The 115,343-nt window shown below is 67.7% G+C and carries 96 protein-coding genes and 1 pseudogene (2 of these 97 running past the window's edge); 18 read left to right on the top strand and 79 right to left on the bottom strand.

Annotated elements, in window-relative coordinates:
• The 28 genes from ftsA to CCO03_RS17660 form a co-directional block, all read right to left on the bottom strand.
• Positions 1 to 509 carry the beginning of a cell division protein FtsA gene (ftsA, locus tag CCO03_RS17525; RefSeq protein ID WP_087283182.1) on the bottom strand. Its footprint begins 721 nt before the window's first position, so the window shows 509 of its 1,230 coding nt (coding positions 1–509); it begins with the start codon at positions 507 to 509; its stop codon lies beyond the left edge, outside the window.
• Between the two features lie 8 nt (positions 510 to 517).
• Entirely contained in the window at positions 518 to 1,366 is an 849-nt protein-coding gene (locus CCO03_RS17530) for a cell division protein FtsQ/DivIB (RefSeq protein WP_087283184.1), read from the bottom strand.
• Positions 1,363 to 2,370: a D-alanine--D-alanine ligase gene (locus CCO03_RS17535; RefSeq protein WP_087283186.1), complete on the bottom strand. Its 1,008-nt coding sequence runs from the start codon at positions 2,368 to 2,370 to the stop codon at positions 1,363 to 1,365. The genes CCO03_RS17530 and CCO03_RS17535 overlap by 4 nt, the downstream gene beginning before the upstream one ends.
• Positions 2,367 to 3,767, bottom strand: coding sequence for a UDP-N-acetylmuramate--L-alanine ligase (murC, locus tag CCO03_RS17540; protein WP_087283188.1), 1,401 nt, complete (start codon positions 3,765 to 3,767; stop codon positions 2,367 to 2,369). The genes CCO03_RS17535 and murC overlap by 4 nt, the downstream gene beginning before the upstream one ends.
• Complete coding sequence (murG, locus tag CCO03_RS17545) at positions 3,764 to 4,855, bottom strand: undecaprenyldiphospho-muramoylpentapeptide beta-N-acetylglucosaminyltransferase (protein ID WP_087283190.1); 1,092 nt, start codon at positions 4,853 to 4,855, stop codon at positions 3,764 to 3,766. Before murG ends, murC begins: the two co-directional genes overlap by 4 nt.
• Positions 4,852 to 6,165, bottom strand: coding sequence for a putative lipid II flippase FtsW (gene ftsW, locus CCO03_RS17550; protein ID WP_087283192.1), 1,314 nt, complete (start codon positions 6,163 to 6,165; stop codon positions 4,852 to 4,854). Before ftsW ends, murG begins: the two co-directional genes overlap by 4 nt.
• A complete protein-coding gene (gene murD, locus CCO03_RS17555) occupies positions 6,162 to 7,709 on the bottom strand; it encodes a UDP-N-acetylmuramoyl-L-alanine--D-glutamate ligase (protein ID WP_087283194.1) in 1,548 nt (515 codons plus the stop codon). Before murD ends, ftsW begins: the two co-directional genes overlap by 4 nt.
• 11 nt (positions 7,710 to 7,720) lie before the next feature.
• Complete coding sequence (gene mraY, locus CCO03_RS17560) at positions 7,721 to 8,899, bottom strand: phospho-N-acetylmuramoyl-pentapeptide-transferase (RefSeq protein ID WP_087283196.1); 1,179 nt, start codon at positions 8,897 to 8,899, stop codon at positions 7,721 to 7,723.
• Positions 8,893 to 10,302, bottom strand: coding sequence for a UDP-N-acetylmuramoyl-tripeptide--D-alanyl-D-alanine ligase (locus tag CCO03_RS17565; protein ID WP_236903921.1), 1,410 nt, complete (start codon positions 10,300 to 10,302; stop codon positions 8,893 to 8,895). Before CCO03_RS17565 ends, mraY begins: the two co-directional genes overlap by 7 nt.
• Positions 10,299 to 11,828, bottom strand: coding sequence for a UDP-N-acetylmuramoyl-L-alanyl-D-glutamate--2,6-diaminopimelate ligase (locus CCO03_RS17570; RefSeq protein ID WP_087284875.1), 1,530 nt, complete (start codon positions 11,826 to 11,828; stop codon positions 10,299 to 10,301). Before CCO03_RS17570 ends, CCO03_RS17565 begins: the two co-directional genes overlap by 4 nt.
• Positions 11,828 to 13,558 carry a peptidoglycan D,D-transpeptidase FtsI family protein gene (locus tag CCO03_RS17575; RefSeq protein WP_087283200.1) on the bottom strand — a complete coding sequence of 577 codons (1,731 nt, stop codon included), beginning with the start codon at positions 13,556 to 13,558 and terminating at the stop codon, positions 11,828 to 11,830. The genes CCO03_RS17570 and CCO03_RS17575 overlap by 1 nt, the downstream gene beginning before the upstream one ends.
• Positions 13,555 to 13,902 carry a cell division protein FtsL gene (gene ftsL / locus CCO03_RS17580; RefSeq protein ID WP_087283202.1) on the bottom strand — a complete coding sequence of 116 codons (348 nt, stop codon included), beginning with the start codon at positions 13,900 to 13,902 and terminating at the stop codon, positions 13,555 to 13,557. The genes CCO03_RS17575 and ftsL overlap by 4 nt, the downstream gene beginning before the upstream one ends.
• The gene (gene rsmH / locus CCO03_RS17585) at positions 13,902 to 14,816 is read right to left on the bottom strand and encodes a 16S rRNA (cytosine(1402)-N(4))-methyltransferase RsmH (RefSeq protein ID WP_087284877.1); all 915 of its coding nucleotides are present in this window, start codon (positions 14,814 to 14,816) and stop codon (positions 13,902 to 13,904) included. The genes ftsL and rsmH overlap by 1 nt, the downstream gene beginning before the upstream one ends.
• 5 nt (positions 14,817 to 14,821) lie before the next feature.
• Complete coding sequence (gene mraZ / locus CCO03_RS17590; RefSeq protein WP_087283204.1) at positions 14,822 to 15,250, bottom strand: division/cell wall cluster transcriptional repressor MraZ; 429 nt, start codon at positions 15,248 to 15,250, stop codon at positions 14,822 to 14,824.
• 253 nt (positions 15,251 to 15,503) lie between these two features.
• Positions 15,504 to 16,829, bottom strand: a complete 1,326-nt coding sequence (gene hslU, locus CCO03_RS17595; RefSeq protein WP_087284879.1) for an ATP-dependent protease ATPase subunit HslU — start codon at positions 16,827 to 16,829, stop codon at positions 15,504 to 15,506.
• Positions 16,830 to 16,925: 96 nt separating this feature from the next.
• The gene (gene hslV, locus CCO03_RS17600) at positions 16,926 to 17,471 is read right to left on the bottom strand and encodes an ATP-dependent protease subunit HslV (protein ID WP_087283206.1); all 546 of its coding nucleotides are present in this window, start codon (positions 17,469 to 17,471) and stop codon (positions 16,926 to 16,928) included.
• 104 nt (positions 17,472 to 17,575) lie between these two features.
• A complete protein-coding gene (locus tag CCO03_RS17605) occupies positions 17,576 to 19,345 on the bottom strand; it encodes an STAS domain-containing protein (protein ID WP_157667779.1) in 1,770 nt (589 codons plus the stop codon).
• Positions 19,346 to 19,460: 115 nt separating this feature from the next.
• Positions 19,461 to 19,946 (bottom strand): RNA polymerase-binding protein DksA, encoded by a 486-nt coding sequence (dksA, locus tag CCO03_RS17610; RefSeq protein WP_087283210.1) that lies wholly within the window; start codon positions 19,944 to 19,946, stop codon positions 19,461 to 19,463.
• A 316-nt stretch (positions 19,947 to 20,262) separates the two neighbouring features.
• Positions 20,263 to 21,348, bottom strand: a complete 1,086-nt coding sequence (locus CCO03_RS17615) for a CobW family GTP-binding protein (protein ID WP_087283212.1) — start codon at positions 21,346 to 21,348, stop codon at positions 20,263 to 20,265.
• A 402-nt stretch (positions 21,349 to 21,750) separates the two neighbouring features.
• Positions 21,751 to 22,899, bottom strand: coding sequence for a tyrosine recombinase XerC (locus CCO03_RS17620; protein ID WP_087283214.1), 1,149 nt, complete (start codon positions 22,897 to 22,899; stop codon positions 21,751 to 21,753).
• A gap of 15 nt (positions 22,900 to 22,914) precedes the next feature.
• Positions 22,915 to 23,592, bottom strand: a complete 678-nt coding sequence (locus CCO03_RS17625) for a DUF484 family protein (protein WP_087284881.1) — start codon at positions 23,590 to 23,592, stop codon at positions 22,915 to 22,917.
• Between the two features lie 306 nt (positions 23,593 to 23,898).
• A complete protein-coding gene (dapF, locus tag CCO03_RS17630; protein WP_087283216.1) occupies positions 23,899 to 24,846 on the bottom strand; it encodes a diaminopimelate epimerase in 948 nt (315 codons plus the stop codon).
• Positions 24,847 to 24,853: 7 nt separating this feature from the next.
• Positions 24,854 to 26,071, bottom strand: coding sequence for an NAD(P)/FAD-dependent oxidoreductase (locus tag CCO03_RS17635; RefSeq protein ID WP_087284882.1), 1,218 nt, complete (start codon positions 26,069 to 26,071; stop codon positions 24,854 to 24,856).
• A gap of 182 nt (positions 26,072 to 26,253) precedes the next feature.
• Positions 26,254 to 26,949, bottom strand: a complete 696-nt coding sequence (locus CCO03_RS17640; RefSeq protein WP_087283218.1) for an ABC transporter ATP-binding protein — start codon at positions 26,947 to 26,949, stop codon at positions 26,254 to 26,256.
• A 4-nt stretch (positions 26,950 to 26,953) separates the two neighbouring features.
• Positions 26,954 to 27,742 (bottom strand): ABC transporter ATP-binding protein, encoded by a 789-nt coding sequence (locus tag CCO03_RS17645; RefSeq protein WP_087283220.1) that lies wholly within the window; start codon positions 27,740 to 27,742, stop codon positions 26,954 to 26,956.
• A gap of 48 nt (positions 27,743 to 27,790) precedes the next feature.
• A complete protein-coding gene (locus tag CCO03_RS17650; protein WP_087283222.1) occupies positions 27,791 to 29,080 on the bottom strand; it encodes a branched-chain amino acid ABC transporter permease in 1,290 nt (429 codons plus the stop codon).
• Between the two features lie 4 nt (positions 29,081 to 29,084).
• Complete coding sequence (locus tag CCO03_RS17655; protein ID WP_087284884.1) at positions 29,085 to 30,038, bottom strand: branched-chain amino acid ABC transporter permease; 954 nt, start codon at positions 30,036 to 30,038, stop codon at positions 29,085 to 29,087.
• A gap of 186 nt (positions 30,039 to 30,224) precedes the next feature.
• Positions 30,225 to 31,454, bottom strand: coding sequence for a branched-chain amino acid ABC transporter substrate-binding protein (locus CCO03_RS17660; RefSeq protein WP_087283224.1), 1,230 nt, complete (start codon positions 31,452 to 31,454; stop codon positions 30,225 to 30,227).
• A 201-nt stretch (positions 31,455 to 31,655) separates the two neighbouring features.
• Between CCO03_RS17660 and CCO03_RS17665 the strand changes: the two genes are divergently transcribed.
• From CCO03_RS17665 to CCO03_RS17680, 4 genes are all read left to right on the top strand, one after another.
• Positions 31,656 to 33,308: an MBL fold metallo-hydrolase gene (locus CCO03_RS17665; protein WP_087283226.1), complete on the top strand. Its 1,653-nt coding sequence runs from the start codon at positions 31,656 to 31,658 to the stop codon at positions 33,306 to 33,308.
• A gap of 261 nt (positions 33,309 to 33,569) precedes the next feature.
• On the top strand, positions 33,570 to 34,091 hold the full coding sequence (locus CCO03_RS17670) for an Rrf2 family transcriptional regulator (RefSeq protein WP_087283230.1): 522 nt from the start codon (positions 33,570 to 33,572) through the stop codon (positions 34,089 to 34,091).
• A gap of 158 nt (positions 34,092 to 34,249) precedes the next feature.
• Positions 34,250 to 35,683: a DUF898 family protein gene (locus CCO03_RS17675; protein ID WP_157667780.1), complete on the top strand. Its 1,434-nt coding sequence runs from the start codon at positions 34,250 to 34,252 to the stop codon at positions 35,681 to 35,683.
• Positions 35,684 to 35,690: 7 nt separating this feature from the next.
• Positions 35,691 to 36,995 carry a M48 family metallopeptidase gene (locus CCO03_RS17680; RefSeq protein ID WP_087283234.1) on the top strand — a complete coding sequence of 435 codons (1,305 nt, stop codon included), beginning with the start codon at positions 35,691 to 35,693 and terminating at the stop codon, positions 36,993 to 36,995.
• Between the two features lie 545 nt (positions 36,996 to 37,540).
• On the opposite strand, the gene cyaY is transcribed toward CCO03_RS17680, so the two are convergent.
• Entirely contained in the window at positions 37,541 to 37,864 is a 324-nt protein-coding gene (gene cyaY / locus CCO03_RS17685; protein WP_087283236.1) for an iron donor protein CyaY, read from the bottom strand.
• A gap of 13 nt (positions 37,865 to 37,877) precedes the next feature.
• On the opposite strand from cyaY, the gene lptM reads away from it, so the two are divergent.
• Positions 37,878 to 38,177 (top strand): LPS translocon maturation chaperone LptM, encoded by a 300-nt coding sequence (gene lptM, locus CCO03_RS17690; RefSeq protein ID WP_087283238.1) that lies wholly within the window; start codon positions 37,878 to 37,880, stop codon positions 38,175 to 38,177.
• Positions 38,178 to 38,619: 442 nt separating this feature from the next.
• Here the strand turns inward: lptM and CCO03_RS17695 are convergent, their stop codons facing one another.
• From CCO03_RS17695 to CCO03_RS17715, 5 genes are all read right to left on the bottom strand, one after another.
• Entirely contained in the window at positions 38,620 to 39,276 is a 657-nt protein-coding gene (locus CCO03_RS17695) for a protein-methionine-sulfoxide reductase heme-binding subunit MsrQ (RefSeq protein WP_087283240.1), read from the bottom strand.
• Positions 39,277 to 39,464: 188 nt separating this feature from the next.
• Positions 39,465 to 40,457, bottom strand: coding sequence for a protein-methionine-sulfoxide reductase catalytic subunit MsrP (msrP, locus tag CCO03_RS17700; RefSeq protein WP_087283242.1), 993 nt, complete (start codon positions 40,455 to 40,457; stop codon positions 39,465 to 39,467).
• 404 nt (positions 40,458 to 40,861) lie between these two features.
• Positions 40,862 to 42,214, bottom strand: coding sequence for a c-type cytochrome biogenesis protein CcsB (ccsB, locus tag CCO03_RS17705; protein WP_087283244.1), 1,353 nt, complete (start codon positions 42,212 to 42,214; stop codon positions 40,862 to 40,864).
• Positions 42,211 to 44,355: a cytochrome c biogenesis protein ResB gene (locus CCO03_RS17710; RefSeq protein WP_087283246.1), complete on the bottom strand. Its 2,145-nt coding sequence runs from the start codon at positions 44,353 to 44,355 to the stop codon at positions 42,211 to 42,213. The genes ccsB and CCO03_RS17710 overlap by 4 nt, the downstream gene beginning before the upstream one ends.
• Positions 44,356 to 44,475: 120 nt before the next feature.
• Complete coding sequence (locus CCO03_RS17715; RefSeq protein WP_087283248.1) at positions 44,476 to 45,093, bottom strand: c-type cytochrome; 618 nt, start codon at positions 45,091 to 45,093, stop codon at positions 44,476 to 44,478.
• A 248-nt stretch (positions 45,094 to 45,341) separates the two neighbouring features.
• On the opposite strand from CCO03_RS17715, the gene yihA reads away from it, so the two are divergent.
• Positions 45,342 to 46,118 carry a ribosome biogenesis GTP-binding protein YihA/YsxC gene (gene yihA / locus CCO03_RS17720; RefSeq protein WP_087283251.1) on the top strand — a complete coding sequence of 259 codons (777 nt, stop codon included), beginning with the start codon at positions 45,342 to 45,344 and terminating at the stop codon, positions 46,116 to 46,118.
• A gap of 262 nt (positions 46,119 to 46,380) precedes the next feature.
• On the opposite strand, the pseudogene CCO03_RS17725 reads toward yihA, so the two are convergent.
• Positions 46,381 to 46,641: pseudogene (locus tag CCO03_RS17725) on the bottom strand (ABC transporter substrate-binding protein); the annotation flags it as partial.
• A gap of 167 nt (positions 46,642 to 46,808) precedes the next feature.
• On the opposite strand from CCO03_RS17725, the gene CCO03_RS17730 reads away from it, so the two are divergent.
• Complete coding sequence (locus tag CCO03_RS17730; protein WP_087283254.1) at positions 46,809 to 47,729, top strand: alpha/beta fold hydrolase; 921 nt, start codon at positions 46,809 to 46,811, stop codon at positions 47,727 to 47,729.
• A gap of 636 nt (positions 47,730 to 48,365) precedes the next feature.
• Here the strand turns inward: CCO03_RS17730 and CCO03_RS17735 are convergent.
• Both CCO03_RS17735 and CCO03_RS17740 read right to left on the bottom strand, forming a co-directional pair.
• Entirely contained in the window at positions 48,366 to 49,235 is an 870-nt protein-coding gene (locus tag CCO03_RS17735) for a lysophospholipid acyltransferase family protein (RefSeq protein ID WP_087283256.1), read from the bottom strand.
• A 175-nt stretch (positions 49,236 to 49,410) separates the two neighbouring features.
• Positions 49,411 to 50,244, bottom strand: a complete 834-nt coding sequence (locus CCO03_RS17740) for a lysophospholipid acyltransferase family protein (RefSeq protein WP_087284886.1) — start codon at positions 50,242 to 50,244, stop codon at positions 49,411 to 49,413.
• 197 nt (positions 50,245 to 50,441) lie between these two features.
• Between CCO03_RS17740 and metK the strand changes: the two genes are divergently transcribed.
• Entirely contained in the window at positions 50,442 to 51,626 is a 1,185-nt protein-coding gene (gene metK / locus CCO03_RS17745; protein ID WP_087283258.1) for a methionine adenosyltransferase, read from the top strand.
• 649 nt (positions 51,627 to 52,275) lie between these two features.
• On the opposite strand, the gene CCO03_RS17750 is transcribed toward metK, so the two are convergent.
• Complete coding sequence (locus CCO03_RS17750) at positions 52,276 to 53,244, bottom strand: porin (RefSeq protein ID WP_087283260.1); 969 nt, start codon at positions 53,242 to 53,244, stop codon at positions 52,276 to 52,278.
• Positions 53,245 to 53,523: 279 nt separating this feature from the next.
• On the opposite strand from CCO03_RS17750, the gene coq7 reads away from it, so the two are divergent.
• Positions 53,524 to 54,162: a 2-polyprenyl-3-methyl-6-methoxy-1,4-benzoquinone monooxygenase gene (gene coq7, locus CCO03_RS17755; RefSeq protein ID WP_087283262.1), complete on the top strand. Its 639-nt coding sequence runs from the start codon at positions 53,524 to 53,526 to the stop codon at positions 54,160 to 54,162.
• A 34-nt stretch (positions 54,163 to 54,196) separates the two neighbouring features.
• Here the strand turns inward: coq7 and ilvA are convergent, their stop codons facing one another.
• Positions 54,197 to 55,852 (bottom strand): threonine ammonia-lyase, biosynthetic, encoded by a 1,656-nt coding sequence (ilvA, locus tag CCO03_RS17760; protein WP_087283264.1) that lies wholly within the window; start codon positions 55,850 to 55,852, stop codon positions 54,197 to 54,199.
• 119 nt (positions 55,853 to 55,971) lie between these two features.
• Complete coding sequence (locus CCO03_RS17765; protein WP_087275916.1) at positions 55,972 to 56,784, bottom strand: IS5 family transposase; 813 nt, start codon at positions 56,782 to 56,784, stop codon at positions 55,972 to 55,974.
• Positions 56,785 to 57,183: 399 nt separating this feature from the next.
• On the opposite strand from CCO03_RS17765, the gene CCO03_RS17770 reads away from it, so the two are divergent.
• Positions 57,184 to 57,633 (top strand): OsmC family protein, encoded by a 450-nt coding sequence (locus tag CCO03_RS17770; protein WP_087284889.1) that lies wholly within the window; start codon positions 57,184 to 57,186, stop codon positions 57,631 to 57,633.
• A 500-nt stretch (positions 57,634 to 58,133) separates the two neighbouring features.
• Here the strand turns inward: CCO03_RS17770 and CCO03_RS17775 are convergent, their stop codons facing one another.
• Together CCO03_RS17775 and CCO03_RS17780 are read right to left on the bottom strand one after the other, a co-directional pair.
• Positions 58,134 to 59,126, bottom strand: a complete 993-nt coding sequence (locus tag CCO03_RS17775; protein WP_087283266.1) for an NAD(P)H-dependent flavin oxidoreductase — start codon at positions 59,124 to 59,126, stop codon at positions 58,134 to 58,136.
• Positions 59,127 to 59,760: 634 nt separating this feature from the next.
• Positions 59,761 to 60,303 (bottom strand): hypothetical protein, encoded by a 543-nt coding sequence (locus CCO03_RS17780; protein WP_087283268.1) that lies wholly within the window; start codon positions 60,301 to 60,303, stop codon positions 59,761 to 59,763.
• Between the two features lie 313 nt (positions 60,304 to 60,616).
• Between CCO03_RS17780 and CCO03_RS17785 the strand changes: the two genes are divergently transcribed.
• A complete protein-coding gene (locus tag CCO03_RS17785; protein ID WP_157667781.1) occupies positions 60,617 to 61,330 on the top strand; it encodes a hypothetical protein in 714 nt (237 codons plus the stop codon).
• A 163-nt stretch (positions 61,331 to 61,493) separates the two neighbouring features.
• Positions 61,494 to 61,661, top strand: a complete 168-nt coding sequence (locus CCO03_RS19975; RefSeq protein WP_157667782.1) for a hypothetical protein — start codon at positions 61,494 to 61,496, stop codon at positions 61,659 to 61,661.
• 253 nt (positions 61,662 to 61,914) lie between these two features.
• Here the strand turns inward: CCO03_RS19975 and CCO03_RS17790 are convergent, their stop codons facing one another.
• The 5 genes from CCO03_RS17790 to CCO03_RS17815 form a co-directional block, all read right to left on the bottom strand.
• On the bottom strand, positions 61,915 to 62,373 hold the full coding sequence (locus tag CCO03_RS17790; protein WP_087283272.1) for a universal stress protein: 459 nt from the start codon (positions 62,371 to 62,373) through the stop codon (positions 61,915 to 61,917).
• A 132-nt stretch (positions 62,374 to 62,505) separates the two neighbouring features.
• Positions 62,506 to 63,279 carry a 2OG-Fe dioxygenase family protein gene (locus tag CCO03_RS17795; protein WP_087283274.1) on the bottom strand — a complete coding sequence of 258 codons (774 nt, stop codon included), beginning with the start codon at positions 63,277 to 63,279 and terminating at the stop codon, positions 62,506 to 62,508.
• Positions 63,280 to 63,915: 636 nt separating this feature from the next.
• Positions 63,916 to 64,779 carry a fumarylacetoacetate hydrolase family protein gene (locus tag CCO03_RS17805; RefSeq protein WP_087283278.1) on the bottom strand — a complete coding sequence of 288 codons (864 nt, stop codon included), beginning with the start codon at positions 64,777 to 64,779 and terminating at the stop codon, positions 63,916 to 63,918.
• Positions 64,780 to 64,916: 137 nt separating this feature from the next.
• Positions 64,917 to 65,822, bottom strand: coding sequence for an acetylglutamate kinase (argB, locus tag CCO03_RS17810; RefSeq protein ID WP_087283281.1), 906 nt, complete (start codon positions 65,820 to 65,822; stop codon positions 64,917 to 64,919).
• Positions 65,823 to 65,903: 81 nt separating this feature from the next.
• Positions 65,904 to 67,037 (bottom strand): MraY family glycosyltransferase, encoded by a 1,134-nt coding sequence (locus CCO03_RS17815; RefSeq protein WP_087283283.1) that lies wholly within the window; start codon positions 67,035 to 67,037, stop codon positions 65,904 to 65,906.
• Between the two features lie 325 nt (positions 67,038 to 67,362).
• Between CCO03_RS17815 and CCO03_RS17820 the strand changes: the two genes are divergently transcribed.
• On the top strand, positions 67,363 to 71,181 hold the full coding sequence (locus CCO03_RS17820; RefSeq protein ID WP_087283285.1) for a methyltransferase domain-containing protein: 3,819 nt from the start codon (positions 67,363 to 67,365) through the stop codon (positions 71,179 to 71,181).
• Positions 71,182 to 71,654: 473 nt separating this feature from the next.
• Here CCO03_RS17820 and CCO03_RS17825 read toward each other — a convergent pair whose 3' ends face one another.
• Positions 71,655 to 75,611: a DUF11 domain-containing protein gene (locus tag CCO03_RS17825; RefSeq protein ID WP_169717491.1), complete on the bottom strand. Its 3,957-nt coding sequence runs from the start codon at positions 75,609 to 75,611 to the stop codon at positions 71,655 to 71,657.
• A 43-nt stretch (positions 75,612 to 75,654) separates the two neighbouring features.
• Between CCO03_RS17825 and CCO03_RS20120 the strand changes: the two genes are divergently transcribed.
• Entirely contained in the window at positions 75,655 to 75,792 is a 138-nt protein-coding gene (locus CCO03_RS20120; protein ID WP_169717492.1) for a hypothetical protein, read from the top strand.
• Positions 75,793 to 76,419: 627 nt separating this feature from the next.
• Here the strand turns inward: CCO03_RS20120 and CCO03_RS17830 are convergent.
• From CCO03_RS17830 to rfbB, 30 genes are all read right to left on the bottom strand, one after another.
• Positions 76,420 to 77,319 carry a class I SAM-dependent methyltransferase gene (locus tag CCO03_RS17830; protein WP_087283289.1) on the bottom strand — a complete coding sequence of 300 codons (900 nt, stop codon included), beginning with the start codon at positions 77,317 to 77,319 and terminating at the stop codon, positions 76,420 to 76,422.
• Between the two features lie 161 nt (positions 77,320 to 77,480).
• Complete coding sequence (locus tag CCO03_RS17835) at positions 77,481 to 78,398, bottom strand: class I SAM-dependent methyltransferase (RefSeq protein ID WP_236903925.1); 918 nt, start codon at positions 78,396 to 78,398, stop codon at positions 77,481 to 77,483.
• A 2-nt stretch (positions 78,399 to 78,400) separates the two neighbouring features.
• Entirely contained in the window at positions 78,401 to 79,681 is a 1,281-nt protein-coding gene (locus CCO03_RS17840) for an ABC transporter ATP-binding protein (protein WP_087283291.1), read from the bottom strand.
• Positions 79,678 to 80,481 carry an ABC transporter permease gene (locus tag CCO03_RS17845; RefSeq protein ID WP_087283293.1) on the bottom strand — a complete coding sequence of 268 codons (804 nt, stop codon included), beginning with the start codon at positions 80,479 to 80,481 and terminating at the stop codon, positions 79,678 to 79,680. The genes CCO03_RS17840 and CCO03_RS17845 overlap by 4 nt, the downstream gene beginning before the upstream one ends.
• Positions 80,482 to 80,567: 86 nt before the next feature.
• Positions 80,568 to 81,380: a peptidylprolyl isomerase gene (locus CCO03_RS17850; protein WP_169717493.1), complete on the bottom strand. Its 813-nt coding sequence runs from the start codon at positions 81,378 to 81,380 to the stop codon at positions 80,568 to 80,570.
• Positions 81,381 to 81,704: 324 nt separating this feature from the next.
• A complete protein-coding gene (locus CCO03_RS17855) occupies positions 81,705 to 83,231 on the bottom strand; it encodes a hypothetical protein (RefSeq protein WP_087283297.1) in 1,527 nt (508 codons plus the stop codon).
• Between the two features lie 287 nt (positions 83,232 to 83,518).
• Positions 83,519 to 83,962, bottom strand: a complete 444-nt coding sequence (locus CCO03_RS17860; RefSeq protein WP_157667784.1) for a hypothetical protein — start codon at positions 83,960 to 83,962, stop codon at positions 83,519 to 83,521.
• The gene (locus CCO03_RS17865) at positions 83,959 to 85,248 is read right to left on the bottom strand and encodes a type II secretion system protein GspD (RefSeq protein ID WP_236904162.1); all 1,290 of its coding nucleotides are present in this window, start codon (positions 85,246 to 85,248) and stop codon (positions 83,959 to 83,961) included. Before CCO03_RS17865 ends, CCO03_RS17860 begins: the two co-directional genes overlap by 4 nt.
• Entirely contained in the window at positions 85,131 to 86,459 is a 1,329-nt protein-coding gene (locus tag CCO03_RS20540; RefSeq protein WP_236903926.1) for a hypothetical protein, read from the bottom strand. The genes CCO03_RS17865 and CCO03_RS20540 overlap by 118 nt, the downstream gene beginning before the upstream one ends.
• A 26-nt stretch (positions 86,460 to 86,485) precedes the next feature.
• Positions 86,486 to 87,211 (bottom strand): hypothetical protein, encoded by a 726-nt coding sequence (locus CCO03_RS17875; protein ID WP_087283305.1) that lies wholly within the window; start codon positions 87,209 to 87,211, stop codon positions 86,486 to 86,488.
• Positions 87,212 to 87,219: 8 nt separating this feature from the next.
• Positions 87,220 to 87,816, bottom strand: coding sequence for a type II secretion system protein GspM (gene gspM, locus CCO03_RS17880; RefSeq protein WP_157667785.1), 597 nt, complete (start codon positions 87,814 to 87,816; stop codon positions 87,220 to 87,222).
• Between the two features lie 61 nt (positions 87,817 to 87,877).
• The gene (locus tag CCO03_RS17885) at positions 87,878 to 89,041 is read right to left on the bottom strand and encodes a PilN domain-containing protein (protein WP_157667786.1); all 1,164 of its coding nucleotides are present in this window, start codon (positions 89,039 to 89,041) and stop codon (positions 87,878 to 87,880) included.
• A gap of 24 nt (positions 89,042 to 89,065) precedes the next feature.
• Entirely contained in the window at positions 89,066 to 89,944 is an 879-nt protein-coding gene (locus CCO03_RS17890; RefSeq protein WP_087283312.1) for a type II secretion system minor pseudopilin, read from the bottom strand.
• On the bottom strand, positions 89,941 to 90,645 hold the full coding sequence (locus tag CCO03_RS17895) for a prepilin-type N-terminal cleavage/methylation domain-containing protein (protein ID WP_087283314.1): 705 nt from the start codon (positions 90,643 to 90,645) through the stop codon (positions 89,941 to 89,943). The genes CCO03_RS17890 and CCO03_RS17895 overlap by 4 nt, the downstream gene beginning before the upstream one ends.
• On the bottom strand, positions 90,642 to 91,169 hold the full coding sequence (locus CCO03_RS17900) for a type IV pilus modification PilV family protein (RefSeq protein ID WP_087283316.1): 528 nt from the start codon (positions 91,167 to 91,169) through the stop codon (positions 90,642 to 90,644). The genes CCO03_RS17895 and CCO03_RS17900 overlap by 4 nt, the downstream gene beginning before the upstream one ends.
• A gap of 122 nt (positions 91,170 to 91,291) precedes the next feature.
• A complete protein-coding gene (locus tag CCO03_RS17905) occupies positions 91,292 to 91,765 on the bottom strand; it encodes a GspH/FimT family pseudopilin (RefSeq protein ID WP_236903928.1) in 474 nt (157 codons plus the stop codon).
• 101 nt (positions 91,766 to 91,866) lie between these two features.
• Entirely contained in the window at positions 91,867 to 92,328 is a 462-nt protein-coding gene (gene gspG, locus CCO03_RS17910) for a type II secretion system major pseudopilin GspG (protein WP_087283318.1), read from the bottom strand.
• Between the two features lie 53 nt (positions 92,329 to 92,381).
• Positions 92,382 to 93,611: a type II secretion system F family protein gene (locus CCO03_RS17915; RefSeq protein ID WP_087283320.1), complete on the bottom strand. Its 1,230-nt coding sequence runs from the start codon at positions 93,609 to 93,611 to the stop codon at positions 92,382 to 92,384.
• The gene (gene gspE / locus CCO03_RS17920) at positions 93,604 to 95,385 is read right to left on the bottom strand and encodes a type II secretion system ATPase GspE (protein WP_087283322.1); all 1,782 of its coding nucleotides are present in this window, start codon (positions 95,383 to 95,385) and stop codon (positions 93,604 to 93,606) included. The genes CCO03_RS17915 and gspE overlap by 8 nt, the downstream gene beginning before the upstream one ends.
• Positions 95,386 to 95,744: 359 nt before the next feature.
• Complete coding sequence (locus CCO03_RS17925) at positions 95,745 to 96,593, bottom strand: glycosyltransferase (protein ID WP_087283323.1); 849 nt, start codon at positions 96,591 to 96,593, stop codon at positions 95,745 to 95,747.
• On the bottom strand, positions 96,583 to 99,540 hold the full coding sequence (locus tag CCO03_RS20210; protein ID WP_205690332.1) for a class I SAM-dependent methyltransferase: 2,958 nt from the start codon (positions 99,538 to 99,540) through the stop codon (positions 96,583 to 96,585). The genes CCO03_RS17925 and CCO03_RS20210 overlap by 11 nt, the downstream gene beginning before the upstream one ends.
• Complete coding sequence (locus CCO03_RS17935) at positions 99,537 to 100,940, bottom strand: ABC transporter ATP-binding protein (RefSeq protein WP_087284895.1); 1,404 nt, start codon at positions 100,938 to 100,940, stop codon at positions 99,537 to 99,539. The genes CCO03_RS20210 and CCO03_RS17935 overlap by 4 nt, the downstream gene beginning before the upstream one ends.
• Positions 100,941 to 100,962: 22 nt before the next feature.
• Positions 100,963 to 101,793, bottom strand: coding sequence for an ABC transporter permease (locus CCO03_RS17940; RefSeq protein ID WP_335583023.1), 831 nt, complete (start codon positions 101,791 to 101,793; stop codon positions 100,963 to 100,965).
• Positions 101,790 to 102,347, bottom strand: coding sequence for a dTDP-4-dehydrorhamnose 3,5-epimerase (gene rfbC / locus CCO03_RS17945; protein WP_087284897.1), 558 nt, complete (start codon positions 102,345 to 102,347; stop codon positions 101,790 to 101,792). Before rfbC ends, CCO03_RS17940 begins: the two co-directional genes overlap by 4 nt.
• Before the next feature lie 78 nt (positions 102,348 to 102,425).
• Entirely contained in the window at positions 102,426 to 103,043 is a 618-nt protein-coding gene (locus CCO03_RS17950) for a GNAT family N-acetyltransferase (RefSeq protein ID WP_157667787.1), read from the bottom strand.
• Positions 103,044 to 103,303: 260 nt separating this feature from the next.
• On the bottom strand, positions 103,304 to 105,418 hold the full coding sequence (locus tag CCO03_RS17955) for a hypothetical protein (RefSeq protein WP_087283328.1): 2,115 nt from the start codon (positions 105,416 to 105,418) through the stop codon (positions 103,304 to 103,306).
• A gap of 130 nt (positions 105,419 to 105,548) precedes the next feature.
• Positions 105,549 to 106,019, bottom strand: a complete 471-nt coding sequence (locus CCO03_RS17960; RefSeq protein WP_087283330.1) for a GtrA family protein — start codon at positions 106,017 to 106,019, stop codon at positions 105,549 to 105,551.
• A 51-nt stretch (positions 106,020 to 106,070) separates the two neighbouring features.
• Complete coding sequence (gene rfbA / locus CCO03_RS17965) at positions 106,071 to 106,976, bottom strand: glucose-1-phosphate thymidylyltransferase RfbA (protein ID WP_087283332.1); 906 nt, start codon at positions 106,974 to 106,976, stop codon at positions 106,071 to 106,073.
• 87 nt (positions 106,977 to 107,063) lie between these two features.
• Positions 107,064 to 107,981, bottom strand: a complete 918-nt coding sequence (gene rfbD, locus CCO03_RS17970) for a dTDP-4-dehydrorhamnose reductase (protein WP_087283334.1) — start codon at positions 107,979 to 107,981, stop codon at positions 107,064 to 107,066.
• A gap of 207 nt (positions 107,982 to 108,188) precedes the next feature.
• Positions 108,189 to 109,247, bottom strand: a complete 1,059-nt coding sequence (gene rfbB, locus CCO03_RS17975; RefSeq protein ID WP_087283336.1) for a dTDP-glucose 4,6-dehydratase — start codon at positions 109,245 to 109,247, stop codon at positions 108,189 to 108,191.
• 204 nt (positions 109,248 to 109,451) lie between these two features.
• Between rfbB and CCO03_RS17980 the strand changes: the two genes are divergently transcribed.
• The 4 genes from CCO03_RS17980 (at position 109,452) to CCO03_RS17995 (ending at position 113,739) form a co-directional block, all read left to right on the top strand.
• Positions 109,452 to 109,946: a phasin family protein gene (locus CCO03_RS17980; protein ID WP_157667788.1), complete on the top strand. Its 495-nt coding sequence runs from the start codon at positions 109,452 to 109,454 to the stop codon at positions 109,944 to 109,946.
• Positions 109,947 to 110,145: 199 nt separating this feature from the next.
• On the top strand, positions 110,146 to 111,612 hold the full coding sequence (locus CCO03_RS17985; RefSeq protein WP_087283340.1) for a DUF3108 domain-containing protein: 1,467 nt from the start codon (positions 110,146 to 110,148) through the stop codon (positions 111,610 to 111,612).
• Positions 111,613 to 111,720: 108 nt separating this feature from the next.
• Positions 111,721 to 112,404, top strand: coding sequence for a TetR/AcrR family transcriptional regulator (locus CCO03_RS17990; RefSeq protein ID WP_087283342.1), 684 nt, complete (start codon positions 111,721 to 111,723; stop codon positions 112,402 to 112,404).
• Between the two features lie 438 nt (positions 112,405 to 112,842).
• Positions 112,843 to 113,739 (top strand): 23S rRNA (adenine(2030)-N(6))-methyltransferase RlmJ, encoded by an 897-nt coding sequence (locus CCO03_RS17995; protein WP_087283344.1) that lies wholly within the window; start codon positions 112,843 to 112,845, stop codon positions 113,737 to 113,739.
• Positions 113,740 to 114,527: 788 nt separating this feature from the next.
• On the opposite strand, the gene CCO03_RS20785 is transcribed toward CCO03_RS17995, so the two are convergent.
• Positions 114,528 to 115,343, bottom strand: partial view of a septal ring lytic transglycosylase RlpA family protein gene (locus tag CCO03_RS20785; protein ID WP_418236030.1) — the 3' portion only. 177 nt of this gene lie beyond the right edge of the window; 816 of the gene's 993 nt are visible here — the last part of the coding sequence; its start codon lies off the right edge, out of view; the stop codon is at positions 114,528 to 114,530.

The following is a 115,343-nucleotide window of genomic DNA, read 5'->3' on the forward strand; positions in this document are numbered from 1 at the left end:
ATGATGTTCTCGGCCGCGCTCTGCGCGCCCGTCACGATGTGGACCTTGGCCTCCAGGCGCACGCCGCTCATGCCGATCGGCTCTTTCACGTCCTGGCCATCGATGACGAACTCCTGCGGCTGCACCAGCAACAGGCGCTGATCGGTCGAGATGTTGATGGCCTTGGCCGTCTCCACCACACGGGCCACGTCGGCGGCCGACACTTCCTTGTCCTTGATCGCCACCATGCCGCTGGAGTTCAGGCCACGGATGTGGTTGCCCGTGATGCCGGTGAACACGCTGGTGATCTTGCAGTCGGCCATCAGCTCGGCTTCCTTGAGCGCTTGCTGGATGCTCTGCACGGTGGCGTCGATGTTCACCACCACACCACGCCGCAAGCCGTTGCTGGGTGCAACGCCCAGGCCTGCCAGCTTGAGCTCGCCGCCAGGCATGACTTCGCCCACCACCACCATGACTTTGGCGGTGCCGATGTCCAACCCAACGATGAGGTCCTTGTACTCTCTGCCCATGGTCTTGATCAGTTCCTGCGGTTGCTGGCCGGCGCAGAGCGTGTCGCCGGTCTGGGTGCGGCTCGTGCCGCAGGCTTGGGCGCCAGCTTGACGTCGTCACCCACCGTGGTCACCCCGCGCAGCTTGAGCGCATAGGCACCGGGGTAACGCATGTCCGCCAGCACGATGTCCTTGGCCGCACGTTGGTGGCGTGCGGCGATCTGAGGCGCGGTCTTGCTCAACAGATCCAGCCGCGCTTCGAGTTCCTCTTCGGTGCCGCGGCCCAGCGCAATTTCGGCGCCATTGTTGAGCTCGGCCCGCCAACTGCCCCGCGGCAGCAACTCCAGCTCCTTGAGCTGCAGCTGCATGGGCGCCACATGCGGCGCCAGGCGCCCATACGTCGCCAGCAGGGTCGACGCCTGGCCTTCGGGCCCGATCAGCACGGGCAGGGCGTCGTACTCAGCCCCCTCGCCCGAGGCTTCGAACACCTCACCCTGCTTGTTCACCATCTGCGTGAGTTGCCCGCCCCAATGGGCGACAGGCTCATGCTCCTGCAACGTCACTTTCAGCCGATTGGGAAACTCGCGCTGCACCACGGCTCGGCGAACCCATGGAGCCGTTTCAAAGGCGCGCTTGGCCGCGTCCAGATCGAGCGTGAAGAAATTGCCTTTGAGCTGAGGCACCACCACGTTGCGCAAACTCACGGCGCTGTTGTGCGCCACATCGCCCAAGACCGTCACACCCCGGATCGAAAACGCGGGGTTGTGAATCGCCCACCAGAGCATCGCAGCGATGCCCACGAGCACGGCCACCGACACCAGCACCGAGGTGGTGAGGTTCAGCAGTCGCACATCGATGGGCACGGTCGCTTCGCTCATGCTGGCGCCACCTCCCCGGGAACCTTGGGCGTCATGCCCGACAGATCAATCGCGTTGTCCAGGGCGGTCGCTTGCAGCAGTTGCACGCACAGCGCCTCATAGCTCAAGCCATGCACGCGTGCCGACATGGGCACCAGCGAATGGCTGGTCATGCCGGGCGAGGTGTTGATCTCGAGCAATTGCGGCGCGCCGTCGCGCGCGCGCAGCAACACATCGACGCGGGCCCAGCCACGGCAGCCCAGCGACTGGAACGCCGCCACACACAAGGCCTGTATGTGCCGCTCCACGTCCGTCGACAAACCGCTGGGGCAGTGATACTGGGTGTCGTTGGTGAAATACTTGTTGTTGTAATCGTAATTGCCTTGCGGTGCCTCGATGCGGATCACCGGCAAGGCATGGGCCGTCGCACCCTCACCCAGCACCGGGCAGGTCAACTCCACGCCCTGGATGAAGGTTTCGCACAGCACTTCCGGGTCGTAGGTGGCCGCCAGGGCATAGGCCTGGGCCACCTGATCGGCGCGCTCGACCTTGGTCAAGCCGATGGTGGACCCCTCGCGCGCGGGCTTGACGATCATGGGTGCGCCCAGGGCGGCAAAGGCCGCGGCTGCTTCCTGCGCCGAGGCCACCAGGCGCCAATCCGGCGTGGGCAGGCCATCGGCACGCCACAAGCGCTTGGTCATGACCTTGTCCATGCAGATGGCCGAGGCCATGACACCCGAGCCCGTGTAAGGAATGCCCATGAGTTCGAGCGCGCCCTGCACCGCGCCGTCCTCGCCATAGCGACCGTGCAGCGCGATGAAACACCGCGCAAAGCCCTCGCCCCGAAGCGCCGACATCGGCCGCTGGGCGGGATCAAAGGCATAGGCGTCCACCCCTTGACGCAGCAGGGCATCCAGCACCCCCTGGCCCGACATCAGCGACACCTCGCGCTCGGCCGACAGCCCCCCCATGAGAACGGCCACCTTGCCCAGCGATGCCACATCGGTTCCTGTCACGCCCGTCATGTCAGCTGCTCCACAGACGACTCCAACAACTTGCCGGGGACGGCACCGATCGAGCCCGCCCCCATGCACAAAACCACATCCCCGTCGCGCGCCAGCTGCTGGATCTGCGCGGGCATCTCAGCGATGTCGGTCACGAACGCCAGGTGATCCTGACCCGCCAACCGCACGGCCCGCGCCAGGCTGCGCCCATCGGCCATGGCGATTGGCGTTTCGCCCGCCGCATACACCTCGGACAACACCACCTGATCGGCGCGTGTCAGGACCTTGATGAAGTCCTCGAAGCAATCGCGCGTGCGCGTGTAGCGGTGCGGCTGGAACGCCAGCACCAGCCGGCGCCCCGGATACGCACCACGGGCGGCCGCCAGCGTGGCGGCCATTTCGACCGGGTGATGGCCATAGTCGTCAATGAGCGTGAAGCGCCCGCCATCGGTCGTGGGCAGCTCGCCGCACAGCTGAAAGCGTCGGCCCACGCCCTTGAACTCCTGCAGCGCGCGCAGGCTGTCGGCATCGGCAATGCCCAGCTCACGGCCCACGATGAGCGCAGCCAGGGCATTGAGCACGTTGTGCTCGCCCGCCAGGTTCAGGCGGACCGACACGGTCTCGTGCTCGGCCTGCACCACCTCGAAGCACATGCAGCCGTGATCGGCGCGCACGTTCACGGCGCGGACCTGGGCATCCTCGGCGAACCCATAGGTGATGACGGGACGCTGCACGTCCGCCAGCACGTCGCGCACACCAGCGCTGTCCAGGCACATGATGGCCGCGCCGTAGAACGGCATGCGGTGCAGGAACTCGACGAAAGCGGCCTTGAGGCGCCCGAAATCATGGCCATAGGTATCCATGTGGTCGGCATCGATGTTGGTCACCACCGCCATCACGGGCAGCAGGTTCAGGAACGAGGCATCAGACTCGTCAGCCTCTACCACGATGTACTCCCCGGTACCCAGCCGGGCGTTCGCCCCGGCACTGGTGAGCTTGCCACCGATCACGAAGGTCGGATCCAGCCCCGCCTCGGCCAACACGCTGGCGACCAGGCTGGTGGTGGTGGTCTTGCCATGCGCACCCGCGATCGCCACACCCTTGCGCAGGCGCATCAGCTCGGCCAGCATCAGGGCGCGCGGCACAACCGGAATGCGCGCCTCCTTGGCCCCCAGCACCTCGGGGTTGTCGCTCTGTACGGCTGTGGACGTGACCACCACATTGGCACCCGCCACATGGCTGGCGTCGTGCCCCACGTGGGTGCGGATGCCCAGCTTGTTCAGGCGCTCCAACGTCGCGCTGCTGCTCATGTCCGAACCGGACACGACATACCCCAGGTTGTGCAGCACCTCGGCAATGCCGCTCATGCCCGCACCGCCGATGCCCACAAAATGGACGTGCTTGATGGCGTGCCTCATGCGCTCAACTCCTCACAGGCCCGCACCACCTCGTCGGTGGCCGTGATCTTTTGCATGCTCTTTGCTGCATCTGCTTTCTGCACAATGTCTTGGCGCTCCATATTCAGGAGCAATTTTGCCAGAACATCGGGCTTCATCTGCGACTGCGGCAACAACCACCCTCCGCCTGCCTGCACCAGAAATTCCGCATTCCGGGTCTGGTGGTCATCGACCGCTGCCGGAAAGGGCACATAGATGGCAGCAGCCCCCACGGCAGCGATCTCGGTGACGGTGCTGGCCCCCGACCGGCACAGGATCAGGTCGGCATCGGCCAGGGCCTGCGCCATGTTGTCGATGAACGGCACCAGCGTGGCCTCGACGCCGGCCTCGGCGTAATTGCGCTCCAACCCATCCAGGTTCTTGGCGCCGCTCTGGTGGGTCACCACGGGCCGCTGCGCCTCGGGCATCAAGGCCAGCGCCTTGGGCACCGTGTCATTCAAGGCCTTTGCCCCCAGGCTGCCCCCCACCACCAGCAGGCGCAACGGCCCCGTACGGTTGGCCAGGCGGGCCGACGGCGTGGCCTGCCGCAGGAAATCGGCCCGCAGCGGGTTGCCCACCCATTGCGCCCGTTTGTGACCGGCAAACGCACTGGGAAAGGCCGTGAAGATGCGGTCGGCAATGGGCGCCAGCCAGCGGTTGGCCATGCCGGCCACCGCGTTCTGCTCATGCAGCACCAGGGGTTTGCCACGCAGCACAGCCATCATGGCACCGGGAAACGTCACGTAGCCGCCAAAACCCAGCACCACATCGGGCTGCACGCGCCCGACGATCGACCAGCTTTGCGCAAAGGCCTTGAGCAGGCGCAACGGCAACAGCAACAAGGTCTTCAGGCCTTTGCCCCGCACACCTGAGAAATCAATGGCTTGCACCGCAATGCCATGGCGCGGCACGATCTGCGACTCCATGCTGCCCGGAGTGCCAAGCCAGCTCACGTCCCAGCCCTGCGCCTGCAGCTGCTGGGCCACCGCCAGCGCCGGAAAAATGTGCCCGCCCGTACCCCCGGCCATGACCAGGGCGCGCTTGCTGCGTGTGGAAGGCTGCGTCGTCATGGCCGCCCTCCTCGCATCAGCACGCGGTTTTCGGCATCGATGCGCAGCACCACCGCCATGGCCACGATGTTCATCATGATGGCCGAGCCGCCATAACTCATGAACGGCAGGGTCAGGCCCTTGGTCGGCAGGGCCCCGAGGTTCACGCCGATGTTGATGAAGGCCTGAAAGCCCAGCCACAGGCCAATGCCTTGTGCGACCAAGCCGGAGAACACGCGATCGAGCGCCACCGATTGGCGACCGATGTACATGATGCGGCGCGTGAGCCAGAAAAAGGTCAGCACCAGCAACACCACGCCCACAAACCCCAGCTCCTCGCCGATCACGGCCAGCAGGAAGTCGGTGTGCGCTTCGGGCAGCCAATGCAGCTTCTCGATGCTGCCACCCAGGCCCACGCCAAACACTTCGCCCCGGCCGATGGCGATCAGGGAGTGCGACAGCTGGTAGCCCTTGCCCAGCGCATGCTCGGCACTCCAGGGGTCGAGGTAGGCAAAGATGCGTTCGCGCCGCCAGGGCGACAGGGCGATGATGAGCGCGAACAGCGACACCAGCAGCGTGCCGATGATGATGAACATGCGCACGTTCACGCCACCCAGGAACAGGATGCCCATGGCGATGACGGCGATCACCAGGAACGCCCCCATGTCGGGCTGGGCCAGCAGCAGCCCGCCCACCACGCCGGTGGCCACCACCATGGGTACCACCGCGCGCCAGAAGTCCTCCTTCACGGCCATGCGCCGCACCATGTAGTCGGCGGCATACATGAGCATCGCGAGCTTGGCCACTTCGGACGGCTGGAAGCTGATCGGCCCCAGCGAGATCCAACGCCGCGCGCCATTGACCACCGTGCCCAGACCGGGAATCAGCACCACGATGAGCATGCCGAGTGTGCCCACGAACAACCAGGGCGCCATGCGCTCCCACAGGCTCATGGGGATTTGAAAGGTGACCAAGCCGCCGATGAAGGCCAGGACCAGCCACATCAGGTGACGGTTGAGGAAATAGGTGGCCGAGTAATGCCCGCCGAAGCGCGGGTTGTCCTGCATCGCGATCGAGGCCGAGAACACCATCACCAGCCCCCAGGCCAGCACGCCCACCACGGCCCAGATCAGCGCCTGATCCACGCTGGTCATGCGCGTGGGCTTGGCCGAAGTCTGCGCAAAGTCCATGCCCCCCACGCGCACCGGCAGCGAGCCCGCCCCGGCCGCCGAGCCCGGCTCACCGAAAAAACTCGACGCGCGGTGCAGCCACAGGCCCAGGCCCGTTTGTTCTGCCGCCTGGCGCGCCTTGCCGGAGGTGCGTCGGTTCATGGCACCTCCTCGTCCAAGGCGCCTTCGGCCAGCGCCTGCACGGCATCGCAAAACACCTGCGCGCGGTGGGCATAGCCGTCAAACATGTCCCAGCTGGCGCAGGCCGGCGACAGCAGCACGGCGTCGCCCACCTTGGCCAGCCGTGCCGCGCGCTGCACGGCATCGGGCAAATCGCGGGCGTGAATCAGCGGCACCTGGGCCGGCTGCAGCGCCGCCTCGATCACAGGCGCATCGCGGCCGATCAGCAGCACGGCCTTGGCGTACTGGGCCACGGGCGACACCAGGGGCGCAAAATCCTGGCCCTTGCCGTCTCCGCCCAGGATGACCACGATGCCGCGGTCCACGCCCAGGCCATTCAGAGCCGCCACCGTGGCGCCCACGTTCGTGCCCTTGCTGTCGTCGAAGTACTCCACGTCGTTCACGATGGCGACGGACTCGACACGATGCGGCTCGCCACGGTACTCGCGCAAGGCATACAACATGGGGGCGATCGGCACACCCGCCGCATGCGCCAGCGCCAGGGCCGCCAGTGCGTTCACGGCGTTGTGGCGGCCGCGGATGCGCAGGGCATCGGCCGGCATCAGGCGCTGGATGTGCAACTCCTCGTCATCGCCCTTGCGGCGACGCTGCGTTTCGTCAGCCTCCTGGGCGCGCACCAGCCAGGTCATGCCGGCCGTGCTCTCCAGGCCGTAATCCCCGGGCCGCTGCGGTGCGCCTGCACCGAACGACACCCTGGCGCGCTCAGGCGCCTCTTTGGTCGCCTTCTTTTTGCCGGAGTATGCATCAGCTGCCGTTTGCAAGTTGCTATTTGCAGCCACATACATCTGCATGACTTCGTCGTCATCGCGATTCAGCACCATCAGCCCCTGCTGACCGAAGATGTGCGACTTGGCCTGGGCATACGCCGCCATGCTGCCGTGCCAATCGAGGTGATCCTGCGTCACGTTGAGGACGGTGGCGGCTGTGGGCTCGAACCCCGACGCCAGCTCCAGCTGAAAGCTCGACAGCTCCAGCACCCAGACCTCGGGCAGGGAGCCGGCATCCAGGCTCGCCTGCAAAGTGTCCATCAGCGTCGGGCCGATGTTGCCGGCGGCCACCACCGAGGTGCCGTGGCTGGCCACCAGCTGTGCCGTCAACGAGGTCACCGTGGTCTTGCCGTTGGTCCCCGTCACGCCCAGCACGCGCGGCGCATAGGCCTGGCTGCGTTGCAAATCGGCCAGTGCGGCGGCAAACAGCCCCAGCTCGCCGGTCACCCACAGCCCGATGGCGCGTGCGGCATCGAGCACGGCCTGGGTCTGCGCCGGCGCCAGGCCCGGGCTGACGAACACGGCACGATGGGCCTGCCCGTCCACCAGGCTGGCGCCCAGCTCGCCGGCCACAAACCGCGCATCGGGCCACTCGCGTTGCAGCTCGGCCAATTGCGGCGGCGCCTCGCGCGTGTCGGCCACCGTGACCCGGGCGCCATGACGCGCGCACCAGCGCGCCATGGCCAGACCCGACTGGCCCAAGCCCAGGATGAGAACCGAGGTGTCTTGAAGTTGCATCGTGTTCGACCTCAACGCAACTTCAGGGTGGACAAGCCGATGAGGCACAGCAGCATGGTGATGATCCAGAAGCGGATCACGACCTGCGTTTCGGCCCAGCCGCTCTTTTCAAAGTGGTGGTGCAACGGCGCCATCTTCAGCAGGCGCCGGCCCTCGCCATAGCGGCGCTTGGTGTACTTGAAATACGTGACCTGGGCCATGACCGACAGGGCCTCGACCACGAAAATGCCGCCCATCACGGCCAGCACGATTTCCTGCCGCACGATGATGGCGATGGTGCCCAGCGCAGCGCCGAGGGCCAGCGCCCCCACATCACCCATGAAGACCTGGGCCGGGTGCGCGTTGAACCACAGGAAGGCCAGACCGGCGCCGGCCATGGCCGCGCAGAAAATCATCAACTCGCTGGCGCCCGGGATGTAGGGGAACAGCAGGTAGTGCGAAAAGCTGAAGCTGCCCGTGATGTAGGCGAACACGCCCAGCGCCGAACCCACCATCACCACCGGCATGGTGGCCAGGCCATCGAGGCCGTCGGTCAGGTTCACGGCGTTGCTCGACCCCACGATGACCAGGTAACTGAGGATGATGAAGCCCCACACGCCCAAGGGGTAGCTGACCTCTTTGAAGAAGGGCACGAACAGGCCCGCAGCCGGGGGCAGGTCCACGGTGAAGCCAGAGCTGACCCAGTCCACGAACAGGCGCCAGGCCGCGGCATTGGAGTTCTCGGACACCGCGAACGTCAGCATGATGGCCGCCAGCACGCCGATGATGGACTGCCACATGTACTTCTCGCGCGAGCGCATGCCCTCGGGGTCTTTGTGCACCACCTTGCGCCAGTCGTCCACCCACCCGATGGCCCCGAAACCGGTGGTGACGAACAGCACGATCCAGACGAAGCGGTTGCTCAGGTCAAACCACAGCAGGGTCGAGATGGCGATCGCCACCAACATGAGCACGCCGCCCATGGTGGGCGTGCCGCTCTTGACCAGGTGGGTCTCCATGGCGTAGCCCCGCACGGGCTGGCCGATCTTCAGCGCGCGCAGGCGCCGGATCACCATGGGCCCCAGGAACAAGCCAATCAGCAGGGCCGTGAGGGCCGCCATCACGGCGCGAAACGTCAGGTACTGCACCACCCGCAGGTAGCCGAACTCGGGTGACAGACCGTGCAGGTACTGGGCCAACAAAACTAACACGCGACACCTCCTTGCGGCTGGTTCGCGTTCTGCAGGGCTTGCACCACCCGCTCCATGCGCATGAATCTCGAGCCTTTGACGGCAATGGTTGAATACGTTGTGACGCTGGGCAGCACCTGCTGCAGCAGCGCGTCCAGGTCGGCGGCATGCGCCTGGCTGTCGCCAAAGCCAGTGGCGGCATGGCGGGCCAGCTCGCCCAGGGTGAGCAGCCTGTCCACGCCGCGCCGGGCCGCATAGGTCCCCACGTCGGTGTGGTACTGCGGCCCCTGATCGCCCACCTCGCCCATGTCACCCAGCACCAGCAGGCGCGGGCCTGGCAGTTCGGCCAGCACGTCGATCAGGGCCTCGACCGAATCGGGGTTGGCGTTGTAGGTGTCGTCGATCAAGGTGACGGTGCTGTCCGCCCGCTCGAGCAGCACCACGCGCGAACGGCCGCCCACGGCGCGGAAGGCCGACAGGCCGGCTGCGATGTCGGCCACGGGCACGCCCGCGGCCAGGGCACAGGCGGTGGCCGCCAGCGCATTGCGCACGTTGTGGCGGCCCACCACATGCAGCTCGACGCCCAGCTCTCCAGCCGGTGTGCCGGCCGTCACGCGCCAGGCGTCGCGCTGCCAGGTGCAATGCCGCAGGTGCACATCGGCAGCCGCAGCGTCGCCAAAGGTCATGAGGCGGTGCGAGCCTGCCATCTCGCGCCAGATCGGCACGTGGACGTCGCCATGCGGCACCACGCCCACCCCGCCCGGCTGCAGCGCACGCAGCACCTCGCCGTTTTCACGCGCCACGGCCTCGACCGACTGCATGAACTCTTGGTGCTCGCGCTGGGCGTTGTTGACCAACGCCACCGTTGGGGCCGCCATGGGCGACAGGTAGGCCATCTCGCCCACGTGGTTCATGCCCAGTTCGACCACTGCGGCGCGCATGTCCGGCCGCCAGCGCAACAGGGTCAAGGGCAAGCCGATGTCGTTGTTGAAATTGCCTTGGGTGGCCAGGCGGTGGCCACCGGTCCAGGCCGACAGGATGGCCGCGAGCATCTGCGTCACCGTGGTCTTGCCATTGCTGCCCGCCACGGCGATCAGCGGCCCGATGATGCGCTGGCGCCAGGCCAAGGCCAATTGACCCAGGGCCAGCTTGGCATCGGGCACCCGCAAGCCGCTGGCCCCCACGGGCGCCGCACGGTCCTCAACCATCACATAGGCCACGGCACCGGCCTGCAGCGCCTGCGGCACAAAGGCCGCGGCATCGAACCGTTCGCCCTGCAGCGCGATGAACACATCGCCGGGCTGCACGTCCCGGCTGTCGGTGCACACGCGGGCAATGCGCACCTGCCCATCACCTTGCAGCTGCGCACCCGGGACGGCCCGCGCCATCTCGGCCAGGGTCCAGTTCATGGGCTCACCGCTCATGGCGCCCCTCCGCTGGAACGGCGCTGCAGCGCCAGGCGTGCCACGTCAAGGTCTGAAAAAGGGTGACGCTCGCCCACAACTTCTTGGTAATCCTCATGTCCCTTACCGGCCAACACCACGACGTCCCGCGGGGACGCCTGCGTGATGGCCATCTGAATGGCGCCCCCCCGGTCGACCTCGGTCAGGTGGGGCCGTGTCATGCCGGCCTGGATGGCTTCGATGATGGCCATCGGCGCTTCGTGACGGGGGTTGTCGCTGGTCACCACCACGCGATCGGCGCCCTGCTCCGCCACGCGGCCCATGAGCGGCCGTTTGGCTGCATCGCGGTTGCCACCACAGCCAAAGACGCACCACAGGCGGCCGCCACGCTGGTCGGCCAGGGGGCGCACGGCCTGCAGCGCCTTGTCCAGCGCATCGGGTGTGTGCGCGTAGTCGACCAGCACCAGCGGGCCGCTGCGGCCGGCGGCCGCCACCCGCTGCAACCGACCGGGCACGGCCGGCAGGCGCGCCACGCCCTGTGCAACCGCCGCCAGTGGCACGCCCCAGGCGCGCATGCAGGCGATCACGCCCAGCAGGTTGTTCACGTTGAAGTCACCAAACTGGGTGGTATGCACCACCACCCGTTCATCATCTGGATCACTCAGCTCGATACCCATGCCTTCATCGGCATGGTGAACCGCCACCGCCCGCAACCGGGCCGCCGGATGACGCCCCACGGTCCACAGGTCCAGCTCGCCCGCCTGCGCGCTCGTCTTCAAGTCTTCCGCCAGCCTCGCACCCTGGTCGTCGTCGATGTTGACCACCGCATGCCGCAGACCCGGCCAGTCGAACAGCCGGCGCTTGGCCTGCCAGTAGTCGGCCATGTCGGCGTGGTAGTCCAGGTGGTCCTGCGTGAAATTCGTGAACACCGCCGTGTCGATGCGCACGCCATCCAGGCGATGCTCGGCCAGGCCGATCGACGAGGCCTCCATCACACAGGCGGTGACACCGTCCTGCACAGCATCGCGAAATGCCTGGTGCAGACGCACCGGATCCGGCGTGGTCAGGCCGGTGCTGTGCACCGCGGGGGGCTCACCCACCCCCAGCGTGCCCACCATGAGGCAACGCTGCGCGTGCGGCGCCGGCAGGTGCGGCAGCAAGCTGGCCAGCCACCAGGCGGTGGAGGTCTTGCCATTGGTGCCCGTGACGGCCACGGTCGCCAGTTGCCGGGTCGGCTCGCCATAGAACAGGCTGGCGATGGGGCCGGTGTCGGCTTTGAGGTGGTCGTAGCTGGCGATGCGTTCGGCCTGCGTGCCATGCCGCAAGGCGTCGGGCAAGGCGTGCTCCACACCCTGCGCCTCGACCAGGCAGGCCGCAGCACCCTGAGCCAGCGCATCACCCACGAACTGGCGCCCATCGACCGCGGCGCCGGGCCAGGCCACAAAGCCGTCGTGCGCGCCCACGCGGCGGCTGTCCACCGTCAGCTGGCCCTGCACGCGGGCACGCAGCCAGTCATTGGCTGCCTGTGGATCGGCCAGGCGCTGGATCAAAACGACTCCTCGACCGCCTGCGCCACGATGCGGGGCTGCACCGCCATGTCGGGCTGCACGCCCATGATGCGCAAGGCCTGCTGCACCACCTCGCTGAACACGGGCGCCGCCACGGCGCCGCCGAAGTAGGAGCCGGCCGTGGGCTCATCGATCATCACGGCCACGATGACACGCGGCTTGTCGATGGGCGCCATGCCCGTGAACCAGGCGCGGTACTTGTCGGCGGCATATCCCTTGCCGACCTGCTTGTGCGCCGTGCCGGACTTGCCGCCGACCGAGTACCCCACCGTCTGAGCGCGCTGCCCGGTGCCGCCCGGCCCCGCTGCCATCTGCAGCATCTTGCGGATTTCGGCCGCCGTCTTGGCCGAGAAAATCTGCTGACCCTGGCCCGGCTCATCGGTCTTGAGCAAGGTGGCCGGCAACACCTTGCCATCCGAGGCAAAGGCAGTATACGAATGCGCCATTTGGAACAGAGACGCCGACAAGCCATACCCGTAAGACATGGTGGCCTGCTCCACAGGTCGCCACGACTTCCAGGGCCGCAAGCGGCCGATGGCCGCCCCCGGGAAGGGCACCTGGGGCCGCTGGCCATAGCCCAGCGCCGTGAAGGTGTCCCACATCTCCTGGGCCGACAGCTTCTGCGCGATCTTGAGCGCGCCGACGTTGCTGGACTTCTGAATCACCCCCTCCACGCTCAACGCGCCGTAGTTGTGCGTGTCGCGAATCGTGAAGCGATCGAGCTGGTAGCGCCCCGGCGCCGTGTTGATGATGGTGCTGGGGGTGACGCGCCCGGCCTGGAGCGCGATGGCCACCGTGACGGGCTTCATGGTCGAGCCCGGCTCGAAGGTGTCGGTCAGGGCGATGTTGCGCAACTGCGAGCCCGTCAGCTTGGCGCGATTGTCCGGCTGGTAGCTCGGGTAGTTGGCCAGGGCCAGCACCTCGCCCGTGACGGCATCGAGCACCACCACCGAGCCCGCCTTGGCTTTGTGCGCCACCACGGCATCGCGCAGCTTCTGGTAGGCGAAGAACTGCACCTTGGAGTCGATGGACAGCTGCACGTCCTTGCCGTCCACCGGCGGCACCTCGTCACCCACGGCCTCGACCGCGCGCCCCAGGCGGTCCTTGTACACGCGGCGCGAGCCCGGATGGCCAGAGAGCTCTTTCTCAAAGGCCAGCTCCACGCCTTCCTGGCCTTTGTTCTCGACGTTGGTGAAGCCCACCACATGGGCGGCGGCTTCGCCTTCGGGGTATTTGCGCTTGTATTCCTTGGTGCGGTAGAAGCCGGCCACCTTCAAGTCGGCCACCGCCTTGGCCACCGGCTCGTCCACCTGGCGCTTGATCCAGACAAAGGTGCGCGATTTGTCGGCCACCTTGCGCGCCAGCTCATCGGGCCCCATGCCCAGCACCTTGGCCAGGTCACGCAGCTGCTCCGGCTTGGCGTCCACGTCCTGCGGAATCGCCCAGATGCTCTGCGCCACCACGCTGGACGCGAGGATCAGGCCATTGCGGTCCAGCACGTTGCCGCGGTTGGCGGGCAACTCCAGCGTGCGCGCAAAGCGCACCTCGCCCTGGCGCTGGAAGAAGTCGTTGCCGATCACCTGCACGTAGGCCGCTCGCCCCACCAGGCCCAGAAACGCCAGGGCCAGCCCGCCCACGATGAGCTTGCTGCGCCACACCGGCGTCTTGGACGCCAGCAGGGGGCTGTCGCTGTACTGGATGCTTTTCATGGCTCACCCTCCGCCTGGCTGTCACTGGCTTGCGAGGCGCCAGCCAGTTGCGCCGCCTCCGTGGTCTTGGGGGCCGGCAGCATGGCGCCGCTGATGTATTCGGTCGTGGCCGGCGTGGCCACGCGCATGCTCAACTTGGTGGTGGCCAGGCTCTCCACCCGCAGCGAAGTGGCCTCGGCGCGCTTGTCCACCGTGAGGCGGGCGTTCTCGGTTTCCAGCCGGTGCTGCTCAGCCACCGCGCGATCCAACGCGGTGAAGAGGCGACGCGACTCGTACTGCACCTGCACCGTGTACAGCCCCGTCAGCACCACCACCACCAGCAGCACGATGTTGAACTTGCCCATCAGCCCTGCTCCGTGCGTTGGGCCACGCGCATGACGGCACTGCGGGCACGCGGGTTGGCGGACACTTCCGCCTCGGAGGGCTTGACGCGGCCCAGGTCCTTCAACGGCAAGGCTTTGGCCGGTGCAAAGGGCACGCGGCGGTCATACACCTCTGTGGACTGGGCGCGGATGAACTGCTTGACGATGCGGTCCTCGAGCGAGTGAAAGCTGATGACCACCAGCTTGCCACCCGGCTTGAGGATGCGCAGGCTGGCCGTTAACGCTTGCTCGAGCTCTTCAAGCTCGGCGTTGATGAAAATCCGAAAAGCCTGAAATGTGCGCGTTGCAGGGTCCTTGCCCGGCTCGCGGGTTTTGACCGCACCAGCCACGAGCTCGGCCAGCTCGGCGGTGGATGAAATTGGCCCCCGTGCTTGTCGGCGAGCTGCAATCGCCTTTGCAATCTGAACAGCAAACCGTTCTTCGCCGTAGTCACGAATCACCTCCGCGATGTCATCGATGCCGGCCGTCTCCAGCCATTGCGCCACGGTCTGGCCACGCGTGGTGTCCATGCGCATGTCCAGTGGGCCGTCGAACCGAAATGAGAACCCCCGCTCGGGGTCGTCGATCTGGGGCGAGCTCACCCCCAGATCCATGAGCAGGCCATCCACACTGGCGGGCGGCAGCTCGGCCATGTGGGCAAAGGACTCGTGGCGCAGGCTCAGTCGCGCATCGCCCAACCCCTGGGCGACCTGAATGGCCTGCGGATCCCGGTCGAACGCGATCACCTGGGCCTCGGGCCCCAGGCGATTCAGCAGCTCGCGCGTGTGACCGCCGCGGCCAAACGTGGCATCGACATAGCAGCCCGCCAAAGGGCCCATCAGGTGATCGACCGCCGGCTGCAGCAGCACCGTGGTGTGGGTGAACGTCTGGTCCATGGCGCTCACAACGACAGGGTGTTCAGGAAATCGGAGGGCACTGCCTGCATGGCTTCAGCCTCCTTGGCCTCGTAGCGTTCCTTGTCCCAGAGCTCGAAGGAGTTGCCCAACCCCATCAGGATGACCTCCTTGTTCAACCCGCCTGCTGCACGCAGTTCGGGCGAAATGAGCACGCGACCTGTGCCGTCCATCTCCACGTCCATGGCATTGCCGAGGTAAATGCGCTTGAGCCACTGCCCCGCAGCCGGCAGACGCGCCAGCTCGCCACGCACCCGATCCCATTCCGGGCGCGGGTAGAGGATCAAGCACCCATCGGGGTGCTTGGTGATGGTCAACTGGCCGGCCGAGGTCGCCATCAGGACGTCACGATGCCGGGTCGGCACAGACAGCCGCCCCTTCGCATCGAGACTGAGTGATGACGCACCTTGGAACACGCCGGGATTCCCTGAAATGACAGCGAATTGGGCCGGGATGGCACAAAACACCACTAAATTGCACTTTTTTGCACTGTAGCAGGAATCGAGGGGACGGCGGCCGAATTGCAACAACTGATTGCAATGAAATCAAGCACTTATCAATGGACGGATAACCAGTACGAAAAACAAAAAACCCTTCAGATTTAGCAACTTGCGGCCACGACCGGAAGTCAAATCTAAACCTGAAGGGCGCTGCCTCAGCGCGGGCAGATTACAAGATGAATCGTGATAAATCCTCATCCTGGCTGAGGGCCCCGAGGTGGGCCTGCACGTAGGCCGCATCCACGGTCAGCGACTTGTCGGGGCGGTTGGCCGCCGCAAAGCTCACCTCTTCCAGCAAGCGCTCGAGGATGGTTGCCAGGCGCCGTGCCCCGATGTTCTCGGTGCGCTCGTTCACATCGTGCGCGATCTGCGCCATGCGCTCGATGCCCTCCTCGGTGAACTCGAGCGTGATGCCTTCGGTTGCCAACAGGGCCTGGTACTGGCGCACCAGCGAGGCGTCGGTCTGGGTCAGGATGGCCACGAAGTCCTGCACCGAGAGCGACTCCAGCTCCACCCGGATCGGGAAGCGCCCCTGCAGCTCGGGGATCAGGTCGCTGGGCTTGGCGAGGTGGAACGCGCCAGACGCTACGAACAGGATGTGGTCGGTGTGCACCACACCGTACTTGGTCGACACCGCACACCCCTCGACCAGGGGCAGCAGGTCACGCTGCACACCCTGGCGCGACACCTCGGCCTGGTTGCCGCCGCGCGAAGCCACCTTGTCGATCTCGTCGATGAACACGATGCCGTTCTGCTCGGCATTGAGGATGGCGGCTGCGCGCACCTCGTCCTCGTTCACCAGCTTGGCCGCCTCCTCGTCGGTCAGCAGCCTGAGGGCTTCGCCAATGCGCAGCTTGCGCACGCGGCGCTTGCTCGCCCCCATCTGGCTGAACAGGCCTTTGAGCTGCTCGGTCATCTCCTCCATGCCGGGCGGGCTCATGATTTCGACCGCGGCAGGCGCATCGGCGAGCTCGAGCTCAATCTCCTTGTCGTCGAGCTCGCCCTGGCGCAGGCGTTTGCGGAACACCTGGCGCGCCGCCCCGTCGGTCGCTGGCAGGTTCTGGCCGTCGATGCCGCGCGCGGGTGGAATCAGCACATCCAGGATGCGGTCCTCGGCGGCATCTTCGGCGCGCATGCGGTTCTTGCGCTTGGCCTCGTCACGCGCCTGCTTGACGGCGACTTCGGCCAGGTCGCGGATGATGGTGTCCACATCGCGCCCGACATAGCCCACCTCGGTGAACTTGGTCGCCTCGACCTTCACGAACGGCGCCTGGGCCAACTTGGCCAGCCGGCGCGCGATCTCGGTCTTGCCCACCCCGGTGGGGCCAATCATGAGGATGTTCTTGGGCGTGATCTCGGCCCGCAGCTTGGGCTCGACCTGCTGGCGGCGCCAGCGGTTGCGCATGGCGATGGCCACGGCACGCTTGGCCTGCTGCTGGCCCACGATGTGGCGATCCAGCTCGGAGACGATCTCCTGAGGCGTCATGGAAGACATGAAATCCAATCAAATGAAAGGAGTATGCTGGCTTACCCGTTTTTTGATCAACGGGAGCCGAGGCATACTCTTAATGAATCCACTCAACCACACCGATCACAGCGTTTCGATGGTGTGGTTCATGTTGGTGTAAATGCAGATTTCGCCGGCGATTTCAAGCGAGCGCTTCACCACCTCGACGGCGGGCAGCTCGGTCGCCTTGACCAGCGCCACCGCCGCCGCCTGGGCGTAGGGGCCGCCGGAGCCGATCGCCACCACGCCATGCTCGGGCTCCAGCACATCGCCGTTGCCGGTGATGATGAGCGCGGCATCGCGGTTGGCCACGGCCAGCATGGCCTCGAGCTTGCGCAGCACGCGGTCCGTGCGCCATTCCTTGGTCAGCTCGATGGCCGCACGCACGAGCTGCCCCTGGTGCTTGTCGAGCTTGGCCTCGAAACGCTCGAACAGCGTGAAGGCATCGGCCGTGGCGCCGGCAAAGCCCGCCAGCACCTGGTTGTTGTGGAGTTTGCGCACCTTGCGGGCCGAGCCCTTGACCACGGTGTTGCCCAAGGTCACCTGGCCATCGCCACCGATGGCCACCTGAATGCCTTGAGGGGTTTCGCGTCGCACGCACACGATCGTGGTGCCATGAAAGGATTCCATGCCAGTCTTCACCTGAAAATGAGCAGCATATGGGGAAAGGCACCCCGTTTTTCAACGGTGCGCCACACGGCTGCATGCGCTGGCGGGGCCGAGCCCGGCAGGCGTCACTCCTGACGCACGTTGACCCGCGCCAACTCGCGAATGCCGATGATGCGGAAGAAGATGGCCACCAGGCGGTTCACGTTGTTGAACGCAATGGCCTGGCCCTTGGCCTGGTGATCGGCCACCCAGTTGAGCAAGGTGCCGGCGGCCACGAAGTCCACCCGCTGCACGTGCCGGCAGTCCACCTCGATGGTTTCGGCCACCCCGTCGACGGCCGCCAGGCCGGCAAACTGGCTGGAGGCATCGCCCAGCACCTGGCCGGCCAGGCTGGCCCGCGCCACGGTGACGTCGAGGTAAGAATCCCGGACCGCCGACTCGGTGTACCCCGGCAAAGTGGTCAGCGCGGGGGCAGGCACAGGGGCGCTCGCCGCCATGGCGACTTCGTCGACCGCGCCATCGGGTTGAATCTGCAGGCATTCGCAGCGCGGCGGCGACCAGGCGGGCGGTGACACCTCGAACGTGACGCAAAAGTTCAGCGCGTTGAGCTCGAAGTCGTCCATCAAGCCCAGGATGCGCATCATCGCCAGCCGCAGGGCCCACAGGTCCTGTGGCACCGAGGCGTCGGCCACCGGGGTCAGCTCGGTCAGCAGGCGCAGGGCGTTGTCGGCCCCCACAAAGCGCAGCTTGACCTGACGGTCATCGGCCCAGGCGTTGAGCTTGTGGGCCAGGGCCTGGGCACAGCCCGGATCGATGCGCTTGACGTAGCGCCAATCCAGCCGCCACGGCGGCTCCACGCGCTGCGGCAGCGTGTCCAGCAGCGCCAGGTTCTGCATCGACAGCGAGGAGTTCGCTGTCCAGTGCGAGGTGTTGCTGCCCGCAGGCGCGGGCTCGTCGTCCACCTGCGCACCGCGCGCCGCCAGCTGGTCGGGCACGGAATACCACACCGGGGCCGAGCGACCGAACACGGCCGCGAACTCGATGCCGACATCGTCGAAGCGCAGGTGCTGGCCCGTCGCCCGGTACAGGTCGAACAGGGTCATCCAGCTCTCGGCGCTCTCGCGCCGCCCGCCCGTGGGGCTGATCATGCGCAGCAGGGCCTCTTCGGCGGCCGTGGTTTCCCCGTTCGCATACAGGATGGCGATTTCTTCGACTTCGGGGTGGTTGACCAGCTCCGCCACCTCGAACTGCGACGACTCATAGGCGGCCGACATGCCCAGCGGCAGCAGCCCGTCGCCAAGCATGGGCTGATCCAGCGACCTGACCGCAGGGGTTGGGACTGGCGCCGGCATGGGCGGTACCGGCCGCTGGATGGCCGAGGGCGGCACCTCCAGCGTCTGCGTGGGGGCAAACGCGGCCGGGTCCACGCCCTCGTCCGCACGCGCAACCACTTCGGGCTGCTGCACCGAGTCGCGCGCCGACTCCAGCGTGCCTTGCCGCGTCTGCAGGGCCCGGGCCTTCAGGGCCGCACCCTGGCTCTTGAACCACTGGCTGGCCATCTGGGCCTCGATGACGGCGATTTTCTCGAGCGTGTTCTGCTTGTCGCCGTCCGACTCGGCCGGCTCGCTGCTGGGGAAGAACGAGGGGCTGAGCATGGCCTGCGGCGGATCGATTTCCTTGTTGCGCAGCTTGCGCAAGGTGTCGAACTCGCGTTTGCGCACGAAGTCGTTCTGGCGCTTGCGCTCCAGCATCTCGCGCAGCTGCTGCTTGGAGGCCTCTTCCTCGAGGTCGGAACGCGCGGCATCTGCCGTTTCCAGATCGGCCCAGTCGGTGCGCGGGTTGCGCACGAACTTCACCATCTTGGACAACAACCCACTGCTGCTTTCTTTGCTCATGAAACACCCTCGCACGCCGGCATTCGCAAACACGACCCCACAGGCCCTGATCGGCAAGGTCCGTGGCCCTCCAGGGGGCAGCCCGCGCGTCTGGGGCGAGCCGCCCCGTGTCCCATCAGTCTCCGAACATCTTCTGCTTGAGTTCCCGGCGCTGTTGCGCCTCGAGCGACAAGGTGGCCGTCGGGCGGGCCAGCAGGCGGCCCACACCGATGGGTTCACCGGTCTCATCGCAATAGCCGTATTCACCGGCGTCGATGAGGGCGATGGACTGCTCGATCTTCTTGAGCAGCTTGCGCTCGCGGTCGCGCGTGCGCAGCTCCAGCGCATGCTCTTCCTCGATGGTGGCACGATCGGCCGGATCGGGCACCACCACCGTTTCCTCGCGCAGGTTCTCGGTGGTCTGGCCCGCGTTGGCCAGGATGCCGTCCTTGAGCTCGATGAGCTTGCGCCGGAAGAACGCCAACTGCTTGTCGTTCATGTACTCATCGTCGGGCATGGCCAAGACCTCGGCGTCGGTCAACTCGTCGGCCGATTTGGTCTTCCAGTTGTTGGCCAACTTGGGGTCTTTTTTGACGGGAGCGTGGATTGCGTTCACGGGCATGGCTGGTTGGGTTGACGGAAAGATCGCCGGGCCCGTTGGGGGGCTGGTTGGCGTCTTGCTGGATTCACGCTCAATCACGACCGCGCTCGGCGTGGATTGCTCGGACACAGACCAGGCGGCCTGCTGTTCTCAACGATCCGGTGCCCGGGGACCCTCTGCATGCAACAGCGGTGTTCGCAGGAACCGGACCTGACGGGCGGGCCATTGTAGGTCTTTGCCTGTCCTTTTCAAGCCAGGCGCCGACACCCCGGCCGGGCCGGGGTCAAATGGCGTGCGCTTGGGCACAAACCCCGGGCGAATCAGGGCCTCAGTCAGCTCACACCAGGCACTGTTCGAGGCCTTTGCGCAGGATGTCCTGCGGCAGGTCGATGCCGATGAACACCATCTTGCTTTCCCGCTTTTCATCGGCCTTCCACTCCGGCCCCAGGTCGCTGCCCATCAGCTGGTGCACGCCCTGGAACACCACCTTGCGTTCGGTGCCCTGCATGGCCAGCACGCCTTTGTAGCGCAGCATCTTGGGCCCGAAGACGTTGACCACGCCGCCCAGGAAGTCCTCCAGCCGCGCGGCATCGAAGGGCCGGTCGGAGCGGAACACGAAGCTCTTCACGTCGTCGTCGTAGCGGTGGTGGTGCGCGTGATCGTGGCCGTGCGCATGGCCATGGTCGTGCGACGGATCGGTGCAGTGCGCGCCGTGGCCGCAATCCTCGCCATGCACGTGGTCGTGATCGTGGTGGGCGTGCTCGTCCTCCTTGAGGAAGTCCGGGTCGATGTCGAGCTTGGCGTTGAGGTTGAAGCCCCGCAGGTCGAACACCTCGTTCAGGTTCACCTGGCCGAAATGCACCACCTTCTGCGGCGCACGCGGGTTCATGTGCTTGAGGCGGTGCTGCAGCTCGTGCACCTCGGGCTCGCTGACCAGGTCGGCCTTGCTGATGAAGATCTGGTCGGCGAAGCCGATCTGCTGGCGCACCTCCTGGCGGTCGTTCAGCTGCTGCGTGGCGTGCTTGGCATCGACCACGGTGATGATGGAGTCGAGCAGGTAGTTTTCCGCCACCTCGTCGTCCATGAAAAAGGTCTGGGCCACCGGACCGGGGTCGGCCAGGCCCGTGGTTTCGATCACCACGCGGTCGAAGTCCAGCAGGCCCTGGCGCTTCTTGGCCGCCAGCAGCTGCAGCGCCTGGCGCAGGTCTTCCCGGATGGTGCAGCACACGCAGCCGTTGCTCATCTGGTAGATCTGCTCTTCGCTTTGCGTGACCAGCAGGTCCTTGTCGATGTTCTCTTCGCCGAACTCGTTTTCGATCACGGCGATCTTCTGGCCGTGCGATTCTTCCAGCAGCCGCTTGAGCAAGGTGGTCTTGCCCGCGCCCAGAAAGCCCGTGAGGATGGTGGCAGGGATGAGTGCCATGAACGATGCGCCTTTTGGTTGTCGCGGCGCCCCAACGGGCGCCGATGCGAAAGCGGCAGTGTAGTCACAGCGGGCGACCGCCCGGGTCGCCCGCGCCGGTGGCCATGCCGCCGTCGATGAAAGCGCCCACATGGGGGCACCTGGCCCGTCATCAAGTCCCGTGTCCGGCCACGGCGCCAACGCACGCCACGCGGCGAACGGTGCACCGGGCCACGCCCGCCTGTGCTGAAACGGGCCTGGCGCGTGCGCTCGTTGGGCAGCCCACATCACTTGACACAGTATCACCTCATTGCCGTTCAATCAAAAACGGCAACAACCTCATACTGCCAAGTCTTCAAGACCCACACCTCGCCTGGAGCGCACGCCAACCACGGCGCACGGCCAGCGCCCGGGCGGCCCACGTCACGGCTTTTTCCGGCGCGCGCGCGGGTGCGCGGCGTCGTAGGTCTGGGCCAGGTGTTGAAAATCCAGCCGGGTGTAGACCTGGGTGGTCGTGATCTGGGCATGGCCCAGCAGCTCCTGCACGGCGCGCAGGTCCTGGCTGGACTGCAGCACGTGGCTGGCGAACGAATGCCGCAGCATGTGCGGGTGCACCGGCGTGGCCAAGCCCGCCAGCAACGAACGCCGTTTGAGCCGCTGCCAGATGGCCTGCGCGGTGAGCCGCGTGCCGCGCCGCCCCAGGAACAGCGCGAGGTGGTCGCTGGCCCGGTCGTGCGTCCTGCTGCTGACGGCCGCGCGGTCAGTTGAACCGTCAGTCGGACCGTTGGCCATGGGGTCGGCCACGTTGTCGCCAGCCGGCGCCAGGCTGGTCTTGCCTGACTCCGACCCCGGTTCCGGCACGGGCACCGGCGCAGCCCCGCCCGCGGCCGCATGGCTTGCACGCAGGTCCAGCCAGCGCCGCACCGCCTCGTCCGCCAGGCGCCCCAGCGGCACGCTGCGGCGCTTGCCGCCTTTGCCCTGCACCTGCACCTCGCCCGCCTGCAGGTCGACCCAGCCGCGCCCGGCGCGCGCGGCGGCGTCGCTGGCGGCCACATCCAGGCCCACCAGCTCGCCCACGCGCAGCCCGCAGCCGTAGAGCAGCTCCACCATGGCGGCGTCGCGCGCCTCCAGCCACGGGTCGTCGGTGTCCAGGGTGTGATCGGCCAGCTGCATGGCCTCGTCCACGGCGATGGCCTTGGGCAGGGGTTTGGCCTGTCGCGGTGCGCGCACGTCCTGCACGGGGTTGGCCGCCACGCGCCCCTCGTGCCCCAGCCAGGTGTAAAAGCCGCGCCAGCCCGACAGGATGAGCGCAATGCCACGCCCGCTGCGGCCGCTGCCGTGCATCTGCGCGGCCCAGCGCCGCACGTGGTGGACCTGCACCGCCAGCAGGCCGATGCCAGCCCCCTGGGCCAGCGCCTGCAGCTTGCCCAGATCCAGGGCGTACAGGCTCAGTGTGCGGGCTGCCAGGCGCTTTTGCACCCGGCAATGCGCCAGGTATGCAGCCACCAGCGATTCATTGTCGACAGCAGTGGATGCATACCCCAACGAGAGAGCAGGTGACGCATCGGCCATGCGTGTGCCCCGCGCTCAGTCCTGCAGGCGCGAGATCGCGGCGCTGCCCAGCTCGGCCAGGCGCTCCAGGAAGTCGGTCGCCATGCCGGCTTCGTAGCGCTGCGCGTCGGGCGAGGCCAGCACCAGCAGCCCGCTAGCCTGAGCCGCCTTGGGCCGGCGCAGGGCGACCAGCGCAATCGAGGCCGCCTGGTCCGGGTGCTCCAGCCAGCTCACGGCGTCGAAGCCGGCATTGAGGCCGCAGTACGGCGAGGTCAGCGAATTGGCCAGGCTTTTCACGTCGTTGCCCACGCCTTGCGCAAACGGCTCGCCGGCGAACGGCGCGGCCACGTCCCAGACCTTGAGCGCCACCTGCGGCACACCGAAGGCGTCCTGCACGCCATGCGCCATCACCTGGGGCAGGTCTGCGGGCCGACCGACCTGGAACATCTGCCGCGCCCAGCGCAGCAGCTTGTCGCCGATCAGCATGTTCTCGTTGCCATGGCGCACCATGTCCATGATGCGGTGCTCCAGCACCTTGATCTTCTCGCGCAGCATCTCGGCCTGACGCTCTTGCAGGCTGACGGCACGTCCCCCGTGGGGGCTGGAGAGCTGGACGCTGGCCAGCAGCACGGCGTGGCGTTCGAAAAAATCGGGCGTGTTGACCAGGAACTCGGCGATGTCTTCTTCGGTGATGGGTTGAATGCTGGTGGACATGCTCATGCCGACCTTTTCTCCTGCTTGTCTTGCGTGAATCCGGGTGCCGCACCCCGCAACCCGACGTTGGCGGAGTATCCATCAATGGCCGTTTCAAATTCAACGGCAGGCACTGCATACTGCCCGATGATAGCCGCAGAAGCCGGCCACAGCCGTCGCCATCACGGCCTGCAGCCCCGCCGCCAGCGCCCCATCATGCCGCAGGACGCGTCGCGGGCATCGCGGCGCTGTCCATCAGCGCGACGTCAGGCTAGCCTCTGGGCGGGCCCTCAGCCAGGGCTGGCCCTGAGGCCGCAGTGTCGGCCCTCAGGCCTCGTCCGCGACCGGCGCCGGCGCAGCGGCGGGCCGACCCAAGGCATCGGGCACGTTCACCTCGCCATGGAACACGGTTTCGGCCGGGCCCGTCATGAACACCGGCGCCGCCAGGTCGCCCGACCACTCGATGGTTAGGCGGCCGCCACGCGCCTGCACGTCCACGCGTGCATCCAGCAGCCCCAGGCGGATGCCCGCCACCACGGCAGCGCAGGCCCCGGTGCCACAGGCCAGGGTTTCGCCCGAGCCCCGCTCGAACACGCGGATGCGCGTGCTGTCGCGGCTCAGCACCTGCAGAAAACCGGCGTTCACGCGTTGCGGAAACGCCGGGTGCGACTCCACCCAGGGGCCCACGGTGTCCACAGGCGCCTGGTCCACATCGCCGGCCACGAACTGCACGGCGTGCGGGTTGCCCATGGACAGCACGGCCACCGGTTGCGCCGCGGCCGCTGCGTCGCCCTGCGCCCCCTCGTGCGCACCCAGCTGCCACACCGGCCAGCTGCTACCCGGCACGGGCTGCGCGAAAGCCGGGTCGAACGGCACCTGGGGCAGCGCAAAGACGGGGGCCCCCATGTTGACGGTGACGCGCTGGTCGGCGTTCATGCGCAAGGTGATGACGCCGTGCTTCACCTTCACGGTGACGCTGTCCTTGGCGGTCAGGCCTTTCTCGCGCACGAAGCGCACGAAGCAGCGCGCGCCGTTGCCGCACTGCTCCACCTCGCTGCCGTCGGCGTTGTGGATCACGTATTCAAAGTCCACGCCCTGGGCGCGCAGCTGGGGCGAGACGGCACGCACCGTCAGGATCTGGTCGGCGCCGACACCGAAGCGGCGATCGGCCAGCCACTGGTACTGGGCCGCCGTCAGGCCGTAGGTGCCCCGGGTTTCGTCGAGCACGACGAAATCGTTGCCCGCGCCTTGCATTTTGGTGAATGGCAGGTACATGGCCGAATTATCCGCGCGATGCCCGCAGGCGTGCAGGCGCGAAGTCCGCCGGGCCCACGCCCTGCGCGGCCAGGCACCGTGCCAGGCCAGCGGGCAGCGGCGCGCGCCGCAGCAAGGTGGCGGCCAGCCACGAGGCCCCGGCCGCGCTCTGGATGCCGTAGCCGCCTTGGGCCGTGAGCCAGAACAGCCCGGCGCAACCCGGGCCGCCGGCATCGTCCCAGCCGATGACCGGTTCGCCATCGGCCACGAAGCAGCGCAGGCCGGCCCAGGTGGCACGCGGCCGGCGGATCGTCAGGTCCAGCGCCTGCTGGATGCGGTCGATGCCGATGGCGATGTCCAACTCCTCGGGCTGCACATCGTGCGGCGGCATGGGGTCGGCATTGGCCGGCGACCCCAGCAGCAGGCCCGCATCGGGCTTCACGTAGAAGGCCTCCCGCCAGTCGAGCAGCATGGGCCAGCGCGACACGTTCACGCCCGCGGGCGGCTCGAAGGTGAAGGCCGAGCGGCGCTTGGGCACCAGCCCGATGGGCGCAGCGCCCAGCAACTGCCCCAGTTCGTCGGCCCAGGCCCCGGCGGCGTTCACGACCACATCGGTGTGCACGGTGCGCGTCTCGCCCGCCACGCTGAGCGACAAGGCCCAGGCATCCGGCTGGCCATCGCCTGGGGTCAAGCGCTGGGCCGCGAGCGGTTGCGCCTCGCACCGCAACACGCCCCCGGCCGCCTTGAAGCCGCGCAGAAAACCCTGGTGAATGGCGTGCACGTCCAGGTCCAGCACATCGGCCTCGTACAGGGCCGCCGCGCAGGCCTCGGGCCGCAGCAGCGGCACGTGCGCTCGCGCGCCAGCCACGTCCAGCCGTTCCAGCTGGGCGCCCTGGGCCTGCAAACGCGCCTGCATGGCCCACAGCTCAGGCTCTTCGCCGGGGGCTGCGATGAACAGGGCGCCACGCGGGTGCACGAGCGCATCGGCCGCGAAGCCGGCCGGCGGGTCGCTGTAGAAGGCACGGCTCGCGCGCGTCAGCGCCTGGATGCCGGGCGGGCCATAGCTCTCCATGAACAGGGCGGCCGAGCGCCCGGTGGTGTGGTAGCCGGGCTGGGCCTCGCGCTCCAGCAGCAGCACGCGCGGCGCAGGTGCGCGCGCATCGGCCGCCGCCGTGAGTTGCCAGGCCAGCGAGGCCCCGGCCATGCCGGCGCCGATGATGACGATGTCGAAGTGCTCTGCGTGCATGGCCGCATTGTTGCGCGGCGCGCGCAAGCGGTCGACCCGCCATGCGGGCGGTGATGCCGCGCCGCCACACCCCGTCGGGCGGCCGAACGATGCACCCATCAAGCAGGTAGTATGGCCTCACTCCCGCTCATTGAAAAAAGGCAAGAACCCCATACTGCCATTCACCCAAAACAGAGTCCGCCTCACACCTCGAGCCAGGCCTTGCGCACCGCCGTCGCCTCGCGCAGCGCTTGCGGGGTGCCGTCAAAGACGATCTGGCCGTGGCCCATGACGAGCACGCGGTCGGAGATGTCCATGGCGATGGTGAGCTTCTGCTCGATCAGCAGCACCGAAATGCCACGCCGCTTGAGCTGCTGCAGGTAGTCGGCCACCTGCGCCACGATCATGGGTGCCAACCCCTCGGTCGGCTCGTCGATGAGGATGAGGTCGGGGTCGCCCATCAGCGTGCGGCACAGCGTGAGCATCTGCTGCTCGCCACCCGACAACACCCCGGCCTCGGTGTGCTCGCGCTCTTTCATGCGCGGGAACATGCGCCACATGTCGTCGTAGGTCCAGCGCGGCTTGGCTTTGCCGCGTTTTTCGCCCAGCGCCAGGTTCTGCCGCACCGTCAGGCGCGGAAACACCTCGCGGCTCTCCGGCACGTAGCCCAGGCCCAGGTGCGCGATGTCGTAGGCGGGCTTGCCGATCAGGGACTGGCCGCGAAACGTCATGTCGCCCTCAGCGTGCACCAGGCCCATGATGGCCTTGGCCGTGGTCGAGCGGCCGGACCCGTTGCGACCCAGCAGGGCGACGATCTCGCCCTCGCCCACCGCCATGTTCACGCCATGCAGCACATGGCTTTTGCCGTAGTAGGCGTGCAGGTTGTTCAGCTTCAGCATGGCCTCATCCCTCCGACGCGGCGAGTGCATCGCCCGTGGCCTGTGTGCCGTGCGCCTCGCCCAGGTAGGCGGCCTGGACCTGCGGGTTGGCCTGGATGGCCGCCGGTTCATCGAAGGCGATCACCTGGCCATAGACCACGACGGCGATGCGATCGGCCAGGCCGAACACCACGCCCATGTCGTGCTCCACGGTCAGCAGGGTCTTGCCCTCGGTCACGCGGCGGATCAACTGGGTGAAATGCTCGGTTTCGACGTTGCTCATGCCCGCCGTGGGTTCGTCCAGCAGGATGACCTGGGCGCCGCCGGCGATCGTCACGCCGATTTCCAGCGCGCGTTGCTCGGCGTAGGTCAGGTTCATGGCCAGCACCTCGCGCTTGGCCGTCAGCCCCACCATCTGCAGCAGCTCTTCGGCACGCGCGTTGGCGTCGTGCAGGTTGGCCAGGAAGCGCCAGAACGTGTAGCCATAGCCCTGCGGCCACAGCGTGGCGCAGCGCAGGTTGTCGAACACCGAGAGCTTGCCGAACAGGTTGGTGATCTGGAAGCTGCGCGCCAAGCCCAGGCGGTTGATGGCGTAAGGCGGCTTGCCGCCGATGGATTGGCCGGCCAGCAGCACCTCGCCGCTGGTGGGGGTGAGGCGGCCGCTGATGAGGTTGAACAGCGTGGACTTGCCCGCGCCGTTGGGGCCGATGACGGCCACGCGCTCGCCCTCGTTCACGGCCAGGTCGATGCCGCGGATGATCTCGGTCTGGCCGAACTTCTTGGTCAGCTGCTTGATTTCAAGGATGGGGGCCATGCATGCACTCGCAAACGATGTGTGGGGGTATGAGTCGGTTGGCGTTCATCACACCTTCTCGATGGCAGCGATCTCCTCCTGGATGCTGCCCCAGGCACGCGCAAACCGGCGTTGCACCCACCACAGGGCAGCGCCCCCCAGCACCAGCAGCACCGCGGCCAGCACCCACGACCCCGCCGCGGTGGTGTCGAGCGAATACCCCATGAGCTGCACCTCGGGGCCGGTGGCGGCGTTGAGCTGGCGGTGGTAGGTCATCTCGACCAGCATGGCCAGGCCGGCCAGCGCCACCGCCCCCGTCACCAGCAAGCCGGCATAGGGCGCCAGCAGCCGCTTCATCTTGCCGTGCGCGGCCACGCGCAGGTTGTGCGCCACGATGCTGGCCACCCCGCCCGGCGCGTACATGACCATGAGCGTGAACACCAGGCCCAGGTAGAGCAGCCAGGCCTTGGTCAGCTCGGACAGCAGGATGGAGGCGAACACCAGCAGCACCGCGCCGATGATGGGTCCGAAGAAGAAGCCGGCGCCGCCGAGGAAGGTGAACAGCAGGTAGGAGCCCGAGCGCACCATGTTCAGGCTGTCGGCCGCGTTGACGATCTCGAAGTTGATGGCCGCCAGGCCGCCGCCAATGCCGGCGAAAAAGCCCGCAATGATGAAGGCGATGTAGCGCACCAGCCGCGTGTTGTAGCCGATGAACTCCACCCGCTCGGGGTTGTCGCGCACGGCGTTGAGCATGCGGCCCAGCGGCGTGCGCGTGAAGGCGAACATCAGCGCCGTGCAGACGAAGCAGTAGGCGGCGATGAGGTAATAGACCTGGATCTGTGGCCCGAAGCTGATGCCCAGCGGCTGCGCGCCGTAGACGCGGTCGCCGCTGATGCCGCCTTCGCCGCCGAAGAAGCTGGGGAACATCAGCGCCATGGCGGCCACCAGCTCGCCCAGGCCCATGGTGATCATGGCGAACGTGGTGCCCGACTTCTTGGTCGTCACATAGCCGAACAGCACGGCGAACAGCAGCCCGCCCAGGCCGCCCAGCAGCGGCACGACGATGAGCGGCGCCGGCAGCTGGCCATCGGCCGCCAGGTTCACCGCATGGATGGCGATGAAGGCGCCGAGGCCGGTGTAGACGGCGTGGCCGAAGCTCAGCATGCCGCCTTGGCCCAGCAGCATGTTGTAGGACAGGCAGATGATGATGAGGTACCCCATCTGCGACAGCATGGTCAGCGCCAGGCTGCTGGTGAACACCTTGGGCGCCAGGATGAGCGCCAGCGCGAAACCGGTCCAGACCAGCCAGCGGCCCAGGTTCAACGGCCGGTATGTGAAAGGGGCAGCGGTGCGGGCCATGGTGTCAGCCCTCCCGCTTGCCGAGCAGGCCCTGGGGCCGGAAGATCAGCATCAGCACAAGCAACAGGTACGGCAGGATGGGGGCCACCTGTGAAATCTTCAGCCCCCACAGCTCCCAGCCGCGTGAATCGGGCGTGAGCTGCACGCCGACATGGGCCAGCAGGGTGGCCAGCGAGTAATCGATGCCCACGGCGAAGGTCTGGAGCACGCCGATCAGCAGCGACGCCAGCAGCGCCCCACCGAGCGAGCCAAAGCCCCCGACCACCACGACCACGAAGATGATGGAGCCGACCGACAGCGCCATGGCCGGCTCGGTCACGTAGGTGTTGCCCCCCAGCACCCCGGCGAGGCCGGCCAGCGCCGCGCCACCGCCGAACACCAGCATGAACACGCGCGGCACGTTGTGCCCCAGGGCCTCGGCCATCTCGGGGTGCGTGAGCGCCGCCTGGATGACCAGGCCGATGCGCGTGCGCGTGAGCACCAGCCAGATCGACACCATCATCAGCAGCGCCACGGCCATGATGAAGGCACGCGACTTGGGAAACTGCGTGCCGTAGATCGAAAACAGCGGCCCCTGCAGCTGCGCGGGCAGTTCGTAGGGCACGGCCGAGCGGCCCCACACCAGCTGCACCACCTCGAGGATCAGGTAGGACAGGCCGAAGGTCACCAGCAGCTCGGGCACATGGCCAAAGCGGTGCACGCGGCGCAAGCTGTATTTCTCGAACAGCGCCCCCAGCACGAACACCACGGCGGGTGCCACGAACAGGGCCAGCCAGTAGCCGATGACGTTGGCGATGGAATAGGCCAGGTAAGCCCCCAGCATGTAGAAGCTGGCGTGCGCAAAGTTGAGCACCCCCATCATGCTGAAGATGAGCGTGAGCCCGGAACTGAGCATGAACAACAGCAGGCCATAGCTGACCCCGTTGAGCAGCGAAACGACAAAAAACTCCAGCGTCACACCCATTCCCCGCTTGTTCGATCACCACAGAGTATCTGGCCATCTCCGTTTCATTCCAAACGGCAACCGACCCATACTGACTTCATTCATCCAGATAACTGCACCCGAAACCGGCACGCCACGTTGCTCAGCCGCGCGCAGCGCGCGCTGTCCGCGGGGCGCAACCGGCACCGGATGCGGCGCGCCTCAACCCGGCCGCTTCATCTGGCAGGTGGTCGGCGTGCTGGCCGTGGCCGCGTCAATGGTCTTGACCGGCACCAGCGTGTAGCCGGTGTTCTCGGGACTGTAGGGGAACTTGTCGCTGGCCTTTTCCCAGCGCGTGACGAACAGCGGCTGCTGAATCTGGTGGTCGGACTTGCGCAGCTCGGCCTCGCCATTGAAGCCCTTGAACTTCAGGCCCTCCATGGCGACCGCCACCTTCAGCGGCTCGGTGCTCTTGGCCTTGGCCATGGCTTCGGACAAGGCCTGGAACACGTTGTAGGCCCCCACGGTGTAGAGGTCGTCGTTGAAACGCTTCTTGAACTCGACCATCAGCGGCTGCATCGGACCCGTCATGTTGTAGTGCGCATAGGCGGCCTGGTAGACCTTGCCGGCCGAGGCGGCGCCCATGGCCGTGGGTGCACCCGTCACCCCGGCGTAGTAGGTGAAGTAGCGCACGTTCAGGCCGGCGTCGTTGCTGGCCTTGATGAGCAAGGCCAGGTCAGACCCCCAGTTGCCGGTGATGACGGTGTCCGCCCCCGAGGCCTTGATCTTGGCGATGTAAGGTGCGAAATCGCGCACCTGCGCCAGCGGATGCAGGTCTTCGCCGACGATCTGGATGTCGGGCCGCAGCTCCTTCAGGTCTTCCTTCGCGAACTTGGTCACCTGCACGCCATGCGAGTAGTTCTGGTTCAGCAGGTACACCTTCTTCACGTCGGGCTGCTCTTTGATGAAGTTGGCCAGCGCCTTCATCTTCATCGAGGTGTCGGCGTCGAAGCGGAACTGCCAGTAGCTGCATTTGGCGTTGGTCAGCTCCGGGTCGACGGCGGCGTAGTTCATGTAGAGCGCCTCCTTGCCCGGGTTGCGCGCGTTGTTCTTCTCCAGCGCATCGATGATGGCCAGGGCCGGGCCCGAACCATTGCCCTGCACGATGTAGCGCGCGCCCTGGTCCAGCGCCGAACGCACGGCTGCCGTGGTTTCCTGCGGACTGAGCTTGTTGTCGATGCCGATCACCTCGAACTTCACGCCTGCGGGGTTGCTCTTGTTGAAGTGCTCGGCCAGAAACTGGAAGGTCTTGAGCTGGTTGGTGCCCACGGCGGCCATCAGGCCCGAGAGGGGATCGATCCAGGCCAGCTTCACGGTCTGACCTTGCTGCGCGTGCGCCGCCAGGGACGCGAACAACAAGGCGGAAAAAACTGCAGGGCGCGAATACCGCATGGGAAGTCTCCTGTGTGTGTGAACGTGACGAACCCGCGCAGGGTATCGGGCCAGTGCCCCGCCGCGAAACGGGGTATGCCCTCGTTCCGCATGTGAAATTGGCTGCCCGGACGGCCTGCCGGCCCGTGCGCGCCGTGCTGCGACAAGGCCATGCGCCGAATTGGGGCAACATGCGGGTTTCTGCCCCTCCAAGAGCCCCACATGCCTCGTTCCTCCGAATTGCTCTACCCCCAGCGCGAGCCCGTGACTCCCCGCCCGGCCGCCACCGTCCTGCTGTTGCGCGATGGTGAGCAAGGCCTGGAGGTGCTGATGACGCGGCGCTCGCTCACGGCCAGCTTCACCCCGGGTGCCTACGTCTTCCCGGGTGGCGCCCTGGACGCCACCGACGGCCAAGCCCAGGACGTGGCCCGCCACCGCCCCGGTCAGGTCGGCGCCGCGCTGACGGATGCCGTGGCCGCCCTGCGCGAAAGCTTTGAGGAAGTCGGCCTGCTGCTGGCCGAAGACGCCGAAGGCATCGCCATCTCGGCCGCCCAGGCCAGCACGCTGGACCGCAGCGCGCCCCTGCTGCCGCAGCTGCGCGAACGGGGCTGGCGGCTGTCGGCCCAGCGCGTTCACGTGCTGGCGCGCTGGATCACGGACCGCGACATGCCCAAGCGCTTCGACGTGGGGTTCCTGGTGGCCCCTGCCCCCGTCGACCAGACCCCGCAAGCCGACGAACAAGAGCAGTTCGACCCGGTGTGGGTCAACCCCTCGCAGGCGCTGGCACGCCATGCCGAGGGCACGTTCAGCATGATCTTTCCCACCATCCGCACCCTGCAGCGGCTGGCCGCCTACGCCACGGTGCAGCACGTGCTCGACGCCTGCGACTCGGAACAGCCGCTGTGGGTCAGCAGCCCGCGTGGCGGCCACCTCAAGGACAAGGTGGAGCGCTTCATGGAATCCGACCCCGCCTATGGCGAGCTGGCGCTGACCTGCCCCGATGGGCAGTTGCAGCATCGCCTGGATTGGCAGTCGCTCACGCCGGTGTCGCTGACGCAGGGCGTGCGCCGCCTGACCGCACCCAACCCCGGCATCATGACCGGCCCCGGCACCAACACCTACCTCATCGGCCGGCCCGAAACCGGCTTTGCCGTCATCGACCCGGGGCCGAACGACCCGGTGCACCTGCAGCGCATCCATGACGCCACGGGCGGCGACATCCGCGTCATCCTCTGCACGCACTCCCACCTCGACCATTCGCCAGGCGCAGCCCCCTTGCAGGCGCTGTGCGCCAACCGCCCGGAGGTGCTGGGCCTGCCCTCGGCCCCCACGGCCAACGCCATGCACCCGCCCTTCCACCCCGACCGGACGCTGCAACACGGTGAGCTCATCACCTTGAGCGGTAAGGTGGACGGCGCCCCCCACCACTACACGCTGGAGGCCTTGTTCACGCCAGGCCACGCCGCCAACCACCTGTGCTTCGTGCTGCGCGAAGACGGCCTGCTGGTCTCGGGCGATCATGTGCTCAACGGCTCGACCACCATCGTCTCGCCGCCCGACGGCAACATGGACCATTACCTGGACTCGCTCGATCTGCTGGCCGAGGCCTGCGTGCGGTGGCAGATCGGCTACATCCTGCCGGCCCACGGCCATGTCCTGGGCTTTGCCAACAAGGCCATTGCCCACCTCAAGGCCCACCGCCTGGCCCGCGAAGCCAAGGTGGCGGCCGCCATGCGCGCGCTGCCCGAGGGCTCACTGCAGGACTGGGTGGCCCACGCCTACCAGGACACCCCGCAGGCCCTGTGGCCGATCGCGGCCCGTTCACTGCAGGCCCACGTGGACCGCATCCGCCGCCTGGAGGCGCAAACGGCGTAAAAACGGGTAAAAAAAGTGCCCCTGCGCCCTTGAAAACGCTTGAATAGCGCCAGGGCGCTCCCATGTCACTCCCATGGCACTGGTCGGCGTCATTGCCGCGAACCCGCACCAGATGGATGCGAACTGCCTGCAAAAAGACGTCTTCATGACGAAAATTGTGGGAACTTTGTGCCGAAGCGGTCCATCCATGGGTACACGAGCGCGCTGAAGTGGATGACTGGCCACCAGCGGGACAGCCACCAGTCTTTAGGAGTGACAAAAATGCGATTGAGCACCAAGGGCCGTTTTGCGGTGACTGCCATGATTGACGTTGCCTTGCGGGAAGCCCAAGGCCCTGTGGCCTTGGCTGCCATCAGCACACGTCACCAGATTTCCCTGTCGTACCTCGAACAGCTGTTTTCCAAGCTGCGCCAACAAGGCCTGGTGGAAAGCACGCGTGGTCCCGGTGGCGGCTATTCGCTGAGCCGCGAGGCCCGCTCCATCAGCGTGGCCGACATCATCTGCGCCGTGGACAGCGCTGCCCCCGGTGCCGAAGACGGCAGTGACGAGGCCGGCTGCTGGATGACCGAAGACCTCTGGCGCCAGCTCAACTCCCGGATGATGGAACACATGCAGTCCATCAACCTGCGCATGCTGGCCGATGAACAGCTGGCCAAGGGCGTGGAGATCGACGTCAAAAAGCCCAAAAAGCGCGGCGTGTTTGCCAAGCCCAAGGGCGAGTCCCGGGCATCGGGACCCAACTCGGTCTTTGCCCTGGGCCAGTTGGCCACCGCCCGCGGCTGATCGGTTCCTCTTTCTTTTCCCTCCTCCTGACGCCGCTGGTCGGCGTCTTTTTTTGTCCACAAACAGGCGGGAGGGCGTCGGCCGGATGCGCAACCGACGCCGATTCCCAACGCAGGGGCGACAAACTTTTACACTCGTGGCTGCAGGAGGGAGATTCCATGACCCAGATGGTCAATGACCCCGTGCAGCCCGGCACGGCTGCGAACGCCGATGTCTCGGCCGCGCAGCCGCGCCCCCCCATCCACAGCCACCCCCTTCACTTTGCCGGCACCGGTCAGGCGTACTTTCGGGTCTGGCTGGTCAACGTGGTGTTGACCGTGGTCACGCTGGGCTTTTTCACACCCTATGCCCGCCGACGCACGGCCTCGTACTTCTACAACCACACCGAGGTCGCGGGCTCGCCCCTGGAATTCACCGCCTCCATCCGCCGCATGATGGTGGGCTTCCTGATCGTGACCGCGGCCTACGTGGCGTACGAGCTGGCGTCGTTCCTCGAGTACGAGTGGGCCGTCAACGTCATGCTGGTGCTGGCCGCGGTGGCCGCCCCCTTCCTGTGGGGCAGCGCCATGCGCTTTCGCACGCGCGCCACGCGCTGGCGTGGCCTGCGCCCGCTGTTCGTGGCCCGCTGGGGCGAAATCTACCGGCAATCGTGGCCCGTCTTTGCCATCGCCCTGGTCTGGATCGGCGTCGTCGTCGCCTTCAACTACTCGGGCCTGCAGCGGCACGTCGAACTGGCCCAGGCCATGGAAGCCCTGCAGGAGCGCCACGACGACCTGCAGGCGCAGATCAGCGACCTGGAAGACGCCTCGGACACGCCCGACGAAGCCGAACTGGCCCCGCTTCGGGCCGAGCTCCAGACCGTGGAAGACCAACTCGCGGCCCCGCCCTACCAGGCGTATGACGACTACTTCCACATCTACATCGACGCCGTGAAGGCGAAGTGGCACGTCCTGGCGGCCATCGGCGTCGCCGGCGTGGTCGCGACGCTGCCGTTTGTGGTGCTGCTCGAATTCAACTACCGCCGGCTGTTCGTCACGCGGACCCAGATCGGCGGCCTGTTCGGCCACTGGAAGCCCGTGTACGGCGACTTCCTGCGCGTCTGGATCGCCACCATCGGGGTCTCGGTGCTGGTGCTGGTGCTGGCCGGCGCGCTGTTCACCGGCCTGGGGGTGATGGCCGCCGCCGCACTCAGCATGGGCTCGATGGGCATGATGATCTGGGCCGGCCTGCTGGTGGCCGTGCTCTGGCTGGCCTTCATCGTGTTCGCGTTCTCGCCCATCCTGGCCTACAAGCAGGCCCGCATGTTCCAGCTGCTGTGGAACAACATCGGTGTGGGCCCGCTGGCCCGCTTCAAATGCAAGCTGAATGCCTGGGCCTTCGTGCGACTGCGCCTGTGGAACCTGCTGCTGACCGCGCTGACGCTGGGCTTTTACCGCCCCTATGCCCGTGTGGCCGAATACCGCATGAAGCTCGAGTCGGTCACGCTCTATGTCAAGGGCGACCTGGACGAGCTGCAAGGCCGCCTGAGCCAGGAGCAGGGCGCCCTGGGGGACGCCTTTGCCGACCTGATCGGGCTCGACCTGATTTCGTGAGCTTCGCATGCCCTCCTCCCTGCAACCCACCCGCCCCGCGCCCCTGTCCCCCGAAGGCCAGACCCAGGCCGCGCGCCTGCGGTCGCTGCAAGCCCTGTGGTTCGACGGACGCAGCAGCAAAGCGCGCGCCGCCTGGGTGACGCCCCGCCCGGGGCCGGGCGGCCCCATGCTGGTGGTGCGCCCGCTGGACGGCGCCACGGCGAGCATCCAGCTCACCCACCGGCAGGTGCACTGGCCCGAGGTCTGGCGCGCCAAAGGCAAGCCCTCGGGTCCGCTGCTGATCGACCTGGGCGACCACGGCAGCCTGGAGGTGAACGACCACCAGGCCTGGCACGCCGCCGTGCGTGCCGCGGGCGGACGGGCCAGCCTGACCACCCGCATGCAGACCCACTGGCCCACGCTGGCCCTGGTGGGCGCCGTGGCCGTGGGCGGCCTGTGGGCGTTCTACCACTGGGGCACGCCCTGGGCGGCCACCCAATTGACGCGGTTCGTGCCGCTGGCGGTCGAGCAACAGGTCAGCAGCCAATACCTCGAGCAGCTGGATCAGCGCATGCTCAAGCCCAGCCGCCTCCCGGCCGAGCGTCAGCAGCAGCTGCGAACGCAGTTCGATGCCCTGGTGCAGGGCATCCAGCCCAGCATGACGCACTATGCCCACTACCGCCCCCCCTACCGGCTGGAGTTTCGCCACGGCATGGGCGCCAACGCCTTTGCCCTGCCCGGCGGCACCATCGTCATGACCGATGGCATCGTGCGCCAGGCCCAGATGCTGGGCGCACCCGACGACGCCCTGCTGGGCGTGCTGGCCCACGAAGCCGGCCACGTGGCCCAGCGCCACACCAGCCGCGCTGTGCTGCAGCAAGGGGTGCTGCAGACCGGCATGTCGCTGGCACTGGGCGACGTGAGCGGCATCTTCGCCACTTCGGCCACCTTGCTCACCAGCCTCGCCTATTCCCGCGCCCATGAAACCGAGGCGGATTGCTTTGCCGTGGCGCTGATGCAGCACCTGGACAAGCCCACACGCCCCATGGGCGACCTGCTGCTTGCGCTGGAGAACGAGCCCGACGACGCGTCCTCCGAGGCGCCGGCCGATGGCGCCAGCGCGGCGACGCCCGGCGTAGCGACGCCCGGCGCGACGGCGCCCGGCGCAGCAGCATCGGGTACAGCAGCGGCGTCGGGTGCAGCCTCCGCATCGGACAGCCCCCAGGCCGACGCCTCCGCCCAGGGCCCGGACTGGAGCTGGATCAGCACCCACCCCGACACCCGCGCCCGCGCCGAAATGCTGCGGGAAGGCCGCTCGCCGAGCTGTCGCTGAACTGGTCAGGGTCGACGTGGGTCGCGAGTTTGAGTGCAGTATGCATGCATTGCCGTTTTGCCACCATCGGCATCAACGCCATACTACCCAATGCAACCACGACAACGGCGTCGCAGCGGCGTCGACTGCTGACGCCACCGCCCCCACTCTGCCACCCGAGCTGTGCGCCTCGTCACGCCGCCGATCGCGCATGCCACCTGGCTGAACCTGAGTCGCCTGCCACCAGCGGTTCGCGGTCCAGGTCAACGTGTGACTGTGGTGCTGGATCGTCTGCATGCCCCTGATCGACGTCGATGCGGGCGCGCTCTGGAGCCAGATGCAGGGCGGGATCAGCGTGATCGACTCAAGAGCCTGGCGCTCGGCGTCACTGTCAGTTTCGCGGCCCTGCTGCAGGGCTACCTGGCGTGCGGACGAAAACGCCCCGTTCTCGCGCTACGTCGGTCAACCCCAGGCCCAGCGCCGCAGCGTGCCCCAGGGTTGCACAGCGGACGAAGCGGCCAGCGACCTTGGAAAAACCTGCGCCGCGAGCAGCCGGCGTTCGTCCGTCAGAACCTCAGGGGCAAGCCGGCTTGGGCGCTGGCTTCGCGGTTGAGCACGGTCCAGAACTCGTCACCCGATTTGGTGTCGCGCCACGCGCCATCGACCAGGCGGTAGTGGTAGCCGCCCGATTTCGCGGCCAGCCACACCTCGTGCAGCGGCGGCTGCAGGTTGATGACGATCTGGCTGCGGTTGGCGAACACCAGGGTGATCATGCCGCCGACGCGCTGGTTGTCGATGTCGGCGTCGGTTTCGTCGTTGATGGCATCGCAGGCCGCTTCGATGCGCGCCAGCAGCGCCTCGGCCTGATCCAGGTACTCGTGGTCGGTCATTACAATCTGGTCCATGTCTGGTGTTGGCCAAATTCTATTCATCCGGCGCGTTGCGCTGGCAGCAGGGGTTTGCCTGCTGATGGCAGGTTGCGGCCAGCGCGGTGACCTGTATCTGCCGCAGTCGCCTGAGGCGGCCCAGCGCACGCGCCTGCCCGGTGTGGTGTTCCTGCCCAGCCCCAGCCAATCGGCAAACCCATCGGCGAACCGACCGGCAAGCCCCGCGACAGCCGCATCGGCGCCTGCGTCGAGCACGCCCGCATCGCCGGCATCTGCTGCGTCCGACACCGGCGCGGTCAGCTCGCCGGTCCGCTGAGTCCGACACGCGGACGGTTGACCCAGCGCAGCGGGCCGAGTGACCGCTGCTGCCCCCAGTCGGTCAGCCTCTGATGGGCTGTTCCGGCCTCACGCAACGCACTCATCACGCGGCATCGGTGCGCTACGGCAAGGGCAGCGTGGGCGGTGCGCTGAACCTCACGAGCAAGCGTCCACTGCCGGACCCGGCTTGCTGAACCCCTGATGGCTGTGCCGCTCGGCCGTGCGTTCGATGGCGGCTGCGCGTCGGGCCACCGCGCGCTGGCCTTCCGCTTCCTCGATGGCTTTGAAGGCGACCCGTCCCCCAGGCCTGAGCCAATCAGCCGAGCGACGATCAGCAACGAAGTGCCCACGGCATCTGCCCGATTCATCACCAATTAATCAAGGGTATGCAGCCATTTCCGATCGTTGATCAACGGATAGTGCACCATACTACCCACCCATCAAACACGCACAGCCGCTCGTCGCTTGTGCCAGGCGGCCCGGACCCGCCACAGCAAGACCAGCGCCAGCCAGCCGCCGTAGAGCCAGACCTCGCCAAACAGCTGTTTGCCGCTGCGCATCCACAAGAAATGCAGCAGCGCCAGGGCGGCGGCCAGGTAGACCAGGCGGTGCAGGCGCTGCCAGCGCCGCCCGCCAAGGGCGCGCACGGCGCGGTTGAACGAGGTCAGCGCCAGCGGCAGCAGCAGCCCGAAGGTGGCCATGCCAACGGTGATGAAGGGGCGCTTGAGCACGTCGTGCCAGATGTCGGCCAGCTGCCAGCCCATGTCCAACCCCATGTAGGCCAGCACGTGGCAGGCGGCGTAGACGAAGCACAGCACGCCGGTGTTGCGGCGAAAGCGGGCCAGCGCAGGCAGGCCCAGGCTCACGCGCAGCGGCGTGATGGACAAGCCCAGGCACAGCAGGCGCAGCGCCCAGTCGCCGGTGCTACGGATCAACGTTTCGGCCGGGTTGGCGCCCAGCCCGCCCTGGATGGCGCCCCAGATCAACAGCGCCAGCGGCCACAGCGCCAGCAGCACCCACGCCGGCTTGGCCAGCGGGTGCATCAGCGCGCGGTTGAGCCCCGTTCGCAGGGCCAGGCGTGGGTCAGCAGGTGTCATGAAGCGATTCTGGTTCGATGCGTGAGCGCTCGTCTTGTGGCCACATCGGACCATGCGCACCGGGCGGCGTGTGGCGGTCGGCGATCATGCGGGTGAGGCGCCATCTGAACCCGTGCTGAAGGGCCATGCCCACCCCGACAGGGATCTGTCGCGGGGTGGCGCCTCAGGCGTTGCGCCGTTGGCGCGTGTCAGTAGTTGCGCTTGAGGTCCAGGCCCGCGTAGAGCTGGCCGACCTGGGCCTCGTAACCGTTGAACATCAGCGTCTTGCGCTTGGGGGTGAACAGGCCGCCATCGCCGATGCGGCGCTCGGTGGCCTGACTCCAGCGTGGGTGGTCCACGCCGGGGTTCACGTTGGCGTAGAAGCCGTACTCCTGCGGCGCGGACTTCATCCAGGCGCTGGCCACGGGCTTGTCGGTCAGCGTGATGCGCACCAGGGATTTGGCGCTTTTGAAGCCGTACTTCCAGGGCACCACCAGGCGCAGCGGCGCGCCGTTCTGCTTGGGCAAGACCTCGCCATACAGGCCAAAGGCCAGCAGCGTGAGCGGGTGCTGGGCTTCGTCCAGGCGCAGCACCTCCTGGTAGGGCCAATCGATGAAGCGCATGGACAGGCCCGGCATGCTGGCCTTGTCGGCCAGCGTGGTGAACACCACGTACTTGGCGCTGCCCAGCGGCTGCACGTGGGCCAGCAGTTTGGCCAGCGAATAGCCCACCCAGGGGATCACCATGGACCAGCCCTCCACACACCGCAGGCGGTAGATGCGCTCTTCCATCGGCGCCAGCTTGAGCAGCGTGTCCAGGCTCAGGGTCTGGGGCTTGCCCACCAGGCCGTCGACCTGCACGCGCCAGGGGTCGACGGGCATGCGGTCTGCGCGCGCAGCCGGGTCGGTCTTGTCGGTGCCGAATTCGTAGAAATTGTTGTAGCCGGTCACATCGCCATAGGCGGTGAGCTTGTCGCCCGCCGCCAGGCCTGCACCGGCCACGCTGCTGGCCACCGCCGGCAAGGCCCGCAGCTTGCCCGGCGCGCTCGCCGTGGCGGCCTGGGCCGGCAGCCAGGCCGATGCCGTGCCCACGGCCCCCGCCGCAGCGGCGGTGCGCAGCCATTGCCGGCGCGTGAGGTAGGCCGCCTGTGGCGTGACCTCATGCTCGCGCGGTTCAGACCAGGGGTTGGTGCGGATCAGCATGGCGATGTCCTTCAGGGTTCACGGCGCGGTGGGCTGGCGATGCCAACCGCCTGTGCGCCGGGCTGTTGCACGTTTCGGCGCAGGTTCGCCCGGCAACCCGGGATAGAGGCCCGGCGCGTGCCGGAGTTCCCCGCGGCTCGGCCGCAGCGACACCCGGCGGCCTGCATGCAGGGCGCGGCAACGTCACCGTGGCAGGCCGTGCAGGCGGGATTGGCAGCGCGCAGACGTTGGCGGCCATCGCACGCCAGATGCGCACGGTAACGCGTCCGGCATGGCCGATGCCGTGCACCTGCGGGTCCATCGTTGCCTCCAGCCTCGCTCAAGCCGGATTCACAGCCTGATGCAGTATCACCCCACTCCCGTTACTCAACAAACGGGAATGGCCACATACCCCACTCAATGAATCAAAGTTCGCCGTAGCTGTGCAGGCCCGACAGGAACATGTTCACGCCGAGGAAGGCGAAGGTCGTGACCACCAGGCCCGCCAGCGCCCACCAGGCCGAGACGGCGCCGCGCAGGCCTTTCATCAGGCGCATGTGCAGCCAGGCGGCGTAGTTCAGCCAGACGATGAGGGCCCAGGTTTCCTTGGGGTCCCAGCTCCAGTAGCCGCCCCAGGCCTCGGCCGCCCAGAGGGCGCCCAGCACGGTGGCGATGGTGAAAAAGGCAAAGCCCACGGCAATCGCCTTGTACATCAGGTCGTCCATCATCACCAGGCTGGGCGTGGTGCTGTTGATGAGCTTGCGGCCGGCGATCGTGAGGGCAAAGAACACCACCAGCGGCACCGCCATGCGCAGGGTCTTGTCGAGCGCGCCGGCCAGTTCAGCATCGCCCAGCCAGCGGAAACCGGCCACCGGCACGATGAGGAACACCACGGGAAACGCCACCAGCCCCACCCACAGCGCCCGCGCGCTCGCGGTCTTGAGCAGGTAAGCAAAGGCCACCATGGCCGCCAGGGCGAACGTGCCGTAGCCGATGAAGTTGGCCGGCACGTGCAGCTTCATCCACCAGCTTTTCAGCGCCGGCACCAGCGGCTGGATGACGTAGGCCTCTCGCACCAGCGCGTACCAGAGCAGGAAGCCCACCGCCGCGCTGACGATCAGCATCACGAACGGCCCCAGCGCGCGGGTGCGGTACTGAGCCTCGTAATACAGGTAGAACAGGGCCGTCATCCAGCAAAACAGCACGAAGACCTCGTACAGGTTGCTGACCGGGATGTGGCCGATGTCGGGGCCCATCTGGTGGCCTTCCCACCAGCGCACCATGGTGCCCACCAGCGCCAGCGTCACCGCCACCCAGGCGAACTTGCTGCCGATGCCCTGCCAGGCCTCGCGCTGCGAGGGCAACAGCGCCCCGCCCCAGTAGAACAGGGTGGCCAGGAAAAACAGCGTGCTCATCCACAGGATGGCCGATTGGCTGGACAGGAAGTACTTGAGCAAAAAGGCGGTGTCCGCGCGCGCCAGGTCGCCCTGGTAGAGCCACAGCGCCAGCAGGCTCAACGCCGCCACCACCGCCATCAACCCCTGCAACGGCCGCCAGAACCACCCCAGCCACACCACCACCGGGATGGTGGCCAGCAGGATGGCGCGCTCGTAGCCGTCCATGGCGAATTCGTAGTTCACGAAGGCGTAGAGACCGCCGGCCAGCACCAACGCGGCAAACAGCCAGTCGCGCCAGGTGCGGCGCGCGAAATAGCCGGCCTGGCTGTCCAGCTCCAGGTTGGGATCGGTCTTGGCAACGTGGGCCGTGGCGGTGTTCATCGGGGCTCTTCCTGATCACCCAGCAGCGTGTGGCGCAGCCGGGCAAATTCCTGATCGGCGTCCAGCGTCTTGCGGTTGGACGACAGCGCCATGGTCGCATGGCTGCGGCCCTTTGCGCCAGACCCCGGTGTCAACCAGATCCACAGCCGGCGCTCGCGCACGTAGAGCATGGCGAACACCCCCAGGATCAGCAAGGCGCAGCCCAGGTAGACCACCCACTTGCCGGGTGTCTTGGCCACCTGGAACACGCTGGCCTGGATGTGCTGGAAGTCGCGCAGCTGGAACGTCAGCGGCACCGGGTACAGACGGGCATCGGACAGGGCGACGATGGCTTGCGACAGGAAGCGCTCCGACGACGTCTGGCTGGCTGTGGGCAAACCGGCCCGCTCACGCGCCAGGGCATCGAGCTCGACCAGGGTGCCGTTGAGGATGCGCACCAGCACCGAGCCGGCTCGCTCGCGCTCGGCCTCGGGCACGTTGCGCTCGAGGAAACCCGCCACCGCCTGCAGGCCGCCATCGGCCCCTTCGATGGGCACGGCCCCGGCGAACACGTCGAGCACGCGCCCGGCCGACTCGGCCAGCTGCGCCTGCACCGCCTCGCGCCCGTCCGCCACGGCCTGGCGCGCGTAGCGGGCCACGGCCTGCTGGCGCAGCGCGGGGTCGGCCAGCGCCAGGCGCAGGCGCTCAAAGCCGGCCATGGTGCTGTGCTCATCGGCCGGAATGCGCAGGTAGCGGAACGGCTCGGCGAGGTTCTCGCGCACGCCCAGCAGGAACACCGGCACGCCGCCGTCTTTCATGTCCACGGGCAGCATGTAGTTGTTGAACTCACGCGCCTGCCCCGCCGCATCGCGCAAGCGGTAGGTGATGCTGGGGCCCACGTTGTGCAGGGCGCTGGGGGTGATGCCCTTGGTGCCCGAGCCCAGCCGCGCCTTCAATGCCTCGCCGAGGTTGGCCAGGTCCACCTTGCGCACATCCACGCTGGTGTCGGACCCGCCGCCCATGTTCTCCACGTTGATGACGCGCAGCGCATCGAACTCCAGCGTCATGCGTTGGTCGCCTACCTGCACGGCCTGGCTGCCGCCCACGGTGCCGGCCACCTCGAGGCCGGCCGGCGCCACGGCGGCGCCCGACAGCGCATGCGCCACGAGCTTGACCTGCGAGCCGCCGTCGTCAAAGCTGCTCTGGTACAGCGTGACACCGCGATGCGTGACGGGGTGGTTGACCTCAACCCGCGCGGGCGTGGCCGCGCCCGTGTCCTTGTCGTGGATGACGATCTCGCTGGCAAACAGCTTGGGCATGCCGGTGCTGTAGTACTCGACGATGAATTTCTTCAGCTCGACGGTGAACGGCAGGTCCTGCAGCAGCACGCCGTTCGACAGCGACAGCAACGCCGTGCCGGACTGCTGCCCCTCCGGCACCAGCAGGTTGCCGCGAAACGTGGGGTTGGCGGTCGACAGCCGGTGCACATCGGGCACCTGGGACAACTGCCCACTGCCGCGGTAAGCCGTCTTGCCCCCCAGCCACATTTGCGCCCGCACCATCCAGTCGCCATCGAGCAGGCCACCCAGGCAGATCAGCACGATGGCGCCATGCGCGGCCAGGTAGCCCAGCTTGTTGGCCGAGCCGGCCTTGGCGGCCAGCATGATGCCCTCGCCCTGCGGCGTCTCGCGGGCCTGCAACTTGACCTTCCAGCCGGCCCGGATCAGGCGGTTGCCCAGCCGCGTGGCTTCGAGCTGCGGCGCCTCGGGCAGCGCGGCCTCGGCCTTGTGGTGAAAGGCGCGCAGGCTTTGCGCGCGGATGTCTTCCTTGAAGGTCTTGAGGTCCGCCAGGATCTTGGGCGCGTTGCGCGCGATGCACAGCGAGGTGCTGACCACCAGGAACGCCATGATGAGCAGGAACCACCAGGCGCTGTAGATCGCCTGCAGCTGCAGGCGCACGAAAAACGCCGTCCAGAACGGACCGAACTCGTTGATGTAGTTGCCCAGCGGCTGGTGCTGCTGCAGCACCGTGCCGATCACCGAGGCGATGCAGATCAGCGTGAGCAGGGCGATCGCGAAGCGCATGGAGGACAGCAGCTCCACCGCCGACCGCACCGTGGGCGAGCCCTGCCGCATCTGCATACCGTCTGTGGAAATTGCCATCACCTGCCCAACACCGGGGCGGCCGCCCCTTGAAACACCAAAGCGGATGCCGGTTGTCGCCGGTCACCCGCTTTCACACGAAATTCCTGGCACCGGCCACACCGATGCAAGCCCCACCCGTCAGCGCAAACCCGCGATGTAATCCGACACCGCCTGGATTTCGCGGTCGTTCATCTTGGACGCCACATCGACCATGGGTTGGCTGTTGCCCCGCTGGCCCGTGCGGAAATGCTTGAGCTGCGTGGCGATGTAGTCGGCATGCTGGCCACCCAGGCGGGGGTACTGCGCCGGAATGCCGGCCCCATTCGGGCTGTGGCAACCGGCACAGGCCGCGATGTTGCGGTCCGAAATGCCGCCACGGTAGATGCGCTCGCCCAGGGCCAGGGTGTCGCCATTGCGGGCCTCGCCCGGCTTCACCTTCTGACTGGCCAGCCAGTAGGCCACATTGCGCATGTCGGCCTCGCTCAAGGCCGCGGCAAAACCCTGCATGACCGGGTCCTTGCGCGCGCCGGACTTGTAGTCCTTGAGCTGCTTGAGGATGTATTCGGGGTGCTGCTGCGCCAGCTTGGGCTGCGCCGGCACGGTGGAGTTGCCATCGGCGGCGTGGCAGGCCACACAGGTTGCACCGAAGGTTGCGCTGCCCTTGGCCAGGTCGGGCTTGGCAACGGGCGCCGGATCGGCCGCCCATGCCGAGGCAGACAGGACAGCAGACAGCAAAAACGAGGCAAGCAGCTTCATGGCGTGTCGTGGATAGTGGTCTGATGGTGCAACTGCCCAGTCCCGCTGCAATTGCCCTGCAATGCGTCTCGCCCCTCAACCTCCGGGCACAAGAGCCTCGCTGAAATTCTACAATGGGCCTTTTGCGCCCGGCTGCCACCAATGTGCCATGGCGCGGGTGCCGCCACGGTGCCCATCGGACCTTCGCAGGTCACTCAGGCGACCTCACTCAGGCAACCTGTTCGCCCGCCACCGCCAGCCCCACCCCCATGACCGCCAAGAAGCCTGTTCAGCGCCCCGCCCACGTGCGCGCCGCCCCGCCCCCCACGCCCGAGCAGGCCCAGGCCATGGCCTGGATGCACACGGCGCGCTTCCTGACCACGGCAGCGCAGCTCAATCAGCTGCCGCCGCACAACGCCCCCGAGATCGCTTTCGTGGGCCGCTCCAATGCCGGCAAGTCCACCAGCATCAACACCCTCACGCAGCAACGCCAGCTGGCCTACGCCTCCAAGACCCCGGGGCGCACCCAGCACATCAACCTGTTTGCGCTGGGCAAGCACGGCGAGACCGATGCCGTGCTGGCCGACCTGCCGGGTTATGGCTATGCCGCCGTGCCCAAGTCGGACAAGGAGCGCTGGCAACGCGTGATGGCCAACTACCTGGTGTCGCGCGCCAACCTGATCGGCGTGGTCATGCTGATCGACCCGCGCCACGGCCTGACCGAGCTGGACGAAGTCCTGCTCGAGGTGATCCGTCCGCGCGTCGAGGAAGGCCTGAAGTTCCTGGTGCTGCTGACCAAGGCCGACAAGCTCACCCGTGCCGAGGCCCGCAAGGCGCTGGACATCGCCCGCCTGCAGGCCGGCGGGGGCCAGGTGCAGCTGTTCTCTGGCCTGAAAAAGCAGGGCGTGGCCGAGGCCGCCGAGGTGCTGCGGCGCTGGGTGGCCGCAGCGCCTTCGGCACCCGACGCCGAGCCCGAGCCTGACGCCACGGCGGGTACGGCTGCGGCACCATCGGCCGCGCCTGCCGCACCGCCTGCCGCCGCCTGAGCGGCCCCCCACCGCCAGCGAGGGACGTCGCATGATGGCCTGACGGGAGCATCCAGGCCATTGATCCGCATGAGGGCGGCCCAGGCGCCCCTCGCATCCGAGATGCTGGCGCCGTCACTGACGGCAGTATCGACCGATTGTCGTTTGCACTGAAACGCCATCCCCACCATACTACCCATTCATCTTTTCAGCACGCCCACGGCCTGCAAGGCCTTGCGCCAGCGGCATTCAGGGGCCATGGTCAACATCGTCTGCTGCACCGGCCTGCGACAACCATGGCCGTGGGTGCACCCGTCACCCCGGCGTAGTAGGTGAAGTAGCGTACGTTCAGGCTGGCGTCGTTGCTGGCCTTGATGAGCAGGGCCAGGTCAGACCCCCAGTTGCCGGTGATGACGGTGTCCGCCCCCGAGGCCTTGATCTTGGCGATGTAGGGCGCGAAATCGCGCACCTGCGCCAGCGGATGCAGGTCTTCGCCGACGATCTGGATGTCGGGCCGCAGCTCCTTCAGGTCTTCCTTCGCGAACCCCAACCATCCTGGCCATCATCCTGCAGACGCGCTCCCCCCTGGTGATCGAGGCGCGTCCGCGTCGCCAAGCGAGCCGCGCCGTGCGCGGCCCGGGCCACCGTCGCGACACCTGCGCCCCCTGCCCCGCACCAGAATGGGCCGCATCCCCCCAGCCTGGAGATGCCATGTCCACCGCGGTCGAGACCTTTTCGCGCCAGTTGCCCAACGGCACCACCTTGAGCTGCCGCGCAACCGGCGCGGCCGGCCAGGACCGCCCGCTGATGCTGTTCGTGCACGGCTTTCCCGAAGCAGCCTTCGTCTGGGACGCGCTGATGCAGCATTTCGCGCAGCCCGAGCACGGCGGCTTTCGCTGCCTGGCGCCCAACCTGCGCGGCTTCGAACACTCGAGCGCCCCGCGCGAGGTCGCCGACTACCGCCCCCACCTGCTCATGCAGGACCTGCGCCAGCTCGTGGCCAGCGAGCGCCCCGACGGCCAGATCCACACGCTGGTGGCCCACGACTGGGGCGGCGCGCTGGCATGGGGCGTGGCCAATGCCTGGCCGGACCAGGTGGCCCGGCTGGTCAGCATCAACTCGCCGCACCCCGCCACCTTCGCCCGCGAGCTGGCCCACAACCCCGAACAACAGGCCGCCAGCGCCTACATGCACTGGCTGGCCAAGCCCGGCTCGGAAGCGCTGCTGGCCGAAAACGACTTTGCCCGCCTGATCGCCATGCTGGGCGACTCCGCCGGACCCGACGGCCAGCCCTGGTTGACCGAGTCGGTCAAGGCGCAATACCGCGCCGTGTGGCGCCAGGGTTTGACGGGGGCCTGCAACCTCTACCGGGTCACGCCCATGAAACCGCCCCTGCCGGGCCAGCCCGTCAACCTGCCCGAGCTGCCGCCCGAGCGCGTGCGGGTCGACGTGCCCACGCTGGTGATCTGGGGCACCGAGGACCGCGCCTTGCGTCCCGGCCTGCTGGATGGGCTGGATGCCCACGTGCCCCGGCTGACCGTGCAGCGCGTGCCCGGCGCCTCGCACTGGATCGTGCACGAGCAGCCGCAGCAGGTGGCGCAGGCCATCGCTGCCTTCCAGGCCCGCACTTGATTGGCGCGTTTGCCCCTGCCCAGAGGCGCCTGCTGGACCTGCGCAACCGCCTTGATCGTCTTCGTTGCCTTCATCGCCATGAAGCCCGGGCAGCGAAGAGCGCCTACCGCGCGACAACGCTGCCGACCGGGCCGGCCATGGCGATGTGAGCCGATCCCTGGGTGTTTGCTGCTGCGCACAAGCGACGTGCGGCGAACCAGCGCCACAAGCCGCCATTCAAGGGCCTGGCCGACAGCAAACCCGGCCCCAGGTCGACCTGCGCAACGAAGCCCGGCAAAGCCGGACGATGGGGGCTCAGGCGTTGGGAATTCGGGCGCTGCGGCGCCAACCCGCGTCTGCGCAGGTCACAGGCTACGACGCTGAGCCAGGCGGGGCACGGCGTAGGCGCCTCAGCGAGTCACCGTCTTGGGTCCGCGCTGTAGACGCCCTGCGCCGCAGCCGATCCGCCCGCCCCAGCGCACTGACGCAGCGCAAGGTGCCGGTCACCCTGAACGACCCGAGCGTATCGAGGCCCATGAACGACAGCAGTATGCAACCGCCCTCGTTTCCAAAACAACGAGAGTCGAGCCATACCCCCTCAACAGAGCATTCTGCCAGCGATGACCACCACCGGCTTCGCGCCAGCGCGTGACCGCATCAGTACACCGAAGGCTCGCCCTCGGGGCGCGTCTTGAAGCGGCGGTGCACCCAGTAGTACTGCTCGGGCATGGTGCGGATTTCGGCTTCCAGGCGCTGGTTCATGAAGGCGGTGTCGGCCGTCACGTCTTTGGTGGGGTAAGCCGTCCAGGCCGGCTCCACCACGGTTTCGTAGCCCGTGGGCGTGAGCCGCGTGTACATGGGAATGACCTTGGCCTTGCCCAGGCGTGCAAAGCGGGGCAACGAGGTGATGGTGGCCGCGGTGACGCCAAAGAACGGCACGAATACGGCATCGGCGGCGCCAAAGTCCATGTCGGGCAGCAGGTACAGCGGGTGGCCGTCGCGCAGCTCGGCGATGATGGATTTCACGCTCTCGTTCTTGGAACGCAAGCGCGCGTTGCCGAACCGGTTGCGGCCCTGCGCCACCCAGGCGTCGACGACGGGGTTGGACTGGGTGGCGTAGATGGTGTCGAACTGACGCCAGGGCACCTGTTGCGACAAAGCCGTGGCGCCGGCATCGAGGCCGAGGAAGTGCGGCGCAAAGATGACGATGGCATCGTTGCCCTGAAACTGGTCCACGGCGCCGACGAGCTTGAGGCGCTTCAGCGTGACCTCGGGCGGCGCGTGCCAGAGCCAGCCTCGGTCCAGCCAGGTTTGCGCCACGATGCGGAAATTCCTGCGCACCAGCGTCCGGCGCTCGCCTTCGGTGAGGTCCGGGAAACACAGGCGCACGTTGGTGTCGGCCACATGGCGGCGGCTGGGCACCAGCCAGTACAAGAGGTCACCCAGCACGGCCCCCAACGCCCGCACCCAGGCCAGGGGCCAGGACGCGGTCATGCGCATGAACCAGATGCCGAATTGGGAGAGCATGGCGAGCAGGTCAGGTCAAAAGGGTTGCAGGAACGGGCGGCCGGGGCGGCACAGAGCGGCCGGGAGCCTGGCTGCGCGAAGCCGGGCTGCGTGGCCACACCGAGCGCCCACCTGCACAGGCGGACACGGGGCCGACACGGCGGCGCCCAACCGGCTTGCACACGACACCCGGGATTCACGCATTCGGACGCGGCTGCTTGTAGCGGCCATAGCCCCACAGGTATTGGTCCGGGCAGCTCAGGATGGCTTCTTCCATGGCCCGGTTGATGCGCAGCACGGCCTCCTCCAGCGACGTTTCTGCCGGCAAGGCCAGCGGCGGGCACACGTGCACCACAAACCCCCGGCCGCCCGACAGCCGCTCGCCCCACAGCGGCACCAGGGCGGCGCCGGTCTGCAGCGCCAGGCGCGCGGCCAGCGTCATGGTGTAGGCGGGCTTGCCGAACGCCTCGCTCCAGATGCCCTGGCCATCGGGCGGCACCTGGTCCGGCAGCAGGCCGACCGCGCGCCCCTGGCGCAGAGCCTTGATCATCTGGCGCACCCCGGGCAGCGTCGTCGGCGCCGTTTCCAGGCCCGGCCGCTTGCGCGAGGCCTCGGTGAACTGCTGCAACCAGGCCTGGCGGGGCGGCCGGTACAGCACGGTCAACGGCCCGTAATGCGGCGACTTGCGCTCGGCCAGCAACTGCGCCGTCGACTCGAAGCAGCCCAGGTGCGGCGTCAGGAAGATCACGCCCTTGCCGCTGCCGTAGACGGCGTCGAGGATGGCCTCGCCCTCGAACGACATGGGCACCGGCCGGCCCAGCCACAGGCGGGGAATCTCCGCCACCATGCGTCCGGCGTGGGCGACACAGCCACGGGCGCGCTCAAAAGCCACCCCCGCCTGCGCCGAGTTGGCCCGCACCCGCTTGCGGTACGTGGGCGAGGCCCAGTACGTCAGCCAGCCCAGCATGGCGCCCAGGACGTGCAGGGCGCCCAGGGGCCAATGGGAAAGGAAACGGAACAAGGTGACCATGGGCAACAGGCTGGCGACAAAAGGCTGCGCCGCCCTCAGGGCCAAGGTCGCAGCGTCTAGAATCAAGTCTTCGCCGAGTTAACAGAGCAACTTGCAGGGCGAAACACAAATTCTGCTAAAGCGTTCGCCACAGCTCCGGGGTTTCTCGAAGGTTTGCGGCAACGCAGACAGACACAACCCAAGGAGTTTATTCACAAATGGCGAACGACTTTCTCTTCACGTCCGAATCGGTGTCGGAAGGCCATCCCGACAAAGTCGCCGATCAGATCTCGGATGCCGTGCTCGACGCCCTGCTGGCGCAGGATCCACTTTCGCGCGTGGCGGCCGAAACGCTGACCAACACCGGCCTGGTCGTGCTGGCGGGCGAAATCAGCACCAATGCCCAGGTGGATTACATCCAGGTGGCGCGTGACACCATCAAGCGCATCGGCTACGACAACACCGACTACGGCATCGACTACAAGGGCTGCGCCGTCATGGTCTGCTACGACAAGCAGTCCAACGACATCGCCCAGGGCGTGAACCAGGCCAGCGACGACGTGCTGAACCTGGGCGCCGGCGACCAGGGCCTGATGTTCGGCTACGCCTGCGACGAAACGCCCGAGCTGATGCCAGCCCCCATCTACTACGCCCACCGCATCGTCGAGCGCCAGGCCCTGCTCCGCAAGGATGGCCGCCTGCCCTTCCTGCGGCCCGATGCCAAAAGCCAGGTGACCATGCGCTATGTGGACGGCAAGCCGCACAGCATCGACACCATCGTGCTGTCCACCCAGCACCACCCGGATCAGAGCGAATCGGACACCCGGATGAAGCCCAGCTTCATCGAGGCCGTGATCGAAGAGATCATCAAACCGGTTGTGCCCAAGGAATGGCTGCAGGACACCCGGTATCTGATTAATCCCACTGGCCGCTTCGTGATTGGCGGCCCGCAGGGCGACTGTGGCCTGACGGGCCGCAAGATCATCGTCGACACCTATGGCGGCGCCTGCCCGCACGGTGGCGGCGCGTTTTCGGGCAAGGACCCGACCAAGGTCGACCGTTCGGCCGCTTACGCCGCCCGCTATGTGGCCAAGAACGTGGTCGCCGCAGGGCTGGCTCGCCAGTGCCAGATCCAGGTGGCCTATGCCATCGGCGTGGCACGACCCATGAACATCACGGTGTACACCGAAGGCACGGGCGTCATCCCCGATGACCAGATCGCGCGCCTCGTGGGTGAGCACTTTGACCTGCGCCCGCGCGGCATCATCCAGATGCTGGACCTGCAGCGCCCGATCTTCAGCAAGACGGCCGCGTACGGTCACTTTGGTCGCGAAGAACCCGAGTTCACCTGGGAGCGCACCGACAAGGCGGCCACCCTGCGCGCAGCCGCCGGCCTGAAGTAAGCCGACGCGACGCACCACCCCAAGCGGCCTCATGGCCGCTTTTTTGTGCGCGAAGCTGAATGAAACGACCGAAGTTCGAAGCTTGGCTCTCCGCGATTCCCTGGCCTCTCGGTGCATGTCGTCATGGCGTTATCAGGCAACGGGGTTTGGCCTGAAGGCGATTTCATCGTCTGCTCCTGGGGCAAGCCGTCCACCGCGACGTACAGCAAGCCCCCTCACATGACAACGGCGACCGGACCGACGTGAGGCAATGACGGCGCTCCTGCCACGCAAGCGTCGCGCCCAAGAACCCTCCGCGCTGCATCGACATCGTGCTGCGCGGAGGTGCCGGCCCATGCCGATGGCTTCCTGCTCATCGCCACGGCACCCGCATTCGCTGGCCCTCAACCGGCAGCAGGACCGCGCGGACCCCAGATGGCGCATGCGCGGTGCGGCATCAGACATCCAACTTGCCCCGCCGCTGCGCGCGGCAGCACGGCAAGGTGCAGCCATCGAGCGAGCCCTCGCTTCTCCACCATCCTCGGATGGCGTATCCGTGCTCACCCGCCTATCGCCCAACGAGAGCATCGCCGTACCCCAACATGCAAAAAGCCACCCGAAGGTGGCTTTTTGCAGACTTGAGATCACGCAGCCGTTGGGCTGCTCACGATCAGAAGTTGTGACGCAGGCCGAAACCGTAGTTGTTCGTGCCGTCCAGACGCAGGTAGTCGCCGTACACGAAGGTGCGCTTCGACAGAGCGTACTTGGCTTCCAGCAGCGCGTTGGTGTACTTCTTGATCTTGGCGCCGTCAGCCAGTTCACGCTTCAGGTCGCGGGTCACGTCCAGGGTCACCGAAGCGGCGCCGAAGGCCACCGTGCCACCCAGGGTCACACCGTGACGCTTGCCGACCACGGCGTTGGCGACAGAACCGTCACCGTTCACGCTGTTGGCAGCAGCTTGGTACGAAGCAGCCAGGGCGAAGTTGCCGAAGTTGTACTTACCACCCAGGGCGTAGTTGGTCTTGCCACCCTTCACCTTGTTGGCCGACAGAGCGGCGCCGATCGGGCCGTTCACGTACATGGCGTTCACGTCCCACTTGGCGGCGTTGTTGTTGTCAGCCTTCAGGATGTAGCCCAGTTCGGCGCTGAAGCCGCTCAGGTTAGGCGTGGTGTAGCTGAATTGGCTGTTGTTACGGGCATTGGCGCCCACGAAGCCGTAGGTGTTGGCCACGACCGAGTAGTTGGCAGCGCCGGTCAGTTCGTAAGCGGTCAGACCGTAGTACGACGGGGTCAGGGTGCGACCCATCTTGAACGTACCCCAGTTGCCACCCAACCACACGTTGGCGGCACGGCCCCAGCCCAGGCCACCGTTCACCGAGTTGGCGGAGCCGCCGTTTTCAGCGTTGATGCCTTGTTCGAAGTTGAAACCAGCCTTCAGGCCACCGCCCAGGTCTTCCACGCCACGCAGACCGATGCGGCTGTTGCCGTTGTTCAGCGTACCGCTGCTGGTCATGTTGACCTTTTCGCCGTCCATCTTGCCAATGCCGAGGTCAACCACACCGTACAGGGTCACGGACGATTGAGCCATCGCAGCGCCGGAAGCGGCCAGAACTGCCAGAGCGATCAGGGTCTTTTTCATTGCAATTTCTCCTAAGAAATCCGAGAAGCACCTTCTTTGAAGGCAAACATCTTGTGGGGACCACAACCGCGCTCTGCGATCGGGTACAAGCCATATTTCACCATCGCGGCATCCAAACAACAAAGTCTTTCCGTGGAAATGTGCGTCCCCGCGACATAAGTGTTGCGTTTTTGCACCAAGCCTTCGCAAGGCGCTTCCCCGGCACCCCAGCCTTGACAGGGGCGCAGCCACCGATCGGCCCTCACGGCCGCCATCGCGGCGCTGCGGCAAAATCGCGGCATGCGTGTTTTGTCCCCCCTCGACAAGCTGCTCAGCGCAGCCGACTCCGCCATGCGCACGCTGGCCGCCCCGGCTGCCAGTGCCAGACGGCAGCCTCAACCCACCCAACAGGCTGCGCCCTTGAGTGCCGCCGACAAGGCGCTGTCGGGCGCGCTGATGCGCGTCAACCACGTCGGTGAAGTCTGCGCCCAGGCGCTGTACAACGCCCAGGCCCTGGCCACCCGCGATCCGGGCTTGCAGGCTCAACTGGATGAGGCGTCGCGCGAAGAAACTGACCACCTGGCCTGGACCCAGGCCAGGATCCAGGACCTGGGCAGCCACCGCTCGTACCTCAACCCCCTCTGGTACGCCGGGGCATTTGCCATCGGCTGGGTTGCTGGGCGCATCGGTGGCGACAAAGTCAGCCTGGGGTTCGTGGTGGAAACGGAACGTCAGGTCGAGGCCCACCTCAAAAGCCATCTGGATCGCCTGCCTGCCAACGACCTGGCCTCACGCGCGGTGGTGGCCCAGATGATGGTCGATGAACGCCACCACGCCGACATGGCCCAGCAAGCAGGCGGCATGGCCCTGCCGCTGCCCGCCCGGCTGCTCATGAAAGCCGCCGCCAAGGTCATGACGACGACGGCTCACCGCATCTGATCGCAGGACTGCGAGCCAGCCTGCCAGATTTGCGTCAGCCTGCTGAGCGCAGGAAACGCCCATAGACGGGATTGTCCGTTTCCTCTACGTGCGGATAGGCCAGCGTTCCCAGGAACTTGGCGAACGCCTTGTCGTCAGCCTGCGGCACCTGCATGCCGACCAGGATGCTGCCGAAATCGGCGCCCTGGTTGCGGTAATGGAACAACGAGATGTTCCAGTTGGGCCGCATCAGGCTGAGGAACTTGAGCAAGGCCCCCGGCCGCTCGGGAAACACGAAGCGCAGCAGGCGTTCCTGCCCGGCCAGCGGCGAGGCGCCGCCCACCATGTAGCGCACATGCTCCTTGGCCAGCTCGTTGTGGGTCAGATCCAACGCCTCGAAGCCGCTGCGCTCGAAATGCGCGGCAATTTTCGGGCTCTCGCCCTTGCGGTTGGTGGTCAAGCCGACGAACACGTGCGCTCGCTCAGGCCCGCTGATGCGGTAGTTGAATTCGGTGACGCTGCGCGGCCCGCCCGGCAGGCTGTCGATCTCTTCCAGAAAGCGCCGGAAACTGCCCCGCTCCTCGGGAATCGTCACCGCCAGCAAGGCCTCGCGCTCTTCCCCCATTTCCGATCGCTCGGCCACAAACCGCAGACGATCGAAGTTCATGTTGGCCCCGCACAGCACGGCGGCAAACACCTGACCCTTGAGCTTGTGGGTGCTCACGTACTGCTTGATGGCCGCCACGGCCATGGCCCCCGAAGGCTCGACGATGGAGCGCGTGTCCACGAACACATCCTTGATCGCTGCGCACACGGCATCCGTGTCCACCACCACGAAGTCGTCCACCAGCTCGCGCGTCAACCGGAAGGTCTCTTCGCCCACCAGCTTGACCGCCGTGCCGTCCGCGAACAAGCCCACGTCGGCGAGGGTCACGCGTTCGCCCGCGCGCACCGATTGCAGCATGGCATCGGAATCGGTCATCTGCACCCCGATGACCTTGATTTCCGGCCGCACGGTCTTGATGTACGCCGCCACGCCCGAGATCAAGCCCCCGCCGCCGATGGCCACGAACACCGCGTCCAGCTGGCCGGGGTGCTGCCGCAGCAACTCCATCGCGATGGTGCCCTGGCCGGCGATGACGTCAGGGTCGTCAAAGGGGTGCACAAAGGTCAGACCCTGCTCGCGCTGCAGGCGCTGGGCGTGGGTTGCCGCGTCGGAATAGCTCTCGCCGGCGAGCACCACCTCGCCCCCCAGGGCGCGCACGGCGTCCACCTTCAGCTGGGGCGTGGTGGTGGGCATCACGATCACGGCGCGGGTGCCCAGTTCGCGTGCGCCCAGCGCCACACCCTGCGCGTGATTGCCAGCCGAGGCACAGATGACGCCTTTGGCCAGCTGATCGGGCGTCAGGTGCGCCATCTTGTTGTAAGCGCCCCGCAGCTTGAAGCTGAAGACACTCTGCTGATCTTCACGCTTGAGCAGCACCTTGGACCCCAGGCGGCGGCTCAAGCTCTTGGCGGGATCCAGCGGGGTTTCCGACGCCACCTCGTAGACCTTGGCCGTCAGGATTTTCTGCAGGTAGTGCGACAACTCCAGCGGCGGGGTCTGCGCGGCGGGCACCTGCGGGGTTTTGACTTTCGCCTTGGCTGGACCATTCGCCTTGGCAGCCGCTTTGGGTTTGAGGGCTGCGGCTGCGGGCGTCGATGGGGACATCGGCTTGGTGGCTGCGGGTTTGGCGGATGCCCGTGCGGCGGGCTTGGTCGACCTCGACCGGGATGCTGATTCGCGCGTCATGAATGAGACCTCTATGGGGAGGCTGATCTTAGAGCGTGTTATGAACTTCCAGTAGCAGCCAGCACCCGAGCAGCAGCAGGGAGCATGAGCACCGCGAAGACCAGGAAATGCAGACCGCTGAGGACTTCGGATAGCCGCTCGTAGTCCCGCGAAAGCCGGCGGAATCTCGCCAGCCAGCCGAAGCTGCGCTCGACCACCCAGCGCCGGGGCAGCAGCACGAAGCCTTTCTTCGCCTCGGACAACTTCACGATCTGCAAGTCGATGCCGTTGTCCTTGGCTGCCTGACGTGCATTTGCTCCTGTGTAACCCTGGTCTGCCCACGCAGTCTCCACCGTATGGCCAGTTGCTTGCTGCACCGCTTCACACAGCCTGTTCACCTGCACTCGCTCCTGCTCATCGGCCGGGGTGACATGGACTGCCAGGAGATGGCCCAGGGTGTCCACTGCCATGTGGACTTTGCTGCCTCGCTTGCGCTTGTAGCCGTCGTAGCCTGCGCGCGGGCCGCTCTCGCAGCTCGACTGCAAGGTGCGTCCGTCCATCACCGCTGCGCTCGGCTGGCCCTGGCGGCCTTGGGCTACTCGAATGATGGACCGCAGGTCCGACACCATCGCCTCGAAACAGCCGGCGTCCAGCCACCGGCGGCTTTGTTGATACACAGCCTCCCACGGCGGCAGGTCATTGGGCAGCATGCGCCACGGAGCACCTGCCCGGACCAGCCAGCGTAGCGCGTTGAAGACTTCGCGCAGGTCGTGTTCACGCTGTGGGGCGTGTTGGTCCATCAACGTCAGATACGGTGCAGCGAAGCTCCATTCTTCATCGCTGATGTCCGTCGGGTAGGGCTTGCGGGGCATCGCCGCACTCTACCTGCGGCAATTTCTTCATCGATCAAAGTTCATAACACGCTCTAAGTCCCCCGAAGCCCCGCGCTCTGCCCCCTCGGCTCAGCGCGAGCAGGCCCGGCGCGCGCCCAAAAAAAAAGCCCCGAGTTGAAGAACTCAGGGCTTGAACCACCTTTTTTGAGGGGTGGAGGAGACAAACGGTGCAACAACGTTTGTTGCTGCGATGGGTCGATTGTAAACCGACCATTGCTGCACTGCACCACAAAATGCTTAGAGCGATGCCTCTAGACCTCGAAATGTGAAAAATTTCTGAGCCCGCATGGGCGAGTCGCCCTGGGCTGGCCTACACTCCGCGCTCATCGTTGCTATTTTGCAACGGTGAGCTTTTTTCCGACCAAAAAGGATGCACAGATGGAATGCACGGTGAGTTGGACCGGCGCTGCGGGTGGCCGCTCGGCCATGGGCTTCGTGGCTGAAACCGGCAGTGGCCACACGCTGGTGATGGATGGCGCGCCCGATGCGGCACGGCCCGAGAACGGCGGCCAGAACCTGGCACCCCGCCCCATGGAAACCGTGCTGGCGGGCACCGGCGGCTGTACCGCCTACGACGTGGTGCTCATCCTCAAGCGCGGCCGCCACGACGTGCGGGGCTGCTCGGTCAAGCTGACCAGCGAGCGCGCGGACACCGACCCCAAGGTCTTCACCAAGATCCACATGCATTTCACGGTGACGGGCAAGGATGTGCCCGATTCGGCCGTGGCGCGTGCGGTGGCCATGAGTCACGAGAAGTACTGCTCGGCCAGCATCATGCTGGCCAAGACGGCCGAGATCACCACCAGCTTCGAGGTGGTGGCCGCCTGAACCCCAGGCGCGCCGGCCTTCCGCGGACGCACTGGGCCAGCCACAGAACTTCCGGCCTGAGCGCCCGCGCGCGCGGACCGGCCTGGGACCATGAGTCCCATCCAAGCTGGGGTTGACCGTCGACCGCTGGGGCGTCAGCGAACTGGACCAGCGCCCTTCCGGTGACCATGGTGCATGGGTGGCATTTCAGCCGCGGCCATCGCTGCGGTGATGAGCGCGGCGGGATTCGTGCGGGCGGCAAGCGGGCGTTCCCATCCTGCGGCACAGGCGATGCCAGGATCCGCTCCGATGAAACGGTGGCACCGGGCGTTGCAGGCACGGCCGACACGGATTCACCCTGCAAGCCAACGTGCCCTCACGACACGGAGATCTGCCTCGCCGGCATTCACCATGCTCCGCGAAGGCCACAGGAGTATGACCGAATTACCGTTTACTCATGAACGGTGATCGCCGCATACTCCTCAAAAGTGCCACAAGACCAGCGTTGACCCAGAGCAACCTCAGGCTGGCACGGCCTCACGCTCAAACAGGGCCAGGGCACCGCGCAGCTGGGCCTCGGCACCCTGCACCATCCTGCTGACGACCTCTTCGCAGGTCGGCACATCGTCGAACAGGCCCACAACCTGGCCGGCGCAGATCAGGCCGTGCTGCGAGTCCCCGTTTTCCAGCGCTTCGCGCCCCGTCGGGCCGCTGATGAGGTGCTTGATGGCGTCGTAGTTCGACGCATCGCCCAGCCGCTTCTCGATCGCCACGATCTCCTCGCTGACGGCGTTGCGCCAGAAACGGCCCGTGCGCTTGATCGACCGTTTGATCAGCTGCGTGTCCAGGATGGTCGAGCTGGCCAGCGCACGCTTGATGTCGTCGTGAATCGGCGACTCCTGCGTCACCATGAAGCGCGTGCCCACGTTCACGCCGTCGGCGCCCAGCGTCAGCGCGGCAGCCATGCCCCGCCCATCGGCAATGCCGCCCGACGCGATCACGGGCACCTTCACCGCGGCCTTGGTGGCCGGCACGATCAGCAGGGCCGCCGTGTCGTCTTCCCCGGGGTGACCCGCGGCTTCAAACCCGTCGATGGAGATCACATCCACCCCCAGTCGCTCGGCCGCCAGGGCGTGCCGCACCGAGGTGCATTTGTGGATGATGGTGACGCCCGCGCGCTTGAAGCGCTCGACCACGGGGCCGGGGTTGTTGCCGGCGGTCTCCACGATGCGGATGCCGCTGTCCACGATCGCGTCGATCCACTCGTCGTACGACACGGCTGCGCCCAGCATGGTCAGCGTCAGGTTCACGCCCAGGGGTTGATCGGTCAAGGCCTGGGCGCGCGCGATTTCGATGCGCAGCGCTGCGGGCGTGGGCTGGGTGCGGGCGGTGACCATGCCCAGGGCGCCCGCATTGGAGACAGCGGCAGCCAGCTCGGCGCGGCCCACCCATTGCATGCCCCCCTCGACGATGGGGTAACGGGTGCCAAGCAGTTCGGTGATGCGGGTTTTCATGTGAAGCCAACCAGGTGAGCGGCGGCCCATGCCGCCAATGCCGGCCATGGTGCCGACAAAAGCGCCGTGTGGCAGTCACGCGTTTGCAGGCCGCCCGCTGGCGCGCTGCCCCGCGATGGCTGGCCCGACAGACGCCAAAGCGTCGATTCGTGTTGGCCGAGAGGTGCCCCGACCCAAGTTCGCCAGGGTCGATGCCGCACACACCGTTCCGGCTACGACGGCGCCGGTGTCCGTGCCGTTCTCGGCCGGCGGCCCGACCGACGGCTTTCACAGCGCGTGAGGTGTGATGCGATGGACCGCCGCGGTGGCGGCAACGCCCAACCGTGTGGGCGGGCTCGGTGTCCAAACGCCCCTACCGGCAGAGAGGCAGAGAGGCAGAGAGGCAGAGAGGCAGAGAGGCAGAGAGGCAGAGAGGCAGAGAGGCAGAGAGTATGGCCAACATTTCGATGGTATCGAAACGGGATGCCAGCCATACCCTTCGATCTCATCAAACCCTCTGAGCTGGATCGGGGGCTCACGACCTGCGGCGGCGTGGCGACATCCTGGTGTTGCGAACCGGCCATCCCGCCTCGCCCAACGTCGCATGACACGCAGGCACCGCGCCTCGCGTGTCATGCCGCGCGCGGACCACCGCTCAGTGACGATGCCCAGGTGGCCCGTAACCGTCCGGGCCCCGACCGTTGGGGCCGCGCCCCGGGGGACCGCGGCGATCGTCGTGGCGGTCCCAGCGGCGATCGTCGCGGTCATGTCGATCATGCCGATCGTGGACGCGATGCGGCGGTGCCGACACATGCCGCGGGGGCGGTGCCGCATGGCGCGGTGGCGGCGGCCGGTGCCCGCGCACGAACGGCCGCGACCAGTGGCCATTCGGCCCCACATCCACGAAATAGACCGGTGCGCGGCAGGCGTCATAGCGGCCACAGTACCGGCGCCAATTGGCCCGTTCATACGGCGCGGCATAGATGTAGACGGGCGCAAGCCCGCGCGCCGGCTGCACATACACCGGCTGCGCCGAGACCAGGGGCGGCACACCGCCCAGGTTGCCAATGTCGATGCGGCCGAACACCCCCGGGGCGAGCACGCCCGACACGGAAGCGCCGATGTAAGTCTGCGCCTGCACACCGGCGCCCACGAGCAGGGCGCACAGCGTCACGCTGGCTTTGGTGAAGAGGTTCATCGTGGTCCATCCTTTCGGTGTGAACGCAGCGCTGCAACCCATGTGCCGCGGGCGCTCGTCCTGGGAAGCCATTGCACCGCAACTCGGTGAAGCGTGTGCAAAGGCCCGGTCAACGCGTGTAACCAAGGGCGGCCCACCCAGTCAGTCGATCATTCCGCCAGGGCACCGCTGTCCCGCGCGGCACCGTGCCATCACACCGGGTGTTGATCTGCCGGCTCTCTTTGCCGCTTCCTCGTTGTCAGATTCACATCACAATGGTTTAATCATTCCGAATTACATTGCAAAGTGCAACAAGGCGAGGAAAGGACTGAGCATGAAAGTCTTTCGATTGGGAACGCATGCGTTGCTGGCAGATGATGAACGGCTGATCCGCAACCTGATGCGCATGTTCAGCCACGACCCCACCTTCCGTTGGCAATACAGCGAAGGTTCTGAATTCGATGTTTTGGTGATCGATGCCAAGAAAATCGAGGACACCCGCATCAAGCGCACCGCCCGCACGGTGTTACGCTTGAGCGACGTTGCCGTGCCGAACGACGATCACGTCCTCACGCGTCCTCTTCAGGCCTCGGCGTTTCGCAATTGGCTGCTTGATGCGGAGTCGGCCTTGACCCATTTTTCCCGCCCTGCGAGCACCCTGGCGCCCCGCGAGCCGTCCAGGCGCAAAGCTTCGTCGTCCGAGCCCAAGGCCTTGCGGTTCAAGCTGCGCAGCTGGCCGCCTGCGATCATGATGCACAACGACGCGCACCGGCAGCAAATGGCACAGCTGCTGTCGGTCGATGCCTTCGAGGTGACCGAGCTGGCCCAAATCACGGGCGCCCCCCTGGCCGAATGCCAGGCCTTTGTGCGCAAGCTGCAACTGGTGGGGTTGCTGGACCTGGTCAGCGTGGACCGCGAATCCGGCCCGGCCACCTTGCCCATGGACGAAGAGGACTTCGGCGCCGAAACGGCGATTGCCGACGAGCCCGTGGGCAAGTCCGGCTTCAGCGCCACCATTGGCCGCCTGCGCGAGCGCCTGCGTCTGTGAGCCAGTATCCCGCCACTGCCGTTTGACATCAAACGGCAGCAAAGGCATACCCTCTTTTCTTCCTAAACCGCACGACCCAGAGCGGCTCCAGCGCGCGATCCGCTCGCCAGCGGAACATCGGGTTGGCCGCCTCATCGCCCCGCGCTCAGAGGCGAACCGGTGCTTGGACCTCCTCGCAACGCCCGAACGGGTCGATGCGCGGCTGAAGGTTGTCAACACCACCACGGCTCCGCATGGCGATGGCTTTGCCATCGATGCGATCGTTGGCGATCCGTGGATGTGCCGAATGCCGCGTCAGCGGCCGCGGCTACGCTGCGAGCGGGCGGCCTGAGCGCCCGCCCGCACACCCGGCAACCGTGGGCGCTCTGGAGCCATCCGGACACCTGGGAACCGGCTGAGGCCGGCGTGATCCAGACGCCCTGAAGTGCTGGAGGCTGTGGGCGGTCATGACCAGATCCAGAGGCCACGCAAGCGGTCCGCGGCCCGAACCTGCGCACCCGGGTCTACGCGGGCTCACCTCCCCAGCCATGTCATCACCGCCGCATGCGTTCAAGACGGTGCCAGGATTGAGCGCCCGCTGAACCTCACACGGCATCGCCGTGTTCGGTGCTGGGCACCACGAACACGGGAATCGTCGTGTTCTGCAGCACGCTTTCGGCCACGCTGCCCAGCACCAGCTTCTCGAGGCCCTTGCGGCGGCTGGATCCCATGACGATGAGCTCGGCCTGCGCCTGGGCGGCGGCGTGCAAGATGCCACGCCAGGCGGTGGCTTCTTCCACCACGGCGGTTTCAACGGGTTGGCCGGCGGCCCGCAGCGCCAGGCTGGCGGCCTGCAAGGCCTGCTCGCCGGCGGCACGCGCTTCGCCCACGGCATCGCTCTGGCCATAGGCGAATTCCGAACTCACGCCAACAAAGGGCTGGGGGTCCAGCACGTACACCGCGGTCAGGCGCGAGCCGAAGGTGCGCGCCAGCACCACGGCCTTGTCCAGCACCTCTTTCATGGCCGGTCGGCCGTCAATGGGCACCAGGATGTGTTTGAACATGGCATGAACTCCTTTCGGTGTGGCAGATGGACGGGTCAATGGGCACACCGGCGAATCGGCGGCCCTCCGAACCGAAGGGTGCAGCAGGCCTCAGGGCCCATCGCGGCTGGGGCAGCACGGCGCAGGCAACGGTCAGACCTGGTCGTCGGGAAAACCGCGCTGCCGCAAGGTCACAACCAGTGTATCGCGATGACCAGGGCGCGTGTCCATCGGCTGAATGGGCGTACTCTCATGGATGACCCGCGCATCGTCGAGCAGCAGCACCGACCAGGGCTCGCTCAGCGTGAAGCGCACCCCGTGCGGGCCCTGGGCCTCGAACACGCGGGTTTCGCCGCCCTTGATGCCCTGGCGGTCGATCAGGAACACCGCGACCAGGTCGACGCCGTCTCGGTGCGCGCCCTCGGGCGTGGGCCGGCCAATGCCGCTGGCGGTGTCGATGCGGAACTGGTGCGCCTCGCCAAACCAGTGCAGCACGCCCTCCGGCCGCTGCACCGGGTGGGCCGCACGCACGCCGTCGGCCAGCCGGCTGAGCCAGACCAACAGGGCCCGCCAGGCCGGGTCGCGGCGCGTGCGCTCGGCAATGGGGTCGAACCACCGCGCCATGCCGCCGTGCAACGCGTTGTAGGCCACGGGCTGCCAGTGGGCGCGGTGCGGCACGTCATGCACCGCCTGGCGGTCGTCCACCACGAACGACGCATGGCGCCGGCGCCGGTAGCGGCCGCCGTCCTTCAAGTGGGGGTCGGGCGGCAGGTGGTCCCAGTCGGCGACCAGCGCCTGCAAGTCGGCTGGCGTCACCCCCGCCAGTTGCGCCACGGAAACGGCATCCAGCACCGCATAGCCGGCCGAGTGGAGCCGGGGCAGCACCGCATCGGCCGGGGTGAGAGGGGGCGAGAGGTCGACAGGCATGGCAGGCACACAGCAAAGTCAGGACAAACCGCCAGCATACGCCGCATGCGCTGCCTGCTGGCCGCGCAGCGGATACCGCCGCGAAGGCATCGACCCTTGGTGGCAGCAACCGCACCTCGCCATGCGCAGGCCCGCAGCCGTGCAGCAGAGATTGAGCGGGCAAGCGGGGTGGGCCAGCGCTGGCACGCCGGGCCCAATCGGAACTCACTGGACAACCATCACCCGTATCCAATCACGACCGTCATCTAACCAACGACCTTTGCTTGATACTGCCACCCTAGAACCTGACGCCGCGGTGCACGCGACCGCCGGCGACCCCTTGCCCCAGCGCCTCACCCAAGCCCGTGACGCTGTCCGTGCCGTTCCGCTCGGCAGCGTCCTCGATTCCCCGCTGCGCGCTCTGGCGCCAGCTTAGGGACCGAGCATGTGGCAGCGCTCGCCTGATGATGTACGGAGGCGCGCGCGTGCCCACGAACGGCGACTGCCCGAACGCCCCCAGGCCCACGATGGTGTTCGTGGGCTTCAAAGGTGAGGGCCGGATACCGCCCGGTTTGATCCAGCTCGGCCAGGGGATGCGCCTGGCCAGAACGCCGCACTCGCGCTGGCCACTCAGGCGCCGCGACGCCCAAGGCCCGCTCAGCGCGGGTAGGCCATGACCTCGGCGCGCTGCTCGCCCAGGCCGGCGACGCCCAGCGTCAGCACATCGCCCTTGCGCAGGAAGCGCGGGCTGGGTTTGCCGTCCTCGTGCCGGCCCATGCCGACCCCGGCAGGCGTGCCGGTGGCGATGACATCGCCCGGGTGCAGGCTCATGAACTGGCTGACGTGGCTGACCAACTCGGCGACCGAGAAGATCATGTGGCGCGTGTTGCTGGCCTGCATGCGCACGCCGTTCACCGCCAGCCACAGGTCCAGCTTCTGGGGCTGGGGCACCTCATCGCGCGTGACCAGCCAGGGGCCAATGGGGCCGAAGGTGTCGCAACCCTTGCCCTTGTCCCAGGTGCCGCCGCGCGCCATCTGGAACTGGCGCTCGCTCACGTCGTTGACGATGGTGTAGCCGGCCACGTGCGACAGCGCCTCGCGCTTGCTGACGTGGCGTGCCAGCGTGCCGATGACCACGGCCAGCTCGACCTCCCAATCGGTGTGCGTCGAGCCTTTGGGCAGGACGATGGGGTCGTTCGGCCCCTGGATGCAGCTGGTGGCCTTGAGGAAGACCACGGGCTCCTTGGGCTCGGGCAGGCCGGTTTCGGCCGCGTGGTCGGCGTAGTTCAGGCCGATGCCGATCAGCTTGCCCACACTGGCCACGGGGCAGCCCAGGCGCGGGTTGCCGCCGACCAGCGGCAGGCGCTTGAGCGCACGTTTGGCGAGCTTGGCCAGGCCCTCGCTCGACAGGGTCTCGGCATCGATGTCGGCCACCACGCCCGAGAGGTCACGCAAGCGGCCGTCTTCGTCGAGCACGCCGGGCTTTTCCTGTCCCATGGGGCCAAATCGCACGAGCTTCATGGCTGCAGCATTCCAAATGAGTAAGGCGACGCCGGTTTGCGCCCAGCGTCAAAAACAAAAGGAGTATGGCCAATTTCCCGTTCAGCAGACAACGGGAAATCGCCAATACTCCTGAAATTAAAAAATGTGGTGACGGCTCAGTGCGAACGGATCATGGTGCCGTAGGCCTGATCGGTCAGGATCTCGAGCAGCATGGAATGCGGCACGCGGCCGTCCACGATGTGCACGGCGTTGACCCCACTCTTGGCGGCGTCGATGGCGCCGGCCAGCTTGGGCAGCATGCCGCCCGAGATCGTGCCGTCCTCGATCAGCTCGTCGATCTGGCGCGCGGTCAGCTCGGTGATGAGCTGGCCCTGCTTGTCGAGCACGCCCGGGATGTTGGTCAGCATGACCAGCTTTTCGGCCTTGAGCACCATGGCCAGCTTGCTGGCCACGACGTCGGCGTTGATGTTGTAGCTCTCGTTGTCGGTGCCAAAGCCGATCGGGCTGACCACGGGGATGAAGGCATCGTCCTGCAGGGCCTTGACAACGCCGGGGTCGATGGCCTCGATCTCGCCCACCTGGCCGACGTCGTATTCCTTGCTCGGGTCCTTGTGGTCGACCATCTTGAGCTTACGCGCGCGGATCAGGCCGCCGTCGCGTCCCGTCAGGCCCACGGCCTTGCCGCCAGCCTGGTTGATCAGGCCCACGATGTCCTGCTGCACCTCGCCAGCCAGCACCCATTCGACCACCTCCATGGTCTCGGCGTCGGTCACGCGCATGCCCTGGATGAATTCGCCCTTCTTGCCCAGGCGGCCCAGGGCGGCTTCGATCTGCGGCCCGCCGCCGTGCACCACCACGGGGTTCATGCCCACCAGCTTGAGCAGCACCACGTCTTCGGCGAAATCGGCCTGCAGGGCCGGGTCGGTCATGGCATTGCCTCCGTATTTGATGACCAGGGTCTTGCCATGGAACTTGCGGATGTAGGGCAAGGCCTGAGCGAGGATCTCGGCTTTGTCGCGCGGCGCAATGCGGCTGACATCAACGTCGGTGGTATCGGTCATGGTGATCGTGTGAGTGGGAAGGTGCCCGTCAGGCAGGCCGCAATTTTAGTGTCCGCGCCCGGTGCATCCGGCCGCAGCCCGTCATTCGCCATCGCGCTCGCGCCAGCCCAGCGGCAGGCGCACGAAGCGCTGGGCCTTGAAGCGCACCAGCGCCACATAAGCCGCCACATACGACACGGCGAACAGCGCACAGAACGCGGCCAGCACGATGCTGTAGCGCCAGAACAGGATGGCCGGCACCACGGTCAAGCCGATGAACCCCCACAAATAGGGCGCCGTGCGGTTGTTGCGCGACAACAGGCGTTGCGCCTCGTCGCCATCGAGCACCGAACGCACGATGCGCCGGTAGACCAGCTGGTGCAGGTGCAGGGCATCGGCCATGCCCGGCGAATCGCCCCGCGCCATCTTGCGGTAGATCGAAAACAGCGTCTCCCACACCGGGTAGATGAGCAGCAGCATGGGGAACCATGGCGAAACGATGGGGTGGCGCTGCACCAGCGTGATGCTGAGGATGGCCACGACCGAGCCCCAGAGGTAGGCGCCCGAATCGCCCGCGAAGATCAGCCCCCGCGGGTAGTTCCAGACCAGGAAGCCCGCCGTGGCCGCCGCCAGCGCGATGGCGATGGCCGCCAGTTGCCGGTCACCGACCTGCAGGGCCACGTGCGCCAGTGCCAGGCACACCACCACCGCCATCACCCCCGCGAGGCCGTTGTAACCGTCGATGATGTTGAAGGCGTGCGGCAAGCCGGCCACGGCCAGCACCGCCAGCCCCATGCCCAGCCAGGGCCAGGCGCGCCAGCAGTCGTCCAGCGCGGCAAAGCCCAGCCGCGTGACCGACAGCTGCAGCAAGGCCACGGCCAGGCACCCGGTGCCCAGGCTGAGCAGCAGCCGCCACCGCGGCCCGACGCGCTGGGTGATGTCGTCCAGCAGGCCGCCCATGAACGCGGGCGCCAGCACCAACAGCCAGACGGGCAGCCGCAGTTGGTCGAAAGCGATGTTGCCGGCCTGATGCAGACGCTGCAGCACGGGGATGGCCGCCAGCCCGACGGCCCAGCCGATGAGCACCCCCAGACCGCCCAGGCGCGAGACCTGGCCGGCGTGGAAGCGCTGCGGAGCCTCCAGCGAATACGGTCTGGAGAGCTTGCGGAACGCACGCCTCACCCACAACGTGCCCATCAGGGACACCATGAAGGCCACCCAGGCCAGCGCAATCATCGGCGTTCACTCTCCAGATCTGATGCTGGCCCTGGCGAGGCCAACGACACCACGGCGCCCAGGCGCAGCGACCGGCCATCCTCTGGCTCAACCGCCCACGCCGCCGCCGGCACTTCGCCCGGCACAGGGCCGGGCGGCAGCCCATGGGCAAGCCAATCGGGCTCGCCGAAAAAACCGCGCATGGTAGCATTTCGGGCTTTTGTCCATGGGTTGCCCTGGCAGGCCCGGCACGCTCACCGCCCTGAACACCGCCCGCCAGCGACCACCCGCATGGCCCGCAACCGGCACCCCTTTTTCTGGTTGCCCTGGATTCGATGGATGCCCCATGACCACCCGTCACCCGTCCCTGCATGTCTATGAGCGGACGATTGATCTGAGCGAACGCACCTCGCTGTCCGTCATCGCCAGCCAGATCCCGCCCCACGCCCGCATCCTCGACCTGGGCTGCGGCAGCGGCGCCATCGGACAGTACCTCTCGCGCCAGGGCGCTGCGGTCACCATCGACGGCCTGACCATCAGCGACGACGAAGCCCGGCTCGCCCGCGCCGTCTACCGCCGCGTGGAGGTCGCCAACCTCGACGACTGCGACTTGGTCGCGCTGTTCGGTCAGGGTCAGTACGACGTCATCGTCTGCGCCGATGTGCTGGAGCACGTGCGCGGCAGCGAACGCGTGCTGGCCCAATGCCGCCAGCTGCTGGCGCCGGGCGGCAAGGCCCTGCTCTCCATCCCCAACGCCGGCTATGCCGGCCTGATCGCCGAGCTGATGGCGGGCGAATTCCGCTACCGCGCCGAAGGCCTGCTCGACGAAACGCACGTGCGCTTCTTCACGCGGCAGACCCTGCTGCGCTTCCTGCAGGCCGGGGGCTGGGCCGTGGACCGGTTCGAGGTCATCGAACGCGCCCTGCCCGAGTCGGAGTTCCAGGTCGCCTTCGATGCCATGCCGCCGGCTGTGGCCCGATACCTGCTGGCCCTGCCCGATGCGCAGACCTACCAATTCATCGTCAGCACCCACCCGGACGCGGCCCGCACCGCGGCCGAGCCCATGGGCGGTGCGCAGTCCACCGCGCTGACCGAGGACACGCACTTTCCCGCGCAGCCGCTGTTCTCGGCAGAGCTGTTCACGGCGCTGAATGGCAACTTTCAGCAAGAGGGCAAGCTGCGTGCCCGCGGCGTGATCGGGCAAAGCCCGCAAACCCTGCACTTCGCGCTGCCGGACCAGCCCTTCGACAGCGTCAAGTTCGACCCCGCCGACCGCCCGGGCTTCTTTCGTTTCTTTGCCGCCCGCCTCGTCGACGCGCACGGCACGCTGCTGTGGCAGTGGCAAGCCAGCGAAGCCCCCCGCTGGCTGACGCAGGCGCCCAGCGCCGGCATCGTCTTCCCGCCGGCCTGGGACATGGCCCCGGCACTGGTCGGCCTGCTGCACGGCGATGACCCCTGGGTTCGGCTGCCCATTCCGCCCCAGGCCCTGCTCGCCGCGCAGGGCGGCTCGCTCGACATCGACGTGGGCTGGCCCATGTCGGCCGACTACCAGGCCCTGGCCGGGGTCGCGCAGGACCTGCAACTCGCCATCGACCGGCTGCATGAGGCCAAGGCCGACGGCGAGCAGACGCGGGACGCACGCATTCATGCCCTGAGTGCACAGCTGCGCGCCCTGCAGGTCGAACGCAACCACCTGGCCCTGCAGGCCGAGCAGAACGACGCCTTGCGGCAGCAGAAGCAGGACCTGCTGAGCCAGTGCAACGTGCTGAGCCGCGAACGTGACCAAGCGGTCGCCCACGTGCACACCATTGAAAATTCCACCGTGTTCCGCGCCACGCGTCCCATCGTGCACGCCAAGATGCGCCTGGACCGGCTGCTGGGGCGCAGCCCGGCCGGGAAAGACCCCGAAACCACCATGTCCGCCCCCGAATCCCACCCCGTGACCCCACCCAGCTTCCCGGTGGACGTCATCGTGCCCGTCTACAAAGGCCTGGCCGACACCCAGCTGTGTGTGAACTCGGTGCTGCACAGCACCTGCCAGACCCCCTGGCGCCTGCTCATCATCAACGATGCGAGCCCGGAGCCCGAGGTCACCGCGTGGCTGCGCGAGGTGGCCCAGACCGACGCCCGCATCACGCTGCTGGAAAACGGCGACAACCTGGGCTTTGTGGGCACCGTCAACCGGGGCATGGCCGCGTCGGGCGAGCACGACGTGCTGCTGCTGAACTCGGACGCGGAAGTCGCCGGCGACTGGCTGGACCGCATCCGCGCCAGCGCCTACAGCGACCGCCAGGTGGCCTCAGTGACGCCGTTCTCCAACAACGCCACCATTTGCAGCTACCCGCGTTTCTGCCAGGACAACGACCTGGCCTCCGGCTGGACCACCGCCGAGCTCGACCAGCTGATGGCCGCCACCAACCCCGGCCAGGCCGTGGACGTGCCCACGGGTGTCGGCTTTTGCATGTACATCCGCCGCGATGCGCTGAACGCGCTCGGCCTGTTCGACGTCGAGCACTTCGGCAAAGGCTATGGCGAAGAGAACGACTTCTGCATCCGCGCCCAGAACGCCGGCTGGCGCAACCTGCACCTGCTGGACACCTTTGTGCACCACTCGGGCGGCGTGAGCTTCGGCGACGCCAAAAGCCCGCGCGAGCGCGCCGCCATGGAGACCCTGCGGCGCCTGCACCCCCAGTACGAAGGCGACGTGATCCGGTTCCTGAAGCGCGACCCGGCCCAACTGGCCCGCCTCGCGGCCGACGTGCGCCGCGTGCTGCGCGAGCCCCGCCCCGTCATCCTGGCGGTGCTGCACGACCGGGCCGGCGGCACCGAGCGTCACGTCGATGAGCTCGCGGCCCGCCTGGCCTCGCAGGCGCTGTTCCTGGTGTTGCGCCCCGCCAAGGGCCAGCGCCTGAGCCTGCGCCTGGCGGGCTCGGACGAGGCCTTCGAGCTGCTGTTCCAACTGCCCGACGAGTGCGACGCGCTGGTGGGCGTGCTGCGGGCCTTTGGCGTCAGCCACATCCACTTCCACCACCTGCTGGGCCATGGCCCCGAGGTGATGGGCCTGCCGCGCCGGCTCGGGGCGTCGTACGACTTCACCGCGCACGACTACCACGTGCTCACGCCTCAGATCACGCTGACCGATGCCACCAGCCGCTACACCGGCGAGGACGGCTCCGGCAACGCCACGTTGGCCCGGGACGAGCCGCTGCTGCCCGCGGGCGACTCCATCCACGCCTGGCGCAAACGCCACGTCGACTTCTTCATGGCGGCGCGCTACGTGCTGGCCCCCAGCCGCGACGTGCTCTCGCGCCTGAGCAAGCTGGCACCGGCCGCCCCCTTCCGCCATGTGCCGCACACCGACCTGGCCGGCCTGACGCTGCCCGCACCCCAGCCGGCCGCGCGGGGTGCCGACCGCCCCTTGCGCATCGTCGTCATCGGCGCCCTCAGCGCCATCAAGGGCGCCGACCTGCTCGAGGACGTGGCGACGGCCGCGCGCAAGCAGCAGCGGCCGCTGGAGTTCCACCTGATCGGCTATGGCTACCGCAAGCTGCGCACCCTGCCCAAGGCCAACCTCACCGTGCACGGCGCGTACGAGGAAGAGGAGCTGCCCGAGCTGCTGACGTCCATCGCGCCCGACCTGGTCTGGTTTCCCGCGCTGTGGCCTGAAACCTATTCCTACACCCTCAGCGCCTGCCTGCAGGGCGGCTGGCCCGTGGTCGTGCCCGACATCGGCGCTTTCGGCGAGCGCGTGGCGGGACGGGCCTGGAGCTGGATCCAACCCTGGAACACCGACGTGGGCGAGTGGCTGGCGTTCTTCGACCGCGTGCGGGGCGAGCACTTTGCCACCGGCACCCCGCCCGCCTTGCCCACGCACCACGAAGACCCGGCGACCGTGGCCGCGCTGCAGCACGTGCCGGCCCAACCGGCCACCTGGTACAGCGACGCCTACCTGCAGCACCTGCCCGTGGCCAGCCACGCCGGACCCGATCGCGCCATGCTGGCCGCGCACCTGCCCAGCCGTTACACGCACGACCTGGGGACGGAAACCCGCAGCGGCGCCCTGTCGGCCCTGGTCTGGCTGCGCTCGCTGCCCGTGCTGTCCAGCGTCGCCCGTGCCATCCCGCAAAGCATGCAGACCCGCGTCAAGAGCTGGCTGGTGCGCTGATGCACCCAGGGTAGACGCGCAGCAGCGCCCGCCGCCAACCGCTTCCGTCACCGCCCCGGGTTGGCTGCTCCTCGGTGGGCCCACCCACTTGAGGGCGCACACGCACCCGCAGCGCGCCAGATCGGCGGTGACGCAGGTCTGGCCCTGGCCCGAAGCACAGGCGGCGATGAGCCGGTCGCGCCATCGGACATGCAGAGCAACTGGGAGTATCGGGCGTTTCCGATGAACAACTCATCGGAAACGCCCGATACTGGCATGAATGCATCCCGGCCGGGCGCACGCGGTGAACGCTGAAGCCTGCACATGGGCAGGCTCAGCCGATTGCTGCCTGGCCCGAGGTCGGGGTTGGGGCGTCGATGCAGCCTTGAACCTTTGACATGGCGTATCAAGCTGCGCCGATGATTTTTTCATCGGCCATGACTGCATACGGGGTCAAACACACCCGAACCATCACACAGCGATTCGGCCCAGGCTCAGGACCCGATCCGGCGTTGCAGCGGTTTGCGCTGCCACGACACGGCCCAGACCAAGACCCCCAGCAGGATCAGCAGGCCCTTGAGGTCCAGGCCAGGCACCGGCATCACGGCCGACGGCCCGGCGTTGACGGTGGCGCCCGACGGGTTGTTGCCCGCCGATGGATCGACGCCCCCGTCGCGGTCGTTGGCGGCGCCTGTGCCGCCAGTCACCGGGATGCCCTCGCTGCCCACGGGCACCGTGAAGCTGACAGTGCAGGTCAGGCTGCCACCGGGCGCGAGCTGGGTTGGTGCACCGCAGATCGGGACAGGGCTGCCCGGCAGGCTGCCGGCATTGGGCACGCTGCAGAAGGCCTGGTCGGCCACGGCGCTGCCGACGTTGGTGCAGGTGACGGTGCACTGCACCACTCCCCCGTAGGTGGGCGACGCCGGCAAACACGTGGTCGCGCTGGTCATGTCCGTCTGCATGGCCAGGGCAAACAGGTTGCCGGTCGAGCCGGTGGTCGGCACGGTGAGGGCGATGGTCAAGGCGTCCACGCTGCCGGCCACGCCGGTGTCGAGCGGCCCCTGGCTTGCAGGATCACCGGTCTGGCCCGTCTGCGTGTACCGGGCCTGGTGGCCGGCGGGCGGCACGGCCACCAGGCTGCAGGACGCCTGGGCGGGCACGGCCGCGAAGCTGAAGTGGCCGCTGCTGTCCGTGAGGGTGGTGAGGGGGCCGATCTCCGGTGCGGTACAGGTCAAGGTCACCGTGTGCACGGCGACGCCCGGGTCGATGGCCGCGCCGTCATCCTGGGTGTTGGGCGACGTGGCGGACTCGACATAGACGCGGCCGGACACCTCGACCAGTTGCTCGATCACGGTCGCGGCACAGGCCCGGGTGGCGTCCGCCGCGCACGCGTTCTCGACGAGGGGCGGCTGGAAGCCGGCTGGCGGATTGGTCAGGCCCACCGAGTTGATCAGCGCCGTGTTGAGCGCCGCCGTGTCGGCCGCGGTCCCGGTCACCGTCAGGGTTCTGCTGCTGTTCGCCGCCACATCGATCACCCAGCCGATCTGGCCACCGGCCGCTGCACCGTCGTGCACGCCGCCATCGCTGGCCGACGCGAACACCAAGTCGGCCGGCAGCGCATCGGACACGGCCACCCCAATGGCCGGCAAGGGCCCGGCGTTGTGAACGGTGACGGTGTAGGTCAAGGTGTCGCCCCGGGCCGCCCGGGCGCGATCGACGACTTTGCCGATCGTGAGCTGGCTGTCGTCCGTGCCGCGCAGGCCGACCGGTCGGCCATCCACGGGCAGCATGCGGTCACCGCTGGAGTAGGCCGCCACGGCGGCGGCGTTGTTGTAGGCCATCTGGCCGCGGCTCACCCCCGCGATCGTGACGTTGAACTCTACCGCAAAGGCGCTGCCCGCGTTGTAGACCTGCGAGGACGTGACCTTGAGCGCCTTGACGCCGGCCGGGCCACCCGCGACCGCCGCGGGGTTGCTGACCCAGTCGTTCACGCACCCCGCAGGCTGTGCGGGGTAGACGTCGGCGCGGCAGGCGTTGGCCGAACCCGAGTATTCGACCGTCACCCCCGAGGGCAGCGGCGTGACCATGCCGGCGAACACCACCGGGAATGCGCTGTTGCGTGGCACGTTGCTGGCCGTGCGCAAGTCCCCCAGGCCAGGCAGGACGTCATAGAACACGACGTTTTGCAATGGCGTGCCACCCGTGTTGGTCCAGCGCACGCGATACCGGGCACTGCCCCCGGTGAGCGAGACGTTGCCGGGATCGCCGAAGTTGCGGTAGACGGCATCCAGGTTGCCGCGCACCTGCTTGTCGATGTCGAAAGCCCCGGCGCCGGTGCCGGGTCGTGCCACGCTGATGGTGTGCTGGCAATGCGCCGTCGCGGGCCCGTAGCCGCTTTCGTTCAGCGGGTCGGTCGGGCTGTAGACGTTGACCGTGTTGGTCAGGTGGCGGCAGGTGGTGGACAGGTTGTCGAGCTCGGGCGCAAAAATCCGGCCCGTGTTCTCATAGCTGCCGGCCTGCACCTGCGTGTGCAGGTAGAGCGGCGTCACGCCGCCAGATGTCGGGCCCGGCGTGCCGGGCGGGCGGGTGGCCAGGTCGGTCAACACCGAAAACTCGCCAATCCCCAATGGAAACGTGGGGCCGGGCGACGGCGAGCCCGGGCGGTTGGGCGGGATGACGATGCGGATCAGCTGCCGCCCGGTGCCGAGGTGGTTGTCGATCACGGTCCAGGGCACCTCCAGGCTGTGCACCAGGACCGAGCCTGTGCCGCGGTTGATCCGGACGCGGATCGTCGGCTGGAAGGCACTCGCCGGATCCGCCGGATTCGTGCGGTAGAAATCCGGCACCGTCATGCCCTGCGGCAACAAATCGGTGATGACGATCTCGCTGTCAATCGGCTCCACGGACAGCACGGACGCGTTCAGGCTCAGTCCCGTGTAAGGGCCGCCATTGGCACCCGTCGGGTCATGCAGCCCAATAGGGCTGACCGTCGCCGATCCCCCGGTGAAGCTCTTGAGGATGCCAATCTGTTTGACCGGTCGTTGCACGGCGAAATTCGCCGTTTCGTGAACCGCTTGGTAACGCGCCGTCGTCTCATCCCGCCAGAACGACCGCAAGTACGCCCGGTTCAACACCGTCAGCCGGTTGAAGCCCCCCGCATTGGGCAGCAGCCGGCTTTCCACCTGGGCATCCGCATAGCCAAAAATCCACGACTGGTATTGAACGCCCAAGGTGGACAGCTCGGGAAACGGCGCAATCGCCGGGTGCCGGGGGTAGACGATCATGGCCACCCGGCCCACCAGGCTGGCGGGAATCGGGAAATCCATGTCCACCCCTGCTCCTGCCGGATTGCTGCTGTCGACCGGCACTTGTGAGCCATCCGTCAGCACGGCGATGGGACGCCAGCCATTGGCATACGCCGCGGCGTAGCCGTATGCCGGATACCCCGCGATGGCGCGTGGCCGGACGGTGAACGCTTCGGGATGGAAGGCGGGGCTGGTGCACAGGTTGCCGTAAGGACTGGCGGCCAAGTTGGCCATCGGCAGCGACGAAAAACGCCCGATCGTGCTGTCGTAGTTGCTGAGGCAGGGCATGGGGTCATACACCTCAGGCTGATAACCGAGCGGCAGATTCGCCATGCTGGTGGTGATGACGTAGTTGGCCTCTGAGCTGTTGTTGCCGCTGCTGGGCGGGGAGGCGTTCCAGTTTCCGGGGTAGGTGTAGTTGGGCAACCCGGGATACGGCGCCGTGGCCGTTTTGCTGATGATGTTGCCCACCGGTGGCGGGTCGACATAGGCCGTCAGGCTGGATGTTGCATTTTTCGTGTCGCTGGCGGCACTGTCGATCGCGCTGTACGTGGCCCCGACGGTGTTGCTGATGAGGCCGGAAGGCGACGGCACCACCGGCACGGCAGGCAACTCGGTGCCATCGTTGATGCGCGCGGTGATGGTGTAGAAATTCGTTGCATTGACCGTGATGCCGGCCCCCGGATCAGGGGCTTGGCACTGGGCCGGGAAGGGCGAATTGAGCGGATGCGTGGCGGCAGGCGGCACCGATGCATTCCAGGTCACGGTACGGGCAACCGGGTCGTACTGCCCGGGGGGATTGGAGGACACGTAGGTGACGGTGGGGGGCAACACATCCACCAGCCGGAACTCATCGAGGTACAGGTCCCCGAACGTGGTGCCCCGGATGTCGCAGTAAGCGGCGATCCGAAACGTGACGGTGTCGCCAATGCGGGCCACCGTGCCCGTCACATTGCCGTTGGTGGTCTTGACCAGCTGAAACAGCAGCGAGGCTGTGGCCGTGGAGGTTCTCGTTTCCGACACCACGGGGCTGATGTTGGCGCCCGTCATGCTGGCCTGGATGGACCAGCTGGTGTTGTTCGGCGTGGTGTTGTTGGGCGGCGTCAGGGTGAGCAAAAAAGCGATCGACGACCCGGTGGTGTTCACCGACGGCGGGAGTGTCACCACCAGATTGCCGCCCACATAGGCAGTGGAACTGCCTGACGGCAACCCGGAGAAGGTTCGGGGCCAATTCGCCACCGTGGCCGACACCGGGATGGTGATGACCAAGCCATTGCAACTCAAATCGCTGCTGCCGCCCTGGCTGCAGGTGAAATTGATGGAATAGGTGAACGGTCGACCGGACTCCTGGGTCGCCGGCGTGGTCTGCTGGACCGCGATGGCACCGACCGCCGCGTGCGCCCAGCCACTGCTCGCCAGCAGCCCGATGAGCACAGCTGACCGGAATGCCCGGGCGCTGAGAAGGATGTGGGCCCAAGCACGGGCTACCCAGACGTCGTTCATGCGCATGCGCTCCTTCTCGCCGGTTGAAGGCAACCTGACCCGACGCGTCAGGCGACGGGGTCAGATGCGGGGCGCCGCGTCGGCCTCACGCAGTGCAGCGCCGGCGGCTGGCGCACTATACAGATGGTTACGCTTACTCACAAGGTGCTATTTCCACCAACCTCGTGGGCCACCCAGGGCGTCGGGACGGATCGGGCCATGCCCCGAACTGGGAAGGCGCCCGTGCCGCCGCCTGGACGGACACGGGCATTCGGTCATCCCATGGCGGCCACGGCGCTGCGGCAGACCTGCGCGGACGGGCGCCACATCCGCATGGCAGTGTGTAGAACCCGCCCTGCCGACGCCGCCGGCCATCTACGGCACCGGCTTGAGGGTGCACGGGAGGTGATGCTCGCCGGGCCACCTGGACGCGTCAGGCCACTCGCATCACCCGCAACGGCCTCATCGGGCTTCACTCAGCGGGCTTGCGCAGCACCCAGGCGTCCTGGTGGTGCCAGAACCACTGCGGGGCAAAGTGCGTGAACACCGCCTCGCCGAAAGCGGCCGCCACCTCGCCACGCACAAAGGCTTCGGAGGTGAACGCCGTACCGTACTCCTGCGCGTCGATCGCGTTGGACTCGCTGGATGCGGCAAAGAAAAAGCCCGAGGCGTCCAGCGACACGTTCGCGCGCTGAACCGCTTCCTGGCCATGGGTGGTGAACACCAGCAGGCCGCCGGGCGCCACGGCGTCCCACAGGCGCACCAGCCAGCGCGTCCAGCTCGAGCGTGGCAGGTGCGAAAACAGCGACAGCACGAACACCAGCGCGTAGGAGCGCGGCCACTCCACGTCTTCGGGCACCGCGTGCGACGCCAGGCCCTGCACGCCGAACGCCTGCTGGGCAAAGCTCACGGCATCACCTACCACGTCGGACACCGTGACACGCTCGGCCCCCAGGACCTTGACCAGGTGGCGCGTGAAACGCCCGTGGCCGCTGGCGAACTCCAGCACCGAGGGGCTGCGCAACAGGGGCTGATCCACCTGCTCCAGCAGCACCATCAGCTCGCTCAGCGTGCGCCAGCCATCGGCCAGGTAGTCGCGAATCGGGTTGATGGAGGTCGGATGACCCGCGAAGAAATGGAAGATGTCGTCGGCGGGCGAGATGGCGCAGTTCAGCCCCATCATCGCCCCGAAGGCTTCGGGCAGGCCGTGCGCTTCGATGAGGTTGTGGGCCCGCAGCCGCGTGGCCGGCACGTCGCGCGCGGCGCGCAGCAGGGCATTGGCCGCCTCGGCATGGCCGCCGGCCAGGGCTTGTTGCCCCAGGGTCAGCAGCTGCTCAGCCTGCGCAAGGGGTGTGGAATCGATGGTGCTCATGGTGAGGAAATGGGGTATCAGCCGATGGCCGCCTTCAAATCAACGGAAACCCGCCCATACCCTATGCATGGATAGGCTTGATGGAGACGAACGCGGCACGCAGGCGATGCCGGCCTTGCGGCACGCGGCTGGCACACGTCTTGGGCACGCGCACCGGCGATTCAGGGCCGGTGCAGCACCAGCGCATCCTGGTGCGACCAGAACCACGCCGGCTCCAGGTCCACCCGCAGCGGCTGAGGGCTGAGCTCGGCCACGCGGGCCAGGACGAACTCGCGCGTGGTGTAGGTGGTGCCGTACTCCTGCGCGTCGATGGCGTGCGACTCGCTCTCGGCATGGAAGTGGAAGCCCTCGGCATCGGTCTGCACGCCGGCCCGTGCGGCCGCGAACTCGCCATGCGTGGTGACCACCAGCACGCCACCGGGCGCCACCGCGTCCCAGATTTTGGCCAGCCACGGTTGCCAGGTGGCACGCGGCAGGTGGCTGAACAGCGAGAGCACGAACACCAGGTCGTAACGCCGCGGCCACTGCAACTGCGCCGGGTCGGCGGTGGACATCAGGCCCTGCACCCCGAACTGCTGCGTGGCAAAGGCCACGGCGCCGGGCACGACATCGGACACGGTGATGCGCTCGGCCCCCAGCGCCTTGACCAGATGGCGCGTGAAACGCCCATGGCCGCTGGCGAACTCCAGCACCTGGGCCAGGCCGGTCAAGGGCCGGCCGCTGCGCTCCAGCAGCAGCAGCAGCTCGCTCAGCGTGCGCCAGCCATCGGCCAGGTAGTCGCGCATGGGGCTGGACCAGGTGCCATGGCCGTTGAAGAACCCGAACACGTCGTCCTGCGGGTCGATGTGGGCATCCAACCCCATCCAGGGCGCAAACGCGCCCAGCAAACCGTGCGTCTCGATCAGGTTGTACGCCGCCAGCTGGGTGGCCGGCGACAGCGCCGCCTGCCGCAGCGCCGTGGCGGCACCATCGGCATCACCAGCGGCCAGCAGGGCCTGGCCGCGCGCCAGCGCCGTCCGCGCCGCCTCGTCCGGCAACGGGCCCGCGGCCGTCACATCCAGCAATTCCTTGATTCCCACATTCAGCTCCAGTGATGGGGCAGCCGCACCAGCCCCGGCATCAGCCCCGGCGACACCACGCGGATGACCGTGTACTTGAACCACAGGTCGTCGGTCGCCAGGCCGCTCTCGTCAAACAAAAACACGCTGAGCTCGTAGTCGCCGCTGTGCAGGGGCAGTTGCGGAAAGCTCAGCACCGAGCGCCACAGGTTGTCGCCCAGCGAGACCGGCGCGGCGCCCTCCTCGTGCGTGGCCAGCGAGGTGATGCCCACGCCTTTTTCTTGCTCGATCATGAAACCGATGTTGGGTCGCTCGCCATCCTTGCCCCGCACCGTGATGGTGGCCACCAGGTCCGGGCTGTCCAGCAACGCCGGCTTGCCCGGCACCAGGTTGGCGATCTCGCACGACAGGATCATGGCCGAGGTCGGCCCCCGCTCGTAGGGCAGCGCCGGCGTCGGTGCCGCGGGCTCGTCGCCGCTCGCCCCATCGCGCACGCCCGCTTCCGATTCGGCTTCCGCCTGGCCCAGCAGGCGCGAGTGCTTCTCGTACGCCCCCATCACCGCTTCCGTGGGGCCGAACTCGCGCACCTGGCCGCCCTGCAACCACAAGGTCACGTCGCACAGGCTGCGCACGTGGTAGGGGCTGTGCGAGCAGAACAAGATGGTGCAGCCGTTCTCGCGGAAGGCGCTGATGCGCTCGATGCACTTCTTCTGAAAATGCTGGTCCCCCACGGCCAGCGCCTCGTCGATGATGAGCAGGTCCGGCTCCACCGCCGTCACCAGCGCAAAGGCCAGGCGCACCACCATGCCCGACGAGTAGGTTTTCACCGGCCGGTTCATGGCTTGGCCCAGGCCCGCGAATTCGACGATGGAGGCCTCGAGCCGGCTCATGGCCTCGTGGTCGATCCCGATCATGCTGCCGGCGAAGTAGAGGTTGTCGCGCCCCGTGAAGTCGGGGTGGAACCCCGCACCCAGCTCGAGGATGGCCGTCACCCGGCCCACGCGCTCCAGCTCGCCCGCATTCGGCTGCAACGTGCCGGCCAGCAACTTGAGCAGCGTGCTCTTGCCCGCGCCGTTGTCGCCGATCACGCCAATGCACTGCCCACGCCGCAGCTCGAAGCTCACGTCGCGCAGGGCCCAGTGGCTGCGGTGCGTGGCCCGGCCGGTCAGCAGCCCCTTCAGGCGCTGGCGCGGCGAGTCGTACAGCTTGTATTCCTTGCCCAGGCCCCGTGCACGCAGCACCACGCGGTCGGCCGCGCCTGCGTCGGCGGCATCGGGCGCCCCGGTCTTGCCCGCCTCGCTCATAACCAATCCACCAGTTGATCGCGGCTGCGGCGCAGCGCCAGGTTCAGCAGCACCGCGGCCACCACCAGCCACACCGCCATGGCCAACCAGACCGACGGCGATGGCCATTGCCCCTGCAGCAGCACCGCTTGGTAGCCCAGCACCCAGGCCGTCATGGGGTTGAGCCACAGCAGCCAGCGCCAGCGCTCGGGAAACAGGGTCAGCGGAAACAGGATGGGGGCGGCAAACACACCGATCGAGAACACAAACGCCACGATCTGCTGCACATCGCGCAGGGCCGCCATCAAAATGGCCAGCAGGTAACCCAGCAACCAGGCCAGCACCACCTGCAGCAGCACCAGCGGCAGCATGGCCAGCACCGCCCACGCCCCCTGGTGCTTGGGCCAGTAGGCCAGCACCAGCGCCAGCATCAAGGGCGCGTAGACCAGCGCGCTGGCCAGCACCGCGCGCGTCGGAAACAGCGCGGGTGGCAAGGGGTTTTTCTGCAGGATGCCGCCCGCCTCGACCAGCGAGCCCATGCCCCGCTGAACCGCCTCGGAAAACGCCATCCAGGCCAGCATGCCCACGATGAGGAAGGTGCCCACGCGATCCGTCGGCGCGTTTTCGCCCATGCGCATGGCAAACACCACGTCGAACACCAGGTAGTAGGCCGCGATGCTGAGCAGCGGTTGCACCCAGGCCCACAGCATGCCGCCGGCAGAGCCGGCGAAGCGCGCTGCGATTTCACGGCGCGTGAGCACCGTCAACAGACCGCGCAGACGCCACAGCGTGCGCAGGTCATCGAACACCGAAAACTTCATGTGACGAGCACTTGCGGTGCCCTCAGACATGAGGACACGCCAAACAACGAGACACCCCCTTGCCGCAACGCGCCAAGGGGGTCGGGTCAGGAGCGTGCCGCAGCAGCCACCCGCTGAAGATTATCGTCGTTCAGGCGCACCGACTCGCCAGCCTGCTGCCAGAGGCGGGCACGCACCTCTTGATTGCGGCGCTCGAATACCTGGTGCCGCATCACCTCCGTGGCTTCGGCCTCGGTGGCTGCACGCTCAACGCGCACCTCTTCAAGCTCGACGATGTGGTAGCCAAACTCGGTGCGAAACACCGGGCTGCGTTGCCCAGGCTGTTGCAGGCTGGCAACGGCTGCCAGGAATTCAGGCACGTAGCTTTTGCCCTCCAACCAGCCCAGCTCCCCACCCAGCACTGCCGACGGGGCATCCTGCGACTGTGTCTTGGCCAAGGCAGCGAAGTCTGCACCGTCTTCCAGCTGTTTCAACAGGGTCTGGGCGCGCGCCTCCACCTCAGCGTCTGGCCCTTGGCGCGCATTCAACAGGATGTGGCGCACCCGTTTGTCCGCCGGCCAGCGGAAGTTCGCGGGATTGGCTTTCATGGACGTGCGGGCCAGCTTGGTCAGCGTGGCGTCGTCCGGCATGGCTTGCCGCACTTGGTGCTGCATGTATTGCTCAGCCCAGAAGCGGGTGCGCGTCACCTCGCTCGGGGCCGCGCCTTCTGGCTCTTTCACCTCCAACTTGGCTGAGCGTGCACGCTCAGCCAGCCACTTGTTGCGATACACGCTGGTGGCCACCTGGCCCAGGCGCTCATCCGATTGCGTCACAGAGGCTTGCGCCTCGGCGGGCACGGTTTCGCGCAATGAGGTGAGCACCTCGCCCAGCGTCACCGTGCCGGCTGGGCCCGTTGCCAAAGCCAGTTGAGGGTCCAACTGCAGCACACCCGCAGAGACCTGCAAGGGTACCGCCGCAGCAGCCTGTGCCGAAACAGGTAGCGCGGGCGCTTGAGCCTGCGCCCCCAGGCTCACCAGAGCCAAACCGATCAAGCCCACTCGAAATGATTCAACTGCACAACGCACCATGCCAACTCGCTTCCTTCCGTGCCATCAACGGGGTATGAGAGACATGAGTCCCATCAAGTTCACCCAAAACAGACGCCCATGAAAAAAGGGCAGGTTACCCTGCCCTTTTCATTCGGCTTGCATCGGCAACCGGGTTGCCCCGGCTACGCGATGTGCTTACCAACGGTGACCGTAGGTGTAGCCGTAGTTGCCGTGGTTGGCAACGTCCTTCAACGAGATGGCCGAGAAGCCGGTCATCGGCAGGCCAGCCGGAGCCGACGACGGGGCGAACGTGGCCCAACCTGCTTCCGGTGCAGCGTTGTTGATCTTCAGTGCGACCGGCACGTTGGTCAGCGCGGCGCTCAGCACTTGCGAGCTGGCGCGGTTGAAGGTCAGCGTGAACACTTCACCGCAGTAAGCCGAAGCGGCTTCAGCTGGCGAGAAGCTCACCGAAGTGTCCTGGCCGCCTTCTTCGCGGTCAGAGCCCGAGAACTTGCCGCGCAGGCAGATCAGGTCACCCAGTTCACCCTTGTCCACCACACGGGTGTTGCCCGGGGTGTAGTAAGCCGTGATGGCGGGATTGAACACGCGCGCAACAGCGGTGCTAGCAGCGTTGTAGTCCAGCGCCACGTTGTAGCGACGGGTCGGTTGCGACACCACCCAGTCGGTATCACCCGGCACCACGGCACCATCCAGCGTCGACACGAACTCGTTCATCACCTTGGCCTTGGCCAGGACGAAGGACAGATCGGTAGCTTGTTGATCAGCGACGTAGCCATTCACCAGAGGAGTAGACATGTCAGGCAGGTCCATCCACAGCGGCTCGATGATGGCGCCAGCGCCACCCTTCAGCAGCGGGTCAGCCGACAGGTTATCCACATTCGCAGCAGCACCAATCGGCTCATCGCTTTGCGGCGAGAAAGCAAAGTTACCTGCCACGCTCACCGGCTGACCATTGATGGAGCTAAGCGAGCCATCGGTGGCCACCACAGCGGTGTGGGTGCCCGAGAAGGTCGAGATGTTGTCCAGGCGCAGGATGGTCCAGCCGCCGGTCAGACCGTCGGTGGGGTTGTCCAGGCCAGCTTCACGAGCTTCGTCAGCCGTCACCACCGACGTGTTCAGCACATCGGCAAAGGCAGCGAGATCGCAAGGTGCAACGCCCTTGACGTGCTTGATGTTCTTGTACAGAGCCGAGCCCGGAGGAACGTCGGCCATGTTCAGGAATTCGACATAACCTTCACGCGTGTGAGAAGCCAGGGCAGCGTCGCTCAGGCTTTGGTCCAGACGACCCGTGCGGAACGGCACGTTGGTGATGTCCTGGGGCAGCGTGCAGCTGTTGTCGGGCGAGGTGATTTCCGTCAGACCGTTGACGCCTTGCTTCAGCGAAGCCGTCCACACGTCGCCAGGCGACAGGAACAAGGTGAAGTCCAGGATGTCGTCCGAGTTGGCCGCGCCACGGAAACGCACCTTCACGGCCTTGCCGTTCACGGTGTCCGTGTTCACCACGCTCAGCAGCGTGTTGTTCTGGCTTTGCGTCGTGAAGTAAGGCGTGAACAGGTAGTGGCCGACGGCGCTGGGTGCCAGCTGAACTTCCGAGGCGGTCGAACTGCCGACGTCGAACACGGCCAGCGCGTTGGCGGCACCAGCAAAACCCAAGCCACTGACAGCGACTGCAGCGCTCAGTGCCAAGATGCTCTTTTTCATAGCTATGAACTCCATTGAAAAAATGAGATTGCAAGACCCAAGCGAGTTCTTGGAAATGCAACCTCCATCCTACCACGCGTGCTTTTGCTCCAACAACCTGCGTTTTCGCTTTTGAACCTGTTGTTGTTTTGGCGCAAACCATAGCAACAAACTCAGGAATCATCGGGGTTGACGCGCCACAAGCCTCATGAAAAAGGCCCGCACCATATGAGGCACGAGCCTGAATTCACTGCTTGAAACGGGCGCAGCTGCTGCTTGCGCCTTTACCTCAGGCCACCCGACTGGCCTCAAGGCGCTTGATAGAACCACCATTGGCCATCTTCGCGCACCCACGGTTCGTCGAAATACGACGACACGTTGTGTGTCTGGTTGCGAGGAACACCGGGAAGTGGCGCCCTGACGGTGGCCGCAATGCGCACCTTGACCTGGCAGCGCTCAGCTTCGCACTTGGCACTGTGCACATCGGCCTTGGTCCAGCGGCCACTGGTGCCAAACTGGTTGCGGAAATCCTCTTCCGACACCAGGGCGCGATAACTGGGGGGCGCATAGGTGTAGGCCTTCTTGAAATCCCGGGCCACGAGCGCATCCCAACGTGCTTGTGCGCGAGCCATGACTTGCTCTTCAGACGTCTGGGGTTGCAGTGCAGCACAGGCGCTCAGTGCCAGGACAGAAGCTGTCACGGCAGCGACGCGGGTCCAGCGGGCGAAAGGGATGTGGGTCAATGAGGTCATTGGGATTGTCCTTCCTCAGGAATGGAAATTTGGGGCTTGGGGATGGTGGGGGCGACGGATCTTCCTGGGGTGCCCAGGGTTTCCCAGCCCGCACTCGAGATGCCTTTCATGCGATCGCGCAGCTCCTGGCTGACTTCACGGGCTTCGGCGTCGCTGCGGATGACGCGCGGGGTGATGACCAGGAGCAGCTCGGTGCGCTCCCCTGAATTGGCGTGCTCGCCAAATAAAGCACCAACCAAAGGTATCGAAGAAAGGAAGGGCAGCCCCCCCTTCCTGGTTGTATCTTTTTGTTTAATCAACCCCCCCAACACCATGGTCTCGCCTGACCGGACAGCCACTTTCGAGCTCATGGTGCGCTGCTTGAAGGTTGGCGCTTCAGTGTTGCCGACTGGCCGATCCTCACCCACATCGGTGACCTCTTGGTCGATCTCTAAAGTCACCAGATTGCCGGCATTGACCTGAGGCGTGATGTTCAAGATGACCCCGGTGTCCTTGAACTCGTAATTGGTGACCAAGTTGGTCGTCGTGGTCCCGGTGTAATAGTTGGACGACTGGACGGGAATCTGATCGCCCACCGAAATGGCTGCGGTGTGGTTGTCCATCACCATCAACGAGGGATTGGAGAGGTATCTCACATTGCTGTTGCTGCTGTAGGCCTCCAGCAAGGCAACCGGATTGCTGGAGTTTCGCAGCATGTAGGTAAAACCCGCTGCCCCCAGATTCGACGTGGCCCCCGGCATGGTCACTGCTTCATTACCCACACCTCCTGAGCCGCCATAACGCCCAATGCCTGCACCACTGAAATTCCATTTGGCACCAAAACTCATGCCATCGCTGAGCGACACCTCCACGATGCTGGCGTCGATCAGCACCTGCGCGCGCGGAATGTCCAGGCGCTTGAGCGTGGTCTCGATGCGCGCGTACTCGGCCGGCTTGGCGTGGATGAGCAGCGTGTTGTTGATGTAATCGGCCATCACGCGCACGGTATCGCTCAGGGCAACGGTGGCGACGTTCCCGCCCGCACCGTTGGCGCCGCCTTGTGCGCCCATGCCCGCGCCCCCGGCACCGACGCGCGAGTTCAACGAGCCAAAGCCCGACGAACCCGAGCCGAAGCGCGAGTTGTTGCTGAGGCTGCTGCGTGTGTTGTTCTGGTTGCCAGAGTAACGGCTCAGGTTGTTGTTGCTGGTGATGCCGTTGCGCGTGGTGGCGCCGGCTGCGCCGCCCAGACCGGGCGCCACGCCGGTGGCCCCCGTGGACGCACCAAAGGCGTTGGTGCCGCCATAGATGCCGTTGAGCAGTTCGGCGAGGTGGTCGGCCGAGCCATTGCGCACCTTGTAGACAAAGAGCTGGGGCTCGGCGCTGTTGAGGTTGGGGCGGTCGAACTGCTCGATCCAGTAGCGGATTTCGTCGATGTAGGCCGCGCGCGGCGTGACGACCATGATGGCGTTGATGCGCTCGATGGGCAGGATGCGGACCGCACCGAACAGCGGGCTGTTTTCGCCCAGGCCGGCAGCACCCGCCGCAGCTGCAGCCGCTGCGGCCATCTGCCCCCTTGGGCACCCGGTCGGGCCGGTGTGGGCGTCGCAGGGCGACCGGCTGCTGGCGCGCCCGCAGTGGCAGCACCGCCACTGGCGCCACCGGCCAGAAGCTGCAGCGCCGCCTGCACGTCTTCGACCGAGCTGTGCTTGAGCGGGAACACCCCGACCGACATACCGCGCAGCAAATTCACGTCAAAGGTGCGCACGATGTCCATCCAGCCCTCGGCTTCGGCCCGGGTGCCGCGCATGACGAGGATGTTGCGCGTGGCGTCGACGCGCACGATGGCTTCGGCCGGCACCATGGGGCGCAGGATGTTGGCCATTTCGCCCACGCCCAAGTATTGGGGCGCGATGATGATGGCGCCATACCCCGGCGCCATGCCCCGGCTGTCGGCCAGTCGCGGTGCCGACACGATGCCCCTGAGGGACTCGGGCGTGCCCACGTGGTAGATGCCACGCGAATCCTGCGCCATCACGATGCCGTTGACCTGCAGGGCGGTTTCGAGCAGCAGCAAGGCCTTGTCGGCGCTCACCTCGCCGCGCGTGGTCAACGTGATGTTGCCGTTCAGCGGCGGATGCACCACGTAGTCGACCTTGAGCAGGTCGCGCAGCATGACGTGCACAACCTCGCCCGAGGGCGCGTTCTCGAATTTGAAGGCGCTGACCGGGCCCTTGATGGCACCCGGGCTGGGCTTGGCCCGGAAGGTGCGGTCATCGCCCCGGATGATGACGGGGTCGCGGTCCTCCACGTCTGCGCGATCTCGCGCCAGATCGGCCACGGGCTGCGGTTGAGCGGCAGAGGACTCGGACGCGGCAGGGGCTGCCTGCGGCAGGGGCTGCGTCAGCGCCGGACCCACAGGCCCCGCACCCAGCGGCCGGCCTGGCGAATTGGCACAGGCCGTCAGCGCGCCCACCGTCAGCAGGATCAGCGAGGAAGAGAAAGAACGAGCAAAGAACATGGTCAGTCTGGCGTTGGGTGGTCGCGTCACCGGGTTGCGCTGGCGGGCCGGCGTCGCGAAGGAACGCTGCCACCGAAAGGAATCTGGATGGCGCCGGGCTTGGCCTCGGGCCTGCCATTCGGCTGGCCCGTCCCCAGCACTGGCGGGCTGGGGGGACGGCGAGGCGGCTGCGGTGCAGCCTGGGGCGGTGGGCGTACAGCGTCAGCCCGGGGCGCCACCGGCTTGGGCGAGGCCTTGCCGGCGTCCCCTGCATCGGGCGCGGACGCATGGGCGTAGGGCAGGGTCAGGGTGCGTTTCTCGTCACCTTTGTGGAAACGGACATCGCGGCCCGTGACGCCATCCACCTGCCAATCGCCCACCTGGTCGCCCACCTTCAGGAAGCGCGACTCGCCATCGACCTGCGCGAGCGCGCCGGTCAGGCGCGGGCCTGCCACGATGCCCGTGAGCACCACCTTGTCGAGCGCAATGGGCGGCGGGGCGGCGGGCTTGTCGTCTTCGGGCTCGGGGGCGGCCACAGGGCGACGCGCAGCAGCGAACAGCGGCCGGTCCAGCACCTCGGGATAGGCGCGGGTCACGGCGGGATTGGCCGCCAGCACGCCATTGGCGGCATCATCCAGGTTGACGCCTTGGGGCGCCGGGGCTTGCCAGATCGTATGGCGCAGCACGCCCTGCGGCCCCAGCCACACGGCAGCCAAAGCCACCGCCAGCACGGCATTGACGCCCACCAGAGCGGGCACGAAGCGTCCGGTCATGCGCACACTCATGGCTTGGCCCTCAACACGAACAGGGTCAGTTGGGCCGTGGCTTTCAACACCTCGGGCTCTTCGGGCGGTGGCGGCTGGCCCCGCGCGACACGCCGCGGCGCGGCGCGCTGGCCCTGCGCCGTGAGCTGCAGGGTGTCGCTGTAAATGACGGGCTCGACGCGGCCCAGGGCCTGCAGGAAGCGGGTCATGGCGTCGTAGTCCCCCTCGACACGCAGGTTCAGGCCAATGCGTTCCAGGCCGTTGTCGTCGCGCGCCGGCATCACCTGGCTGCTGACCACACCCAGCTTGTTGTCACTGGCCAGCTCACGCACGCGCTGCAAAGCCTCGTTGCCGGCCTGACCGGCTTCGGCGGTCGCGGGGTGAACGTAGCGTGCGTAGTTGCCCGCCAAATCCTGCTGAAGGGCGGCCAGCTTGTCCTTGTCCTGAATCAGGCCGGTCATCATGGCGTAGCGCGGGTTCACATCCTTCAGGCGGTCTTGCGCCCAGGCGTGCTTTTGCAACAACCAGCCGGCGCCACCCAGCACGATGGCCGCCAGCACGGCGGCAAACAACAGCAGCCACAGCCATTCGGGGCGGGGTTTGCGCGGGTTCATGAACACACCTCCGTGCTGCACATTGCGGTGCTCGCACGCTTCGAAGCGGCCAGACGCTTGCTCATGCGGCCTCCCGGGTCTTGGACAGGCCATAGCGACCCGGATCCAACCGAATCTCGATGGTGAAATTTTCCTTGCTGGCACCCGCCGGCCGCGTGGCGGGCGATGGCAGGCGCACATCCTTCACGCCGTCTTGCTTGAGCAACACCTGCACCAGCGCTGCGGCGTCGTCGGCGTTGCCGGTCACGGTGACCTTGTCGCCCTCGATGCGCAGGGTGTTCAACCAGGCCGAATCGGGCAAGGCCCGGGTCACCAGATCGAGCACCGGCAAGGGCGCCAATTGCGACTTGAGCACATCGCCCACGCCGCGCAACGCCTCGGCCTGCTTGACCAGGGCTTCGCGCTGGGCCATCTGGGGCGCCACCTCCTGGCTGACGCGGTCCAGCGCGGCCTGCGCCTGGACGGCCCGCGAGCGGGCCTGCAATACCGGCGTGGCCACGAGGGCGGCCAGCAACACGGCCGCCAGCCCCACCAGGGCAACGCGCCCGGCACGGCCTTTGGCCACCAGGGCCTGACGATGGGCTTCGCCGCCGGTGCTGAACGCAATGGGGCGAATGGGTTGGGCCGCCACGCCATTGGAGGCAGGTATGGCGCCATCGCCGTTGGCAGTCAAACGGGAATCGGGCAATACCCAGACCTCGATCGATGTCTCAGGCACCTCGACCGGGGCCAGCCCTTGCGCCGCCAGCGCGGCCTGGGCCTGAACCAGACTCTGCTCGATCTGCTTGCGCGAGGTCAGCGCCATGTGCACGGTCTGCGTGGCGGCGCCCTTGGCGGGCGGCACCACGGCAAAGCCGGAGACGGTTTGCGCAGCACCAAACGGGCTGATGGAGGCGGCCTCGAGCGCCACGGCCGCGGCCACGTCGCCGGTGTTGAGCAGCGGCAGCGTGAGGTTGCGCTCGAGCACCGCCTCGGCCGGCAGCTCCAGCGCCAGTGCGGCATTGGCCGGCAGCTGGTCGACCGCCGCCGGCACCATGGCGCCATGGCGCCACCACCAGCCGGTGATGCGGCCATCGGCCTGCAGCAAGCGCACCGGAACGGGGGCGGTCAGCGCCCGCAGGCCGGGCAGGTCCAGCAGCAGCTCGGCCGCACCGCGCCATTGGCTCGGCCACTGGCTCAGGTCCATGCCGAAGAAACGGGAATTGTCTGAAAGGGAAAGGGCCATGGGGATGGGGTGTTGCAGGGTCACTCAGGACCCGATGGCCTGGACGTGCCGCGATTCACGAAGCACACGCCAGGGCGCCACCTTCGAGTAAGTCTGGCCCAGCGCGACGTCCTGGGTCACGCGCAGCATTCTGCCTGCTTCGAGCGGGATGTCGGCTTGCATTCGGTAATGGTCGGTGGGGCTGGCTTGCACGTAACGGCGCTCGAGGCTGCTGGTGTCCGCCTCGGCGGCGCCTTGTTCACGGCCCTGTGTGATCTGGTCGACCACGCCTTGGTTCCCGCCCGACAGCACAGCCAGCACCTCGGGAGGCGCCGCCAGCGGATTCACCCGCGTGTTGCTCGGCAGGTCGGTCACCAGCAAGGGGCGCACGCGGGCCAGGATGTCGTAGTCCATGCCGGGCACCAGCATCAGGTCGTCCACGTGTTCAAACAGGCGCTTGTTCATCCCCGAGCTGCGGCGGCCGGTCGGCGACTCTTGCGGGCGCTCGTCGCGCCAGGCCACGGCCTCCTCGGCCAATGCCCGGGCCTGGCCACTGGGCAGACCCGCCCCCACGGTGAACACATCGGCCAGCAGCTCGGCCGACGCGCCATTGAGGTTGATCCAGCCATTCAAGGGCGCGGCCTGCACCTGCACCACCGTGCCCTGCACCTCGAACTCGCTGGCGAGGATGCCCGGTTCGCGCTTGCCTTCGGCCAGCATGGCCTGCAGCGCCAGCGCGAACGCGGCCTCGGCCATGGCCTGGGCCGACACCTGATCCCGCACCAGCCCTGTGGCGCGGATGTGCTGCTGCACGGTGTGGGTCGCGCCCAGCACGAGGATGCTCATGGCGGCCACCAGCCACAGCACCGCGATGAGGGCCATGCCGCGCTGACCGCGGGTGAAGGGGGTTTTCGACGGGTTCATCGCTGGACGTCTCCACCGCCGAACTTGATCGGTTCATTGCTGGGGTCGGCGGCCAGCATGCCGCTCACCGGCACCGCCAGCGCGGGCCAGGCGAATGCGCTGTTGTCCATCTCGATCTGCACCACGGCCGGCACGGCGAACGCACGCGGCACGTTGACGGGGGGCCAGCTGTCCACCCACTGGCCGTTGCGCGCATCCTGGTACGAGAGTTTCAACACGCTCACATCGGGCGCCAGCACGCGGCGCTCGGCCGCCGACCAGTTGTCGTAGGTGGCGGCGCCGTTCCAGGGCGCGAAGCGCAGCACCAGCGCGCCGTTCTCCAGGCCCAGGTGCATGTAATGGCGCCCCCCCATGCCGTAGCGCGCGGGCAGCACGCCGATCCAGGACAGCTCCTGCGGCCCGCCGGCAAAGAACACGCGGGGCGCGTTCGCCTGGGTGGACGCGGCCAGCGGCCGTGCCGAGGCCTCGCTCAGCACATCGCGCAGGAACAGCACCGTGGTGCGGTAATCCTCGGTCTGCGCCACGCGTTCCTCGATCGCGGTTTCGGTCTGCCCCATGCTGCGCATCGCGGCCGTCAGCAGCAGCATGAGCAGCGAGATCAGCACCAGCGCGATCACCACCTCGATCAGCGTGAAGCCGTGCTGGCGGCGTGCCGCAGCGCGCCCGCGGGCGCCCCGTCGCGTCGTGCAAGGACTGATCATGGCGCCTCCGCGTCGACCGGCAGGGTTTCCAGGCGCTCGGGCCGCAGGCTGCGCAGCGCGAACTCGTGCTCGCGTGAGCCATCGCTCCAGCGCACCACCACCTCGATCTCGTGCAGCCGCGGCGCCTGCGTCTTGCTGTCGGCCACGGTCGTGAAGCGCGCCGTGCGCACCTGCCAGGCAAACCCTTGCGACACACCCTGCGCGTTCACGCCCTCAGGCGCGATCACGGGGTTGGCGGCCAGCACCGACTCGGCCAGGCTCATGGCCTGCTCCTGCCCCATCAGCTCGCCCGTGGTGCGCGCGTTGGAGCCCGTCACCTGGTAGAGCATGCCCAGCGCCAGCGCCATGATGGCGAAGGCGATGAGGACCTCGAGCAGCGAGAAGCCGGCCTGACGGCGGCGCGCGCCAGCGGCAGGGTTGCGGCCCGCTCGCCATGCACGGCAGGCGGGGACGGCCTGGGCCGCACGCCCTTCTGCCCCCCCGCGCCATGCAGCAGGTGGTGTGCCGCCGGCCTGCAGGCCCATGCGGACGACCGAGCAGGCGGCAGCGGTTGTGGCACCATGGCTTGAATTGACAGAGTATGCAGGCACAGTCGTTTCATCACCAACGACAATCACCCCATACTGCTCACATCGAACCCAACCCATCATGGCGCCACCGGCTCTTGTTCGACGCGGCCTGAAAACCAGTCCACGCGCAGGCGCACGCCATCGCCCGACGAGCGCAGCACGTCGACGCTGCCCCCGGTGGCACCGCCACGCGGCAAAAAGCGGATGGCCAGGCTGCCATCGGCGCCGACCTCCTTGTCGGCCACCACGGCGCGCAGGCCCAGATCCTCGGGCACGGTGTAGACGGTTTCGCCCTCGGCGCCAAAGCTGCGCGCCGCCAGGTTGACGGTGAAGGTGGTTTCGCGCCCCTCGAGCTGGGCCTTGAGCCGTGCGGCCCGCAGGCCTTCGAGCGCCGCGCGCACGGTGTCGCGGTACTCGGCCGCCTCGCGCATGGGCCCGTAGGCCATGGGCACCAAGGCCGCCATCAGGCCCAGGATGGCCAGCACCACCACCAGCTCCACCAACGTGAAGCCGCGTGCGCGACGCAGGGATTGCAGGGGGCGAAACATCATCAATGGGGCAGTATCAGCCAATCACCGTTCAAATTTGAACGCCAATTCACGCATACTGCATGAGACAGGCATCGATGACGCGTTCAGGAACGAGGCCGCGCTCAGGACTTGATGTTGGACAGGTCAGCGTTTTCGCCCTCGCCGCCCGGGGCGTTGTCGGCGCCCAGGCTCTTGACCTCGAAGTTGCCATTGGCTGCAGGGAAGGTGTAGCTGAAGTCGTTGCCCCAGCCATCCTTGGGCATTTCCTTCAGGTAGGGGCCGGTCCAGCCGACGGCGTTGCCGGGCTTGTTGACCAGCGCCTGGAGGCCCTCGGCGGTGGTCGGGTAGCGGCCCACGCCCAGCTTGTACATGTCGAGCGCGCGCTCGATGTCCTTGATCTGCACGTTGGTGGTCTTCACCTTGGCACCGCCCAGCTGCTCCATCACGGCCGGCCCCACCAGCGCGCCCAGCAGCGCCAGGATGGCCAGCACCACCATCAGCTCAAGCAGCGTGAATCCGCGTTGCACCCGGCTGCGGGCCCGGGCGCCACGGTTGGACAGGGTACGGGTGAGGAAGCGGGTCATCACAAAGTCTTTCTCAAAGTCGTCAAGGTCGGCCGGCCGGGCAACACGCTGGCTCAGTTCGCCAGGTTGTTGATGGACATGATGCCCAGCAGGATGGAAACGATGATGCAGGCGATCAGCACGCCCAGCAGCAGGATCAGGATGGGCTCCAGCAGCGTCAGCGCGCGCTTGATGCCCACTTCCACCTCGCGGTTCAGGATGGTGGCGAGCTCCAGCATCATGGGGCCGATGCGGCCGGTTTCCTCGCCCACTCTGACCAGGTTGATGGCCAAAGGTTCAAAGATGCGTGTGCCGCTCATGGCCTGGGCCACGCGACCACCCTCTTTCACGGGCGCGATCATCTTGGCCAGGCCGGCGCGCAGGCCGCCGTTGCCCACGGTTTCGGTGGCGATCTGCAGCGCACCCAGCAAGGGCACGCCATTGCCCAGCAGCGTGCCCAGCGAGCGCGCATACAGCGTCAGCTCGTACTTGCGCAGCAGGCCGCCCAGGATGGGCAGGCGCAAGGCCAGGTTCTGCCACCAGCGCTTGCCCGCAGGCGACTTGATCCAGCGCGAAAACAGCCAGCCCAGCAGCACCGCCGCCACGCCCAGGATGAGGCCATAGGACTGGAAGCCGTGGCCCATGGCCATGACGATGCGGGTGGGCATGGGCAGCGCATCGCCCATGTTCTTGAACAGTTTTTCGAACTGCGGCACGACGAAGGCCAGCATGCCGATCAGCGACGCCACGGCCACGAACAGCAAGATGGCCGGGTACAGCATGGCCGAGATCACGTTCTCGCGCAGCGCACGCAGGCGCTCCATGTGCTCGACCAGGCGCTCCAGCACCATGGACAGCTGGCCGCTGGCCTCGCCCGAGCGCACCATGTTGATGTAGAAGTCGTTGAACACCGGCTGGTGCGCGGCCAGCGCCTTGCTGAAGGCCGCCCCGCCCTTCACGTCGTCCAGCATCTGCCCCAGCATGGCCTTGACGCTGGGCTTGTGGCTCATCTCGATGAGCACGCGCAGGCCGCTGTCCAACGCCAGGCCGGCGCGCAGCATGATGGACAGCTCGGTCGTGAGGTTGAGCACATCCTGGGCGTTGACGGGGCCGCGCCCCGCCTTGGCCTTGCTGGACAGGCGCAGCGCCTCGGCCTCGTTGGCCGCGGTGGCGTCGTCGACGCGGATCGGCGTCAGGCCGCGGTCGCGCAGCTGCCGCAGGGCCCCTGCAGCATCGGCCGCCTGCAGCCGCCCCTCGGCCAGGCGGCCATCGGCATGGGCGGCACGCCAGGCGAACTCAGGCATCGCTCTGGTCCTGGGTCACGCGCAAGACCTCGTCGAGGCTGGTGAGGCCGGCCGCCACCTTGCGCAGGCCATCGTCGTACAGCGTGTACATGCCCTGCTTGACGGCCAGCTGCTGCAGCGTGCTGGCGTCGTCGCCCCGCAGGATGGCCGAGCGCATGGTCTCGTCCACCACGAACAGCTCGTGGATGCCCGAGCGGCCCTGGTAACCGGTGCCGCGGCATTGCGGGCAGCCGCAGGCCTCGTACATGGGCTGGCCCGCCGGCAGAAAGCGCCCCAGGCCCGAGCTCTGCAACAGCTCGGCCGTGGGTTGGGTGGGCTGCTTGCAGGCATCGCACAGGCGGCGCACCAGGCGCTGGGCCAGCACGCCGTTCACGGTCGAGGTGATGAGGTAGCGCTCGACCCCCATGTCCTGCATCCGCACCACGGCACTGGCGGCGGTGTTGGTGTGCAGCGTCGAGAGCACCAGGTGACCGGTGAGCGAGGATTGCACGGCGATCTGCGCCGTTTCGCCGTCGCGCATTTCACCGATCATGATGATGTCCGGGTCCTGCCGCAGGATGGAGCGCAGCGCATGCGCGAAGGTCAGCCCGATCTGGGTGTGCACCTGGATCTGGTTGATGCCGTCGAGCTGGTACTCCACCGGGTCTTCCACGGTGATGATCTTCTGCGTCTGCGAATCGAGCTTGGCCAGGCCCGCGTACAGCGTCGTCGTCTTGCCCGAGCCCGTGGGGCCGGTGACCAGCAGGATGCCGTGCGGCCGGGCCAGCAGGCTGTTGAACTTGTCGAGCGTGTCGCGGGCAAAGCCCATGTCCTCCAGCGAGAAACGCACGCTGGCGCGGTCCAGCACCCGCATGACCACGCTTTCGCCGTACACCGTGGGCACGGTGGAGACGCGCAGGTCCAGCTCGCGGCCCTTCACGCGGATGTTGATGCGGCCGTCCTGCGGCAGGCGGCGCTCGGCGATGTCGAGGTGCGCCAGCAGCTTGACGCGCGAGCTGATGGCCGCGCCCTGGCGCGCAGGCACCACCTCGCCCGGCAGCAGCACGCCGTCCACGCGGTAGCGCACGTGCAGGCCATCGTCAAAGGGCTCCAGGTGGATGTCGGACGCGCGCAGCTCGATCACCTTGCCGATGATGCTGTTCACATGGCGGATGACGGGGGCCTCGCTGGCCAGATCGCGCAGGTGTTCGACGAAATCGCCGGTCACGCCATCGGATTCGACCTCGCCATCTGCCCCCTGCCCCTGCGCGGCCTCGCTCAGGCGCGACAAGGCCTTCTCGATGTCGGAGGGCTGGCCCACGCGCGGCTGCACCTCCAGCCCCGTGGTCAGGCGCAAGGCCTTGATGACGAAGGGATCCTGCGGCGCGGCCATGATGACCTGCAGCTGCCCCTCGGCAGCCCCCAGCGGCAGCACGTTGTGGGCACGCAGGAACTCGGGCAGCAGGCCCTCGATCTCGGCCGGGTTCTCGGGCATGGCCTCGCTGGCCACGAACGGCAGGCCCAGGTGCGAGGCCAGCGCGCGCGCGGCATCGGCCTCGGACACCAGGCCCAGGCTGACCAGCACGCGGTCGAGCGAGCCCCCCATTTCGCGCTGGGCCGCCAGCGCGCGATCCAGGTCGCGCTCGCTGAGCTTGCCGGCTTCGACCAGCAGACGACCATAGCGATCCCAGGTGCTGCCAGGCGCCACAGGCGGTTCAAATGCAGGGGGATTGCGCGGCGGTTCCGGCGTCCAGCCAGGTTCCACAGGCGCGGCTGCGGACGATTGCACGGTCATGGGGGAATGCTTGGGAGGTTGCGAGCTGTCAGCAAAATGGACTGACTGACGCATAGAGGCCCGATGCTAGCATTGGTTCCCCCGTGGCATCGCAGGCGGGACCGGGGCGCCACGGGCCCTGACGGCCCCTGCCGGGTGCGTCCCTGTGCAGGCCGCCGGCCAGGTGGGCGGCACCATCGCCCACCCGGGCCATGCGCCGCGCGCGCGACGGAACCCCTGGCGCTCAACGGAATCGCACCGCCAGAACATTCAGCAGGAGTATCCAACCAACCTCGATCACTCCTGAACGGGATCGACCGCATACTCCTCAATTCAAACAAGCAACCCCAACGAACCCGGCTTCGAACCCGGCCCGACGCTCAGCGTCCGGCCCGCTGCGCCTTGAAATCCCGGTAGGCCGGGGACTGCCACAGCTGCCACAGGCTGCTCAGGTGCCAGCGCAGGTGGCGGGCGTTGCGCCGGCTGTTGCGCTGCGCCACGTGCACCACCTGGGCCGAGGGCTCGACGGCCAGGCCCCAGCCCGCCAGTTGCAGGCGCAGGCACCAGTCCACGTCCTCGCCGTACATGAAGTAGTTCGGGTCGAAGCCGCCCGTGGCCTGCCAGGCCTGGGCCCGCACCAGCCAGAACGCGGCATTCACCCAGTCGGGCGCCTCGCCGGGCGCCACCTGTCCCGGCGCCTGCGGCGCGTGGGTCCAGCCCAGGCGCCGACTCACCGACCAGCCCACACGCCGGGCAATCGACCCCGGTGTCGGCAGTCGGCGGGCAAAGTCCTGCCGCGCACCGGTTTCGTCGACCTGCACCGGACACACGCAGCCCAGGGCGGGGTCGCGGGCCAGCCGCGCGCGCAGCGGCGCAAACGGGTCCTCGCGCAAGGCGATGTCGGGGTTGACCACGGCGAAACAGCCCGCCTCGGGCGCCAGCCCATGGTCTTGCGCATGCAGCCGCGCGTACAGGCGCCACGCCTGGTTGTGGTTCGCGCCGAAACCCTGGCTGGAGAGGTTCTGGTGCACCACCAGCTCGAAGGGCCAGGGCCTGGCCTGGCCATCGGCCTCCAGTGCGTCGGCCAGTTCCGGCTCGGCCTGGTTGAGCGTCAACACCACCCGGTCCACCGACGACAGCGCGGCCAGCTGGTGCAGCAGCGCGCGCACCTGCTCGCCATGGCCATGGCTGACGATGGACACGACGAGGCCGTTCACCTCAGACCGCATCGCTGCCCGCCTGTGCCTGCTCGGCCAAGGCCCAGAGCTTGGCCTCGGCATCGGCGATCAACTGGCTGTAGCGCACGTTGGAGATGCCCCACAGCGACGAGTCCAGGGCTTCGTGGTGGCCCACCAGGAACGGCAACGCCACCACCACGCGCAACGCCGTCTGCCGCTGGATGAAGCGGTCGATGGTGTTGGTGTCGGCATCGACGACGGTTTCGTCCCATTGCGCCATCAGACTCAGGGCGCGCGGGCCGTAGATGTTGCTCACGGCACTGATCATGCGGTCCAGGGTGACGAAGGTGTCGTTCCCCACGCGCTCGACCTTGAGCACGCGGGTGTCGGGGTGCACCTCGGCCATCAGGCCCACGAACACATCCCATTCGCCCGCCCGTTGTTCGAGGTATGCCTTCACCGCCGATCGTCGCAGGTCGTAATCCGGTGGGAACTCCACATCGTCTTCCATCACCTCGAGCGTGGCCAAGCCCTGCCGCAAGGCAGCCTGGGCCAGGTACTTGTAGCTCATCGCGCAGCCGATCCAGCCCGGCGCGTAGCGCAGGCCGTCGAACACCTGCACGTCGGCCGGCCGTATGGCCTCGAACGCCTGCCGGCGCACGGTGGTTTCGGGCAGGCTCAAGGCCAGGCGCGGCGCCACCGTGGTCGTGGCCGTCAGTTGCGTGAACTGCGCATAGCTCAGCACGCGGCGCGACACCAGCAGGCGATACAGCATGAACTCGAACCGCGCCTGCGAGGCCGCCACCACCGCCTCGCAGCGCTGGGCGTGGCGCGCGCGCTGCGCCGCGTCGGCCTGCTCGGCCAGGGCCTCGCCAATGGCCGCAATCAGGCCCTGGGCGTCGTCCACGTCCACAAAGCGCACGGCGGCCTCCAGGGCCTGGTGCTCGGCCTGGTCGGCCGCCGTCTCGGACACCACGGACTTGCCCAGCGACAGGCATTCGTAGAGGCGCGTGGTTTCGAGCAGCGCGCCCTCGTAGTAGTGCAGGTTGACCACCACCTTGGCCCCCGCCAGCGCCCGGTGCATGTCGGCCCCGAAGGCGTTGCCCACCACCCGCACGGCGTGGTGCTTGCCGATTTCGGCCAGCAGGCGCTTGCGGCGCGGCGCGTTGGCGTCGCCATAGAACAGCACATCACAGACCTCGTCGGGCGCGGGCTCGACGTCGGGCGTTGCCGCGTTCAGCCAGGTCCGGTAGCCCTGCACCCCGCCGATGGGCACCAGGTAGACATGCGGGTAGACGATGCCGAACTCCGCCAGGTTGGCCAGGTTGGTCTGGGCGTAGTCGATGGCGGCCAGCGAGTTCTCCAGCACCGCCAGGTAGTCGGGGGTGAACCAGCGCGAGCTGACGGTCTGCTCCATCTGGAAGGCCACGCGCTTTTCGCCCGGGGGCAGCGACTTGAACATCTGCGGGCAGACAACGACGTAGAGGTCCAGCGGGTAGTCGTCCGCCTCGTCCACCAACGTGGCCGGGATGCCCGCGCGCGCCAGCGCCACCTGCAGCGCATGGGCCACGTACAGCGTGTGCGGCGTGCACAGGATGCCGCAGGCGATGGCCTTGCCCTCGAATTGCTCCAGGCGCTGCGCCTCGGCGGCTTGCTGCTTGACGTGCTGCACACGTTGCAGCAGCTCGCGCCAGTTGCCCGCCGCCGCGTAGCGCATGGCGTTGCGCACGCGGCGCAGGCTCACGGCGGTGCTGGTGCCAGCGGGCGAATGACGCACCTGGCGCGCCAGCGTGCCCAGCTTGCGCAGGCCCGCCGTGGCACGCCAGCTGCGCGAGGCGAGCAACTCATCGACCTGCTGCCCCAACAGGCGCGCCGCGGTGCGGGCGGCTTGGAGGTCCTGCGCATCGCGCCGGGCCTGGCGCGTGACCTGCGCCAGCCGCTGCTGCCAGGCCTGCATCTCGCTGCTCAGGCGCGCACCCTGCTCACGCAGGCTGTGCGCCCACTGGCTTTCGCGTTCCGCCTGGGTGCGCCGCAGGGCCTCGGTCTGCACCACGTGCTCGTCGAGCCGGGCCTGCAGCTGCTGCACGGCCGCGTCACGGGCGGCCATGGCGTGCTGCGCCTCGTCCAGCATGGCCTGCTGGCGGGCCTGCAGCCGCCCCGCCTCGCGCAGCTGTTCATCCTGTTGCGCGATCCAGTCCCCTTGCGCCCGCACGGCTGCGGCATCCCGCTCGGCCTGGGCCCGCAGGTCGTTCAGCTGCGTCGCCTGATGCAGGGCCTCAGCCCGTCGCTCGAAGCGTTCGCCCAGGGCCCCGAAGTAGCGCTGGGCCGCAGCGAGCTGCGCGGGCTCGTCGCACAGCGCGCGCAGGGGCGTGGGGGCTTGCGCCCCCACCAGCAACACCCCCAGGCCATGGCTGTGCGCGAAGGCAAAGGAGGGGAACCGGGCCGCCAGCTCGCCCCAAAACCGCCAGACGCCAAAGTCATCGCGCCGCACCGCCACGTCGTGGAACAGCACCACGCCGCGCTCGCTGAGCTTGGGCTGCCACGTCTCGAAATCGTGCCGCACGGCGTCGTAGGTGTGCAGGCCGTCGATGTGCAACAGGTCCACGCTGCCATCGGCCACGTCGGCCAGCGCCTCGTCAAAGGTCTTTTGCAGCAGCGTGGAAAAGCCGCCATAGCGCGCGTCGTGCTGCCCCTTCAAGGTCTGCAGCACCTGGTCGCCGTAATGGCCCGCATGGGGGTCACCGGCCCAGGTGTCCACCCCCCAGGCCTGCAGCGGCACGTCGTGCTGCACCGCCGCCTCGCAAAAGCCCAGGTAGGAAATGCCGGAGTACACCCCCAGCTCAACCAGGGTGCGAGGCCGCATCACGGCCATCAGCCAGGCGGCAAACGGCAGGTGCCCGGCCCACGGCGCTGGTGAGCCCAGCCACACCGGCTCCTGCCAGGCCGCCTGCATCATGGGCAGCGCAAAGCCGCCGGGTTCGTGTTCTTCTCGCGTCATGGTTCCTCCCCTGTCATGTGTCGCACCGCCAGCCGCACGTCCTGCATGGGCAAGCCCACCAGGCCGGCCGATGCACTGCTGGACTCGGAGCGGAACGCCAAGGCGTCGAACACCCAATGGTGTTGCACGTGGTCCTGCTGCGTGCCTTCGGCAATCGAGGCGGTCACCGTGTAATCGCCCACCGGCATGCGCGGCATCCAGAACGCGAATTCCGCCACCAGCTCTTCTCCGGCTTCACACCGCACCGGGTTCAGCTGGTAGTTCAGGTAGGTGTTCTCGCCAAACAACACCTGGCCCAGTCGGTCCTTGACCACGAACCCCACGATGGGCTGCGTCAGCGCCTGGTGCGCGCGCACCACGATGCGCAGGCGCACGGCCTCGCCCCCCACGGCCCAGGCCAGGGCTTGGCCGGCCGCGTCGCACAGCTGCACCGCCGTGATGCGGGCCTGGCCCGTGCCGAACGATGCGGCCTGCGGATCGTGCGGGAACACCTGCAGGTCGTTGCGCAGGTTGCTCGCATTGAGGAAGGGCAGGCGCTGATCGCCCAGCACCTCGGTCTCCGGCGCCTCGACCACTTCGACCGGGTCTGCGCCCTGCCCCTGCTGGGCATAGAACTCGCGCAGGTAGGCTTCGCTGACGGCCTTGGGCGTGCCCTGCATGCGCACCCGCCCCTGGTCCAGCCAGATGGCGTGGTTGCACAGGTTCTTCACCGCGTTCGTGTCGTGGCTGACGAACAGCACCGTGCCGGTCTGCATGAACTCGCGCAGGAACCGCATGCACTTCTGCGTGAAGAAGGCGTCGCCCACCGCCAGCGCCTCGTCGATGACCAGGATGTCCGCGTCCACGTGGGCGATGACGGCGAACGCCAGCCGCACCAGCATGCCGCTGGAATAGGTCTTGACCGGCTGGTCGATGAACGCGCCGATGTCGGCAAAGGCCTCGATGGCCGCAAAGCGCTCACGCGTGACGTGCTCGGCCTGCCCCAGCACGCCGGCGTTGAAGAACACGTTCTCGCGCCCGGTGAACTCCGGGTTGAAACCGGAGCCCAGCTCCAGCAAGGCCGCCACGCGGCCTTGCACCTGCACCTCGCCGTTGGTGGGATAAAGCGTGCCGCAGATGATCTGCAGCAGCGTGGATTTGCCCGAGCCGTTGCGGCCGATGATGCCGACCGTCTGGCCGCGCATGACCTCGAGGTCCACCCCGTGCAGCGCCCAGAACTCGCGGTAATGGTTGCGGGGCGACAACCCCAGCCAGCGCCGCAAGCGCGGCACCACGAACTGCAGCAGGCGCTGCGCAGGCGCCGCGTAGATCTGGTAGCACTTGGACAGCCCCGTCACGCGGATGGCCGACGCGGCGCCCGAGGGCGCCTCGGCCGGGGTCACGTCCGCTGCGGCCAGCATGCGCAGGGCCGGTTGCACGGTGTCAGAGCACATCGGCAAACCCCTTGCGCGTGGCCTGAAACCCCGCGAACCCCAGCCAGGCCAGCACCAGGGCGACGCCGGTGTAGGCCAGCAGGCCGGCCCAATCGGGCGCCTGCCCCCAGATCAGCACGGCGCGCCCCTGCTCGATGATGAAGGTCAGCGGGTTGGCCTGCATGAACAGGCGGTACTCCTGCGGGATGGCGGTCAGCGGAAAAAACACCGGCGACATGAACAGCAAGATGGTGGTGATCACCACCATCACCTGGCCCAGGTCACGCAGGTACACCCCCAGCGCACTGGCCAGCCAGCCCAGGGCCAGCACCATCAGCAGCAACGGCACGACGACCAGCACGATCAACGGTGCGGTGGCAGGTATGCCGCCATTGAGCAAGGCGCAGGCCACCAGCAGCACCACCAGGCCGATGCACCACTGGAACAAGGCCGTGCACAGGCTGACCACGGGCAGCACCTCGAGCGGGAACACCACCTTCTTGACGTAGTTGCCATGGGCCGGAATCAAGCCGGGCGCGCCGTTCAGCACCTCGGCCAGCAGGCCGTGCATGAGCAGGCCGGCATACAGGATCAGCGCGAACTGGGTCCGGCTTTGCTCGAGCGTGCCCCACTTCGCCTGGAACACCACCGAAAACACAAAGGTGTACACGGCCAGCATGACGATGGGCGTGATCACCGCCCACAGCAGCCCGCCCACGGTGCCGCGGTAGCGCGCCGCCACGTCACGCCGGGCCATGCGGGCGATGAGTTCGCGGTGGTGCCAGAGCGAACGTCCCATCGCCAGCGGCGACCACGGCAGGCGCGCGTGCGGGTTGATCACGCGTACACCTCGGCCTGGTCCAGCAGTGGCGCGGCCTTGTCCTTGTCCGACAGCAGGGGCTGGGCGATGCCGTGGGCCGCCAGCGGCCAGTCGATGGCGATGGCCGGGTCGTTCCAGGCGATGCCGCGCTCATGCTGGGGCGCGTAGAAGTCGGTGGCCTTGTACAGGAAGTCGGCGCTGTCGCTCAGCACCACGAAGCCATGCGCCATGCCGGCCGGCACCCAGAGCTGGCGGTGGTTGTCCTCGGTCAGCTCCACCCCCACCCACTGGCCGAAGGTGGGCGAGCTGCGGCGGATGTCGACGGCCACGTCGAAGACGGCGCCGCGCACCACCCGCACCAGCTTGCCTTGAGGCTGGTGCAACTGATAGTGCAGGCCACGCAGCACGCCCTTGGCCGAGCGGCTGTGGTTGTCCTGCACGAAGTCGACCTGCGCGCCGGTCAGCTCTTCGAACACACGGCGGTTGTAGCTTTCGGTGAAGAAGCCCCGCGCATCGCCAAACAGCTTGGGCTCAAGGATGAAAACGCCATCGATGGCGGTGGACAAGGCCTGCATGGGCAGCACTCCAGGAATGGGGGACACAAAGCCACGGCAACGCCGCAGCGGATTCAACGGATCGGGACGCGCGGCCCTTCAGCCCGAGGGCGGGCCGGCATCCGCCGGCGCCGGCCCGGCGAACGGGTGGGGCACGATGTGGATGCCCTCTGGCAACCACCGGGTGTATCGATCCAAAGCCGTTCTCAAAGCATCGGCAGCCAGGCCATACTGCACCTGATCTTCGCGCTCGCCCACCACCTGCGCGCCAAACCGCTCGTGAAAGCGGCGCACGGGCGCGTTGTCGCGGTGCACCTCGAAGTGGGCACGGCGAAAGCCGAGCGTCCACGCATAGCGGTAGACGATGAGGGCCGATTCCATGGCCGTGGTGGCCGGCACGCCGGGCAACAGCATCCACGACCCCCAGCAAAAACTGTCGCCCCGGGCGTCGTACAGGCGCACCGTGCCCAGCGCCTCGCCGCTGTCGGCCTGGGTGATGACGAAGTAAGCCTGCGTCTCGTCGCGGGCGTAGGCGGCCAGCCAGGCGCGCTGGTCATCCAGCTCGCTGGACGTGGGCGACATGTAGCGGTTGCGAGCGGGGTGGTGGCGCAGCTGCCAGATGAAGGCGGCATCACCGGCCTCGGCATTGCGCAGCAGCACGTGGCGGCCGCGCACCTGAGCGGCTTTGAGCAGACGAGGAGCAGAAACGGCGTTCAACAAAGGCAGGCAACAGAACAAAAAAGAAACAGGCCGCGCGGGTGCCGGGCGGCTGGCGCGTGGTCACCGACTCAGGACCGGGCAAAGCCCCGGTGTGGCGCCGGCCCGGCATGACCGCAGGATAGCAAGCCGTGACCGCCCCTCGGCACAGGCCGCGCCCCGCTCGGGTAAGCCGCCACGACCGCTTCGCCCCCCGGGTGAGACCGGTGCGGTCAGCCCGTCCAGCACCCGGCGCGGCGAATTGTCTCCGCGCCTGGCCCTCACGGTGTTTCTCCATGCAACGCCCCGGCGCGCCAGCCCGCCAGCGTGGGCAGGCGGCAGCTCAGGCGCAGCCCCGCCACACGCACCCACATGGGCTGGTCGGCCAGGTCGATGCGCAGCTGCGGCGCAAAGCCATGGGCGCTTTGCCAGGCCAGGTGCAGGTCCTGCGGCAGGCCGGGCGCCGGGGGCGCGGGTGGCGCAGGCGGCTGGTTCAGGGTCTGCTCGCTCAGCGGCGGCCAGGGCTCTGCGGCGCCTGGCGGCTGCAGGGCTGCCGTGCGGGACGCGGCTTCGGTGAATGCGGGCGCCGGGCCATGGCCTGTGGCCGGCGCGGCCAGGGGCGCAAAGAACACCTGCAGCGCCCCGGGCCGGCTGGCCTGCAGGGACACGGCCACGTCCAGCACCTGACACCGGGCCAGGGCCTGGGTCAAGGCGGCATCGGCGCTCAGGTCCAGCAACCATTGGGCATCGCGGCCGGTGCGCAGCCACGGGCCGATGGCCTGGGGCTGCGCGTCCAGCAGGCGCCCCGGCATGGCGCCCGCACCCGCGGCACCGACCGCCGCGGTGTCGACCGCCGCAGCACCGGCTGTCGCGGTGCCGGCCGCTGCGCCATCGGCCGACCAGTGCAGCAAAGGGCGTCCGGGCGTCGTGGCCCCCAGCGGCAGTTGGCGCGTGAACGAGGCCCCGATCTGCTGCGCATGCAGGATGGCCCCGGTGGCATCGGGCAGGTCGAAAATGGGACAGCGGATGGGCTCTCCCGAGCCCCACTGCTGCTGCAGGCAGGCCCACTGCTCGGCGCGGAACACGCTGCCGCTGCGGTAGATCGTCGCCACGTCGAACACCGACCGCAGCAGGCCAAGCGCCATCAACAGGGCGAGTATGGCCACAACCCCGATCAAATTCGAACGGCGACTGCCTGATACCCCATCAGATTGACCCGACCGCCACAGCACGGCAGCCGCCGCCACGGCCCAGGGCAAGGCCAGGGTCAGCCAGAAGAAGTGAAACCGTTGGTAGCCGAAGGCGTAGACCTGCAAACCCGTTTGCACACTGGCGTCGCGAAAGCCGGCACGGCCATACGCCACCATCATGAGGTAGGCCATGACCAGCGCCACCAACGGCAGCGCCACCAGCGCCACGCGACCGGCCGCGGTGCCCTGCTGGCCCGGCGCTGCGGGTGCGAGCGCGAGCGCATCGCCGCGCTGGCGCCAGGCCTGCCAGGCCAGGGCCAGCCAGACCAGCGCGCAACCCAGCCACACCAGCACGACCAGCAGCGCGTCCCCCGTCCAGGACGACAACGGCTGTCCCAGGGCGCGGCCCAGCTTGCCCAGGGCGTAGAGCCAGAAATCGGCCTGCAGCGGCGTGGTGCGCGGGATGGCCTGGCCCAGGGCATCGGCCGGCAGCCGCGCCACGGCCCAGGCCTGGGCCAGCGTGGTGGTCACGCCCGCCACCAGCAGCCCCAGCGTCACCGCCTGGGCGCGCCGCGCCGCCACGCCGTGCAGCGGCCGCAGGCCCCACAGCACGGCCGCCAGCGCCAGCGCCAGCGCCACCGTGCCCACGGCGCCCGAGATGTACGACAGGCCGGCGAGCAGGCCCAGCAGCCCCCCGGCCACCAGCGCCCAGCCCGCTGCCACGCGGCTGGTCAGGCCCAGGCACAAGGCCATGAGCAACCACAGCAGCGGCAGCGCCTGGTGGTAGGCCATGTTCTGGTCGCCCCAGTAGCTGCCGGTCTGCAGCATGAACACGGTGGCGACGAAGGCCAGCACCGCCTGGCGGCGGTCGGGCAAGGCCCAGCACAACAAGCGCCATTGGCCCCACAGCAGCCCGCCCTGCACCAGCAGCAGCGTGATGAATTGGTAGGCGACCACGTTGCCGCCAAGCACACGCTGGGCCAGCGCATCGAGCGCCAGCCCCAGCGGCGCCATGGTGTTGTTGGCGGCCGTGAACCACACGCGCGGCAGCCACCGGCCCGCCGTGCCATCGGCGTAGGCGCGCCAGTCGTCCACGAACGGCAGGTCGCTGCCAAAGCGCAGCCAGCACAGGGCGCTGGCAGCCAGCATCAACCAGGGCAGCAGCTGAAGGCCGCGCCAGGGCCAGCGCAGGGCAGCGTTGCTCATGGCCTGCCCCCTTTGCCAATGGGCATCGCGCCAACCCGGGCCGTCGCACCAAGGCGCACCGCAGCCAGCCGCCGGTCCCCGGCAAGACCCGCGCACCTGGCGCCGGGCACGCCACATAACCGGACGGCGCTCATGCCACCCCCGCGCGAAACACCCACCGGTGCACCGCGTAGGTCAACGGCACGCACACCGCCACCGAGGCCAGCGCCGCCAAGCTGGACGGCCAGCCCAGCACCGCCACCCACAGCTCGACCACCGCCAGCCCAACCACGAACTGCCCCAGTTGCGTGGCGGCCACCAGGGCCCAGGCGTGGCGCCGGCCAGGCGCCCGGAACACCAGCCAGCGCAGCATGGCATACGACAGGGCAATGCCGGCCACGAACGCGAGCCCATAGGCCCAGCGGTACCCCAGGGGCGCCAGCAGCACCAGGTACAGGCCGTAGGTCAGCCCGGTGTTGAGCCCCCCGGTCAGCACGAAGCGCACGCTGCGCGGCAACCGGGCCAGCCACGCCTGCAACCGCGTCGGCACCGGGCCGGCCCCATTCCGCGCGGCAGCCGCGGTGGCAGACGGCGGCAGGTGGGACGGTGCGCGGGGCGGCATGGTCGGTGGTCGGGTGGCAGGCAACGCGAGGGCAGCGCACCAGTGTGCGGTTCACCGCACCGGCTTGCCGAGCTGACGCGTGTCGGTCACCAGGCGCATCAGGTACTGGCCGTAGCCGTTTTTCAGCAGCGGTGCCGCCAGCGCCTCCAGGTCCTCGACGCCGATGAAGCGCTTGCGGAAGGCCACCTCTTCGGGGCAGGCGATCTTCAGGCCCTGGCGCTTTTCCAGCGTGGCGATGAACTGGCCGGCGTCCAGCAGGCTGTCGTGCGTGCCCGTGTCCAGCCAGGCGTAGCCGCGCTTCATGATCTGCACCTGCAGCTGGCCTTGCTGCAGGTAAGCCTCGTTGACGCTGGTGATCTCCAGCTCGCCACGGGCGCTGGGCTTCACGGCCTTGGCGATGTCCACCACCTGCTCGTCGTAGAAGTACAGGCCGGTGACGGCGAAGTTGCTCTTGGGCTTGACCGGTTTTTCCTCGATCGACTCGGCCTTGCCCTGCGGGTCGAAGGCCACCACGCCGTAGCGCTCGGGGTCGGTCACGTGGTAGGCGAAAACGGTGGCGCCGGTGGTCTGCGCGTCGGCGTTGTGCAGCAGCACCTCCAGGTCGTGACCGTAGAAGATGTTGTCGCCCAGCACCAGCGCGCTGGGCGCCCCGTTCAAGAACGACTCGCCGATCAAAAAGGCCTGCGCCAGCCCGTCCGGGCTGGGCTGCACCGCGTACTGCAGCGAAATGCCCCACTGGCTGCCGTCGCCCAGCAGCTGCTGAAACCGCGGCGTGTCCTGCGGCGTGCTGATGATGAGGATGTCCCGGATGCCAGCCAGCATGAGGCAGGACAGCGGGTAATAAATCATCGGCTTGTCGTAGACGGGCAGCAGCTGCTTGCTCATGGCCAGCGTGGCCGGGTGCAGCCGGGTGCCGGAGCCTCCGGCGAGGATGATGCCTTTGCGGGCCTGGGTCATGGGTTGTTTCTGTTCAAAGCCAATCCAACGGGTATGGCGCCACGGCCGTCATTCAATGAACGGGAACAAGCGCATACCCCACTCTACTCAACGCATCAGGTGTTCCGTCAGCATGCGCGTCACGCCGTCCTGCCAGGGTGGCAGGCGCAGGCCGAAGGTGGTCCGCAGCCGGGCGCAGTTCAGGCGCGAATTGTGTGGCCGCGTGGCCGCCGTCGCAAACGCGCTGCTGGGCACGGCCTCCACCGCCTTCACGGCCAGCGCCAGCCCGGGCTGAACCTGCTGCGCCGTGGCGAAGACGAACTGCGCGTAGTCGAACCAGCTCGTCGCCCCGCTGGCGGCCAGGTGGTAGGTGCCCGACTTGCCGGCATCGGCCAGCAGCTGGGGCAGCGCCTGGGCGGTCACGTCGGCGATCAGCTCGGCCCCGGTGGGGGCGCCGATCTGGTCGGCCACGATGGTCAGGTGCTCGCGCTCGCCGGCCAGCCGCAACATGGTCTTGGCAAAGTTGCCGCCGCGCGCCGCGTACACCCAGCTGGTGCGGACAATGAGGTGGGCACAGCCGCTGGCGCGGATCGCGTCTTCGCCGGCGAGCTTGGTGCGGCCGTACACGCTCAGCGGGCCGGTGGCGTCGCCTTCGGACCAGGGCAGCTCGCCGCTGCCGTCGAACACGTAGTCGGTGCTGTAGTGCACCAGCGCGGCGCCCACCTCGGCGCAGGCGGCGGCCAGCGCGGCGGGTGCGTCGGCATTCAGGCGCTGCGCCAGTTCGGGCTCGGCCTCGGCCTTGTCGACGGCCGTGTGCGCGGCGGCGTTGACGACCACGCGCGGCTTCAGCGCGCGCACGGTCTGCGCCAGCGCCGCCGGGTCGTTCAGGTCGCCGCACAGCGCGGGCAGGCCAGCTTGCGCCGCCCGGCCCTGGCGATCGAGCGCGGCCAGCGCGCCCAGCGGCGCCAGCGCGCGCTGCAACTCCCAGCCGACCTGGCCGTTCTTGCCCAACAAGAGGATGGTCATGTCAACACTCCGACAAGGTCAGCGCCGCCCAGCGGACGACGCGAAACGCGAGAACCTGGCGCAACGGCCGCAGTGAAAGGCCGGGGAGCCGGGGACAGCGTGTCGGCCGCAGCGCAGGGCCGCACCCAAGCAAGGCCAGCCCCTCCGGGGGCGCCCGGCGCAGGGTCAGCGGACGACGCACAGCGCGCGAGCGTGGGGGCGTCATGTTCATGCGTAGTGCGTGGCCAGCCAGTCGCGGTAGGCGCCGCTTTGCACCTGGGCCACCCACTCGGGGTGGTCCAGGTACCACTGCACGGTCTTGCGGATGCCGGTTTCAAAGGTTTCGGCCGGTTTCCAGCCCAGCTCGCGCTCGATCTTGCGTGCGTCGATGGCGTAGCGGCGGTCGTGGCCCGGCCGATCGGTCACGTGGGTGATCTGCTCGCGGTAGCTGCCCCCGGCCTCGCGCGGGCGCAGCTGGTCCAGCAGGTCACAGATGGTGTGCACGATCTCGACGTTGGGCTTCTCGTTCCAGCCGCCGACGTTGTAGGTCTCGCCCACGCGGCCGGCGCTCAGCACGCGGCGGATCGCGCTGCAGTGGTCCTTGACGTACAGCCAGTCGCGGATCTGCAGGCCATCGCCGTAGATGGGCAGCGCCTTGCCGGCCAGGGCGTTGACGATCATCAGCGGGATGAGCTTTTCGGGGAAATGAAACGGCCCGTAATTGTTCGAGCAATTGGTCGTCAGCACCGGCAGGCCGTAGGTGTGGTGCCAGGCCCGCACCAGGTGGTCGCTGGCCGCCTTGCTGGCCGAATACGGGCTGTTGGGCTCGTAGGGGTATTGCTCGGTGAACGGCTCTTGATCAACGGAGAGCGAGCCATACACCTCATCCGTTGAAACGTGCAGGAAACGGAAATCGGCCTGTTCGGCCGCGGGCAGCGCGGCCCAGTGGGCGCGCACGGCTTCGAGCAGCTGGAAGGTGCCGACGATGTTGGTCTGGATGAACTCGCCGGCGCCATGGATGGAGCGGTCCACATGGCTTTCGGCGGCAAAGTTGAGCACCGCGCGCGGCCGGAACTCGGCCAGCAGCGCGGCCACGCGCTCGCGGTCGCCGATGTCGGCCTGCACGAAGTGGTGGCGCGCATCGCCCTCCAGGCTCGCCAGGTTGGCCAGGTTGCCCGCGTAGGTCAGCGCGTCGAGGTTGACCACGGGCTCGTCGTGCGCGGCCAGCCAGTCGAGCACGAAGTTCGAACCAATGAAGCCGGCACCGCCGGTCACCAAAATTGTCATGCTGCACCTCTGAATGGAGACATGGGCCGCCTGCCTGCCGACCACGCCTCGTCGGCCTGGGCAAGGGTCGTGCCAAGCCATGCTGGCAAACCCACGATTATTTCATGGGCTCCGCTTGGTGTATTTCCGGATGCTTCAGGCGGTCAGCCGCCCCCGCAAGCGCATAGACTTTGCGTGCAGACCTGCTGTTTGATGAGGAGTGCCATGTCGAAAGCCAGCAAACCGCCCGCCCCGCCCCCGGCCGCCGAATCGGCGCCGGACATGGCCCACAGCATCTGGCTGGCCGGCCTGGGCGCCTGGGCCCAGGCCCAGGCCGAGGGCAACAAGGTGTTCGAGGCCCTGGTGCGCGACGGCTTGAGCCTGCAACGCCAGACCCACCAGGGGCTGGCCCAGGCCACCGAGAAACTGGCCGAGATGACGGCACGCGCCAACGACGCCCGCTGGGGCAAGCTGGGCGGCCTGTTCGAGAACCGCGTGGCCCAGTCGCTGAGCCGCATGGGCCTGCCCGACGCCACCGACTGGCAGGCACTGCAGGCTCGGCTGGACCGCATCGAAGCGCATTTGCAAGCCCTGCAGCCCACGGCAGGCGCCCCCGCGCCCGGGGCGCCGGCCTCGCGCACACCGCGCAAGACCACCCCGTCAACGGCCCCCCGCAAGGCGGTTGCCAGCGCCGCCACGCGCCGCCGCAAGGCCGCGTGAACGCGCTGCTGGGACTGCCACCACGCAGCGGCACGCCCATGGACCTGCCATCAGACGCCGGCCCAGCCGTTCTCCAGCGCATTCCCCCCCGTGAACGCGGCCAAATCTCCACACGCACCACGCCTTGAAACACGCCGCGGCGTCGAACGCCGGCCATCCGATGGACAATGGCCGGCTTGTCTGAGTGATTGACCCGTTCATGACCGTCTCCGCGCGCGCCGCGCTTTCTTCGCCCCCGCTGCCCCGTCCGCCCTACAAGCCCCTGGCCATCGCGGCCGTGGTCGCGGCCTTGGGCCATGCCGTGCTGATTTGGGGCCTGCCCCAGTTCCAGAGCCCGATCACGGGGCTGCGCTCCGAAGCCATGGAGACGCGCATCATCGATGCCCCCCAGGCGGACGAAGCCCAGACCGACTTTCAGGCCTTGACGCCACCACCGCAGCCGCCGAAACCGGCGCCGCGGCCCGCCCCCACACCCAGCCCTGCGCCCGCTGCCGCGCCAGCCGAGGACGCAGCGCAGGACGACCCGGAACCCGAAGCCGACCCGGTCGAGGAAAACCGGCCCGCCGACCGGCCTGCCGATCAATCCGCAACCAGCAGCGAGCCACCCCGCGCCTCGCTGCGCAGCCTGAGCGAGCAGCCCTCGCTGATCGAAGGCATTCCCAAAGTCACCTTTGGTGGCGGCTCGGGGGCCCAACCCGTGCGCGCCATGCTCACGGGCAACCAGACCAAAACCGTGCTGGCGCAGATGTCCGACGGCATCGAGGGCCAGGCCAGGCTGGCCCGGCCGTCCGACCTGAGCTACGTCACCACCTACACGCGCGGCGGCGAGGCCATCCCCGGCCGCACCACGCTGGCCTGGCGCCACGACAAGCGCTATTACCAGGCCAAATGGGTGGAGACCAACGTCAAGCTGGGCAACAACTCCTACCTGTCGACCGGCGCCGTCGCGCCCCAGGGCCTGGCCCCCGTCACGGGCACCTGGGACACCACCGCGCGCGACACCATTGCGTTCAACTACGACGCGCAGCAGGCCGTCATCACGTCGGCCGCAGGCGGCACCACCCGGCTGCCGGTGCAGACCGGCACGCAGGACCGCATCAGCGCCGTGTTGCACCTGGGCGCCTTGCTGGCCGGCCAACCCGAGCGCTTCCCCACGGGCACCCGCATCGAGGTGCCGGTGCTCGTCAAAGATCACCTGGAAACCTGGACGTTCACGCTCGAAGCCGAAGAATCGCTGACCGCGCTCAACAACCAGCCCGTGCCCACGGTGCGCCTGGTGCTGGATGCGGCAGGCAGCCCCACGGCCGCGCCATCCTTGGCCAACCCGGCGAGCGCGCCCGCGGGCGCAGCAAGCGCCCCGCTGGTGCAGGCCGGCCCGCGCCTGGCCACGCAACCACCCGTCACGGCAGGCCCCGACGCGCTGCGCCGCATGGTCGTTTGGCTGGGCCCCACGCTGGACTTCCTGCCGGTGCGGTGGCGCATCGAACTGGCCAATGGCGACGTGAGCGACCACCTGCTGCGCAGCGCCGTCGAGCAACGCGTGCTGTCCAGCCTGCCCCCGCCCGCCGACGCGCTGCCCGACGGCCGCGGCAGCCCGCCCCCCGCCAGTCCGCCGGCTGCGGGCGGCACACCCCGCCCCGCTTTTCCCGAGGGCGGCGGCGGCTGATGGCCTGCCGCGCGTTCAGGGGGCCCACACCCTCCGGGCCAGCGGGCATTGGCAAACGCGGCCCGTCCGTATATCGTTTGTGCACCGCAGCATAAATCGCAACGACCCATGGCAAGCAAGGCGCCGCGCCGCACGGCCCAACGCATCCTCGACACCACGCTGGACCTGTTCAACCGGTTCGGCGAACCGAACGTGTCCACCACGCTGATTTCGGCCGAGCTCGAGATCAGCCCGGGCAACCTGTACTACCACTTTCCGGCCAAAGACCAGCTCATCAACCGCCTCTACGAGGCCTATGAGGCGCAGGTCAACCCCATCCTGGCGGCGGCCAACGACATCGCCAACGTCGAAGACGCGTGGTTTTTCATGCACTCGCTGTTCGAGGCGATGTGGGCGCACCGCTTTCTGTACCGCGACCTGAACGACCTGCTCTCGAAGAACCGCTTCCTGGAAACCCACGTGCAGCTCATGCTGCAGCGCAAGCGCCGCGCCATGCAGGCCCTGCTGCACGGCGTCGGCGCCCACCTGCACGCCCAGCTCGACGACGGCGCCATCGAAACCGCGGCCACCAACATGGTGGTCGTGAGCAGCTACTGGCTCAGTTACGAATACGCGCGCAACCCCCGCCAGGCCACGGACGAGGCGCACAGCCAGGCCGCCCTGATGCGCGGCGCCCACCACGCCCTGAGCACGCTGCTGCCCTACTTGGCCCCCGACCAACGCGCCCACCTGCACCACCTGGCCTCGGCCTACCTGGACGCGGACGACAGCGCCCCCGCAGCAGGGAACTGACCCGCCACGCGCAAAGCGGTTCGGGCTGCGGACTGCACATTGGCACGCGATGTGGCTCGGCCGGGCCAGGATTGGCCGGGGCCGGACGCTGGCATGGCCACCACGCTCATCGGGTCAACGCGGCGCCCGGGATCACGCGCCATGGTCAGAGCACCCCCGACAGGACTCACCCGCACCAAGCTGCCCACACCAGGCTACCCGCACGGCCCCGGCACGCCTGACACACGCCGGTCTGCCGAGGTGTGGCGCGCCGTTGTGGCCCTGGGGGCGGACTGGCCGTCGCCGTCGCCAGGCGCCAAGACCGCCAGCCCCAGGTCTGCCGGTGTCACGAGCCAATTGCCCGACACAGTATGGCGCAAGCCCCGTTCCAAATTGAACGACAATTGCGCCATACTGCCAGCATCGCTGGATGCCACAGGCCAACCCCCTTCGTCACCCATGTTCAGCTACCGCCACGCCTTCCATGCAGGCAACCACGCCGACGTGCTCAAGCACCTGTGCCTGATTGCCTGTCTGGACCACCTGATGCTCAAACCCACGCCGTTGACCCTGGTCGACACCCATGCCGGCGCGGGCGGCTACCCGCTGGACGGTGCCCAGGCCCGCACCAGCGCCGAGTCCGACCACGGCGTCATGCGCCTGCTGGCCGCAGCCCAGGACAGCCCGCCGCCCGCGGCCGTGGCGCGCTACATCGACGTGCTGAGCCAGTTCAACCCCACGCGCTGGCACCACTACCCGGGCTCGCCCCGCATCCTGCAAAGCCTGATGCGAGCCGACGCCGGCGATCGCCTGCGCCTGTTCGAGCTGCACCCCACCGACAGCCGCCTGCTGCGCAAGACCATGGCGGCCACGGAGCTGCCCGCCAGCCAGATCGCCGTCACCGTCAAAGACGGCTTTGAGGGCCTGAAAGCCCTGCTGCCGCCACCCGCCGGACCCGGGGGATCCAAGCGTGCCCTCGTGCTCATGGACCCCAGCTACGAGCTGAAGACCGACTACGCGCGCGTCAGCCAAAGCATGCAGGATGCCCTCAAGCGCTTTGCCAATGGCTGCTATCTGGTCTGGTACCCCCTGATTGCCCGACCCGAAGCCCACCAGCTGCCCCGTCGGCTCAAAACCCTGGCCAACCAGGCGGGACGCGCCTGGCTGCACGCCACCCTGTCCATTGGTCAGGCCCCGGGCGACGAGCCCGGCATGCGCGGCCTCACCGCCAGCGGCATGTTCATCATCAACCCCCCGCACGTGCTCGCCGAGCAATTGCGCGAGGCCACGCCTTGGCTGATGCAGGCCCTGGGCCAAGGCAAAGGCCAGGCGCTGCAGGTCGAAACCAGCGCCTGAGCCACGGACCGCTCACGCCGCGCTGCGCCGGCGAAGCTCAGCGGCTGCGCCGCCCGAAAGCCGGCACACCCCATCGATGGCGAGCTGCCGGGACAAGCTCGCCGCCGCCGAATGCCCCGCCTCGGCCCCATGCATCAAACAGAGTATCCTGAGGTTACCGATACTTGACCATCGACCATCAGGCCATACTCCTGTATTTTTCGATGCAGATGCGGAACACAGCCGCCTGACGTTCGCCGGGCCCGTGCCGCCTGCCGGATTGGGCGACATGGCGGCAGGCGGCGCAGCGGCCGACCGATGTCACGCCTTGCCTGGGAAGCGCACCGCGCCCGCGGCACAGCCCACCCAACACGGCGGCGGCGGATGCGCGCCCAGGTACAACAAGCGCCCCGCCATGCCCAGCTGAAAGCCCGCCAGCGGCCTTGGCGGCGCGGCGGCCCTGTGAAGACGCGAGGGGCTCTGGGTCAGTCTCGGTCGGCACCGCCGATGTTGATGGGCGTGCAGGCGGCGTTTTGGCGAAGTCGGCCGCCCAGACCTGGGCCCTGGGTGGCAGCATCGAGAAGCTGCATTGGCCGCCCGAAGCGCACACCGACTTCCTGCTGGCCGTGATGGGGTACGAGGAAGGCGCTATGGGAAAGCCGGTAGCCCTGACCTCGAGATGCACGACACACGGCCGCAGCCGGCAAGCTGCGCGGCCTCCCTGCGGCAGGGGTGTTCAAACGCGCTCACGTGCATGCGCGCCGGCGCTGAGCGCCGGCATCCACAGCCAACGGATCGGCCCACGCCCCTCAGGGCGCAGGCACCCCCGCCATCGTGGCTGTGGCCGCAGCGTTGGCGGGCAGCAGGCTCGCGGGCGGGCTGACGCCGGGCCCGGACAATGCGCCGGCCGAGGCGTTCGCGGCATCGCCTGCGGTCCCGCCAGCCGGCGTCAACGGCGCAGTCAGGCGCAGCGACGGGTCGCCGCTCAACGCCACATCGCCCGCGGCAATGGCCGAGGGCACATGGCGCACGCGCACCATCAGCGATTCCGGAACGGCCCGGCCGCGTGGCAGGGCGGGTCGCGCATCGGCCGCCGCCACGGCGTCGGCCTGTGCCGAGACCTGGGGCAACACCCCGGGCAGCGGCATGGCGCTGGCCTCGCCGGACGCCAGCGTCTGCACGGCATCCGCCTCAGGCACCCACGCCAACTGGGGCGCGGCTTCGGACGCGTTGAGCCAAGATGGGTTGTTCAAGCCCGTGCGCGGGCCACCGGCTGCCGCCAGGCCCAAGGGCGGCGTCATGATGGGCAAGCCCGTCCGGGCATCCTGCGTGGGCCAACTGGGCAGCGGCTCGTCGCTGGGCAGTGGGCTGCCCAGGGCCTGGGTCGAATCGCCAAACCGGGTTTGCGCCAACACCTGGGCGCGCTGGCTGCGCGACGGCGAGGCCTGGGCATCGTCGACATCGGCCGACGCGAGGCGCGAGGTCAGGCCGGACGCGCCGGATCCGTCGTCGTCACCCAGGGCCTGCAGCACGACATCGCCGTGCCCGCGCGAAATCAAGCCCAGCTGACTGGCAGCGGCCTTGCTCAAGTCCAGGATGCGGCCATGTGCATAAGGGCCGCGGTC

The organism is Comamonas serinivorans, assembly GCF_002158865.1.
Classification (GTDB): domain Bacteria; phylum Pseudomonadota; class Gammaproteobacteria; order Burkholderiales; family Burkholderiaceae_C; genus Comamonas_E; species Comamonas_E serinivorans.

Excerpts from the sequence above, each read along its gene's own strand:
- CCO03_RS17530 (WP_087283184.1), bottom strand. The coding sequence starts at position 1,366 with ATGAGCGAAGCGACCGTGCCCATCGATGTGCGACTGCTGAACCTCACC.
- CCO03_RS17535 (WP_087283186.1), bottom strand. The coding sequence starts at position 2,370 with ATGACGGGCGTGACAGGAACCGATGTGGCATCGCTGGGCAAGGTGGCC.
- murC (WP_087283188.1), bottom strand. The coding sequence starts at position 3,767 with ATGAGGCACGCCATCAAGCACGTCCATTTTGTGGGCATCGGCGGTGCG.
- murG (WP_087283190.1), bottom strand. The coding sequence starts at position 4,855 with ATGACGACGCAGCCTTCCACACGCAGCAAGCGCGCCCTGGTCATGGCC.
- ftsW (WP_087283192.1), bottom strand. The coding sequence starts at position 6,165 with ATGAACCGACGCACCTCCGGCAAGGCGCGCCAGGCGGCAGAACAAACG.
- murD (WP_087283194.1), bottom strand. The coding sequence starts at position 7,709 with ATGCAACTTCAAGACACCTCGGTTCTCATCCTGGGCTTGGGCCAGTCG.
- CCO03_RS17565 (WP_236903921.1), bottom strand. The coding sequence starts at position 10,302 with ATGAGCGGTGAGCCCATGAACTGGACCCTGGCCGAGATGGCGCGGGCC.
- CCO03_RS17575 (WP_087283200.1), bottom strand. The coding sequence starts at position 13,558 with ATGAAAAGCATCCAGTACAGCGACAGCCCCCTGCTGGCGTCCAAGACG.
- ftsL (WP_087283202.1), bottom strand. The coding sequence starts at position 13,902 with ATGGGCAAGTTCAACATCGTGCTGCTGGTGGTGGTGGTGCTGACGGGG.
- rsmH (WP_087284877.1), bottom strand. The coding sequence starts at position 14,816 with ATGGACCAGACGTTCACCCACACCACGGTGCTGCTGCAGCCGGCGGTC.
- hslU (WP_087284879.1), bottom strand. The coding sequence starts at position 16,829 with ATGTCTTCCATGACGCCTCAGGAGATCGTCTCCGAGCTGGATCGCCAC.
- hslV (WP_087283206.1), bottom strand. The coding sequence starts at position 17,471 with ATGGAATCCTTTCATGGCACCACGATCGTGTGCGTGCGACGCGAAACC.
- CCO03_RS17605 (WP_157667779.1), bottom strand. The coding sequence starts at position 19,345 with ATGAGCAAAGAAAGCAGCAGTGGGTTGTTGTCCAAGATGGTGAAGTTC.
- dksA (WP_087283210.1), bottom strand. The coding sequence starts at position 19,946 with ATGCCCGTGAACGCAATCCACGCTCCCGTCAAAAAAGACCCCAAGTTG.
- CCO03_RS17615 (WP_087283212.1), bottom strand. The coding sequence starts at position 21,348 with ATGGCACTCATCCCTGCCACCATCCTCACGGGCTTTCTGGGCGCGGGC.
- CCO03_RS17620 (WP_087283214.1), bottom strand. The coding sequence starts at position 22,899 with ATGGCCGATGCGTCACCTGCTCTCTCGTTGGGGTATGCATCCACTGCT.
- CCO03_RS17625 (WP_087284881.1), bottom strand. The coding sequence starts at position 23,592 with ATGTCCACCAGCATTCAACCCATCACCGAAGAAGACATCGCCGAGTTC.
- dapF (WP_087283216.1), bottom strand. The coding sequence starts at position 24,846 with ATGTACCTGCCATTCACCAAAATGCAAGGCGCGGGCAACGATTTCGTC.
- CCO03_RS17635 (WP_087284882.1), bottom strand. The coding sequence starts at position 26,071 with ATGCACGCAGAGCACTTCGACATCGTCATCATCGGCGCCGGCATGGCC.
- CCO03_RS17640 (WP_087283218.1), bottom strand. The coding sequence starts at position 26,949 with ATGCTGAAGCTGAACAACCTGCACGCCTACTACGGCAAAAGCCATGTG.
- CCO03_RS17645 (WP_087283220.1), bottom strand. The coding sequence starts at position 27,742 with ATGGCCCCCATCCTTGAAATCAAGCAGCTGACCAAGAAGTTCGGCCAG.
- CCO03_RS17650 (WP_087283222.1), bottom strand. The coding sequence starts at position 29,080 with ATGGCCCGCACCGCTGCCCCTTTCACATACCGGCCGTTGAACCTGGGC.
- CCO03_RS17660 (WP_087283224.1), bottom strand. The coding sequence starts at position 31,454 with ATGCGGTATTCGCGCCCTGCAGTTTTTTCCGCCTTGTTGTTCGCGTCC.
- CCO03_RS17665 (WP_087283226.1), top strand. The coding sequence starts at position 31,656 with ATGCCTCGTTCCTCCGAATTGCTCTACCCCCAGCGCGAGCCCGTGACT.
- CCO03_RS17670 (WP_087283230.1), top strand. The coding sequence starts at position 33,570 with ATGCGATTGAGCACCAAGGGCCGTTTTGCGGTGACTGCCATGATTGAC.
- CCO03_RS17675 (WP_157667780.1), top strand. The coding sequence starts at position 34,250 with ATGACCCAGATGGTCAATGACCCCGTGCAGCCCGGCACGGCTGCGAAC.
- CCO03_RS17680 (WP_087283234.1), top strand. The coding sequence starts at position 35,691 with ATGCCCTCCTCCCTGCAACCCACCCGCCCCGCGCCCCTGTCCCCCGAA.
- cyaY (WP_087283236.1), bottom strand. The coding sequence starts at position 37,864 with ATGACCGACCACGAGTACCTGGATCAGGCCGAGGCGCTGCTGGCGCGC.
- lptM (WP_087283238.1), top strand. The coding sequence starts at position 37,878 with ATGTCTGGTGTTGGCCAAATTCTATTCATCCGGCGCGTTGCGCTGGCA.
- CCO03_RS17695 (WP_087283240.1), bottom strand. The coding sequence starts at position 39,276 with ATGACACCTGCTGACCCACGCCTGGCCCTGCGAACGGGGCTCAACCGC.
- msrP (WP_087283242.1), bottom strand. The coding sequence starts at position 40,457 with ATGCTGATCCGCACCAACCCCTGGTCTGAACCGCGCGAGCATGAGGTC.
- ccsB (WP_087283244.1), bottom strand. The coding sequence starts at position 42,214 with ATGAACACCGCCACGGCCCACGTTGCCAAGACCGATCCCAACCTGGAG.
- CCO03_RS17710 (WP_087283246.1), bottom strand. The coding sequence starts at position 44,355 with ATGGCAATTTCCACAGACGGTATGCAGATGCGGCAGGGCTCGCCCACG.
- CCO03_RS17715 (WP_087283248.1), bottom strand. The coding sequence starts at position 45,093 with ATGAAGCTGCTTGCCTCGTTTTTGCTGTCTGCTGTCCTGTCTGCCTCG.
- yihA (WP_087283251.1), top strand. The coding sequence starts at position 45,342 with ATGACCGCCAAGAAGCCTGTTCAGCGCCCCGCCCACGTGCGCGCCGCC.
- CCO03_RS17730 (WP_087283254.1), top strand. The coding sequence starts at position 46,809 with ATGTCCACCGCGGTCGAGACCTTTTCGCGCCAGTTGCCCAACGGCACC.
- CCO03_RS17735 (WP_087283256.1), bottom strand. The coding sequence starts at position 49,235 with ATGCTCTCCCAATTCGGCATCTGGTTCATGCGCATGACCGCGTCCTGG.
- CCO03_RS17740 (WP_087284886.1), bottom strand. The coding sequence starts at position 50,244 with ATGGTCACCTTGTTCCGTTTCCTTTCCCATTGGCCCCTGGGCGCCCTG.
- metK (WP_087283258.1), top strand. The coding sequence starts at position 50,442 with ATGGCGAACGACTTTCTCTTCACGTCCGAATCGGTGTCGGAAGGCCAT.
- CCO03_RS17750 (WP_087283260.1), bottom strand. The coding sequence starts at position 53,244 with ATGAAAAAGACCCTGATCGCTCTGGCAGTTCTGGCCGCTTCCGGCGCT.
- coq7 (WP_087283262.1), top strand. The coding sequence starts at position 53,524 with ATGCGTGTTTTGTCCCCCCTCGACAAGCTGCTCAGCGCAGCCGACTCC.
- ilvA (WP_087283264.1), bottom strand. The coding sequence starts at position 55,852 with ATGTCCCCATCGACGCCCGCAGCCGCAGCCCTCAAACCCAAAGCGGCT.
- CCO03_RS17765 (WP_087275916.1), bottom strand. The coding sequence starts at position 56,784 with ATGCCCCGCAAGCCCTACCCGACGGACATCAGCGATGAAGAATGGAGC.
- CCO03_RS17770 (WP_087284889.1), top strand. The coding sequence starts at position 57,184 with ATGGAATGCACGGTGAGTTGGACCGGCGCTGCGGGTGGCCGCTCGGCC.
- CCO03_RS17775 (WP_087283266.1), bottom strand. The coding sequence starts at position 59,126 with ATGAAAACCCGCATCACCGAACTGCTTGGCACCCGTTACCCCATCGTC.
- CCO03_RS17780 (WP_087283268.1), bottom strand. The coding sequence starts at position 60,303 with ATGAACCTCTTCACCAAAGCCAGCGTGACGCTGTGCGCCCTGCTCGTG.
- CCO03_RS17785 (WP_157667781.1), top strand. The coding sequence starts at position 60,617 with ATGAAAGTCTTTCGATTGGGAACGCATGCGTTGCTGGCAGATGATGAA.
- CCO03_RS17790 (WP_087283272.1), bottom strand. The coding sequence starts at position 62,373 with ATGTTCAAACACATCCTGGTGCCCATTGACGGCCGACCGGCCATGAAA.
- CCO03_RS17795 (WP_087283274.1), bottom strand. The coding sequence starts at position 63,279 with ATGCCTGTCGACCTCTCGCCCCCTCTCACCCCGGCCGATGCGGTGCTG.
- CCO03_RS17805 (WP_087283278.1), bottom strand. The coding sequence starts at position 64,779 with ATGAAGCTCGTGCGATTTGGCCCCATGGGACAGGAAAAGCCCGGCGTG.
- argB (WP_087283281.1), bottom strand. The coding sequence starts at position 65,822 with ATGACCGATACCACCGACGTTGATGTCAGCCGCATTGCGCCGCGCGAC.
- CCO03_RS17815 (WP_087283283.1), bottom strand. The coding sequence starts at position 67,037 with ATGATTGCGCTGGCCTGGGTGGCCTTCATGGTGTCCCTGATGGGCACG.
- CCO03_RS17820 (WP_087283285.1), top strand. The coding sequence starts at position 67,363 with ATGACCACCCGTCACCCGTCCCTGCATGTCTATGAGCGGACGATTGAT.
- CCO03_RS17830 (WP_087283289.1), bottom strand. The coding sequence starts at position 77,319 with ATGAGCACCATCGATTCCACACCCCTTGCGCAGGCTGAGCAGCTGCTG.
- CCO03_RS17840 (WP_087283291.1), bottom strand. The coding sequence starts at position 79,681 with ATGAGCGAGGCGGGCAAGACCGGGGCGCCCGATGCCGCCGACGCAGGC.
- CCO03_RS17845 (WP_087283293.1), bottom strand. The coding sequence starts at position 80,481 with ATGAAGTTTTCGGTGTTCGATGACCTGCGCACGCTGTGGCGTCTGCGC.
- CCO03_RS17855 (WP_087283297.1), bottom strand. The coding sequence starts at position 83,231 with ATGAAAAAGAGCATCTTGGCACTGAGCGCTGCAGTCGCTGTCAGTGGC.
- CCO03_RS17860 (WP_157667784.1), bottom strand. The coding sequence starts at position 83,962 with ATGACCTCATTGACCCACATCCCTTTCGCCCGCTGGACCCGCGTCGCT.
- CCO03_RS20540 (WP_236903926.1), bottom strand. The coding sequence starts at position 86,459 with ATGTTCTTTGCTCGTTCTTTCTCTTCCTCGCTGATCCTGCTGACGGTG.
- CCO03_RS17875 (WP_087283305.1), bottom strand. The coding sequence starts at position 87,211 with ATGACCGGACGCTTCGTGCCCGCTCTGGTGGGCGTCAATGCCGTGCTG.
- gspM (WP_157667785.1), bottom strand. The coding sequence starts at position 87,816 with ATGAACCCGCGCAAACCCCGCCCCGAATGGCTGTGGCTGCTGTTGTTT.
- CCO03_RS17885 (WP_157667786.1), bottom strand. The coding sequence starts at position 89,041 with ATGGCCCTTTCCCTTTCAGACAATTCCCGTTTCTTCGGCATGGACCTG.
- CCO03_RS17890 (WP_087283312.1), bottom strand. The coding sequence starts at position 89,944 with ATGAACCCGTCGAAAACCCCCTTCACCCGCGGTCAGCGCGGCATGGCC.
- CCO03_RS17895 (WP_087283314.1), bottom strand. The coding sequence starts at position 90,645 with ATGATCAGTCCTTGCACGACGCGACGGGGCGCCCGCGGGCGCGCTGCG.
- CCO03_RS17900 (WP_087283316.1), bottom strand. The coding sequence starts at position 91,169 with ATGGGCCTGCAGGCCGGCGGCACACCACCTGCTGCATGGCGCGGGGGG.
- CCO03_RS17905 (WP_236903928.1), bottom strand. The coding sequence starts at position 91,765 with ATGATGTTTCGCCCCCTGCAATCCCTGCGTCGCGCACGCGGCTTCACG.
- gspG (WP_087283318.1), bottom strand. The coding sequence starts at position 92,328 with ATGACCCGCTTCCTCACCCGTACCCTGTCCAACCGTGGCGCCCGGGCC.
- CCO03_RS17915 (WP_087283320.1), bottom strand. The coding sequence starts at position 93,611 with ATGCCTGAGTTCGCCTGGCGTGCCGCCCATGCCGATGGCCGCCTGGCC.
- gspE (WP_087283322.1), bottom strand. The coding sequence starts at position 95,385 with ATGACCGTGCAATCGTCCGCAGCCGCGCCTGTGGAACCTGGCTGGACG.
- CCO03_RS17925 (WP_087283323.1), bottom strand. The coding sequence starts at position 96,593 with ATGCGGTCTGAGGTGAACGGCCTCGTCGTGTCCATCGTCAGCCATGGC.
- CCO03_RS20210 (WP_205690332.1), bottom strand. The coding sequence starts at position 99,540 with ATGACGCGAGAAGAACACGAACCCGGCGGCTTTGCGCTGCCCATGATG.
- CCO03_RS17935 (WP_087284895.1), bottom strand. The coding sequence starts at position 100,940 with ATGCTGGCCGCAGCGGACGTGACCCCGGCCGAGGCGCCCTCGGGCGCC.
- rfbC (WP_087284897.1), bottom strand. The coding sequence starts at position 102,347 with ATGCAGGCCTTGTCCACCGCCATCGATGGCGTTTTCATCCTTGAGCCC.
- CCO03_RS17955 (WP_087283328.1), bottom strand. The coding sequence starts at position 105,418 with ATGAGCAACGCTGCCCTGCGCTGGCCCTGGCGCGGCCTTCAGCTGCTG.
- CCO03_RS17960 (WP_087283330.1), bottom strand. The coding sequence starts at position 106,019 with ATGCCGCCCCGCGCACCGTCCCACCTGCCGCCGTCTGCCACCGCGGCT.
- rfbA (WP_087283332.1), bottom strand. The coding sequence starts at position 106,976 with ATGACCCAGGCCCGCAAAGGCATCATCCTCGCCGGAGGCTCCGGCACC.
- rfbD (WP_087283334.1), bottom strand. The coding sequence starts at position 107,981 with ATGACCATCCTCTTGTTGGGCAAGAACGGCCAGGTCGGCTGGGAGTTG.
- rfbB (WP_087283336.1), bottom strand. The coding sequence starts at position 109,247 with ATGACAATTTTGGTGACCGGCGGTGCCGGCTTCATTGGTTCGAACTTC.
- CCO03_RS17980 (WP_157667788.1), top strand. The coding sequence starts at position 109,452 with ATGTCGAAAGCCAGCAAACCGCCCGCCCCGCCCCCGGCCGCCGAATCG.
- CCO03_RS17985 (WP_087283340.1), top strand. The coding sequence starts at position 110,146 with ATGACCGTCTCCGCGCGCGCCGCGCTTTCTTCGCCCCCGCTGCCCCGT.
- CCO03_RS17990 (WP_087283342.1), top strand. The coding sequence starts at position 111,721 with ATGGCAAGCAAGGCGCCGCGCCGCACGGCCCAACGCATCCTCGACACC.
- CCO03_RS17995 (WP_087283344.1), top strand. The coding sequence starts at position 112,843 with ATGTTCAGCTACCGCCACGCCTTCCATGCAGGCAACCACGCCGACGTG.